This is a genomic window from Butyrivibrio sp. AE3009 (assembly GCF_000420845.1).
Classification (GTDB): domain Bacteria; phylum Bacillota; class Clostridia; order Lachnospirales; family Lachnospiraceae; genus Butyrivibrio.
On record NZ_ATVS01000002.1, the window covers coordinates 1 to 115,343 of the forward strand.

A 115,343-nucleotide genomic window follows, 5' to 3' on the forward strand; every position below is an offset into this window, starting at 1 on the left:
TAAGCTTGCTGAATGCGGGATAGAGTTTGCCCTTACAGAAGAGAGCTATACTTCAAAGGCTGATTTTCTTGCAATGGATGAATTGCCAGTATATTGTAAAGGATATGACAAACCATACTCTTTTTCCGGAAAGAGGATAAAGAGAGGCCTATACAGGCATTACGATGGTACTGTAACAAATGCAGACATAAACGGGGCTGCAAATATCTTAAGAAAAGTATTCCCAAAGGTAACCCAATGGGATAGGGGCATAGTGGACATGCCCTGTTCTGCAGGCTGCGTAGAGCAGCAGGCAGGTTCATGCCGCGAAGCGGCGTAACAGAAACCCTTTCCGACGCAGAGTCGGTGAGGGCAGTTCATTCTGAGTATTCATCATACCTATCCAGGAAATGGTGTCGATTTCCATCCGGTGTCTTGTAGGCAATCAGGGCGTTCAAGTGAACATTCTCAACACTCTTAAAAATATTTGCCTCGATGTATGGGCTCATCTCACGTAGCTGCGCGATCAGGGCCTTGGTCTCGGCGCGTTTACTTCCGAAGTCCAGGTCATTTTCTTTTGCCAGCATCTCGGTCATTCTGCAGGCGCAGTTGATGAATTTGAGATCATTGTAGGCTGCCCACTTTTTTACATCTTCCTCTCTTATGAGGTAGAGAGGTCTTATGAGTTCCATGTCTTCGAAATTGGAACTGTGAAGTTTAGGCATCATAGTCTGGATCTGCCCGCCGTAGAGCATTCCCATAAGTATTGTCTCGATGACATCATCATAGTGATGACCAAGAGCTATCTTGTTGCAGCCCAGCTCTTTTGCCTTGGCATAGAGGGCGCCACGTCTCATTCTGGCACAGAGGTAGCAGGGAGAACCTTCCACTTCCTTGTCCACAACCTTGAAAATATCAGAATCAAAGACTGTGGCAGGAACCTGCATCAGCTCAAGGTTCTTAAGGATATTCTCGTAGTTGGCGGTGTTGTAGCCGGGATTCATAACGATGTATTCGACTTCGAAGTTCTTTTTACCATGCCGATGTAGCTCCTGGAAGAGCTTGGCCATAAGCATGGAATCCTTGCCGCCGGAGATGCAGACTGCGATTTTGTCGCCGTCCTTTATAAGTTTATAGGTGTTGATTGCCTTGGTAAACTGGCTCCAGAGTTCCGGCCTGAACTTTTTGATTATACTTCTTTCGATTTCTTTGTTCCTTGTATCTGACATCGGTTTTCCCTACTAACTATATGAATTAATATGAAATAAAGATCGTTAAATTGCCTATGAATGTTAACACATTATCGTGGAGGGAGCAAGGGCAGTGAAGAGCCAAGGAATATAAGGCAAAGATTGGAGAAATTATAGGAAAATATGTAGTTGTGATACCCGGTAGATTCAAATCCGCTTAAACTATATGAAAATAGTTACTGTAGCAATAATCTACGTTAAAGCATCAGGACGCACACCCTTGACAGCACAAAGAATAATTGCTGCGAACGTCTCACCGACGGCGAGGAACTCAGGAACAATCTTCTTTTTCTCCGTCGAGGACAGCATTGTAGCAATTATTCTTTGCACTATCAAGGGCAAGCCGCTTACGCGGTGGCTGTTTTCTTTACCTCGGGCTCAGAATCTTGGAACAATCCGGCGAGCTGGCTAGATTGCATTGTAAGATTGGAGAATTTGCGTTGCCTTGCTATTTTTCTGATTATCCATTCGATAATTCATCATGAAATATCTGATATTTCTTTTGATAACGTTATCCGGTGCAGCAAATAACGACATAGCGAGAGAAAAATAATTGCTGTCATTATCTCGTAGACCGTTGTGCCAAATAAAGAAGAATTCATTTCGTTGTACGCAATGAAAGCACGCGGTGAAGCATAAACGCAAGATATGAGTGTAGAGTAGTTTATAGGCAAACACTCAGAATTAAACGGGCATTGACTTCGCGTGTCTTTGGTCAGCGATAATTGACGGTATCTTGATAACCGGACACTTGCATAGGAAATTAATCTATCCTCAAGTGTTACCATAGCTAATTCATACACTCCTGCTGCTATTTGCTTATAATCCGCGTGTTTTTCGGTGCTTATATGAAAGCGTTATCCTGATAACCATATTCATCATCATATGAAACTCTTATTAAAGCAGCATTAGTAAGCCTTTTAGCTTAAATAATCGGTCAAGTAATCTGATCATCATATGAAAATGCTTATATCCCCCTATTAATATGCCTTTTAAAATCAATGATGAATTGGCAATGGCTATTTCACAGCATGCGAGCATATTAAAATGGAAAGATTGAAAGCGTTAGTATGTACAGCATGAATAATTTCATATGGTATCAGCGACAAAGAAGCATATGATAGATAAGAATAATGATGACTTCGTATGCATAGGTGCACAAAATATTACTGATTTCAGCAAAAATACCGTTCACATGCATATGAAAGATTATATATAGTTGCTTTTGTATGCCTAAGCCATCAATCAGAGCTTTTTTGACAAGAGAGGCAACCTTTTGAAGAGGCTATCCTGCCGCTAACAAAACAAAAAGCAACCGGCAAGAGGAAATTTCAGTTCCTGTGAGGATGTGGGCATTTATGCCACATACCTGATTCAAATCCGCTTGATTAGCCCCTAACGCCCTGGATATTGATGTCAAGGGAACCGTGGAATACCGCAGCCGGCTTTATCGGCGAGGATATGCCGCGAAAGTCCCTTGACATCAATATTCAGGGCGTTCATATAGTTTAAGCGGATTTGAATCTACCGGGTATCACAACTACATATTTGTTATCATGTACAATCCATTGCATCGGGTTCTCATGTTTTCTTGCTCCTTGTGAAAAAGTATATAAGAGTATATAATCAAAGTTGAAGTATATATGAGTATATAAAGTATATACGGATTTCAAAAGTATATAAGAGTATATAGAAGTATATAAGGAGATCAGCCTGAGAATGGAAAGAAACCCTTTTGTTTTAAACTTTGGAAAGGTTCCAAGACAATATATTAGCCGCGAACTTATCATCGACGAGATAGTTCAGGAGATGAACGATGAAGAGTCGCAGAATAACTGTTTTATGCTCACAGGGACCCGGGGAAGCGGCAAGACAGTCACCATGACAGAAATTGAGCAGAGAATTCTGGAATCTGAAGACTGGATCGTTATAAGGCTAAACGCTGAGCGGAACCTGCTGGAGAGCCTGGTGGGTAAGCTTTACGACAGCAGGAGCTTCATAACACAGTTTGTGGATGCGAATCTGAACCTGTCAAAATTTGGCATAGGCTTAAGTGTCAGTTCCAAATCTCCCGTAGCGGACATTGAATCAGCATTGGAGAAAATGCTTAAAGAGATTCAGAGAAAAGAGAAAAAGCTCTTAGTTTCTGTTGATGAAGTGTCTAACACTGCTTCCATGCGAGAACTGGCCAGTTGTTTTCAAATCCTTATAAGAGAGAACTATCCGGTATTTTTGCTCATGGCAGGCCTTTATGATAATATAAGTGATCTGAGAAATGCAAAGACCATGACCTTTTTATACCGTACTCCGCAGTATGAGATGGAACCTCTTAATCTGACCCTGATTGCAGACAGATATTCCAAATTGTTTGGTATTGACAGAGAAAAAGCCATGGACATGGCTGTCATTACCAAAGGATACCCTTTTGCATACCAGGCAATGGGTAAGTATGTATGGGAAGAAGAGAAACATGAATTAACGGAAACGGTATTGATCAAATTTGATGAAGCGCTGAGGCACTACGTTTACAAAAAGATGTGGTCCGAGCTTTCGGATAAAGACAAATGGTACATGTCCTATATAGTTCAGAAGGATGAAATGCCTGTAGCAGAGCTTCTCGAGATTACTAAACAGAAGAAAAACGAGTTTTCACAGTACAGAGAAAGACTAAGAGACAAAGGGATCATCGATGTATCTGAAAGAGGTGTCATCAAGCTTAAGCTGCCCCGATTTGATACTTTTGTAAAAAATGAAATTGGATTATAACATAAAGGAGAATGATAAATGAAAATAGTATTTATGGGAACCCCTGATTTTGCCAGGTGTGCTCTTGAAAAGATAATTGAAGCAGGCCACGAGGTGGTTTTGGTTGTAACACAGCCCGATAAGCCCAAGGGCCGCAGCGGCGAGCTCCAGGTCTCTGATGTTAAGGCACTGGCTCTTGAGCATAATCTTCCGGTATTTCAGCCGGTTAAGATCAAGGAGCCTGAGCACGTGGCTTATCTTAAGAGTATAGAGGCGGATATATACGTGGTTGCAGCCTTCGGACAGATCCTTTCCCAGGAGATCCTTGATATTCCGAAATACGGCTGCGTCAATATCCACGCGTCTCTTCTTCCTGAATACAGAGGAGCTGCTCCTATTCAGCAGTCCATAATTGACGGCAAAAAAGAGACAGGCGTAACCATCATGCAGATGGCAGCAGGCATGGATACAGGAGATATCCTTATTCAGAAGACTATTCCCATTGAAGAGAACGAGACCGGAGGTGGCCTTTTCGATAAGCTTTCTATTCTTGGAGCAGAGCTTATTGTGGAGGCGCTGCCACTTATAGAGGCCGGTAAGCTCACCCCTGTTCCTCAGGATGAGGCTAAAGCCACCAAGTGCGGCAAGCTGTCCAAGGATATGGGCAAGATAGATTTTAGTAAGGACGCAGAGACCATAAGAAATCTTGTAAGAGGCCTTAATCCCTGGCCCAGCGCCTTTACCTCTCTCGAGGGCAGGATGCTCAAGATCTGGAGCGCCAAGGCTCTTGATGAGGAGGACTTCGATGCTGCTTACGGAGGTCAGGAATCAGAAGAGGACTTCGCAGTAAGGCAGCAGCTGGTAAAAGACAACGCCTACGGAAGTATTGCGGCTGTCGCCAAGGATTCCTTTGCAGTGCTGACAGAGGGCGGATATCTCCAGATCCTTGAGGTTCAGCTTGAGGGTAAAAAGAGAATGGATGCCAAAAGCTTCCTTCTTGGCAACCGCATTAAGGTAGGATTAAGACTTGGATGATATGATATCCGTTAAAACTTTAATATATTTAGGAAAAGAGGCGATTTACAATGTATTACGGATATGGAAGAGGTTATGGTTACGGAATGGGATTTGACCCTTTGTATATTTTGGTCATCATCATGGCGATCCTGTGTATGGTGGCATCCGCAAGAGTATCCTCGGTTTATAAAAAATATGCTCGAATCCGCAGCATGAGCGGGCTTACCGGAGCACAGACAGCAATGGAGATACTAAGAAGAAACGGAATTACCGATGTGACAGTGGCACATGTTTCAGGCAATCTTACAGATCATTATGATCCAAAGAGAAGAATGGTATGTCTGTCCGATGCTACCTATGGCTCCTGCAGCGTAGCTGCCGTGGGAGTGGCAGCGCATGAATGCGGACATGTTCTTCAGCACTACACAGGCTATATACCGATCAGGATCAGATCAGCTATTGTACCCGCAGCAAATATCGGTTCCAAGGCAGGAATTCCCATAATCCTTCTGGGATTCTTCCTTAGCTTCTCACCACTTGTAACCATCGGCATCTGGGTGTTCTCACTGGCAGTTATCTTCCAGCTTGTAACCCTTCCCGTTGAGTTCAATGCTTCTCACAGAGCACTTGTTATGCTGGAACAGTACGGGATTCTCGGACATGAGGAGATCACTCATTCCAGAAAGGTCCTCAGCGCAGCTGCCATGACTTATGTGGCAAGTGCAGCATCAGCAGTAGTGCAGCTCTTTAGACTGGTACTGATTTATGGCCGAAGAGGTAATGATTAAATGGCAAATATAAGAGAAATTGTATTAAGCATTCTCATGGAATACGATAAGGATGATAACAGAAAGGTTTCCCTTTTAAAGGACTCTCTGGAAAAGTACGACTACCTGGAAACCAGGGACAAATCCTTTATCAAAAGAGTTGTGGACGGAACCCTTGAGAGAAAGATCCAGATAGATTATATCCTTAACCGGTTCTCCAAGACCGGAACCGCCAAGATGCAGCCCTTTATCCGAAGTCTTATGAGAATGAGCGTCTATCAGATAATGTTCATGGACTCAGTGCCAGACAGCGCTGCCTGTAATGAGGCAGTGAAGCTTGCCGCCAAGCACAAGTTCGTCAACCTCAAGGGCTTTGTTAACGGCGTTCTGAGGAACGTTGCAAGAAACAAGGATAATATTGAATATCCCGTTAAGGATATTAATTGCGGAGTAGACCACCTATCCGTTTGCTATTCAATGCCCGAGTGGATCTGCAAAATGTGGCTGGACAGATACGGCTTTGATAAGACGGAGAGCATATTGAAGTTCTTCCTGGAGACAAGGCCCACCACTGTAAGGCTCAACATGAAGGCTTTATCAGATGCTGACGAGATAGATGCTCTGGTAAAAGAGCTTGAGTCAGCCGGCGCCGTAGTTAAGAAAAATCACATTCTTCCCTACGCACTGGAACTTGAAAAGACCGACAACATCAGATTTCTTCCCGGTTTCATGGAAGGAAAGTATACTGTTCAGGACATCAGCTCAATGCTCCTTACAGAGATTGCTGATCCTAAGCCCGGACAGACAGTAATAGATGCCTGCGCAGCCCCCGGAGGAAAGAGCCTCCATGCGGCAGAAAGAGTCCTTTCTGAGAACTCATCACAGGACTCTTCAGCTAACGGACATGTAATATCAAGGGATCTGTCAGAGCGTAAGTGCGACCTTATCAGAGATAATGCAGACAGAATGGGACTTACCAATATCGATATATCTGCCCATGATGCAAGGATTACCGATGAGAACCTGACAGAGAAGGCAGACATTCTCTATCTCGATGTTCCCTGCTCAGGCCTTGGTATCATGGGAAGGAAAAATGATATCAAATACAATGTAACCCCCGAGAGTGCGGGAGAACTTACGGATCTTCAGTGGGAGATCGTGAAGGCCTGTGAGGGCTATGTTAAAAAGGGCGGTATACTTATGTATTCCACCTGTACCGTCAACGCAGCAGAGAACGAGGAGATGGTTCAGAGAATCTGCAAAGAGCTCCCTTTTAAGCCCGTTGACATATCCAGGGACTTACAACGTTTAGGCCTTGATAAGGATAATGCCGGTACAGAAGGCTATATCCAGCTCATCCCCGGAGAATACGGCACCGACGGCTTCTTCATAGCTAAGCTGCAGAAGCAGTGAAGACAGTTGCCGGATGTAGATAATTATGTATAATAAGTCAGGTTCAGAAAGAACTGGCAAGAATAATCAAGAAAACCAACAAGGATCCATATTCAGAGGAAAAGAGATTTGTCAGATAATAATACAACTATCACAAAAGAATATATAAAGGGGCTGACCGGTAAAACCGACCTTAAGTCCCTTAATCTTCAGGAACTCACAGAGTGCATCAAGAGCCTTGGAGAACCTGCCTTCAGAGCCAAACAGCTCTACGAATGGCTCCACGTCAAGCAGGTTGCCGATTACGACGATATGACCAATATTTCCAAAGCTCTTAAGGAAAAATGCAGAGAGAACTTCGACCTTACAGCACTTAAAAGTGTTCAGGTTCAGGAATCCAAACTGGACGATACCAAGAAGTTCCTTTTTGGCCTTGGAGACGGCAATGTCATAGAGAGCGTCTTCATGAAGTACAAGTTCGGAAACAGCGTCTGCATCTCCTCACAGGTGGGCTGCCGCATGGGCTGCAAGTTCTGCGCTTCAACCCTGGACGGAGTTGAGAGATCTCTTTTACCATCTGAGATGCTGGATCAGATCTATTCCATAGCCAGAATAACAGGAGAGAAGATCTCAAGAGTAGTTGTTATGGGATCCGGAGAGCCTCTGGATAACTACGACAACCTCCTTAAGTTCATTCATCTTCTGTCCGATGAGAACGGCATGAACATGGGACAGAGAAACATCACTGTTTCAACCTGCGGAATCGTGCCCAATATCTACAGACTGGCAGAGGAGCAGCTCTCCATTAACCTGGCACTTTCACTTCACGCCTCCAACAACGACAAGAGAAAGCAGCTGATGCCAATTGCCAATCAGTACGAGATCCATGAGGTCCTGAAGGCCTGCAAAGACTATTTTGACAAGACCGGAAGACAGCTTACCTTCGAGTATTCCCTGGTGAGCGGAGTTAACGATACTGATGAGGATGCTGCGGAATTGTCTGAACTTTTGGCGGGACTTAACGCAGTTGTGAATCTTATTCCCGTCAACCCAATAAAGGAGCGTGACTTTAAACCGACTGACCGCTCCGGAGCCCTTGCCTTCAAAAATAAACTTGAAAAAAGTCATATAAATGTTACTATTAGAAGAGAAATGGGCAGGGATATAGATGGCGCCTGCGGACAGCTAAGAAGACGCCATTTGGAGGAAAGTGTATAACTACCTGCTTATTTGTATTGTGATGAAAAATATGTAGACTTGGGGAGAACTGTTTTGCTTAAGACCTTTTCCATAACGGATATTGGAAAGAAACGAAAACTGAATCAGGATTATGTTTTTTCTTCAGACAGAAAAATAGGAAATCTATCCAATGTATTTATAGTGGCAGATGGCATGGGTGGCCATAATGCCGGTGACTATGCGTCCCGTTTTACTGTAGATACTATGGTGGAAGAGATTGAAAAGTCTTTTGAACAGAACCCGGTCAAGATCTTGGAGAAGGCCATCAAGACTGCCAATTCCAAGCTCAGAGAGAAAGCTGCCGACGATCCCAAGCTTTTTGGCATGGGAACCACCGTTGTGGCCGCAACTGTCCTTGGCAGATACCTTCAGGTTGCCAATGTGGGAGACTCCAGGCTCTACGTCATCAACGATACCATCACACAGATTACAAGAGATCATTCCCTGGTTGAAGAGATGGTCAGAATGGGCGGAATCGACAGAGAGACAGCCCGCACTCATCTCGACAAGAACATCATTACCAGGGCTATCGGTGCCACTGAAACTGTAGACATCGACTTTTTTAATGTGGAATTAAATCGTGGGGACATAGTCCTCATGTGTTCCGATGGGCTTACCAACATGCTGGAAGACGAAGAGATTCGTATGATAGTAAGTGGTCAGAGAGACATCATAGAAAAAGCTCAAAAGCTTGTTGTGGCGGCTAATAACAATGGGGGAAAGGACAACATCGCCGTTATCCTTATTGAGCCGTTCGCTGAAGAAGTAGCACATGACGGAGGACTAAATGATTAAGATAGGAATGATAATCGGCGACAGGTACGAGGTGCTGGAAAAGATAGGCACCGGCGGTATGTCCGATGTATATAAAGCAAAAGATCATAAGCTGAACCGCCTTGTGGCTGTTAAGGTTCTTAAACAGGAATTTTCCGAGAACGAGAATTTTGTCTCCAAATTCCGAGTTGAGGCTCAGTCCACTGCGGGCCTTATGCACCCCAACATAGTTAATGTCTATGATGTTGGAGATGAGGATGGTGTCAACTACATTGTTATGGAGCTTGTAGACGGCATCACTCTTAAGAAGTACATTGAGAAGAAATCAAGGCTCTCCGTCAAGGAGGCCGTGAGCATTGCAATTCAGGTGGCCATGGGCCTCGAGGCAGCTCACAATAACAATATCATCCACAGAGATATCAAGCCTCAGAACATAATGATATCCAAGGAGGGCAAGGTTAAGGTTACAGACTTTGGTATTGCCAAGGCTGCTACCAGCAACACCATCACCTCCAACGTTATGGGTTCCGTTCACTATACATCTCCCGAACAGGCAAGAGGCGGCTACAGCGATGCCAAGAGTGATATCTATTCACTGGGTATCACATTGTTTGAGATGTTGACGGGACGTGTTCCTTTTAACGGAGACACAACCGTGGCAATAGCCATCAAGCATATCCAGGAGGAGCTTCCCAGCCCTGCGGATTACAACGATGAGATACCTGTCAGCGTAGAGAAGATAGTTCTCAAGTGCTGTCAGAAGAGCCCCGACAGAAGATATCAAAATGCTGCGGAGCTTATCACAGACCTCAAGAAATCCCTTATCACACCGGATAAGGACTTCGTGGATCTTGTTGATCCCGATGAGGAGGGGCAGACAAGAGTTGCCTCCGGTGAAGAAATCGCAAATGTCAAAAACGGTGCTCACAAGCTCACAGATACAGAGCAGATGCGCCTTAAGGATGATGTCATGAGGGAATATGACAAGAAGGATTCTCGTGACAGTTATTCCAAGGATAAGAAAACCTCTCGCAGAGACTACGAAGAGGATGAGGACGACGATTTTTACGGCTATGACAGCAGAGACAGGAGAAGAAAGCCTGCGCCGCCCAGCCGTATTGAGAAGCTTACAATCATCATGGCTATCATTTCAGCAGTCCTGGTGGGCTTCATAGTTATATTGCTGCTTGGAAGGAGCATGGGACTCTTTGGAGCTGAGGACTCCTCCGCAATTGACAGCAGCACTGCAATGATCACAGACAGTACACCTACTGCTTCTGCGACAGAGGGAATCCAGGTTCCCGATGTTACCGGCAAGAGCTATGCCGAGGCAGTTTCAATACTTACCACCGACAAGGGCTTCAAGGTTGAGAAGGCAGAAGATACTGCCAATACAGCCGCCAAGGATACCGTGGTTTCCACCAATCCTTCCGCAGGCAGCAGAGTTGCCAGCGGTGCCACTATTGTTGTTACTGTAAGTAACGGCGCCAATTACACCAAGGCAGAGACTGCAACTGCCAGCGCCACTGTGGCCAAGGCAGAGGGACAGGTTACAGTACCCAATGTCATCGGCAAGACATCAGAGGAAGCGGTTATCATTCTGGTTGAATCCGGACTTACCGCCGGCAGCATTGTTGAGACCAGCAACGAGGATTCCAATCTCACAGGTCTTATCTGTGCTCAGAGCATTGCGGTTGGTACTTCCGTATCTGAAGGAACCGTTATCAATATGGAACTTTCAACAGGACCTGCCAATGTAACCTACAGCTATGTCGCAGATATTACAGCTCCCACAGAGGGCGAGAACTATACTCCCGGACTTTCCGTGAGAGTCAGCCTTGTTACCTCAGACGGAGTTACACTTCTTAGCACCACAACCACAGATTTCCCTGTGCAGGCTACCTACAAGGGAATCACATCACCTACGGGAACCCTTACCTTTGTTTATACCGCAACCTCACCTCAGGTCACCAATCCTGATACAGGCGAGATCACAGGCGGTAATACCCAGGAGTACACAGTTACAAGAGCTGTTACCTTCACACAGGAGAATTGATGAAAGGCAAGATCGTCAAAGGAATTGCCGGCTTTTACTACATAGAAACTCCCACGGGAAAAGTATATGAATGTAAGGCGAAGGGCATTTTCAGGAAATTCAATTTAAAACCGCTGGTGGGAGATGATGTGAGAATCGACGTCATCGACGAGGACAATGCACTTGGAAATGTGACCGAGATCATTCCAAGAAAAAATCAGCTTATTAGACCGCCTGTTGCCAATGTGGATCAGGCGGTTATTTTGTTTGCCATAGTTAAGCCCAATCCCAGCTATAACCTGCTGGACAGATTCCTGATAACCATGAGGCAGCAGAATCTCCCTGTTATCATCTGCTTTAACAAACAGGACATTGCTACCCCGGAGGAACAGCAGGAGCTCTACGACGCCTACGAGAAGTGCGGCTACACCGTTCTTTTTATCAGCGTCAAGGAGGAAAAAGGACTGGACGAGCTAAAGGAGCTATTACGAGGTAAGACCACTACTCTTGCCGGCCCCAGCGGCGTTGGTAAGTCCTCCCTTTTGAACAAGCTGGTTCCCGACGCCCAGATGCAGACCGGGGAACTTAGTAAGAAGATTGACAGGGGCAAGAACACCACCAGGCATTCAGAGCTGTTTTTTGTCAAAGAGCTGTCGGACCTTACGGAGGATGGCGTGGGGACCTATATCATCGATACCCCCGGCTTTACTTCCCTTGATGTCAGGGATGTTACCTGCGACAACATAATGCAGTACTATCCCGAGTTTGAGGAATTTGAGCCTGAGTGCCGCTTCGGGGGCTGCGCTCACATGGCTGAGCCTGACTGCGGAGTTAAGACCGCCGTTGAGAAGGGCAAGATCGCCAGGGTTCGTTATGAGAACTATCGAATGATCTATGAGGAACTGAAAAACATGCGTCCCGATTATTCCAAGGGTAAAAAGGGACGATAATACATAATTTACTTACAGAGGGGAACAAAATTGAAGATATGGGTAACAAGGCATGGCCAGACCGCCCTTAATGCTGGAAGGAAAATGCAGGGAAGATCCGACATACCCTTAAACGATACGGGGGTAGCCCAGGCTAAGGCAGCCAGGGACAAGATCGGGGATATTAAATTCGACGCAGTATACTCAAGTCCACTGATCCGCGCAGTCAGAACAGCTGAGATAATCGGCGGTGTGACGGAGAGTGAGATAATTAAGGACGAGCGCATCATAGAGGCGGATTTTGGCAAATATGAGCAGAAGAGCTACTACGGCTGCGGCCCGGCCATGAGCCTCTACTGGATGTTTCCGGAGCTTTTTCCCGCACCGAAGGGAGTTGAGACCACGGATCAGATGATACAGCGAACCGCTTCTTTTCTTAAGGAACTGGAGGAGAAGGATTATGAGAATGTGCTGATTGCCTGTCACGGTGGTATAATCAGATTCATACGAGGCTATCTTGAAGGAGCCAAGTCCGGATATGTCTGGCGCCCAAGGCCTAAGAACTGCGAGATAAGAGTATATGAGAGAATTGCCGGCGAGTATATTCTTGTTGATGATGTGCTGTAGAGTCAGTAGATTGGCAGTTCATATATCATAGTTAAAAAACATCAATTCATCGTGGAGGATATTTATGGCAGATACAATTACATTAACAATACCCAGACAGAAGAACATTGCCCTTATTGCCCATGACGGCAAGAAGCATGAGCTTATAGACTGGTGCAAGGCAAATGCAGAGGTTCTTAAGAGACATTTTCTGTGCGGAACAGGAACAACAGCAAGGATGATCACCGATGCCACAGACCTTCCTGTTCGCGGCTATAATTCAGGCCCTCTTGGAGGAGATCAGCAGATCGGCGCCAAGATTGTAGAAGGCAAGATCGATTTTGTAATATTCTTCTCGGATCCCCTTACCGCTGCGCCTCACGACCCTGACGTCAAGGCACTTATGAGAATCGCTCAGGTCTATGACATTCCTTTTGCCAACAACAAGGCAACTGCTGATTTCCTGATCAACAGCAGTCTCATGGATGAGGAGTACGACCACGAAGTGATCAATTTCCAGCAGAACATCGCTCACAGAGCAGAGACTCTCTGATAACTTACTAAATTATTAAATCTTTACCTACTTTGACTGCGTTAAGGTTAGGTAAAGATTTTTTTGTTAGGGTATAATAAATATGTCTATTTGTGACTTTTAGAAACAGAGGTTAATATGAGCGAAAATAGAAATAAGATACTTATTGCTGAGGATGACAGAGACATTATAGACCTTCTGAGACTCTACCTTGAGAAGGACGGTTATGAAGTCATCGCTGCGGAGGACGGCCTTGTGGCCATGGACCTGTTGCAGGACGAACAGCCTGATCTTGTGATCTGTGACATTATGATGCCCGGAATGAACGGCTATGAGCTGATCAAAAAAGCAAGGGAGCTTGAACATAATCTTCCCATCATAGTTCTCTCTGCCAAGACTCAGGACGAGGACAAGATAAGAGGACTGGATATAGGTGCTGACGATTATTTGACCAAGCCCTTTAATCCGCTGGAAATAATTGCCCATGTAAGAGCGGCTCTAAGACGCTTTTACCAGCTGGGCGGTGAGACTGCGCCCTCCAATGTTTTTCAGGTGGGAGAGCTTGCTATTGATGTGGAGAAGGTTCTTTTTACCAAGAACGGCAAGGCTATTGACCTGACACCATTTGAATTCAAGGTAATGACACTACTTATGAAGAACCCGGGCAGAGTGTTTACCAAGGTTCAGGTCTATGAGCACATTAATGGTGAATATTTTGAGAACGACGAGAATACCCTTATGGTCCATATGAGTAAGCTCCGCGACAAGATCGAGGATGACAGAAACAATCCCAAATACATCAAGACCGTAAGAGGCCTTGGCTATAAGATTGAGAGATACTGATGGCTAAAAGATTACGACCCTTTACCAGGGAAAGAGGTACACTGAACTCTGTGGTCACCGGAACCTTCGTGGTGTTTGCGTTCCTGGTGGTCTTCATTACCATAACTATATATGTGACTGTGGGCGTTGCCATCAACAGGGCCCAGGACCAGAAGGGACCATACAAGCTGATCCGTCAGAAGGAGAATCTTGTGAGGGAGCGCTACAACCGTCTGGCTGTGTCTGCAGGTCTTGGCAGCGGCAGCTATATTGAAGTTCTTGACGCCAATGCCAATGTCATCTACTGCAGCAACCTGTTTAAAAACAACACCTACGATAAAGAAGAGATAGAGTACATCCAGAGTATTGACGGAGGCAGCTATTACAGCGCCGATGTGGTCTATGTCGGGGATGAGGTTGCGGGATATGTGATCCATAAGTATTCACTGGCGACTACCACCATCGATAACAGGACCGGCGAGGTTGTGGCGATGGGAGGCGGTGTCAGCGGAGTGATGATCCTGGACAGCAATAAAAATGTCACCTACTCTACGATGGATAACGGGGTAACCCATATTTCCGACACCGAGTTTGAGTATATGTATGGCGGAAGTGAGCCCAATACCGTGCTGCAGAAGTACGAGTTTGTAACCGCTAAGGGGCAAAAGAGGACGCTTCTTCTACATGCCAATTATTCCAATGCCAATTTGAGGGCGGAATATAAGAGAATCCTGATCATTGCATCATCTACCTTTGCACTGTGCCTCCTTATCCTGATTCTGGTATTCGTATTCAGGATCTCTTTTACCATAAGAAGACCCCTTAAGCTCCTTGAGTCAGCGATGCTTGATATCACCAGAGGTAAGACCGATACCACTGTTGCTTATGAAGGTCCCAGGGAATTTGTTGAGATTGCGGACGCCTTCAATATGATGTCCACTGAGCTCCATGACAGTGAGAAGAAAAGAGCTGCCGCTGAGCAGGAGAAGCAGAAGATGCTGGCGGATATCTCCCATGACCTTAAGACTCCCATAACCGTTATTCAGGGCTACGCCAAGGCTGTGGCAGACGGACTTATCCCCAAGGAGGATGAGAAGAAATATCTTGATACCATTAGCAAAAAGGCAGACGGATTATCGGAGCTTATCAATACCTTTTATGAATATTCCAAGCTGGAGCATCCGGAGTTTCAACTTGTGCGTGAGACAGGGGATGTAGCTGAGTATTTCAGGGAATATCTGGCTCTTAAATATGAAGAGCTGGAGCTTGTGGGCTTTAATATAGAACCTGACATTCCCGATGAGAGGATCATGTACTCTTTTGATAAGATGCAGCTTAAGAGAGTATTTGAGAATATCATTTCCAATTCCATCAAGGCCAACAAGGAAGGAACAACAATTATCGCCTCCATGAAGAAGGCCGGAGATAAGATAATCATAAGGCTTGGAGACGACGGAGTTGGCATCCCCAAGAATCTTAGGGAAGACGTATTCAAGCCCTTCGTTGTGGGCAATGAGTCAAGAACCAGCGGACAGGGAACGGGGCTTGGACTTTCAATAGCCTACCTGGTGGTTAAGGCCCACGGCGGAACCATAAGGCTTCTTGATGAGGCTGAGGCAGAAGGAAAGACCATTTTTGAGATAGTACTGTAATGAGAATATAAGGCATTTATAGGGAGACGGCAAAAATGAAGATTACAGGAGCTTTGGTTTATACCGAGCAGCACGAATTTGTCCGGAAGGAAGTTTATATCAGAGACGGGATATTTACTGATGGAGAGGGCTTTGATTTCGACGTGGAGGAGACCCTGGACGCATCAGGCCTTAGGCTTATTCCGGGACTGGTGGACATCCATTTCCACGGTGCTATGGGACATGATTTCTGCGACGCTGATCCCGAGGGACTTACAGCAATCGCTAAATATGAGGCCAGAAACGGTGTGACAGCCATATGCCCCGCCACCATGACCTATGGCGAAGAAATTCTTGGGAAAATAATGAATAACGCCGCCGATTGGAAGAACAAGAATCTGACAGAGAATCAAAAACAAGGCTGTGCAGACCTTGTGGGCATCAATCTGGAGGGCCCATTTATCAGCGGTAAGAAGCTGGGAGCCCAGAACCCCCAGTATCTTCACCTTCCGGACGTATCCATGTTCAGAAGACTGCAGGACAGGAGCGGAGGACTTATCAAGTTGGTGGATATTGCTCCTGAGGTTATAGGCAGTATGGAGTTTATCAAGGAGCTGTCTTCAGAAGTATGTATTTCCCTGGCCCACATGTGTGCCGGTTATGATACTGCAGTCAGGGCCTTTGAAGCCGGAGTAAGACATATGACGCATTTATTTAACGCCATGCCCGGAATAAACCACAGAGAGCCCGGCCCTATAATAGCAGCCCTTGAGAACAAGGCTGAAGTTGAGCTTATCGCAGATGGAGTGCATGTTCACCCTGCGATGGTGCGTTTTGTATTTGATACCTTTGGAGCAGATAAGGTCATTCTTATCTCTGACAGTATGGAGGCCACAGGCCTTCCCGACGGACAGTACAGCCTTGGAGGACAGGCCGTCACCGTAAACGGCAACAAAGCAACCCTTACCTCTGATCCTGCCACAATCGCCGGCTCCGTCACCAACCTTTTTGACTGCATGAAAACAGCGGTTAAGGAGATGGGTATTCCCCTGGAGGCAGCAGTAAGAGCAGCCACAGAGAACCCCGCCAGATCCATCGGCGTCTTTGACAGCTACGGAAGTATTGCACAGGGGAAGGTAGCAAATGCTGTTCTTGTGGATGAGGAGCTGAGGATCAGGAAGGTTATTTTGCGCGGTTCAATTTATTGCTAAAACATGTACGAAAATGTGTTATTATATATTTAGCAGAAAACCCATGCCATATTAAATAAAGGGGGACACATTCATGTTAAGTGAGTATACCAAGATACCGGCGCAGATGAATTCAAATGTAGCACTTAAGATCATTCCGGGCCACTATGCCACGACCCATTCCCATGTAACACATTATATGGAAATCGGTACGCTGAAGACCCGTTGTAATGAAGCTCATGGCATTGCCAATATCCTTGCGCTTCACTATACTCTTTCAACACCGGTGGACACCATTGTGTGTGCCGATGGAACAGAGGTTATCGGAACTTACCTGGCTGATGAGCTCACCAAGGCAGGAGTACTTAACTGCAACGCTCATAAGACCATCTATGTTCTTGCTCCTGAGTATGCATCAGATGGACAGATCATATTCCGTGACAATCTGCAGCTGGCACTTCGCGGCAAGCATACATTACTTCTTCTTGGATCCCTTACAACAGGACGTACCCTGGAGAGACTTGCTGAGGGTGTAAGATATTACGGAGCTGAGATCACCGGCGCCTGTGCTATATTCAGTACGGTTAAGGCGGCAGCAGGACTTCCTGTTATTTCAGCATTCCATCCCGAGGAGATTCCGGGCTATGAATCCTATGATATTGCCGATTGCCCGCTCTGCAAGCAGGGAGTGCCCATAGATGCACTGGTTAACAGCTTCGGATACAGTGTGCTTAGGTAAGGCGCCCGGCAATTCTGAAGTTTATAATGAAATTATAAAGACAGTTATCTTTTTATAAAGGGTAGCTGTCTTTTTTTGGTATTTTTAGGCTGGTTTTAGGTAAGACGATTAGAATGGTCTTCGACTGAAAAAACAACATCAGGAAGGAGAGATTGCTTTGTGAAATACAGACATGAACTAAAGCATGAGATCACAACGGCGGACATGATCACCATAAGGCAGAGACTTCGCGCAGTGGCGGAGCCGGACAGGCATGCTGTAGATGGTAAATATTTGATTCGAAGTCTTTATTTTGACACTCCCACGGACAAGGCGCTATTGGAAAAACAGAGCGGTGTCAGCCGGAGAGCTAAATTCCGAATAAGGTATTACAACGGCGACAGATCAGTTATTCATCTGGAAAAGAAGTGCAAAGTAGGCGGCCTTGGCTGCAAAATCTCCGCGGATCTTTCTGAAGAACAGGCAGGAAGTATTGTAAACGGGGATATTCAGTGGATGAAGGATAGTGAGGATGAGCTTATTCGGGAATTGTATTCCAGGATGGTATCTGAGAGATTGGAACCAAAGGTAATCGTGGATTATACCAGAGAGCCCTTTATCTACAGTATTATCAGGAGTTCCTTGATCAGTTCTATACAAACGGATATCTCTCCGACCTTGTGACTGATACTTATGAGATGATCAAAGACTACGTGGACAGAGACCCCACCAAGTTCTGCACCTATGAAGAATTTGAGAAGGCTGTCAGCACCATGAGCACCTTCGTGGAACTCAGGTGTCAGAGCATCAGCGGACAGCTTGATGGAACCATTGGCTCCACAGATTCGGAGCAAAACAGTAACGCGGCAGCGCTTATAGACGCATCTTCCATCAAACTTTCTGACCTGGGCTCCATGGGCGGAGGTGGCGGCGACCGCGACGACAAGAAGGGACCGGACAGAAGCAACCAGGACAATAACGGCCCTGATAGCAGCAAGCAGGATAGTAGCGACCAGGACAGCAATGAATCAGACACCCAGTTAGGTAGCGGCTTCCCCGGAGGCGGTGATTTCCCCGGCGATTTCAACGGAATGAATTCAGGAAACACCACGAACTACATCTATCTGGGCGTCAGCGCTGCAGCACTTCTTCTTGCAATGATGTTTGCATTGCTATATCGAGGCAGAAGATAAAAAAATTATAAAAATATATACAAAAGCGACAATTAATAAACCTTTCTTTGTATAATAATTATACAGAGAAAGGTTTTATCATGGAAAAATATCGGTATAGCAAAGCAGAATCGGAGTTAATAGCAAGTAGCTGCATTCCCATGGCCGTGTATCAGTACATCGACGGTAAGGCTGCGACTATAGCTATTTCTGCGGGCTTTTGCCAGATGCTGGGGTTCGAGGATATGGGGGAAGCCTTTGAACTTTTGAGCAACAGCATATACCGTGATGTCCACCCTGAGGACATCCCCAGGATCTACGAAGATATCTTAAGATTCGAAAGTGAAGGCGGAGAGTTCCGGACAATCTACAGATTTTTCAAAAACGATGAATACAGGATAATAAGAGCCATCGGTAAGCATGAAGAAAGAGATGGAATCAGACTCTCGGTGGTTACATTTGCAGATGAGGGCTCCTACGAAGAGACCGGGGAGAATTTTGAGAAGTCCCTGGAGCTGACCTTTGGAATGAATAATTATCAAAAAGGCGCAAGCTTTTTTGACAGGGAGATGCTGAAAAAAGAGGAGAACAGGCAGTATATCCTGGAGAATTTCGACAGAGCTCTAAAAGAAGGCTGGATAGACATCCTATATCAGCCCATCATTCGTGCGGCCAACGGCAAAGTTTCCGATGAGGAGGCTCTTTCCAGGTGGATCGATCCCAAAAAGGGAGTATTCTATCCTGATGAATTCATCCCCATACTCGAAGAGAACAAGCTCATTCATAAATTAGACCTCCATGTGGCAAAGAAGGTTGTCAAAAAGATGCTGGCTCAGAGAGAGGCAGGCCTTTATGTGGTGCCTCAGACAATAAACTTATCCGGCTATGATTTTTACTTCTGCAACATGGTGGATGAGATAAAAAAGCTCCTGGACGAAGCAGACATCGACACCCATAAGATCACCATTGAGATAAAAGAGCGGACTGTGGCCAATGGCGTTAACTTTATCAAGGACCAGGTGGACAGATTTAAGAATCTGGGGTTCAAGGTCTGGATGGATGACTTTGGCGACAGGCACTCATCCCCTGCTGTTTTGCAGAAGATTCATTTTGACGCCATCAAATTTGACATGCAGGTCATGAGAGAGTTTGGAAGCGGGGAAGAGAGCAGGATTATCATGGCAGAGATCCTGAAGCTCCCTATAGCCCTTGGACTGGAGACCGTTGTTGAGGGCGTTGAGACCGGGGAACAGGCAGAGTTCCTTAAGGAGATCGGCTGTACCAAGCTGCAGGGTTATTACTATGAAAAGCCCATAACCCTTCAGGAGATCATTGACAGAAACGAAAAGGGAATTCAGATAGGCTTTGAGAATCCCGATGAATCCGACTACTATGCCACCATTGGCAAGGTAAATATGTATGATATCTCCTATGCACTGGAATCCGATGAAAAGTTGAGCCAGAGCTATTTTGACACTCTGCCCATGGCCATTTTTGAAATGGACGATGAAGCCATCAGCATGATCAGATCCAACCGAAGCTTCAGAGAAGAATTCGGAGATTATTTTGCAAAATATATGAAGGATGGCAGGCTCTTCATAGGACAATACAAGACAGAAAGCGCCGCTATCTTCCATAATGCCCTGATAAAATGCGCAAGGGATGGCGAGAACGTCATCATGGATCTGCGTCTTATTGATGGCAGGACCGCGCATCTTTTTATCAGGGAACTCACTGTGAATCCGGTAAAAAATACTACAGCCTTAGCCCTTGTGGCCATAAGCGTGGCCCAGGATAAGGATGAGGGTCTGGGCCTTACCTATTCCGAGATGGCAGCAGCCCTTTCCACGGACTATATCTATGTTTATCTGGTGGATCTGGACACGGAGAATTATGTGGAGTATTCCTCCAAGACCGCCGGAGCTGATTTTTCAAATGAGAGGCATGGCTCGGGATTTTTTGAGGAAGCCCGGGAAGCTGCCAAAAATATGATATTTGAGGAAGACCTGGATGAATTCCTCCAGAGCTTTTCAAAGGAAAAGGTAATAAAGAGCATAGAGGACAGCGGAAGCTTTACCTACAGCTACCGTCTGTATATCAAGGGCTGGCCCACCTATGTTCATATGAAGGCGGGACTTACCAGCACGAAAGGGATAAAAAATGCGATCATATTGGGTGTCAGCAATATCGATGCGCAAAAGAGGCAGCAGGAGGCCTATGAACGTCTCAAGGAGGAACGCATTACCTACAACAGAGTGGCGGCCCTTTCCGGAGATATAGTGGCTATTTATACCATAGACCCCGATACTGAAGAGTACTACAAATATGTAGATAGCGAGCAGCTTAAGAATATAGGCATTGAAATGAAGGGCGACAATTTCTTTGAGGAATTCCGCCACTCGGGAATGAAAAATGTCTATCTCGAGGACATTGATGTATTCTTAAAGGAATTCACCAGAGATAAGGTCCTTAGAAGTGTGGAGAGGCAAAAGTTCTTCTCCATGAATATCAGGATCATGCTGGGAGGCGAGCCCAGATATACCAATATTAAGGCTGCCATGATATCGGAAAGAGGCGGCAGCCAGCTGATTGTAGGTCTTATAAATATCGACGACCAGGTAAAAAGAGATCTTGAATACGCCAGCAACCTGACAGCAGCCCGCAATGAAGCCAATCTCGATGCTCTTACAGGAGTGAAGAACAGACATGCCTACATCGATGTGGAGGAGCAGCTTGACAGGCTTATCGACGAGCGTAAGATCACGGATTTTGCAGTAGTGGTTTGTGACATCAACGGACTTAAGCAGGTCAACGACAACTTCGGTCATAAGGCCGGTGATGAATACCTAAAGAACGGCTGCGAGCTGATATGCGATATCTTCAGGCACAGTCCCGTATTCAGAGTGGGCGGCGATGAATTTGTAGTCATCGTTCAGGGCCATGGCCTAGGCAAGATTGATAAGCTGATGAAACTTATTCAGGACCGCAATGAGGAAAACATGAAGGGCGGCAAAGTTATAGTGGCAGCGGGAATGAGCCATTATCAGAACGATGCCAGTGTCAGTGCTGTATTTGAGCGTGCCGACGCCGCAATGTATGAGAACAAAGTTCGCCTTAAGATGATGCAAAAAGAGCTTAAGGTATAAAAATGATTTTTGCATGAATATACGGTTATGCCTTTCCCCGGCCACAGGATATGTGTTATCATGGCTCTATGTCAGGAAAAGGGGAATAGACATGAGAACAGGACTGGTAATGGAAGGCGGCGCTATGCGAGGTATGTTTACCTGCGGCATTCTTGACGTCTTCATGGAAAACGGCATAACCTTTGACGGAGCGGTGGGAGTATCCGCAGGAGCGACCTTTGGCTGTAATATCAAATCAAGGCAGCCCGGAAGAGCTGTCAGATATAACAAAAAATATTGTACAGACAAGCGCTATCACAGCGTTTCATCTCTGATCAGGACCGGCGATATCTACAACGTGGAGTTCTGCTATGACGAACTTCCTTACAAGCTGGACAAGTGGGACATAGACACTTTTTCCAAAAGTCCAATGGAATTCTACTGTGTGGCTACGGATATGGGAACCGGCAAGGCAGAGTATCACAGGTGTATTGACGGCAAGAAGGAGGATATAACCTGGATTCAGGCTTCCGCCTCCATGCCTGTTGTATCCCGACCTGTGGAGATAGCCGGCAAAAAGTATCTGGACGGCGGCATGTCCGATTCCATTCCGCTTAAGTTTCTTGAGGGAAGGGGCTATGACAGGATTCTGGTTATTGAGACCCAGCCAGCCGATTATGTGAAAAAGCCACAGAAGTACATGCCCCTTATAAAGCTTATGTACGGCAAATATCCTCAGATGGTCCGCTGCATGCAGGAGCGCCATCTTATGTACAATGAGCAGAAACGCTATGTCCGTGAAAAAGAAAACAGCGGAGAGATCTTTGTTTTAAGGCCTGCAGAGCCCCTTCACATCGGCGCTGTGGAGAAAGATCCGGCAGAGCTTCAGAGAGTATATGACCTGGGCAGGGCAGCTGCTACCGCAAGATTGGAAGAGATTAAGGCATTCCTTCGATGAAGGAGTGCTTTTTTTGTGCATTTATTTGCATATTGGGTTGAAGGGGAGGACCCAATACTTTACAATGGGTATTAAATGAGGTTTTTATGGAATTAAGTTTGGAGGAAATTTATGAAGACATTTGAAGGATTTATGTTTGGCGCCAATCTGGGTGGATGGCTCTCCCAGTATGACGACGACAGCAAGGAGCATTTCGATACGTTCATCACTGAGAATGATATCGAGAAGATCAAGAAGGCGGGCTTTGACCATGTCCGTGTTCCTGTTGACTACGTGATAATCGAGACTGAAGAGGGCGATCCCATTGAATCAGGTTATGAGTATATCGCCAATTGCATCAAGTGGTGCAGGAAGAACGGCCTGAATATGGTACTTGATCTTCACAAGTGCTACGGTTATTCCTTTGATCCCCTTGATACAGGAGCAAGCAAGGAGAAGTTCTTCTATGATGAGGCGCTTCAGCAGCGTTTTTATAAGACCTGGGAGACCATTGCCAAGAGATTTGCCGCAGATGCGGATATGCTTGCATTCGAGCTTTTGAACGAGGTTGTTTCACCCAAGGTTGTGGATGAGTGGAACGAGATCTCAAGAAAGTGTTCCCTGGCCATCAGACAGTACGCACCCAATTCTTACATCATCATCGGTGGCGTGTGCTACAACAGCGTAACCAGCGTGCCTCTTCTTGGTAAGCCCATCGATGACAAGATCGTTTACAATTTCCATTGCTACGAGCCCTTCATCTTCACACATCAGAGAGCTTTCTGGGTTGAGAACATGCCTAAGGACCTGGTGGTTGATTATCCCGGCAGCCTTGATGAGTACAGAGAGAAATCCAAGGAGCTGTCACCTGCCCTGGCAGATGCCATCAACAGAGGCGAAATCACAGAGATCGGACCTTCCTACTTCGAGAGCATCTTTGTTCCCGCTGTTGAGACTGCTGAGAAAGAGAATGTTAACCTTTACTGCGGAGAGTACGGCGTAATCGAGCTTGCCGATACAGAATCCGCCAAGAGATGGTTTGATGATATCCACAGCGTATTTAATAAGTACAATATCGGTCACGCTGTTTGGAATTACAAGGAAAAGGACTTCGGAGACACAGTACAGAAGTGCTTCTTCTAAAATATTAAAAATGGAATAAGCTTAGGAGCTTACATTTACTATGGATAAAAATTTGGAACCTCTATTTACACCTTGGAAAATCGGCAATGTGGAGATAAAGAACAGAATAGTTTTGACCTCCATGGGCGGAACGGATCTTTTCGGTTGGATGGAAAAGAATCATTTCGACGAGGCCGGTGCAGACTTTATCCTGGAGGTTGCCCAAAATAATGCGGGACTTCTTCTTCCCGGTTGCCAGCCGGTCTACAATCCCATGTACGGCCAGTGGCTCTATAAGAATAAAAAGATGTACAAGGATCTGGCGGAGTGGATGCCAAAATTCCACGCCACCGGAGCCAAGCTCTTTGTGCAGCTCACAGCGGGCTTTGGCAGATCCTTTACCGTCAGTCCCATGATGGAGAAGCTGTATAACAATGGCTTTTTGAGGGTTTTATCGAGGCCCGTCATGGATCTTGACAAGATAACCGCCAGTGCCAGTCCCTCTCCCAACAGATGGTCGGACAAGCTCCCTTCCAGGGAGATGACAGCATCTGAGATACAGGAGTTTGTTAAGGCATTTGGCAAGACCGCTGCGCTTCTTAAGGAGGCGGGAGTTGACGGAGTAGAGGTACATGCTGTACATGAGGGCTATCTTCTTGATCAGTTTACTCTTGGATATGTCAACAAGAGAACCGATCAGTACGGCGGAAGCTTTGAGAACAGATATCGCTTTGCGGTGGAAATAGTTCAGGAGATCAAAAGAGTATGCGGTAAGGATTATCCTGTATCCCTGCGCTACAGTGTGATTTCCAAGACCAAGGGCTTCAGACAGGGAGCACTTCCCGGCGAAGAGTACGAGGAAGTTGGAAGAGACTTTGAGGAGTCTGTTAGGGCTGCCAAGTACCTTCAGGACGCAGGCTACGACATGCTTAACTGTGATAACGGAACCTACGACGCCTGGTACTGGGCTCATCCCCCTATCTATATGCCGGAGAACTGCAATCTGTCCGACGTGGAGGCTCTTAGAAGGCACGTGGATATTCCCGTGGTCTGTGCCGGAAGGATGGACCCCAAGGTTGCTGCAGATGCAGTGGCCAAGGGAAGTATCGACGGAGCGGGCTTTGCAAGGCAGTTCCTGGCTGACCCTGAGTGGGTTACCAAGCTGATGGCCGGAAAGAGCGAGGATATCAGACCTTGTATTCTCTGCCACAACGGCTGTTTTAACATGTGTCATTACAAGGGAGTCCCCAACGACCAGGATCTCTATGATAGTCTTCATCTTGCAAGATGTGCTGTTAACGCCGAGACCATGCAGAAGGACAAGCATCATATCAAAAAGACAGGGCACCCTAAAAAGGTAATAGTCATCGGCGGCGGAATAGGCGGCATGGAAGCTGCCAGAGTTCTTAAGCTAAGAGGCCATGAACCTGTGATCTATGAGAAGAGCGGAGAGCTGGGCGGCACCTTTATCGCAGCCAGCGCAGAGTCCTATAAGGGGAAGCTCCGCGAGCTCCTTGAATGGTATCGCAGACAGATGGAGGAGCTTGGCATAGAAGTTCATCTGAACACTCCCATCAAGGACGTGGGCAGATTCTGGAGAAGTGACATAATAATCGCAACAGGTGCCAAACCAAGATTTCTTGGCAACACTCCCGGTCAGGAGAAGATGATCGAAGCCTGTGATTATCTAAGGGGCAGGGAAGTTGGACAGAGAGTTGCGATCATAGGCGGTGGTCTCTCAGGCTGTGAAATAGCCTATGAGCTGGCTCTTCAGGGCAAGACTCCCATTATCGTGGAGATGAAGGACGACCTCATTTCCCAGAAGGGCGTATGTCTTGCCAATAGTTCATACCTCAGGGAGTGGTTTGCACTTCATAATGTAGAGGTGCATCTTGAGACCGGACTTAGCGAAGTCTGGGACGGTTATATCATCTGCAATGACAAAAAGGGCGACAGCTTCAGGATAGACTGCGACAGCGTTATCAGCTGCGTAGGATATATCCCCAACCCCGTTGTCAAAGAGAATGAGAAGACCAGCAACATGGACTACGTAGGCGACTGCAAAGAAGTAGGTAATCTTCGCAGCGTTATATGGCGAGCCTATGAAGTTGCCATGAGAATCTGAACAATAGGCCTCAAGTTATTTAATGTGATCAATTCCCGGAAACAGTTAGTGCTATTCGCAGCAAGTTCCTTTTTGACCAATGCACTTATTTATTATGTGCTTCGGAGTTATATCTTTTGCGCTGGTACTGTTGTATGTCATAATCCTGATCGATCCCATGTCACGTAAGACGAGGGCAGTTGCCTGAGGGAAGACAGATTGATGCAGGGAATCATTTTTGAGAGAAGAGATGCCTATGCGACTTTTTATAGCGATTAACTTTGACGAGAACATGACCGATGCCCTTATTGAAATGCAGGACGATCTCATGAGATGGGGCGTGAACGGCAATTTCACCCGTGAAGAGAACCTTCACATGACCCTTGTATTCATCGGTGAGAGCGACGAACCGGAAAAGATTGAAGAGATAATGAGGGATGTTCCCCTCAGATCTTTTACCCTGCAGCTATCAGGAATGAGGCGGTTCAAAGACATGATATTCGCCAATATAGAAGACAATCCTGACCTAAACGACTACGTCAAGCGCCTTAGACACGCCCTCGCCGACAACGACATCGATTTTGATAAAAAGAAATTTGTGTCCCATATAACTCTTGTAAGACGGGCTGGCGGAGCCAAGGATATTCCGATGGGGTATGATGGGACTATGCCTGAAAAAATGCGGGTAAACGGCATATCCCTGATGAAATCCGAGCAGGGCCGCCGCGGTATGGCCTATACGGAGATTGGGTATGTGAGGGCGTTTTGATTTGATGCTGGTTCTTTTTTTATGCTGAGCATATAATATAGGTGTAACAGTTCGTCATATTGTTGGAGGAGGTACAAAAATGGGAGACATCGCAGCAATACTCAAACAGATCAATGGCAACAAAGAACTCATGGCTCAGATCGCCAAGGCCGATCCGGCTCAGGCAAAAGACCTGCTGAAGAAAGCTAACATCGACGTCAGCGAGGCAGACATCAAGTTAGTCCAGTCCGCTGTGGCAGATGGTAAGCTTGATCTGAATGATATCAAGAATATTGCAGGTGGGTTATTCAAAAAGTAATGTGGTTTAACAAGGCGGTGCTGATCTTTTTGAAATCGTTCCTGAGCAGCCCTATACTGCTGCAGATATTAAATGGACCAATCCGCTTGCAAGATGCAACAAAGAGCAGATTGCCAGGAAGGATGTTCCTGTTAAGGGCACCATTGAGAACTTTGACAGTTACGATACTGTCTACATTGGCTTTCCAATTTGGTATGGCCAGGCGCCAAGAGTGGTATACACATTCTGCAAGGACTATGACTGGAAGGGTAAGACCATCCATGCCTTTGCTACATCCGGTGGCAGCAGAATAGGCAAAACAGCTGAGAAGCTTGAACCATCACTTCCGGGAGCTGCATCAGTCGATGCCAAGCTCGTGCATTCCGCAGCAGAACTATGAATATTAGCATTGAAAAAGCCTTCAGGGAAACCTGAAGGCCTTTTTACACACCCAAATATATATTTATGCGAAATGTACTCTGCGTACAGTTGTTCCGAAAGGCATAAGTGCAACCTTTGCAATCTTGAAGAACTGCTTTCCGAAAGGAATTCCCACAATAGTGATGCAGAGGAGACATCCGATTACAAAATTGATAAATGCAAGTTCGATTCCGCTTACGAGGAACCAGACCAAATTAAGCAGGAATGAGAAGCATCCGCCTTCGTTCTCGACTTCTTTGCCAAAAGGGTTAAATGAGATAGATGCAAGCTTGAAGCACTGCATTCCCACAGGAATTCCAACTATTGTAACGCACCACAGAAGGCCTGCGATCATCCATGCACACCAGCTGATGAAGCCACCACATAATATCCAAAGTAAATTTGCTAATATTCTCATTTCATTATTCTCCTTTTTATTCCACATTTTGTTTGTCGATTATATATACGAATTAATTATACACTATGGCAAAATTTTTTTTCTAACATGGTACTATAATGTTATAACATTAGTTGTAAGTGAGGGGGGATATAAACCATATCTATATAAAGGAAAAGCATATCGTAGAAGTGATACTGCTTCTGTTGAGGTTGATCAGATTGAATTGAAGCGTCTAACGCTAGAGGGAAATAATTTGTATTGGTCAAGTCCTTTATTGTGTGTAAATTACCTTTAGGTATCCAATTGTCAGGCCGCTAAAAGTCGTTGCTGTTCCTTTGCAATCTCTATCAGTTTCGCTGACGAGTTGTTCAGCTCATCAAAGTCTTTTCTGGTGAGTGATATCTTATTCTGAGCCATATACATGTCATTTTGCTCAAGTAAGACACTTCCCATGATTCTGATAATGGATTGTACATTTGGAAATACACCGATCACATTTGACCTGCGTTTTATTTCCTTGTTGAGCCGTTCCAGATAGTTTGTAGTTCTATAGAAACGTCTCATACGCTCAGGGAGTGCCATTACTGTCATTACGCTCTCAAAGCCGTAATCAAGACACTCCATGGCTTTGTCTGCAACGTCGCTATATTCTTCGATAATGGCATCACGCTTTTTACGGGCTTCTTCGATGGTTTTTGAATTATACATATCAATTAGCCCGGCATGTATTGCTTTCTGATATTTATTAGGAGCATGGTCCATGATATTTCTTGAAAAATGCGTTTGACACCTTTGCCATGGAACTTCTGGGAACACTTTGCTTATGGCATAAACTATTCCATCATGAGCGTCTGAACTCACTAGTTTTAAATCTGTAAGGCCACGATTCTTGAGACCTTCCATGAATGTACGCCATGTTTCTTTGGATTCGTTGTCATATACTTCAAATCCAATGATTTCGCGTTTGCCTTCGTTTGTTATAGCCATAGCGATCATAAGTGCTTTTGATGTAATTCTATGGTTTTCGCGTACTTTGAGGTAGGTTGCATCAACATACATGAACGGATAGATGTTATCTAACTTTCTGTTTTTAAAATCATCAACAATGGCATCAAGATCTTTGCATACTTCAGAAACGGTCGATTTTGAAAATGATGTTCCACATAAAGTTTCCATTACTCTGCTTATTTTTCGGGTAGAGACTCCATTAACGACCATTTCTGCCATTGATGCAACAAGAGCAGCCTCGCTTCGGGAATAGTTTTCAAATATAAGTGTTTTGAAAGGCTGATTGCGATGCCTGGGCACAGACAGGGTGATTGTACCTATACGCGTATTGAGTTTGCGTTCGCGGGAACCATTCCGGCTATCCATGCGTTCATCGCTGCGCTCGTAACGTTCAGCACCAAGCTGCTCAGTTGATTCAGCAACCAGGACAGCATTAAGGCTGTCAGTTAAAAGCTTACGAAATGCCTCATCATGGTCTGATGACAATAATTGTAGAATTTCATCCTGATTTAAAGTAATATTGAGTTGAGCCATTGTGTTCTACCTCCGGTATTATTTAGGGTTGTGGTGATTCTATTATACCTAAAGGTAAGAGCCAGTGGCTTTTATAATACAATATTCAATTTACACCATTATAAGGACGTTACTTTTGTATTTTGAATCATTATACAATGAAGATAATGATATGACTTTTACGACGCTTGAAAATTGTTTTATTGATAAATTAGGAATTACAGAGCTTAATGATGATATACTTCGTACTTTGGGGTTTTATACGAAAGATGGTCGTCTTAATAATGCGGCATCATTGCTATCAGATAAAAACAGCTTTCCCGGAATTGATGTGGCGCGTTTTGGCAATTCGTATATCATATTATATGAATGAGGAGAGGTGTGTATGATTAAAGCTGTAATATTTGACATGTTTGAAACGCTCGTTTCAATGTTTTCCGGTGATACTTATTTTAGTGAAGATATGGCAGCAGACTTACAGATCGAGGTCGCTGATTACAAAAAAGCATGGCATACCACAGAACATGACAGAAGCTGCGGCAACTGCACAATAGAGGAAGGAATTAAAACAACCCTTGAAATGCTTGGGGCCTACAGCGAGGAATCCGTTAAGCTTATCGCAGATAAGCGAAGAAAGAACCTTGAAGGGATATTTGAACGAACTCCCGAAGAAACCATAGCTCTTTTACAGGAACTTAAGAAACGAGGCATTAAGATTGGCCTTATAAGCAACTGTTATTCCGATGAGGCTGATGTTATCAGAAAAAGCTCAATTTTCCCTTACTTAGATGTAGCAATGCTCTCATACGAGCAGGGAACCTGTAAGCCTGATCATGAAATATATAAGAAAGCAATGGATAAGCTTGGAGTTACTGCCTCGGAATGCCTGTTTGTCGGAGATGGTGGGTCAAAGGAGCTCTTTGCTGCCAGAGACCTTGGAATGAAATGCCTTCAGGCACAGTACTTTGCTGATCTGGCCTTTGAGCCGCATATTCCCTGCTACAAGCTTGATGACTTTGAACATGCATATACGCAGGAGGATATTTTGAAGGCGGTTGACAGTGAGTAACAGAGGCAAGAACAGAAGAAGCTGACAAGGTCTCCGCAAGAATTGCCAAGCTTCTTTCAGAGAAGGCTTTTACATTCTCGCAAGCACAGTATGTGGCCATCCATAGAGAACTATTTTGGGGAATATATGATCATGCCGGGAAAATGAGAGATTACAATATAACCAAGAAGGAATGGGTCCTGAACGGAGACACTGTTTCTTATGGTGGGGCATTAACCTTGAAAGAGACTCTTGATTACGATATCTCCCAGGAAAGAGATTTTAGATACAATGGGCTTACCATGGATGAGACTATTCATCATCTTGCTTTATTTGTATCCAGACTGTGGCAGATACATGTTTTCGGAGAAGGAAATACCCGAACCACGGCCGTATTTTTTATCAAATATTTGAGAATGCTTGGCTTTGACACTGAGAATTCATTATTTGCCGAGAATTCATGGTATTTTAGGAATGCCTTGGTTCGTGCAAATTACAATGATATTAAAAATGGAATTTACGAGACCACAGAGTATCTCGAAAAGTTTCTGAGAAATCTTTTACTTGATGAGAAACATGAACTCCATAATAGAGAGATGCATATCAGTGGCAAGTTTTTACAGGGTCACGATGACCAGGTAAATGATCCGATAAATGACCCGATAAAATTGGAAAGAAGGGAGCAGCAAATTATAGATTTGCTTCGTCAGAGATCTGATATGACAAGAAAAGAGATGGGAGACAAACTTGGCTGCTCTGAAGCTACTGTTAAAAGAGAACTACAAAAGCTGATTGAAAAGGGCGTAGTAAAGAGAGTGGGCTCAAATAAAAAAGGTGAATGGATTTTAGTAAATTTTAAATAACGAATTTTACATAGAGAGCAGTTGTTCTTAAGCTGACATAGCAAACAAATTGTTGAGAAAGATCGGGAAACCGGTCTTTTTCTTATACTTGACACTCCCAAATCCAGGTGTTTAACTGCACCTGGAAATTTTTTTGAAAAAATTTTGATGTAACCATTGACGTTACATCAAAACAGTGCTATATTAACATCATCAGATGAAACCACTACGGTTACATCAAAGCGCTTTTTAACAATCGAGGATAATTACCTCGCAGGGCAGATCCCGGAAAGGAAAATAATCATGACAAATAAGGAAAAAGCATTAGCACTCATCGGAACATTCGTATCAGGAGATACAGCAAAGGCAAAAGAGCTTTTGGCGCCTGGCTATATTCAGCATAACCTGGCATTTGGTACAGGAGCAGATGCATTTGTAGCAGCAGTTGAAGGACTTGCACAGGCACCTGTAAAAACAACGGTTAATAACATTCGCGCATTTGAGGATGGAGATAAGGTTTTCCTTCAGACAGTATATAATTTTGCAGGAGCAGGAGAGCAGGTCGGATTCGATGTTTTCAGATTCGATGCAGACGGTAAGATTGCAGAGCACTGGGATAATCTGGCAGACAAGGCAGCTCCTAATCCTTCAGGGCATACTCAGATTGATGGAACTCTTGAGAAGAAAGATGTAGATAAGGAAGAGACACGTAAGGTTGTAGCCGGATTTGTAGGCGATGTACTTCGTGGGGAGAATCCTGACAAGCTCACTTCTTACTACGATGGAGATAAATATATTCAGCATAATACTTCAATTGCAGATGGTCTTTCAGGTCTTGGAGCTGCACTTGAAGCTATGGCTAAGCAGGGAATCTCAATGGTTTATAACAAGACTCATATGGTTCTTGCAGATGGAGATTATGCTCTTGCCTGCTCAGAAGGAACCTTTGGCGGTGTACCTACAACCTACTATGATCTGTTCCGTGTTGAAAACGGATTTATCGCAGAGCACTGGGATGTAATGGAGACATTAGCTGATAAGTCTACATGGGCTAATGAAAACGGAAAGTTTTAACTCAGTCGGGGTACAAGCTCCGACTGAGTTAAACGCTCCGCGAGGATGCGCACGGATTCGGACAGGAATTTGTCTGCTGAAGCAGACCCGAATCCGGCGCGCAAGACTCGCGAGCGAGTCTTGACTGTAACAATTGCAACTACATCTGCCACGAAGTAAAATGGTGGCAGGAGGAATAGAATAATGCAGATATCAAGCAGATTTACGGTTGCACTTCATATTTTTACATGTGTGGATACATTTAAAGATGAACACAAGGTAACGAGCGATTTTCTTGCAGCCAGTATAAATACGAATCCTGTCATCATTAGAAAGATACTTACTCAGCTTAAGAATGCAGGACTAATAAATGTTATCAGAGGAACAGGCGGAATAGAGCTTACAAGAGATCTTAAAGATATAACTTTTTATGATGTGTATCAGGCAATTGAGCCTTTGGAGGATGGAGATTTATTTAGATTTCATGAATCACCAAATCCAGAGTGCCCTGTTGGTAGGAATATCCATTCTCTATTGGATGATAAATTGAAAAACATCCAGGAAGCGATGGAATCAGAGATGAAAAAATACACTCTTAATGATTTAAGATCCGGAATGCAGGAACTGTTGGCAAAAGAAGCTTAACAATGAGACTCTGAGGTGTTTTCTTCAGAGTCTTCTTATCTTATAGGAAACTGCTTCGAATTTCCTATAAGATAAAAACACTCCGTGAGGATGCGCAGCTCGTGGAGTGGAAGTTAATTGCTTCGCAATACCGCTCGCGCGCGAGGATTTCGCAAGCGAAATCCTTTGTTCGAAGGATGTGGAATATGGAAACTAAGGCTATGCCAAAGAATACAACACAGGAAGAACGTCTTGATTATCTTGTAGAAGAGTTCAAGGCAGATTCTGCTGAATATAAGGAATTACAGACTCCAAATAGTACGGAAGATAAAAGACGAATCTTAAGGTCGCTTATGAACATCCGTATGCCAAAAGAATTGTCCTCTGAAGTAATGAAAGTACAGGATGAATATCTGACAGAAAGAGCAGCTGAAAAGGGTGTGGAGAATCTATCAGACATCCCTGTTATCAGGGATGGACTTTCTATCTGGCAAGGAGATATCACAAGACTTTCGGTGGATGCTATTGTTAATGCGGCTAATTCGCAGATGCTCGGTTGTTTTGTCCCGATGCATACATGCATAGATAACTGTATCCATACTTTTGCAGGAGTGCAATTAAGAGCTGAGTGCAACAGGCAGATGAATGAACTTCGAATCAGATATGGAAGAGATTATGAGCAGCCGACCGCCGTTCCAATGCTAACTGAAGCGTATAATCTTCCGGCAAAGAAAGTTATTCATATAGTAGGACCAATTGTCCAATATAAACTTACTCCTGAATTGGAAAAGGATTTGGAGAACTGCTATAGAAACACTTTGGATATGTGTGCTGAAAATGGCCTAAAGAGCGTTGCTTTTTGCTGTATTTCGACAGGGGTATTTCATTTCCCTAACAAAAAAGCGGCTGAGATTGCGGTTAAGACTGTATCAGAATGGCTCCGTGATAATCCTGGTAAGGTAGAAAGGGTGATATTCAATGTTTTCAAAGATGAAGATAAGGCCATTTATGAAAAACTTATATGATGATATGCCTAATGGTTATCAGGAAACTATAGAGAAAGGAATGAATGCTGTGAGATACTTTACTACAAACATGTCCTATGGTAAGGGAAACAAAGAAGAACAGATAAGCAGACTTAAAACAGAAATCAAAGAAGCAGATGCCATTGTTATAGGTGCGGGTGCAGGATTATCAACATCAGCAGGGTTTACTTACAGTGGAGAGCGCTTTGAAAAATACTTCTATGACTTTGCCAAAAGATTAGGGATAAGAGATATGTATTCAGGTGGATTCTATCCGTTTCCGAGCGAAGAAATACGCTGGGCCTGGTGGGCGAGACATATTTATTTTAACAGATATATTGATGCTCCAAAGCCAGTGTATAGGGATCTTCTTAAGATGGTTTCCGATAAGGATTATTTTGTTGTCACAACAAATGTAGATCACCAGTTTCAAAGAGCAGGTTTTGACAAGAAAAGACTATTCTATACTCAGGGTGATTATGGTTTATTTCAGAGCGTGAATCCTGCTATTAAGAAGACCTTTGATAATGAAGAGTGGGTAATGAAAGCTATGGAAGCACAAGGTTTTGTAAGAGATGATCAGGGAGTATTTCAGGTACCGGTTGATGGTAAGCTACTGATGGAAATTCCTTCTGAGCTGATTCCAAAGTGTCCTGATGACGGCTCTGATATGACTATGAATTTGAGAGCTGATGATTCTTTTGTTGAAGATGAAGGATGGCATAGGGCATCTGCGGCATATTCTGATTTTATTCGTAGGCATGAGAATCTTCATGTTCTTTATCTTGAATTGGGAGTAGGAGCTAATACGCCCGTAATAATAAAGTATCCGTTCTGGCAGATGACGCTGGCAAATGAAAAAGCTGTATATGCCTGCTTAAATTATGGTGAATCATTCTGTCCGGAGGAAATTGCAGATAGAAGTATATGTATTGATGGTGATATTGCAACCATATTACAAGAGTCTTGACCGAAATTGACTCGTTTTGTCTCGTCTCGACCGACATTAGCACTTTTCTTATAGATTTAATGGTGCTATCATTGCGAAAATACGTGATAACAGTCTAAAGATAAAGCTGTGTCACGTAGATAGGCACGCTACTGTATAATCTGAAGAACGTAGCGTGCCTATTTCGCATTTACTGTATTTTCTTATCTAAATGACATTGGAACCGTCCCCGTGACTTCCCGTCCCCGTGACTGCCCTGACCGGTATTACATTATTTCAGCCTCTGCGCCTGATCATATATCCCCTTCAGCAGAATGTCAAACTCATCAAATTTCTCCACCGCTGTCCTTGCTCCCTCTTCGCCCATACTGGACAAAGATGCCACCTGCTCACTTGTGGCGGCGAGGCTCGCAATATTATTATTGATCTCCGTTGCACTTCTTCCTATAGCTTCTATGGAAGTACCGATATCATTAAATCTTCCTATAAGGTTTCCAACGTTCTCCCCGATCTCTTCAAAAGTATCTGCGGTCTCTCTGATAAGAATGTCCTGAGCCTTGACAGACTCAGCTGCCGCATTGGTAGAGTCTACCGCATTCTGAACATCAGCGGAAAGCTCCTGCATGATGCTGGTGATCTGATTTGAAGCACTGCTGGTCTGCTCCGACAGCTGCCTTATCTCATCGGCAACCACAACGAAACCTTTCCCGGCTTCTCCCGCACGCGCTGCCTCAATTGAAGCATTGAGCGCAAGAAGATTGGTCTGCTTTGATATCGATATGATGGAACCGACAATCATCTCAACCTTTTCGACCTTCTCAGTGACAGCTTTTGTGGATGCCACCGTCTTATCACTCATCTCAACAACATTTGCGGTCTTGTCCTTGAGCTGGTCGATGACCTTAGTCCCATCAATAACGGCTTTCTGCGTGCTCTCGGACATCTCAACCATCTGATTTCTCTTGGCATCAGCCACTTCCGTCTGCTCATGGATATCTGCTATCTGATGTGACTGCTCTGTCACGGCAGCTGCGGTACTTCCTGTGCTGCCCGCAATTTCCTCATGCCATCGTGGTTTCTTCCTATGATGCTCTTTAACTCATCGACTTCCCCATGGGCCTCATCAAACAGCCCCGTAATTTCCTTGGCAATCTCCACCATCTGGATACGGGTCTTTTCCTGGGTCTCCTGCCCTTTCTTGATGGCCTCGTCGTCCTCTCTTACCAGGGTCCGCCTCATCTTAAGCGACTCTATTCCGGCAATTCCCGCAAGAATGATTATGAAACCGGACACAAAATGGTCCCTGGGTATCGAACCTGTAGCAATAAGATTTCTGACCAGGACAATAAGTCCGCCTATGGTCATAGTCATCTGTCCCACCACATAGAGCCTTAAGTCCAGATAAAGAATACACGACAGCATTACCGGTATCGCGAATGCATAAAAAATCATTTCATTTTGTATTATCATGATAATGATATAGTAAAGAGTCGGACCTCCCAGAATGACCACTGCGCCAAACCTGGTCTCTCTGAATTTGATAAATCCAACCGTCATCTGCAGCACACCTGCCAGGACAGCGACAATCTCGATGACAAGCCCCAGGCTCATTCCGTGTGTTGCAGCATCCAGCACTACCATTAAAAGCGCAGTAAAGGCAATAATAAGGTTGATCTGAAATACTTTTTTGTTTGATCTTGCATACTGGTCAGGGGTCATATAATTATCTCCTTTAGCCATGAAAACAGAATTTAACTGTACAATAACTGACAAGTATAATTATACAATATTTCGCTGTGAATAATTATTAAATAACGCTAAAACCAATCTTGCATCCGGTTATGAAGTCAGTCATGGGAAAACTATCGCCTGACCGTATGCAATATTGGTTTTTACACCGTCGCGTTTTATAAAATCCGTTGAGTATCAACATCGTATTACATATAATTGAAAGTAAGGATTTACCGTCATAATGAGAGCGGTTCAGACGACGAAACAGAAGACAGATCTGAAAATGAAGACATGAGGGACGGAGGTTAGGATATGATTTTTCATCAGTCTATGGTTAAAATTATTGCCGTGATACTGGCAATTATAGGTCTGTGCGTTGGTGTGAATGTTACTTTTTTTCAGACACGGGGGTTTGTGGAAACAACAGCCGTGATTACAGACCTTACAGAGGAAGGGAGCGGCGATGATACAACCTATCGGCCCACTGTGGAGTATGAGGTTGACGGCGAAACTTATATCGTTAAGCTTGATAATTCCGTTAAAGCCGATAGTGTAGGCAATACGATCACTGTTTTATACGATCCGTCAAACCCGGAGCTTGCCTATGGCAAAAACGGGATGGGCATTTATCTGCTGATCGTCTGCCCGCTTATTCTGGCATTTGTTTTAATCTCTATTTTCAAGGGAAGAAGGGAAAGGCAGGAGACCAAGGAACGTCAGGAATTAAGTGGATATACAGGTTATGCTCCGCATGTTGCGGGAGGGGAAAGAGAACTCTATTTCCTTACTGACCTTGGCACCCCCAAGGCGGGTCATCGAATTGAAGATGAAAACAGAAGAGTGCTTTATGAGGCAAAAATGACAAAATTCGGTGTGGCTGTTGACTATAAATTTGATTTCATAGACCATGAACATGGAAAGACTGTTCCACATCTCGTAGGACAGGTGCTTGAGAGCACCTGGGGTACTCTTCTTGCCGATGTTCATGATACATTTGAATTTGACGGCGTGGATATATGGAAGCATTTGAAGCAAAATGGCATAAGTGTCGAGTCATCTGTCACAGCGGGTGAGGGTGCGCTTGTAGGAATGGAATATCGCATTTTGCGGGACGGAGAAGAAATTGCACACGCTGTGCAGACAAGTCAGTTCCCGCATGAGGAAGATACAGACGCACATAAAGTGGAAGGCAAGATACCTATTCCGGGCTTTTATCGTATTTGGACGACAGAGGTATATCTTGATCTGCTGTTTGTTACGCTTATGGCCTTCGCCAGAAGCGGAGCCGGTGATGACAAGGGCGGCACCTACGGAGCTATACTTGGAACACTTGATAAAATGAAAAATAATGAAGGAAATATATGATAAGAGGCTAATACTGATAGCAGAGTATATAGGAATATAAAAAAGGATATGAAATTAAACAACAAACGATTCAGTATGAAAAGATGCCATTACATGTTTTTACAAATCCGTCCTGACATGGTAATATATATTCGCTGTGTCAGGACTATTTTTATGTCACAATGTGCCATAACGCATAATTAATACAAAAATGGTGCCCGGCGTGGTGCTTGGTACAACAAGCTGAGATAACAAATGGCTTAAATAAAGCATTTTTAAAAGGAGATATATAAAAAATGAAACTAGGAATCGTAGGTTTACCAAACGTAGGTAAGTCAACACTTTTTAATTCACTTACAAATGCAGGAGCGCTTGCAGCAAACTATCCTTTCGCTACAATCGACCCCAACGTGGGCGTAGTTGCAGTACCGGATAAGAGGCTCAAGCTCCTTGGAGATCTGTATAATTCCAAGAAGGTTACACCTGCCACCATCGAGTTCGTTGATATCGCAGGACTTGTTAAGGGCGCCAGTAAGGGGGAAGGCCTTGGTAACCAGTTCCTTGCAAATATCCGTGAGACAGACGCTATCGTTCATGTAGTAAGATGTTTCGACGACCCCAACGTTGTTCACGTTGACGGATCAGTTGACCCTGCAAGAGATATAGAGACAATTAACCTTGAGCTTATTTTTGCAGATCTTGAGGTTCTTGAGAGAAGAATCGCCAAGGTTGCCAAGCTTGCCCGCATGGACAAGGCAGCAGCAAAAGAGCTGGAGATCCTTGAGAAGATCAAGGCAACCCTTGAGGATAACAAGATGGCAAGAGAGCTTGAGATTGAGGATCCTGAGGAGAAGGCTTTCGTTAACAGCCTGGATCTCCTTACCTGGAAGCCTGTTATCTACGCAGCTAACGTAATGGATGAGGACCTTGCCGATGACGGCGCTTCCAATAAATATGTGGCAGCTGTAAGAGAGCTGGCAGCAGGCTCAGGCAGCGAAGTATTCGTTATCAGCGCTCAGATCGAGGCTGAGATCTCTGAACTTGATGAGGATGAGAAGGCAGAGTTCCTTGAGAGCCTTGGCCTTACAGAGTCAGGACTTGACAAGCTCATCGCAGCAAGCTACAAGACTCTCGGACTTATGAGCTTCCTTACTTCCGGTGAGGATGAGACCAGAGCCTGGACCATCAAGATCGGAACCAAGGCACCTCAGGCAGCAGGTAAGATCCACACCGACTTCGAGAGAGGTTTCATCAAGGCTGAGGTTATTAACTACGAGGATCTTCTTCGTGAGGGCTCCATCGCAGCAGCCAAGGAAAAGGGCCTTGTTCGTATGGAAGGTAAAGAGTACGTTGTTCAGGACGGAGACGTTATCCTTTTCCGTTTCAACGTTTGATGATTGGAGGAGCTTATGCCTGATATAATGGGGCAGATGGATATCGCTTTTCCTAATCTTGGTATCTATCTGAAAAATGTTCCGAAGAGCTTCGAGGTCTTTGGAATAACAATAGCTTTGTACGGAGTGATCATTGGACTGGGATTCTTCCTGGCACTGCTCCTTATTTCCAAAATGGCTAAGGTGACAGGGCAGAACTCAGAGGATTACTGGGATGTAGCGGTTTATATCATTGTTTTTTCCATAATAGGTGCAAGACTGTATTATGTGTTTTTCTCCTGGGACTATTACAAGGATAATCCGATCAGCATCTTATATATAAGAAACGGCGGCCTTGCAATATACGGAGGCGTTATCGCGGGCTTTCTTACATTATTTATATACACTAAGATCAAAAAGAAGAGCTTCTTTCTGTTCGGTGACACCATCATGTACGGACTTGTCCTTGGACAGATCCTTGGCAGATGGGGAAATTTCACCAACAGAGAGGCTTTCGGTGAATATACCAACGGCCTGCTGGCCATGAGACTTCCTGTGGAAGCCATTAGAAATCACGAGATCACTCAGCTGATGCAGGACAACATGATACAGGGAACCAATTTCGTGCAGGTAAGTCCCACTTTCCTGTATGAGAGTCTGTGGAACCTGTGTGTACTTATTATTATGCTGATCTACTGCAAGCACAAAAAGTTTGACGGCGAGAATGTCCTTCTGTACCTTGGAGGGTACGGCCTTGGAAGAGCCTGGATCGAGAGCCTTAGAACCGACCAGCTCATAATGCATTCCACGGGACTTCCGGTATCACAGATGCTGGCTATCTGCCTGGTGGTATTTGCGGTTGTGACAGATACTGTTGTCAGACTAAGACTTAAGAAAAAGCCCGCAACAGCAGAAGAAAAATAAAAGTTTTATAAAATTCCTGTAACATAAAACTATATATAGTATTACAAAACTAAGCCTTGGCACATATTGTGCCGGGCTTTTTTTGTTGCCAAAAGCCGCGAAAATATCAGCATTTATCTGCTAAAAAGGTGTTGTTAATAGAAAAAAAATCCTTTATAATGAATTCAGGTGGTAAAAAGTGTCAAAAAGTGGTTAAAAGTGGTAGAAAAGTGGTAAATTAAGTGGGAACAGCATTTAAAGGCGAATACAGTCATTCCATAGACGCCAAGGGAAGACTCATAATTCCTGCAAAATTCCGCGAGATCCTTGGAGAACAGTTTGTGGTTACCAAAGGATTTGACGGATGTCTTTTTGTGTTCGCTCAGGAGGGCTGGGAGAAGTTTGAAGAAAAGCTCCAGGCACTTCCCATGGATAAGCCCGAAGCCAGAATGCTGGGACGTTTCTTTATCGCCGGCGCCATCGACGCCGAAGTCGACAAGCAGGGAAGAATACTTATTCCCTCCAATCTTTTACAACACGCACATATTGAGAAGGACGCCGTTATAGCCGGTGTCGGTAACAGAGCCGAGATTTGGAGCAAGGCTGAGTGGGAGAAGGCAAGTTCCTTCGATGATATCAACAGCATTGCAGCCAAGATGTCAGAATATGGACTTAGCATCTAAGCCCTACGTACAGGAGAGCAATGGAGTTCAAACATTATTCGGTGCTCCTTGATGAGTGCCTGGACAATCTGAATATCAAGCCCGATGGAATCTATCTTGACGGAACCCTTGGAGGAGCGGGCCATTCCTATCACATAGCCGAGAGGCTGACGGAAGGCGGTCATCTCTACGGAACAGATCAGGATGAGGACGCCATCGCAGCGGCAACGAAGCGCCTTGAACCCTTTAAGGACAGAGTTACCATCATCCGTGACAACTATGAGAACGCGGTGGTGAGACTTAAGAACCTGGGCGTTACCGGAGTTGACGGAATTCTCTTAGACCTTGGAGTATCATCCTACCAGCTGGACAACGCTGAGAGAGGATTTACTTATAAAGAAGACGTTCCACTTGATATGAGAATGGATCAGAGACAGGCCCTTACAGCAAGGGACATCGTCAATGACTATTCGGAGACTGAGATCTTCCATATCATAAGGGACTACGGCGAAGACAAATTTGCCAAGAACATTGCCAAGCACATCTGCATTGAGAGGCAGAAGGCACCGATTGAGACTACGTTTCAGCTCAACGACATAATCAAGGCTGCCATTCCTGCCAAGATGAGAGAGAAGGGCGGGCACCCTTCCAAGAGAACCTACCAGGCAATAAGGATAGCGCTTAACAGAGAACTGGATGTACTTCAGAATTCTCTCGACGGATTCATAGATTTCCTCAATCCCGGCGGAAGGTTATGTGTGATCACATTCCACTCCCTGGAGGATAGGATAACCAAGAATAATTTCAGAACCAACGAGAACCCCTGCACCTGCCCGCCGAACTTCCCGGTTTGTGTATGCGGCAAGGTATCCAAGGGAAAAGTAATAACAAGAAAGCCCATTTTGCCAAGCGATGAGGAACTTGAGCAGAACAAGAGATCTCAGAGCGCCAAGCTAAGGGTATTTGAGAGAACAAATTAAGACAAAGATTTAACTGACATTGGAAAAGGAGGATGAACATGGCTAACACAGCATATGTACGCGGAAATACAGTAAGAAAAGAATATGAGCCTTCCCGTGAACCCAGAAGAGTCCATGTTCAGGAACCTCAGAGAATCAAAAAGAGACGCTCACATATGTCCCTGGGCACTCTTTTATACATGACCGTGGCCGTGGTTCTTGTGGTTGCTGCACTTGCATGGTACTTAACACTGCAGGCTCAGGTCAAGAATGCGGGTAAAGAGATCGCTGCTCTTGAGAGTCAGCTCAACACCTTAAAACAGGAGAACGATGAGGCTTATAACAGAGCCAACGGAAGTGTGGACCTGGATGAGGTTAAGAGAATTGCGATTCAGGAATATGGCATGACTTATGCGACAGAAGGCCAGATCGTCACCTACTCAGACGGCGGCGGTAACGATTATGTCAGACAGGTTGCTCCCATTCCACAGGTTGATGGCTGATGGTTGTCACAGAAAAAAATAACGCTATAATAGAATATGTGCGATTTTTTGGAAGGAAGTAATGTGTTATAAATGAAACAAAGTAGATCTGGGAAAAAGCAGAAGTTTACTATAGGAATGAAGAAAAAGCTGGTAGTGCTGTTTACATTGGTACTACTGGCTTTCGTTGGATTAGGGGTAAGACTTATTCTCATAACCAAGAATAACGGCGAGGAGTATGAGAAACAGGTTCTGTCACAGCAGCAGTACGACTCCACCAGTCTCCCATTCAGAAGAGGAGAGATACTGGATGCCAACAATACCATTCTTGCTTACAGTGAGAAGGTATACAATGTAGTATTGGATGCCAAGCTTTTACTTCGAGATGATAAATATCTGGAACCCACCATTAAGGCGCTGGTTACACATTTTGATCTGGATGCGGGAGAAATCAGATCTTATCTCAAGGACCATCCTTCATCTCAGTATTATGTTCTGGCCAAGAAGCTTCCCTACGATCAGATCAGTGCTTTTCAGGAACTCATAACTCCTGGTTCTGATTCCTACGATGCCAATATTCAGGGCATATGGTTCGAATCAGGTTATGTTCGTAAATATCCAAACGGGTCCATGGCCTGTGATGTTATAGGTTTTACCTCCAGCGATAATACCGGTATGTACGGACTGGAGGAGTACTACAATGACACCTTGAGCGGAACCATGGGAAGAGAGTATGGTTACCTCAACGAGGATTCCAGCCTTGAGAGGACCACTATTCCCGCCACAGACGGAGACAATATCGTCACTACAATAGACGGCAACCTCCAGTCAATCGTTGAGAAGCACCTCAAGGAGTTCAACGATACCTACAAGAACAATGCCCGTACCGGCAACGGAGCCAATAATGTGGGCTGCATCATGATGGATATCCACACCGGTGATGTGCTGGCTATGGCCAGTTATCCCAATTTTGACCTGAACAACCCAAGAGACCCCCAGGCCCTCATCGGAATGCCTGCGGTGGATGAGAAGGGCAACAAGGTAAAGGGTGAATCCATATATGATTCCGGTGTCTACATCACCGAAGAGATGATCGAGAACTTCTCAGATGAGGAGCTTTATCAGAATTACAATGCACTTTGGAAGAATTTCTGTATCGCCGACACCTATGAGCCGGGATCTGTAGCCAAGCCTTTTACGGTAGCTACAGGACTTGAGAGCGGCTCCATTACAGGAAATGAAGTTTATAACTGTACCGGTGTCCTTGAAGTGGGCGGATGGCCTATCCACTGCCACAACACCTACGGCGACGGCTACGTATCCGTTGAGAGAGGTATAGAGATTTCCTGTAACGTAGCGATGATGTACATTGCCCAGTCCATCGGCAACGGAACCTTCACCAAGTTCCAGAAGGACTTCGGTTTCGGACTTAAGACCAATATCGACCTGGCGGGAGAAGCAAGAACAGAGGGACTTACCTACAACGCTGCAGATATGACCTCCTCAGATCTTGCCACCAACTCCTTCGGACAGGGCTTTAACGTAGATATGATCGAGATGATCACGGGCTTTTGCTCCCTGATCAACGGTGGCTATTACTATGAACCCCATGTGGTCAAAAAGATTGTTTCCAGCAGTGGAGCCACCATCAAGAACATAGAACCAAGAGTGCTGAGACAGACCGTTTCCGCCAGCACCTCCGAGAAGATCATTCAGTACTGCAACCAGGTTGTGGCAGGAGCTGAAGGAACCGGTAAGACAGCAAGACCTGCCGGCTACATGATAGGAGGCAAGACCGGAACAGCTCAGACCCTTCCCAGAAAGAACCAGCAGTATGTTGTATCCTTCATGGGATATGCGCCTGCTGATAACCCTCAGATAGCTATTTACGTGGTTGTGGACAGACCCAATACCGACTATCAGCCTGATGCCAAGTACGCCACAAGGATCGTAAGAGCAGTGCTGACAGAGGCGCTTCCCTACCTTAACTATCCTATGACTGAGCCCCTTTCCGACAAGGAGCAGCAGGAGCTCATGGAGCTTCGTGATCAGATGGTCACAACTGCCAATATCGAAGAAGCGGCAGTGGAAGGCCAGGAGGGTCAGGAAGGCCAGGAAGGCGAAGCAGCAGAGGGTGAAGAAGGCACAGAGGAGAATCAGGAGGCAGCTGCAGAGGAAGAGCAGCCCGCCATGGACGGACCCCGTTCCTCCATCTGGGAGACCTTTGAAAGAGATCCTTCCACCGGTTATTACATTGATCCCAACACGGGAGCCATGATCATTCCTGAGACCGGAACGGTTATCGGAGGAGACGATCTTCCCGATTTTGACGGCGACGGCCCCGGAAGTGAAGGAAACGCTGATAATACTGCAGAGGGTAATCCATAAGTTTCATAATGAGATAGTTTTTTATTGAGAGGTAATAGAGTTGAGTGCGTATTTTTTGAGAACATTGGTACCGGTATTTGTATCTTTTTTCATCGCAGTTCTTTCGGGACCTGTGATAATCGAAATCTTAAGGAAGCTTAAGGCTGGGCAGACCGTCCGCGAGGAGGGCCTTGAATCCCACAAGAAGAAAACGGGAACCCCTACAATGGGAGGCTTTATTTTCCTGCTGCCTTTCCTTATCATCGGCATATTCTACGGAGCAAGCCACAAGGAGGTCATTCCTGTACTTATTCTGACCTTCGGTTTTGGCCTTATCGGATTTCTCGATGACTATATCAAGGTTGTCAAAAAGCACAATTTAGGCCTCAGAGCCTGGCAGAAGATCGTGGGACAGTTTGTGATAACTGTAATATTTGCTCTGTATGTGGAGAACTTCACTGATCTTTCACTGGCAATGAAGATACCTTTCACCGATATTTCACTGGATTTTGGAATCTGGAATATTCCGATCCTGTTCTTTATTGCACTGGGAACCGCCAACGGAACCAACTTTACCGACGGAGTTGACGGACTGTGCGCATCTGTGACAGCTGTTGTAGCAGGCTTTTTTGCCATTGCAGCCATGCATTATCAGGCAGGCGGCGCAGAGGTTATGTCCTGCGCAATGTTGGGAGGACTCCTTGGATATCTTGTTTACAACGTATATCCGGGCAAGGTTATGATGGGAGATACAGGCTCTCTGGCTATCGGAGGCTTTGTAACCGGAATTGCTTACGTTATGCATATGCCCATATTTATAGTTATTGTCGGATTTATCTATGCTTTTGAAGTTATTTCTGTAATCCTTCAGGTTTCATATTTCAAGATTTCGGGAGGAAAGAGGATTTTCAGAATGGCCCCTATCCATCATCATTTCGAGAAGGGCGGCTGGTCCGAGACCAAGGTAGTTAACGTATTCACCACAATCACAGTGCTTCTGTGCCTTATCGCATACGCAGGCCTGTGATATCATCAATCAGTATTTTAGAAGGAAACAGTTATGAAAGCAGATCTTAAAGGTAAAAAAGTACTTGTAATAGGTTCAGGCCTCTCCGGAGTAGGCTCAGTAAGACTCCTTAACCAGGTAGGGGCAAAGCCTGTTGTTCTTGAGGAGAACACCAAGGTTACAGAGGAGGATATCAGAAACAAACTCCACGAGGAAGACAGAGACAGCACCAAGATAATCGTTGGAACTATTTCAGATGAAGAACTCTCTGATATTGTGCTCACAGTTCCGTCTCCTGCGGTACCTCTTGATTCTCCTACAGTTATGAGGATCAAGGAAAAGAATATTCCGATCTGGAGCGAGATTGAGCTTGCCTACAGCTTTTCCAAGGGCAAATTTGTTGCAATAACAGGAACCAACGGCAAGACCACCACAACAACCCTTGTAGGTGACATAATGAAGGCTCATTTTGGCAAGGTATATGTGGTTGGCAATATCGGCGTTTCTTTTGCTGAGAGCGCACTTGAAATGACAGATGATACCGTTACCGTGGGAGAAATCAGTTCCTTCCAGTTAGAGGCTGTGGACAATTTCCATGCCAATGTATCCGCAATCCTTAATGTGACACCGGATCATCTCAACAGACATCACACCATGGAATGCTACGCAGCCATGAAGGAGAATGTCACACATAACGAGACCAAAGAGGACACCTGCGTCCTTAATTATGACAATGAATACACCAGGGATTTCGGTAGCAGATGCCCTGCCAAAGTAGTATTTTTCTCAACCAAAGAGAAACTTACAGATGGCTTCTACCTTGAGGGTGAGGACATCATGATGAGTAATGCCGGCAATCCCATGAAGATAATGAATATCCACGACATGAACCTTGTTGGTATGTGTAATGTAGAGAATGTTATGGCTGCAATTGCCGTGAGTCTTGCCATGGGAGTTCCTCTTTCCGAGATACTGGAGGTTATAAGGGGCTTCAAGGCCGTTGAGCACAGAATTGAGTTCGTGGCAACCAAGGGCGGCGTAGATTATTACAATGATTCCAAGGGCACCAATCCCGATGCTGCAATTCAGGGAATCAAGGCCATGTCCAAGCCAACAATCCTCATCGGAGGCGGCTATGACAAGGGCAATGAATACGATGAATGGATAGAGAATTTCGGAGATACGGTCAAGCTCCTTGTGCTTATAGGTCAGACCAGGGAGAAGATAGCAGAGTGCGCCGAAAAACACGGTTTTACCAACTATGTGTTCAAGGATACCTATGAGGAGGCTCTGACCTTCTGTACCGAATCTGCGCAGCCCGGAGACGCCGTTCTTCTTTCACCTGCCTGCGCAAGCTGGGATATGTTCCCGAATTATGAGACCAGAGGAAAAAGATTTAAAGAGTATGTGAATAAGCTCGCTGATTGAGCATTGTTGCAAGGGGTTAGTTTTGGAAAGATTTAAGACATTAAGAAAAGAAAAGGCAGAGTCCTATATTGATTACAGTATGATCTTCATCATTCTGTTTCTTTTGGCCTTCGGACTGGTAATGCTGTATTCCACCAGTTCCTACGAGGCGAACCTGGATTTCGGGGATTCCGCATATTATTTCAGGCATCAGCTGATACCGACACTTATAGGACTTGGGGGTATGGTTTTATTATCTTACTTCCCCTACAGGTTTTTTAAGAATCTGGCGCTGGTGATCTATGTGGGTGCCCTTGCGTTTCTTTTTGCCCTTATTCCCTTCGGAAAGGTTATTAACGGTGCCAAGAGATGGCTTAATATCGCCGGATTCTCGGTTCAGCCCGCGGAGATCTGCAAGATCGCGGCAATCATTTTTTCCGCCACGATAATAGCCAAGCTGCAGAAGAACCTTATGACCGCCAAGGGACTGGCCGTTACGCTGGTTCCGACCTTTTTTATGGCAATCCTGGTGTACAAGATCACCGATAACTTAAGTTCCGGTGTTATCATTCTGGGAATTGTAGGTCTGATGCTCTTTATTTCGACGCCCAATTACAAGCCCTATATTATAATTGCTGTTTCGGGTCTTGGGGCCTGTGCTGCTATTGTCTGGTTCATTTCAAGTTCTGCCGGTAATCCTGAGATGGGATTCAGATCAGAGCGTATTCTTGCCTGGCTCGATCCCAATGCACACGCTTCAGGCAAGGGATTCCAGACGCTACAGGCGCTGTATGCCATCGGCTCCGGTGGTATCTTTGGTAAGGGACTGGGTGAGAGTATGCAGAAGATGGGCTTTATTCCCGAGGCTCAGAACGATATGATCTTTTCAATCATCTGCGAAGAGCTGGGACTCTTCGGAGCAATTGCTGTTATGCTGATGTTCCTGATCCTTATCTGGAGACTTATGATCATCGCCAACAATGCCCCTGATATGTTCGGAGCGCTGCTGGTTATTGGTGTTATGGCCCATATTTCAATACAGGTTATTCTTAACATCGCTGTTGTTACCAACACCCTTCCCAACACGGGAATCACTCTTCCCTTTATCAGTTACGGAGGATCCGCCGTTATCATGCAGCTGGCGGAGATTGGCATTGCGCTCAATGTAGCAAGAAATATAGGAAGAGCGGATTAAGATGGGTAAGAAACGTAAAAGAAAAAGACCTTCGCAAAGAAGGCCTATATTTCCAAAGATTGATATTGGGGAATTATTCCGAAATATCGGCATATATTTTCTCAGAAGAAAGAGTCTTATAGTTATTGCGGCTCTTGTTGTTATTCTGCCGATAGCGGCCCTTATTGCCCTTAAATACATATCTGACAACTATACCGTCACCAATGTTTATGTGACCGGCAATACCCATTATACCAACGAAGAGATAATGGAAATGGTCATGGACGGACAATTTGGTCATAACAGCGTATATCTGTCCATGAAATACAGGAATAAGAGCATTGAAGACATTCCCTTCATCCAGAAGATGAGCGTGGAGATATTATCTCCGGATACCATCAGGATCAACGTGTATGAGAAGGCCATTGCGGGATACATACAGTATCTTGGCAGATATATGTACTTTGACAGAGACGGAATAGTGGTGGAGAGCTCCCTTGAGAGCTCGGATGACGTTCCGCTGGTTCTGGGGCTGTCCTTTGACCACGTTATCATCCATGAGAAGCTTCCTGTGGAAAATGAGAGCGTATTTGCCGAGATCCTGGATATAACTAAACTGCTGTCCAAATATGAACTTCATGCGGAAAAAATCTTTTTTGACAGCGACTATGACGTATATCTGTATTTTGGCGGAGTTGAGGTCAGTATCGGCACGAGAGACTACATCGATGAGAAAATTATTCAGCTCCAATATATCCTTCCGAGTCTCGAAGGGAAAAGCGGAATTTTGGAAATGAAAGATTATAACGAAGATACCACCAACATCACTTTTGAAGAGAAAAGCTAATGAATTGTCGGACAAAAAGTAAAGATTTCATAAAAAAAGTGGGTTGATTATTAAAAAAAAAAATCGTATCATAGCTAGTAGGAGTCTATGAGGTTTATGAAGGAGGAGTAGCTTTGCTGGAGATTAAGTCAAATGAGGCGGAATTCGCTTGTAAGATCATCGTCGTTGGGGTAGGCGGTGCAGGCAATAACGCTGTGAATAGAATGGTTGATGAGAACATTACCGGTGTTGAATTTATCGGTATCAATACAGATAAGCAGGCACTTCAGCTCTGCAAGGCCCCCAAGCTTTTGCAGATCGGTGAGAAGCTTACCAAGGGACTTGGCGCAGGAGCTAAGCCTGAGGTAGGACAGAAGGCAGCTGAGGAGAGTGCAGAGGAGATTTCTGCAGCTATCAAGGGCGCAGACATGGTATTCGTTACCTGTGGTATGGGTGGCGGAACCGGTACAGGTGCAGCTCCCGTAGTAGCCAAGCTTGCCAAGGATATGGGTATTCTTACAGTTGGCGTTGTAACCAAGCCTTTCAATTTTGAGGCTCGTGTTCGTATGCAGAACGCTATGCTGGGTATCCAGAATATTAAGAGCAATGTAGATACGCTTATCGTTATCCCTAATGATAAGCTTCTTGAGATAGTTGACAGACGTACAACAATGCCTGATGCCCTTAAGAAGGCTGATGAGGTTCTTCAGCAGGCAGTACAGGGAATCACTGATCTTATCAATGTTCCCGCTATCATCAATCTGGACTTTGCTGATGTTCAGACTGTCATGAAGGACAAGGGTATCGCTCATATCGGTATCGGTAGCGGCAAGGGCGATGATAAGGCATCAGAGGCTGTTAAGATGGCCGTTGAGAGTCCTCTTCTTGAGACCAAGATCAACGGTGCAACCAACGTCCTTATTAATATTTCAGGTGATATCTCCCTGACAGATGCACAGGAAGCATCAGATTACGTTAGAGGACTTGCCGGAGATGACGTTAACGTTATCTTTGGTTCAACATACGATGAGAACAAGACTGATACATGTACCATCACTGTTATCGCAACAGGTATCGAGGACAAGGCCAACACAATGCCTCAGCAGCCTGTTCAGAGAGCAGCAGCACCTCAGCCCGTGGTACAGCCTATGGGAACACCTGCAATGCATGTGGCACCCCAGCCGGTTGTTACACCTGTAACACCTATTCAGCCTACTGTTACTCCTATCGGAACAGCAACAGAGCAGGTTGCAAGACCCGCAGCCGGAATGACACTTAACAGACCTACAGAGATCAGAAGCACTGTAGAGCCCAAGTCACTTAAGATTCCGGATTTCCTTCAGAGGAAGTAATATTGATGATTATGAGCCCTTCGCCCTCGGCGAGGGGCTTTTTTTCGGCTTTATCCGATATTTTGTGTAGAAAAGACCGACAAAACATGATACAATAATTTGTGGAACAAGCCTATGTTCGTACTATATACAGTGTATATAATTTGAGAATATGGAGGGAATAGCATGAAATGCCCATTTTGTGGTAAGGATGACACCAGAGTTATTGATTCAAGGCCTGCAGACGAGAATACATCCATAAGACGAAGAAGAGTCTGTGATTCCTGCGGCAAGAGATTCACTACCTACGAGAAGGTTGAGACTATTCCCCTTATTGTTATCAAAAAAGGCGATGTGCGTGAGCCCTACGACAGAGCCAAGATTGAGGCTGGCGTATTCAGAGCCTGCCACAAGCGCCCTGTCAGCGCAGAACAGATCACCAAGCTGGTGGACTCCGTTGAGACCGAGGTCTTCAACATGGAGCAGAAGGAAATTCCCAGCCGTGCCATCGGTGAGATCGTCATGGACAAGATGAAGAATCTCGATCCGGTAGCCTATGTTCGTTTCGCATCCGTATACAGAGAGTTCAAGGATGTGAATACCTTCATGGACGAGCTCAAATCCGTTCTTCGTAAGGAGGCTGACGGCACAATAACAGATTCCACCGACAAGAACACTCCTCTATTGAAGAAGGAGAGCTAATTTAACCAAAATGTATATCAGGCAGCTATGCGGAAGTTGGTTTTTTGCATAGCTGTTTTTTATAGTCTGTTCTTGACAATTCTTTGACGAAGCCGTATATTGAACGATGTAATTGGTCTAGCCAAAGACCAAGAAAGAGGAGGAAGATTTGAACATGATCAAAAGAAGTTTTGGCAGAAAGGTTGGCTGCTCACTTCTGACGGTTGTGCTCACAACACTGACTATTGCATTGAGCGGCTGCTCAAGCGACAAGGCAGGAGATTCCGCTAAGGTGGAGGAGAACACCACCACCGATACTGTAGTAACAGAAGCACCTGCAGCTACAGATACAGCGGAGGATCTTTCTAAGCTTATCGTAGGAATACCTCAGGACATTGACGGTCTTGACCCCCACACATCAACAGGGGCAGGAACAAGAGAGGTACAATTTAATATTTTCGAAGGACTTGTTAAGCCCGACGAGAACGGTAATCTTAACCCTGCTGTAGCCAGCGAGTACACAATTTCAGATGACAGCACAGTTTACACATTCACACTGAGAGATGGAGTCAAGTTCCACGACGGAAGCGATGTTACAGTAGAGGATATTAAATATTCTTTAGATCGAGTTAAGGGTAAGGACGGCGAAGAGCCTCTTGTTAAGACCTTTGCTAAGGTCGACAGTGTTAACATTGTTGATGACAAGCACGTGGAGGTTGTACTTAAGGAGGCTGATTCAGACTTTATAACTCAGCTCACAGTTGCCATTTTACCTGCATCCAATGCAGATCCGGCAACCAATCCTATCGGAACAGGCCCATACAAATATGTTTCCAGCTCTCCTCAGGAGAATATCATCGTAACAAGATTCGATGATTATTGGGGAGAGAAGGCGTATATCAAGGACGTTGTTTACAAGATCGAGTCCAACGCAGATGCCATTGTTATGGATCTTGAGGCAGGCTCCATCGATATGTTCTGCCGTATCACAACAACACAGGCAGCGCAGCTTTCAGACAAGTTCCAGGTATATGAGGGAACAACCAATGCGGTACAGGCTATGTACCTCAACAACGCGGTTAAGCCTTTTGACGATGTAAGAGTACGTCAGGCTCTGTGCTATGCAATTGATCCTGCTGAGATCATGGGCTTTGTATCAGACGGTCTTGGAAAAGAAGTCGGAAGTGCTATGTTCCCCGGCTTTACCAAGTACTTCATGCCTGAGCTCAACGATACTTACAATCAGGACATAGATAAGGCTAAGGAACTTCTTGCAGAGGCAGGATATCCCGATGGTTTTGAGTTCACCATCACAGTTCCTTCCAACTACACTCAGCACGTGGATACAGCTCAGGTTATTTCAGAGGAGCTCAAGGCTGTAGGCGTTACAGCCAACATCCAGGAAATCGAGTGGAACTCATGGGTAAGTGATGTTTACACCGGAAGACAGTTTGAGGCAACTGTAGTCAGCGTTGATGCTTCAACACTTTCAGCAACAGCTATGCTTTCAAGATATGTATCCGATGCAAGCAAGAACTTCGTTAATTTCAACAGCCCGGAATTCGATGCTGCTTATGCCAAGGCTGAGGCTTCCACAGATGATGCTGAGAAGACAGCTGCTTACAAGGAATGCCTCACAATCCTTTCTAAAGAGGCTGCCAGCGTATACATCGAGGACCTTCCGCAGCTGGTTGCACTTAACAAGAAATTTACAGGATATACTTATTATCCTCTTTATGTACAGGACATTGCCAAGATAAGACCTGCACAGTAAAATTATTTAATACTATAAAATTTTAATTGCGGGGAATACGCGTATGAGATATATCATTAAAAAGTTTTTTATGATGATTTTAACCCTAATTGTGGTGTCCATATGTGTATTCCTCGCTTTTAATTTAATACCGGGAGATCCGGTAGTCAGAATGCTGGGACTTGAGGCATCTCCGGAGCTTGTATGGCAGACAAGAGAGAAGCTCGGCCTCAACGACCCCTTTATCGTCAGATATTTCAGATGGTTCACATCATTTTTGAGAGGAGATTTCGGAACCTCCTACAGCTACAGCGTTCCTGTGGCAGGAATGATCGCCAACAAGATACCGATCACACTGACCCTGGGACTTATCGCATTTTGTCTTACAGTTATTGTTTCGATTCCACTTGGCATTATTACCGCCAAGCATGAGAACGGTGTCCTTGACAGAATCATCACCGTATTTAATCAGATCATTATGGCTTGCCCGCCATTTTTCTCAGGTATCCTTATTACCTTTGTGTTTGGAATGATACTGAGAGTCTTCACACCGGGCGGCTTTGTATCATATAAAGACGACTTTGGCGGCTTTGTCCGCTATCTTATTTTCCCTGCAGTGGCTATTTCTTTGCCCAAGACAGCCATGACAGTCAAGCTCCTTAGGGGAAGCCTTATTGATGAGGCCGGCAAGGACTACGCCAGAACGGCCTACAGTAGGGGTAACAACACCAACGGCGTTCTCTACAGACATGTGCTCAAGAATGCCATGATACCTGTAGTCACCTTCCTTGGAATGGCTCTTGCGGACATGGTTGCAGGCAGCCTTGTAATTGAGCAGGTATTCAGTATTCCCGGAATCAGCAGAATACTTCTCACAAGTATCAGTAACAGAGATTATCCCGTGGTTGAGGCCATTATTATGGGTATCGCCTCGATCGTAATAGTAATAAATCTATTGGTGGATGTAGTATACAGAATAATCGATCCAAGAATTGAGGCAGAGGACTGATGAAGGATATATCAATTAAAAAGATCTTGAAGGATCCATATCTTACGGCAGGTCTTCTTATCACGGGGATCATTCTAATCATGATAATTGTGGGCTTTTTCTGGATGCCCTATGAACCCACCAAGATGAACGCAGCCGACAAGCTTCAGGGAATATCCGCAAGGCATCTCATGGGCACCGACAACATGGGAAGAGATGTGTTCAGCCGTGTTATGTACGGTAGCAGAGTGACTCTTCTTATCGCCATAGGTACCGTGATCATAGGTGCAGGCACAGGAACCATTATTGGGGCCATAACGGGCTACTATGGCGGTATGCTGGATGAGATCACCATGAGAGTAATTGATGCTCTTTTTGCATTCCCAAGTATCCTCCTGGCGCTGGTAATCGTCAGTGTATTCGGAGTTGGCTGGATTCAGCTGATCGTTTCACTGGGAATCGCCTTTGTGCCAAGCTTCGCCAGAATAGTAAGAGGCGAGGTGCTTCGCTGCAAGAACATGGACTATATCGAAAATGCCAGACTGCAGGGAGTATCGGACCTTAGAATGATATTTGTGCATATCCTTCCGAATATGAAGGGAGTAATGGCTTCATCAATACTTATCGGCTTTAACAATGCTGTTCTTGCTGAGGCAGGACTTAGCTATCTTGGCGTTGGTTCACAGCCGCCTTATGCAAGCCTTGGTAAGATGCTCTCGGATGCTCAGCAGTATATGTTTACGACGCCCAGCTATGTTCTGTGTCCCGGTATCGTCATCGTGCTGATGGTTCTTGGTTTTGCATTTCTTGGGGAGGGAATCAGAAGATGGAAATAATCCTTGATGTAACCGATCTTCATATAGAATTTCATGACCACGACCTTCCTGAGACAGCGGTGGAAGACTTTGACCTGATGCTGGGTAAGGGTGAGATCGTTGGGATAGTTGGCGAATCCGGCTCAGGCAAGAGTATGAGTGCCCTTGCCATAGCAGGTCTTTTATCAAGACATCAGATTAAGAAGACGGGCCGCATCATGTTTGACGGCAACGACCTTCTTACCTGTGACAGAAAGACCCTCAGGCAATATCAGGGAGATGAGATTTCCATTATTTTCCAGGAGCCCATGACATCACTTAATCCGGTTAAAAGAATCGGCTGGCAGGTGGAGGAACCGCTTCTTATCCATCATCCTGAGATCAAAAAAGCCGAGCGCAAGGCCAGAGCAATTGAAATGCTGCGAAGCGTTGGCCTGGATAAGGCCGAGGATATCTATTACATGTATCCCCATGAGCTGTCCGGCGGAATGAGACAGAGAGTCATGATCGCTGCAGCCATGATCGGCAATCCTCAGATACTGATCGCAGATGAGCCCACTACAGCTCTTGATGTAACGGTTCAGGCCCAGATTGTGGATCTTCTTAAGAAAATCAACAAGGAAAGAGGAACCTCCATAATCTTCATATCCCATGACCTCAGCCTTGTAAGTCAGCTCTGCGAGAGAGTTATCGTAATGCAGAAGGGCAGAATCGTGGAGACCGGCAAGACCTCAGTTGTTTTTACAAGACCGATGGACACCTATACCAAGAAGCTTATTGCTGCGATTCCCAAGATCGATCTTGGGTAAAGACAGATTTAGAACGGATGAAAGCATATGGCAGATGAAGTTATTAGAATCTCCGACCTGAACGTTTTTTATAAGAACAGGAAGAGAAAGCTTTTTTCAAAAAAAGAAGATAAAAAAGTACAGGCTCTGTACGGAGTCTCTGTTTCCATGGAGGAAGGCGAGGTTCTTGCAGTAGCCGGAGAATCAGGATGCGGCAAATCAACCCTTGCAAGGGCCATTGTTGGCATCAACAAGGACTACACCGGGGAGATATGGCAGAAATATCCAAGACCTCAGATGGTATTTCAGGATCCTTACAATTCACTTAATCCGGCCAAGACCATAGGGTGGCTCCTGGAGGAACCCTTAAGAGTCGACAAGGAGAGACAGTGGACCAAGGAGGAGAGAAGAGCCAGGATTGAAGAGATAATGAAGGATATTGAGCTTCCGCTTAACATGCTGGAGAGATATCCGTCGCAGCTCTCAGGAGGCCAGAGACAGAGGGTGTGCATAGGAATTGCCCTTATGCGTAACCCCAAGGTGCTGATCGCAGATGAGCCTGTTTCAGCTCTTGACGTTACCATTCAGGCCCAGATCATGGAGCTTCTTACCAATCTTCACAAGAAGCTTGGAATATCCATAATTTTCATATCCCATGACCTTCGCGTTGTGTACCGCATGAGTGATCACGTTCTTATCATGAAAAATGGTCGCGTCGTGGAATATGGCAAGACCAGAGATGTTTACAAAAATCCGCAGGCTGACTACACCAAAGCTTTATTGAAAGCAGCCGGTATAACGTAATATTTATTAAAAAAATCTTAAATTCCGTCAAGCTAAATTGGGATTTAAGATTTTTTTTGTATAATTATATTAAGAAAATGTGGGGGTTATCCGATATATGCTGTGAACACAATCAGGCAAGGAAAGGAGGTAAGGCTTATGGCATTAAACAGACTTGGAAATTACGGCTATAATGCTTATAACATACCACCTGCTGCGGACAGCCTTAGGGTTGATCCTAGACCATCGGTAGCTCCCGAACTTAAGGACAACGAAGCTTCACAGACTCCGGAGGAAAGTCCCAAAAAGGAGATGGATCTCACCGTCTCCGAAGTTCCCGTAAGGGATAACGCTTCTATCGAAAACGTCGCCATTTCCTTTGGTGTTTATGATGCCAATGCAATTGACCTCTTTGGAGAAAAGGGCCTTGCATCAGAGGATATGAGACATGCCATCTCAGGCATGCAAAAGGATCATCTGCTTCATGAATATCAGTATTTTGTAGGCGGTAAGGACCTGGCAGGAAAGAACAGAAACATCATCGCAGGAACAGAGGACGGAATCGTTATTCGCCTGTGATAAGACATATCATAAAAGTATATGTGATGACTCGGAGATACAGTTTTTGTATCTCCTTTTTTATTATGCCGGTTGCAGGCGGTTGTGATAAAAGGTACAATTTGCTGTAGGACTAAAAAATACAATTAGGAGCTTGCTATGCTGAATTATACTGACGGATATACAAGAACCTGCGGACTTATCGGTAATCCGGTGAAACATACGCTGTCACCGCTTATTCATAATGCACTGGCACAGATCAAGGGGATCAATATGGTATATGTTCCCTTCGAGGTTGAACATAGTGATATTCAGGATGCCGTTAAGGGGGCTAAGGCTCTGGATATACTGGGGCTTAATGTTACAATTCCCCATAAGAGTGCGGTGATTCCTTTTCTTGATGATATAGATCCTCTTGCCAAGGGGATAGGTGCGGTCAACACTCTTGTGAGAATACCAGGTGGCGGCTATAAGGGCTACAACACTGATATGACGGGACTCTACAGAGCAATCAGAGAAGAAGGCGTTGAGCTGTCCGGAGAGGCGGTTGTTATCCTTGGAGCCGGCGGCGTGGCAAGACCCGCAGCCTTTCTTAGTGCCAGCAAGGGCGCCAGGAAGGTATATATCCTTAACAGAACCTATGAGAAGGCACAGTATGTGGCAGCAGAAGTTAACAAGGCTGTTGCGGAAATGGGCCTTGAAGATAAATGCACAGAGGATGGCCTTAGCGCAAAAGGTGAGGCAGCTACCTGGGAAGATATCATTATTCCAATGAAGCTTGAGGATTATGGCAGGCTCTATATGCTGGAGGACAGATTTATTGTACTTCAGTGTACGTCCGTGGGACTTTTCCCGGATGTAAACAGCGCGGTTATAGAGGATGAGGAGTTCTACAGACACGTCAGCGCTGCGGTGGATATGGTCTACAGACCTCTTGATACCAAGTTCCTTAAACTTGCTGAGGCGGCAGGTGCCAAGACGGTTTCCGGTCTTAAGATGCTGCTGTATCAGGCGGTGGATGCCTTTGAACTCTGGAACGGCTCGGAAGGAAACGACTTTAAGATCAGCAAGGAGGAAGCAGACGAAGTCTACAGATCTCTTATGCTGGAAGTAATTGGCTCACGAAATATCATCCTTGAGGGCTTCATGGGCTGCGGCAAGACCACTGTTTCAGAGATCCTTGCCGACAAGCTGGAACTGGAGCTTATCGATACGGATGAAGTCATTGTGGATACCGAGAAGAGGAGTGTTAACGAGATATTTGCAGGGGAGGGAGAGCAGTATTTCAGAGATCTGGAGACAGAGCTTCTTCGCACCATTGTGGAGGACCACTGGAGAGAAACAGTGATTTCCCTTGGAGGCGGACTTCCTGTCAGAGAAGAGAACAGAGAGCTTCTTAAGAAGGCCGGCAAGGTTGTGTATTTAAGGACCAGGCCTGAAACTGTATATGACAGGATCAAGGATGACACCACCAGACCTCTTTTGCAGACCAAGGATCCCCTTGTCAGGATAAAAGAGCTTCAGGATGAAAGGCGCGAGATATATGAACAGGCTGCAGACATCGTGGTGGATACGGACGCGCTTACACCTGAGGAAATAGCGGATAAGATCATAAGTCTCCTGGGTCTATAAATAAACGTTGATAGATATGAGCTTTTTTGTTAAAATCTTGTAGGTCTATTGAAAAATTTGGATTCGAAAGAAGGTAAAATTTTGGAAAAAGTACTTGAACTAATATCAAAAGAAGTAGGAGATGCCTTTGAGGCAGCAGGCTATGACAGGGAGCTTGGAAGGGTGACAATTTCCAACAGACCTGACCTTTGCGAATATCAGTGCAACGGCGCTATGGCCGGCGCCAAGAAGTACGGCAAGGCCCCTTTTATCATTGCTGATGAAGTGGCTGCCAAGCTTCAGGATAATGAGATGTTTGAGAAGGTTGATTCTGTTAAACCCGGCTTTCTTAACATTATCGTAAGCGGAGATTTTGCAAGAAGCTACATCGTCAGAATGCTTCATGAGAAGCGCTTTGGCGTGACACTTCCCGGCCATGAGCCCAAGTTCATTATCGACTACGGCGGACCCAACGTTGCCAAGCCTCTTCACGTAGGACATCTTCGCAGCGCGGTTATTGGTGAGAGTATCAAGAGAATTCTTAAATATACAGGAAACAAGGTAATCGGTGACGTTCACCTGGGAGACTGGGGGCTTCAGATGGGACTTGTTATAACAGGTCTTAAGGAGAAAAAGCCTGAGCTGTGCTATTTTGATCCTGATTTTGAAGGAACGTATCCCAAGGAGGCTCCTTTTACCGTAACAGAGCTTGAGGAGATCTATCCTGCAGCCAGCAAGAGATCCAAGGAGGATGAGGCTTTCAAGGCAGAGGCTATGGAAGCAACCAAGCTCCTTCAGGACGGCTACAAGCCCTACAGAGCGCTGTGGCACCACATTCTCAATGTATCTGTTAATGATCTTAAGAAGAACTATAAGAACCTGAACGTTGATTTTGATCTCTGGAAGGGTGAATCAGATGCCCATGAGACAATTCCCGGAATGGTTGAGTATATGAAGTCCCATGGCTATGCTCATGAGAGCCAGGGAGCTCTTGTAGTAGATGTAGCTGAGGAGACAGATACCAAGGAGATTCCGCCTTGCATGATCCTTAAGTCCGACGGAGCTTCTTTGTACAACACAACAGACCTTGCTACCATCAAGCAGCGTATGGAGGGTGAGCACCCTGAGGGAATCATCTACGTTGTTGATAAGAGACAGGAACTCTACTTCACACAGGTATTCCGCTGCGCACGCAAGACCAGACTTGTTATGCCTGAGACAGAGCTTCACTTCGTAGGCTTCGGAACCATGAACGGCAAGGACGGCAAGCCCTTCAAGACAAGAGAGGGCGGCGTTATGCGTCTTGAGAATCTCATCTCCGAGATCGATGAGAAGATGTTTGCAAGGATCAAGGAAGGCAATCCCGAGATCAGCGACGAAGAGGCTAAGAGCACAGCCCACAAGGTTGCTCTTTCAGCTATCAAGTACGGCGATCTCTCCAACCAGCCTGCCAAGGATTATATATTTGACGTTGATAAATTCACTTCCTTCGAGGGAGATACAGGCCCATATATTCTCTACACCATCGTTCGTATCAAATCTATCCTCAGAAAATATGAGGCTGAGGGCGGCAATGTGAAGGAAGCCAAGCTCGGCAATCCCGACAGCCCTGCAATGAAGGAGCTTATGCTGAATCTTACAAGATTTGCCGATGCTGTTGAGAGCGCAGCCAAGGATCTGTCACCTAACAGAATCTGCGGATATATCTATGACCTCAGTAATGCCTTTAACAGCTTCTACCACGGAACCAAGATCCTGTCAGAAGCTGATGAATACAAGAAGAGCAGCTATATCGCACTTCTTGCCGTAACACTCAAGGTACTTGAGACAGGCATCGATCTTCTGGGATTTGATGCTCCTGAGTATATGTAAGGATTTGAAATGGATAAGAAAGAACATCTTTTCAGCAACAGGAAGCTTTTCCTGTTGCTGATTCCTATTATTGCGGAACAATTTCTGAACTCCCTTATGGGACTTGCGGACTCCATGATGGTAAGTAATGTGGGTGCTGCGGCTCTTTCGGGAGTATCTCTTGTAGATTCAATCAATAACCTGGTGGTTCAGGCCTTTAACGCCATGGCTACCGGCGGAGTTATTATATGCGCCACCTATATCGGGCAGAAGGATGTCAAAAGAGCCAATGACGCAGCAAGGCAGGTACTTCTGGTATCAGCGTTTATCTCTTTTTCCCTGATGTTCATATGTCTGATATTCAGAAAAGGGCTGTTATCCCTCATATTTGGAACAATCGATGCGGATGTTATGGACGCCGCAAGCATTTATTTCCTGCTGACGATAATGTCCTATCCGGGGATATCCCTGGCAGCGGCGGGGAGCGCTATTTTCCGTGCTCAGTCCGACACCAGGCTTCCCATGAATGTGGCCATAGTATCCAATCTTTTGAATGTGGCGGGAAATGCCCTTTTGATATGGGGATTTGGTCTTGGAGTATACGGCGCAGCGCTGGCTACTTTGTTTTCCAGAATCTTCTCAGCGGTGGTGCTGCTTACACTTCTACGAAAGAAGGACAGGCAGATATCCGTAAGAGCATATCACAAGATAAGGCCCGATATGCCCAAGATCAAGAATATCCTGGCCATGGGCATTCCAAACGGAATAGAGAACTCCATGTTCCAGTTCGGTAAGCTGGCAATCCAGTCTTCGGTATCACTTCTTGGAACCGCAGCCATCGCAGCTCAGTCCATGACCAATATTTTTGAGAATGTCAACGGCGTTGCGGGAATAGGTGTCGGTATCGGACTTATGACCATTGTTGGACAGTGTCTTGGCGCAGGAAGAAAAGACGAGGCGGTGTACTATACCAAGAAGATGGTACTCTGGGGATACATTGCAATACTTGCCAGCTGCCTTTTTACCTATGCGATTGCAAGACCTGTCACTATGCTGGCAGGGATGCAGGAAGAGAGCGCCAAGCTGTGCATCTATATGCTGGGCTGGATTACCATAGCCAAGCCTCTTTTGTGGGCGCCTTCCTTCGTTACTCCTTATGCGATGCGTGCTGCCGGAGATGTTAAGTTCTCCATGCTGGTTGCAACGCTTACCATGTGGCTCTGCAGGGTAACCCTTGCAACCTTTCTCATCAGAGTGATGGGATTCGGGGCAATGGGCGTATGGATCGGCATGTTTGCTGACTGGTTCATACGAGGAATTATTTTTACCATAAGATTTAAGAGTGGAAAATGGATCCACAAAGTAATTGATTAAAAAAAAATAAACATACTAAAGTGCCAAAGTAATATTGCCGAAATACAATTAAAAGTTGGGCGACTTTAAACACAAGATTTTTTGCGAGAATATCCAAAGCTTTTACTTAGGGAAAACTTTCTTAGAGAAGGAGACAAGAGTTTATGGAGAGACGGATTCTCGCAGCGTTGTTGGCAGTATCTTTGGCATTTTCCTATTCAGGTACGGCTTCGGCTTCCGATATTTTGATCGAGGAAGAGTTATCTGAAGAGCAAGACCTTACAGGGATAGATGAGTCGGAGGAGGTTATTTCCGACGAAGAGGTTGATGTGATCTCCGCATCAGAGGGAGATGATACGGAGTTTGACGATACAGAATATGAATTATCGGCTGAGGAAGAGGACATATCTGACCCGGCTGATTCTGATGAGATCATTCCGCCGGGGGGCGCCATGGAAGTGGAAGAACCCATGGAAGTGGATGATCCTGTTCTTGATGAGGAAATATTTACGGATTCTGCCGGCCTTATGTCGATAGAACCCGTTACTTCTGCGCTTTCATCTGCCTATATTCCGGGCACCTTACCAAACTTAAGAAATCAGTCTCCATATGGAAGCTGCTGGGCTCATGCATCGATGGCTCTTGCTGAGATGAGTCTTATAAAGCAGGGGATTGTAAGTAAAGATGTGGATCTTTCGGAACTTCATCTTGCTTATTTTTGTTATAACTCTGTAACGGATCCCTTGGGAGGAACCCAGGGAGACAAAAACCAGGCGATACTTGAAAGCGGCAGCACGCTGCTGGACCGCGGTGGTTCTGCGGAGTTTGCCCAGAATGTTCTCGCATCCTGGACCGGAGCTGCTGACGAAGATACCGCTAATTACAAGGACATGGCAGGTCAGGCCAACGCCGGAGGGCTGGATTCGTCAATAGCCTACGAGGACGCAGCTCACCTTACTCATTATTTTGAAACAAATCTGAATACCTCCAATATAGAGAACGTCAAGAAACTGGTTGCCCAGTGCGGCGCTGTATCAGTGGGTTATGGAGCCATTAACTCAAGAAAGACAGCCATCAGTAATGGGGTATACAACAGCACCTACAATTCTTACTATAACCCCAACGCTCAGAATGCCAACCATGAAGTTACGATCGTGGGCTGGGATGATGATTTTCCCAAGAGCCATTTTACCAACGCTCCTGCGGGCAACGGTGCCTATCTTGTAAGAAACAGCTGGAAAGAAGGCAATTACAGTAATATGCAGGATTATTACGGGTATTTCTGGATGTCCTATTATGAGCCTTCACTTACCGGCAAGGCTTTTGCAGCTGTATACGATGCAGCAGATAAGTATGACAACAACTATCAATACGACGGCGGAATGGCAACCTCACAGGCTTATGACTGCTCAAAGGCTGCAAATGTTTTTGAGATCAGCGGAAACAGTGATATAGAAGAGCTTCAGGCCGTATCCTTCTACACCGCAAGCTCAGATGTGGACTATACCGTTAAGATATATGTCAATCCCGATAGCAGTCAGGGACCTGAGAGCGGAATATATGTGCCTGAGTGTACCACCACGGGAAAAACAACCTTCGCAGGATATTATACGGTGCCTCTTGAAAATTCCGTTATGCTGGACCACGGAACCCGCTTTGCTGCAGTTGTGGAATTGTCCGATTCCGGGAGAAATGCTTCCTTCGGAGCGGAGTATGGCTACACCGGTTCCTGGTACAAAACGACGGTAAGCTCAAGCAGTAACCAGAGCTATATTTATACCAACAACAGATGGGTTGATTACAAGGTAATCAATAGCTATTTCCGTCAGGGAAATATCCGAATCAAAGCATTCACCAAGAACTGCGTATCATATTCGGTGCCTGTGATAACGCCTGTAACGGTGACTTTTGATGCCGGTTCGGGAAGTGTATCGGTATCCGAGATTACAGCAATACCCGGAAATGAGTATGGTGACCTTCCGGAAGCAGTAAGAACCGGGTACATCTTTGACGGCTGGTACACAGAGAGAACAAACGGAAGCAAGGTTACTTCAGCCTCAACGGTGATAAGTGAGAATCACACGCTGTATGCCCACTATACACCGATAACCTACAAGATCATCTACAATGCCAACGGTGGAACGGGATCCATGTCTCCATCAAGCGCTGTGTATGACACAAACGTTACATTGACTGTAAATGGTTTTACCAGAGACAGATATAACTTTATTGGATGGAATACAAGGGCAGATGGTCAGGGAACATCCTATGGCGACAAAGCGGTTGTTAGGAATCTGCTGTCAACTCAGAATGCCGGCATAACACTGTATGCGCAGTGGGAGGCTGAGCCTGAACCTGAACCCGAGCCAGAACCTGAGCCGGAGCCTGAACCCGAGCCCGAACCTGAGCCGGAGCCCGAACCTGAACCGGATCCTACACCGGCTCCGGATCCCACACCGGCTCCGGATCCTACACCAGACCCAGAGCCTGACCCGGAACCCGCACCTGAGCCCGGTTCGGATTTTACACCAAGTCCTACACCGACACCGACACCGGATCCCACACCGGCTCCGGATCCTACACCGGACCCAGAGCCTGAACCCGAGCCTGAGCCTGAACCTGAACCTGAGCCAATCCCCGATCCGGATCCGATAGTAGATAAATACATCGTTATAAGGGACGATGCCTACAGTGATCTGTCAGGATTCGACATGCTGACAGGAAGAAGTAAGACTCTGCATGTGGAATTCAGCAATGGTGATTCATATGACGGCAGAGTATATTGGAGCAGTGATAACGCTAACGTGGCAACTGTAAGTACCGGTGGTACAGTAGCCGCCAAGATGCCGGGGAGTGCGACAATACAGGCAGTCAGTGCGGACGGAGAATACAGTGCTGTAGCTTCCGTAAATGTTAAACTGGCAGCAACCGGAATCAAATTGGATAAAACTACAGTATCTCTGGGCGTAGGAGAGAGTGCGGTCATAAGCGCAGCTATCCTTCCTGCTGAAGCAGAGCAGAAGCTTGTATGGAGCTCTTCAGATACCGCAGTTGCCCTGGTGAATCAAAGCGGAGAAGTGAGCGCAGTTTCTAATGGGCAGGCAACCATAACGGTGGCCACCACAGACGGAACCGGAGTTACCGGAACCTGCATTGTAACTGTGGGCAAAGCTGTTGAGAGCGTAAGGATAGAGGACGGCGGAGCTGTATCGGTAGCAGCCGGCAAAAATCTCAAACTCAGCGCAGTATTAAGCAGCGAAGATGAAGATGCTTCTTTGAACAAAGCCTATACCTGGGAAGTTAAGGGCGGCACCGGTTTTGCAACCATCAAATCCGACGGAACCCTCACAGGTGTTAACGAAGGAACGGTTACGGTAACACTTACCGCAGCCAACGGCGTATCTGATTCCAAAGAGTATTTTGTATATGTTCCCGTCAAAAAAGCGGTGATGCTGCAGTCAAGCGTTGTCATCTCCCCGGGAAGTAGCTATGCCCTTGGAGTAAACATAGTTCCTACAGTAACAAACGCAAGTGAAGGAGGACAGGCAACACTTGAATCCGGCGTAAAATGGAGTATTGACGCCGCATATTCCAAGTATCTGACTGTTGATGAGGAAACAGGTGTCGTTACTGCGGGAGAGCTGATAAAGAGCAATATTCCCGTCAAGGCCACCTATAAACCTTATGGCGCAGCAGCCAAGACCCTGACCTGCAAGGTATCTGTCAAGAACCAGACTTTCAGTGGATTTAGCCTAAGTCAGAGCAGCGTATCCCTGACAGGTGGCAAGCAGGCTACGGTAAATGCCAGGTTTTCTCCTGTTGTTCCCAAAGAGGGCGGCGTAACCTGGAGCATTGCAGAGGGCGGAGATTATATTGAGATAAGTGACAGCTCCGATGCCTATATCACGATAAAGGCACTTCCTACAGCAGTCGAGAGAACTGCGGTTATCATTGCTACAGCCAAGGCAGATCCCGAAAAGACAGCCAAATGCACCATAACCATCAAGCCTGAGGCTGAGTCCATAAAAGTATATAAGGACCAGCTTGATATCACAGGCGGCAAGTTTGACCTAGCCAAGGGAACCGCTAAGGCCCTGAAGGTAAGTGTACTGGCACTTGATGGATTATCCCCGGCAAGTAACCAGAAGGTTGTCTACAAAGTTGATAATGCCTCTGTTGCCACTGTAGGAACCAGCGGTAAGGTAACAGCCAAGAATAACGGAACCGCCACTATTACAGTGATATCTGCTGAAGATGGCGCTGTTTTTGCCACCTGTACGGTGAATGTAGTCACTCTGTCATTAGACAAGACTGATGCCGTAATGGGACTTAAAGACGGTAATAATACCCTTACAATAAGCCCTATGGGCGTTACAGAGGATACTGAGCTTGTATGGACCATAAGCGACGCAGCAAGGGTTAAGGCCCATCTTGAGGAGAATGGTGAACAGCTTAAGTCTCTTGAAGGAAAAGGAACAGCCAAACTCGTTATTGAGGGTGTTAACTCAGGCAAGATCAAGGTTACAGCCTGTGTAAAAGGAACCAACAAGAAGGCTTATTGCACCGTTACCATATATTCACATGTAACAGGCCTTAAGATAAGCGGACTTGGAAATCCGGTTTCCGATGAAGACTTCGATTATATCAAGTCGATCAAAAAAGGAAAGACCTCTACAATAAAAGCGACACCGGAGTATTACAAATATACCGGTAAAAAATATGTACTTAGCACAGCGGTGACTTATAGAAGCAGTAATCCCGAGATAGTGACGGTATCAGATGCCGGCAAGATAGCGGGAATAAGTCCCGGCATAGCCTACATCACCATCACCACTGTTGATGGCGGATTTAGCAAGGTAGTAAAGGTTACTGTCAAATAAAAAGCATATTGCCAAATGTCCGGAAAAGGGGCGTCTTACAGACGTCTCTTTTTTGGTGAATTACGAACATTTATTTCCAATAAATTGTTATTTATTATAGACCTGCCTGATTTTATGATTATTATCAGATAATCCCTTTTTATTACTGCAAAAATGTTCAAAATCCATTATAATATTCCACGTGTGATTAAGAGGATTACTTGGATGATGAACCAGACAGAAATTACTTTTTTACAAAAGAAAATCGCAGATTATCCCGAGAGAATAGCAAAGCTCCAAAAGAGACAGGAGATGATAGCTATCCCCGCAGCAACAGAGATAGACGCAGCGATCAAGGGGCTGAACGCCTATATCATTCAGCTGACGGCTACTAAGAGCGCCTTCGACAAGATTGAAGCAGAGGCGGGGGAAGATACAGATAAGCTGATGAGACTATCTGAGGAATATTCTTCGCAGAACGGTGATGTTCCCGAGACCTGCAGATTAAGTCTTGTGCAGATACAGCATATTCTCATGACAGTGAAGACACATACAGCATCGCTGGGAGAACTTATCGACAATGCTGCCTCTGCCAGAGAGAAACTGGAACTTGCCCGTAAACACAAGAAGACTCTTGATGTGGTCAATCTTTTAAGAATGATAGAAAAGGGAGACGGATACAGGTTATGAAAAAAGAAAATTCCATGAAAAATGCCATATTGGGCGGAGGCTTGTTTGGAGCAGGCTTGATATCTACCGTGGCCCTTAATATGAACTCTACAGATATCATAATAACAGCCGGAATTCAGGCACTAAGGATGTCAGTTATTGCAGGAGGCGCAGTAACAATTGTAGGCGCAGCCATGGCAGCGATAGCCACAGCTTCCATAATAGGCGAGAAGAAAAAGAATGCGCAGTTCATGGCTAAGGATATTGAAGCCAAGGAAGAAGCCATCCGCAAAAAGAAAGAAGACGTACGAGGACTTGTCACAGGCCTTATGCAGGAGGAAGAGAATTTTGTTCCTGTTGGGCAGATCCTTTTAAAAGAGATGGATGACATGGACGAGTTCGCCGAAAGAAGCGACAAGCTCTTTGAGTTTAATGATATGAAGGAATTTGAGAGTATGAAGGAGATCATCTCTCAGGCCAAGACGGCTCTTTATCACAACTGCCGCGGAATAGTCAATCTCTATGTTGCCCTTGAAACCTCGGATGAATTCGTTACCGAGAGCCGGAAGATCCTTGACAGCAACAAGGAGATAAGGGACAACGCCAAGAAATTCCTGCTGGAGCTTGCACGCTATACCAATGAGCAGAATGAAGATACCGATGCGGTAACAATGATTCAGGATTATGCGGATGCCATAGGGCAGTCCCTGAGACATACCTATAACTAAATTGCCATTTCACATATAGGAGGAGTAATACTATGAAAATGAAAAGATTTTTAAAGGGCGCAGCAGCTGCAGTTCTTGCTCTATCAATGACAGCCTGCACCACAGACAATGTAACAGTCAATAACACCCAGACAAGTGCTCTTAGCTATGATGATGCGGTCAAAGAGCTCAACGCCTTCGTCAAGAACATCAATCCTCAGACGGTTTCAGCGAGACTTGATGTTGACATGGAGGAGGCTTCAGTTGCTGATTCACTGGCAGATATCGATATCTTTGATATGATGCTTAAGGGCAACGGCGAGATCAACCTTGAGATTGCAGCGCCTTCTGAGTTCAGCGGCTCTGCATATCCTGATGAGTGGCTGGTTGCAGTCGGTGAGAAATTCAACAAGGAAGGAATCACTGTAGATGGTAAGAAAGTTACCGTTTCCGTAAGAAAGATCTCATCAGGTGAGACCCTTACTTATATCGCAGAGGGTGGTTATGAGCCTGATCTTTATATCCCTTCCAATACAATGTGGGGTGACATGCTGGATGCCAGCGGCGTCAAGACAGTTAAGCTGGCTGACAGGATCGCAGGTAACACAGCCGGAATCCTGATGTCCAAGGATGCCTATGACAGCTACCATGAGAAATACGGAGAGGTTACCGTGGACGGCGTTCTGAAGGCAGCAAATGCAGGAGATCTCGTTTTTGCATATACCAATCCTTATACTTCCGCAACAGGTATGAACATTCTGTGCTCAATGCTGTACGCTTTTGATAATTCCAATCCTCTTTCAGACAAGGCAGAGAAAGAGCTTATCGCATATCAGGATCATGCACCTACAGCAGCTTATACAACTTCAGTTCTTAAGGCTTCCGCATCCAAGGGTATCATAGATGCCATGGTAATGGAGGAGCAGACCTATATCAATACCAAGTCCCTTAAGGATTATGTATACACACCCGCAGGTGTTCGTCATGACCATCCCGTGTATACTTTTGGCTGGGTGAGTGATGAGAGACAGGAAGCAGCCAAGTTATTCGTTGATTACTGCTTATCTGATGACAGCCAGAAGATGGCTACAGAGCGTGGCTTCAATCTTCATGAGGATTATGTATCTCAGGACTATGGAATGAAAGGCTCAGATTACCTTGCAGCCCAGAGAATCTGGAAGACCAACAAGAACGGTTCCCGTCCCACCATCGCAGTTTTTGTAACCGATATTTCAGGCTCCATGAACGGTACCAGAATCAATTCCCTTAAGTCTTCACTGCTTAACACAATGCAGTATATTGATGCCAGCAGCTATGTAGGACTTGTAAGTTACAGCGACAAGGTATATATCAACCTTCCCGTTAAGCGTTTTGACAACAAGCAGAGAGCATATTTCAGCGGTGCGGTCAAAGACCTTGAGGTAGGCGGACAGACAGCAACCTATGATGCAGTACTTGTAGGAATGAACATGCTTCTGGAAGCTTCCAAGGAAGTGCCCAATGCCAACATGATGCTCTTTGTTCTTTCAGACGGAGCTCAAAACGCAGGCTACAAGCTTGAGAGAATCACACCTATCGTTGGCGGACTCGGAGTATCTGTTTACACCATCGGTTATGAGATGGAAGATTCCGACAAGAAGGAACTTCAGACACTTTCAGGAATCAACGAGGCTGTATGTATTGACGCCGACGCAGACGATATCGTAAATGAGCTTAGAAATCTCTTTAATGTAAACATGTAACACCAGGGTAATAAGTCTTCCCGAATGCCAAGCTCGCTTGGCAATTCGAGGAAGACTTTTTTACCCGCCAAAACACGAGGAAAAAAGCAGGGGTTAGGGGCCCCGCGATTTCCGAGTGGTTTGTAGGAGTGCGAGAATGCGAAGCATGGAGCAATCCGGGGTGTTACATGTGTGTAAAGGGACTCAAAATTTTTTTGCCACATTTTTATTTCCTTCGTATAAATAAGAGAGTAAGAAAATAAACAAAAAATACCGTTAGAATTGGAGGAAAATAAAATGTCAGAGATAATCATGGTAAAAGATAATGAACTTGAAAATATCGCAGGCGGCGCAGCAGGAACTGCTTCAACACCAAGATTTGCCATCGGAGATAAGGTTATGCTCCTTATTTACCCCGAATTTGGAGTGGGCACTGTCATGAATGTATATATGCAGGCATCAATGTGGAAATGTGTTGTAAGATTTGATTCCGGTATGATAGATGCTTCTGATATCGAGTTCATTCCTGCATAAAAAAACTAAAAATCATGTAAATTCTAAAGCCGCCAACCGTGCGGCTTTTTCATGGGAGGATACATGATTAAAGGAGGTTTATCGCAGTGGGATTAAATGATCTCGGCAGTATATTAACTAAAGCGGGTTCTACGCTCAAGGATTCCGCGATTCGAAGTGCTCAGGCCATTAAGCTTGAGCAACAGATCACAACACTTAAACGTGAGATTCCTTGCCATTAACGACCTTGCCGGCTTCATCATCTGATGACAATCATCAAATTATCATCAACATTTGTTTTATGACAGTTTTTTCAATGTGTTATCAAACATTTCTACGCATATATCAGCCATGCGCTGTTCGCTTTCCTGCATCCCTTCTCTGAACCAGCTGATAAGTATCTGGAAAAAGGCTGCTTCTAAAGCAAGCCTGATGTATTTGATCTCTGTATCTGTTGTAGGATACAGAAGTTCTGATATGGACCTGCCGGAAAAGAGCTCACGTTTCAATATACCTGCCTGATCAAACAGGGCAATGGTTTCTTTATCCTCGCGGATGGTACGGAAAACATCTTCAAACCACTGATGAGGATTCTCATGCAGTTCTGGTTTTTCACAAATTTCTGCTATGCTTTTTATCAGTCTGTTACCGAGTTCATGCAAAATATCTTCCTTGTCAGTATAGTTGCGGTAGAAGGCAGTACGTGAAACTCCGGCACGACGCACGATCTCACTGACAGTGATCTTTTCATACGGGTGTTCGCCCATTAGGTGCATCAGCGCAAGCTGAAGGCATTCTCTGGTCAGCTGGTTAGACTCTTTGTTATTCATTCGCAGAACTTCTTTTTTCTGCATTTCTGTCAAAGGTTCTTTTGTGGCAGTCATATTTCTTTTCCTCGCCGTTACAAAATATACGATTATGTAACATCGCTCCAATTGGCACTGTTACTGTCATGTCCGAGAGTAGAGCCGTTGTATTACATTTCTTGCGGCGTTACACTTGTAACATCAAAACGATTGTAACACATAGCGGGGAGGAATAACAAGTATGGAATTAGTAGAAAACTTATCTCACAAAGCGCAGAGACAGGCATTTAGCCTATTGATTGATAGATTTCTTGCAAATCTCGACAAAGCTGAGAACAGAACAGAAACGTATTTAAAACTCGTAGATCAGGCAGAGAAATTCTGGGGGAAAGATGGAGCAAGAAAGGACAAGCTTGATCAGGTAAGAGCAGCTTTCAAGGACCCTGACAATAGATGGGTCAAGTTTATAAATAAAGTAGTTGATGAGACAGATCCTCATGTTGCCAAGATGACAATGCTCAACCTTGGTTATGAGGCCTTTTTCAGAGGTACCAAGATGATCAGGGCAAACAGAGAAAAGTACGGATGCAATATCCCATGGCTTATTCTATTTGATCCTACAAGCGCCTGCAACATGCACTGCCAGGGCTGTTGGTCCGGTACTTATGGTCCTAAGCATAATCTGTCTTTTGAAGATATGGATAAGATTGTTACCCAGGGAAAAGAGCTTGGTGTTTACCTATACATGATGACAGGCGGAGAGCCACTTGTAAGAAAAAAGGATGTACTTCGCCTTGCTGAAAAACACAATGATGTTGAGTTCTCTATTTTTGACAACTCCACTTTAATTGATGAGGACTTCTGTAAGGAAGTTGTAAGACTTGGAAATATCACGTTCCAGCTTTCTATCGAGGGTACTCCTGATACAAATGATGCGAGACGTGGAATTGGTCATTATGACGCTGCAATGAAAGCCATGGACCTGTTTAAGAAATACGGAATTGTCTATGGAACTTCCATCTGCTATACAAGAAATAATATCGAGGCAGTAACTGACCCTAAGTTCATCGAGTTCATAGCTGAAAAAGGCGCAAGATTCGGATTCTTTTTCCACTATATGCCAGTAGGAAATAATGCGGTACCAGAGCTTATGCCTACTGTAGAGCAGAGAAGAAAGATGGTAGATCAAATCAGATACCTTAGAAGTGACAAGTGCGATATAGGGTTCTTCCCTATGGATTTCCAGAATGATGGAGAGGCAGTTGGTGGCTGTATCGCTGGCGGAAGAAACTACTTCCATATCAATTCAAGTGGAGATGCAGAGCCCTGCGTATTTATCCACTTCTCCAACACTAATATCCATACTCATTCAATACTTGAGATGCTTCAGAGTCCTCTTTTCATGGAATATCACAAGGGACAGCCATTCAATAAGAATCATTTGAGACCATGCCCGATGCTTGAGAATCCTGAGCTCCTTAGAGAGATGGTCGCAAGATCCGGAGCCCATGGCACCAATGAAGAATCAGAGGAAAGCGTTGAACACCTCTGCGCAAAGTGCGATAATTATTCAAAAGAGTGGGGACCTGTAGCAGATGATATCTGGGCTCGCCAGAAGCACTATAGAAAAGCATACGAAAACTATGCAAAAGAAAATATAGAGAGCGCAGAAAAGCTGGAATTTCCTGAGGTTCATAAAAAAAATAAAAAGGAAAACAAAGGCGCGTAATTGCTTGGGGGAAAGAAAATGATAAAAATACTGTCAGATAGTACTTGTGATCTGTCAAAGGAACTGGTTCAGAGATACAACATAGGAATAATTCCGCTTTATGTAAGACTAGGAGATGAGGAGTACCTGGATGGCGTCAATATTACTCCTGAACAGATCTATAAGTGGTCTGATGAACATCGGGAAACGCCCAAGACAGCAGCAGCCAGCATTGAAGATATCTCAAAATTCCTGGATCCTGCGGGTTCGGATGAATATATTGTTTTTACTATATCTTCGTCCATGTCAGTAAACTTCAATAATGTAAGGCTTGCGGCGCAGGAACTTGGCATGTCTGACAGAGTTCATGTCATAGATTCAGCCAATCTTTCCACCGGAGTTGGCCTGTTGGTAGTATATGCGGCAGAACTGGCTAAAGAGGGAAAGGCAGCTAAAGAAATTGTTGAAGAGATAGAGAATACCAGGGATAAGGTCAGAGCAAGTTTTGTAATCGATACCCTTGTCTACCTTCATAGAGGTGGTCGCTGTTCGGGGCTTGCAGCCTTCTTTGGTACGACATTAAAGATCCATCCACGCATTGCAGTAACTGACGGAGCAATGCACCCGGAAAAGAAATATCGCGGATCCAGCAGACGCTATGTGCTTGATTATGTCAAAGACATGGAGGCTGATCTAGAGAATGCCAGACCTGAGCGTGTGTTCATAACCCATTCAGGATGCGACAGGGAAGTTGTTGAAGCTGTAAGAGAGTATCTTAGCGGCCTCGGCGTGTTTAAAGAAATCCTTGAAACCCGCGCAGGAAGCGTTGTTTCATCTCATTGTGGTCCAGGAACATTGGGAGTACTGTTTATCTCAAAATGATGGGAACAAAGGATTTGTTATTGTGGCATGAGAGCGAGTTTTTAATATTTATTACCGGTTTTCATTGGCTGATCGGGAATATTACCTGTTTTCGGAAGAATTACGGGTAATATTTTTCTTTTTCCAGGGAATATTTCCAAGTGACGCCGGCGGAAGAGATTGCGGGGGTGACGAGCAAGCTGCGATGCAAATTAGCAACGCCAGAAGACACAAAAAAAGGAAGCGATAAACGCTTCCTTTTTAGTAGCGAGAGGGGGACTTGAACCCTCGACACCGCGGGTATGAACCGCGTGCTCTAGCCAGCTGAGCTACCTCGCCATATTTATTTCGTGACTGCTTGCCGCAGCCGACTTAGATACTATAACTCGATGTAGGTATATTTGTCAACAAGATTTTTGAGAAATTTTGAGGAATTTTTTTATTGAGTAAATTTGAGCAAAATTGCGTTATAGCCTGCGCCGGAAGGGGGCTATTTTATCGTCTTTTAAGAATTGAGCCGGATAAGTATGTAAATTGTGTGCAAGAAGCATAGTATAATAGTGGAAGGATATGTTTATTCAAATAATTTGGTGAAAGGACTAAACTATGGATTTGGCAACGGGAAATACCTTTTACTTTGATTTTGAAGTGGCCTTCATGCAGTTTTTGCAGAGCATATTTGGAGGGTTTGCTCTGAGTGTGATTTCCTTCTTTTCATATTTCGGAGAAGAGATGGTGCTGGTGCTGGTCATGGGCTTTATCTATTGGGGCTATGACAAGAAAATGGGTAATTATGTGGGAACCAGCATTTTGCTTGGCTGCGTCCTTAATCCGCTTCTCAAGAATATTTTTGTGAGAAGAAGGCCATATTTTGACAACCCGCAGATCAAGTGCCTAAGGCCCGTTGAAAAGAACGCTGATATCTATGACATTGCGGCGCAGGGGTTCTCTTTTCCCAGCGGACATTCCACCAACAGTGTGTCGGCTTATTCTTCCATGGCAAAGTACAAGAAGAACAAAGTGCTGCTTGGAATTGCCATTGTTATGCCGCTTCTTGTGGGCCTGTCCAGAATGACGGTGGGTGTTCATTATCCCACGGATGTGCTCTGCGGATGGCTGTCGGGATTGGTTGTGGTTTTCCTGGTTTCATTTCTGCAAAATAAGATCCCTGAGGAAAAAGAGTGGCTGCTTAATCTGATAATATTCCTTATAGCGGCGCTGGGATTTTTCTATTGTAAGACCGATGACTATTACTCCAGCCTGGGACTTCTTGGAGGATTTTTCCTCTCAAGAGAATTTGACAAGTTAGTTGTGCATTTCAGGAATTCGAAGAAGCCGGTAAGGATAATTGTGAGAGTTATCGCGGGAGCAGCACTGTTTCTTGCACTTACCAAGATCCTTAAAATGCCGTTTTCTTCAGAGTTTTTGTCGTCACCTACGCTGGCTGCTTACTGCGTAAGATTTTTGAGATATCTGATATCATGCTTTGTGGCTGTGGGAGTTTATCCGCTGATTTTTGCAAAGTTTGATAAGTTCTGGAAAGAGGAGGCGTGACTATGTGGGCTTATGAGACATCTTTTTATCAGATATATACGCTGGGCTTTTGCGGAGCACCCTTTGAAAATGACGGGGAGCTGCAGCACAGAATACTGAAGGTCCTGGATTGGATTCCTCATCTTAAAAAGCTGGGAGTCGGCGCAGTATTATTTAACCCTGTGTTTGAATCCGATACCCATGGCTACAATACAAGGGATTACAAAAAAATCGATGTGCGCCTTGGAACCAATGAGGATTTCAAAAAAGTATGCGATGCCCTTCACAAGGAAGGGATAAAGATTGTTCTTGATGCAGTGTTTAATCATGCGGGACGAGGCTTTTGGGGCTTTAAGGATGTTCTGGAAAAACGCTGGGATTCCCGGTACAAGGACTGGTTTAACATAAGCTTTGAGGGAAACAGTAATTATAATGACGGTCTGTGGTATGAGGGCTGGGAAGGCAATTATGACCTTGTTAAGCTTAATCTGCGCAATCCTGCGGTGGCGGACTATCTTCTTGAGAGTGCCAAATTCTGGGTTGATGAATTCGGAGTTGACGGACTTCGCCTGGATGTGGCCTATTGCCTTGACCCTGAGTTTATTAAGAGGCTTCGAAGGGAAAGCGCCGGCTGGAAAGAGGACTTTTTCCTCATGGGTGAGATGATAGGTGGTGATTACAACCGCATTGTGGGGGATGAGCTGTGCCATTCCGCGACTAACTATGAGTGCTACAAGGGAATGCATTCGGCGCTTAACAGTATGAACCTCTTTGAAATCGTTCATTCACTCCTAAGGCAGTTTGGGCCGGAGAACTGGACATTATACAGAGGCAAGCACCTTCTGTCCTTCGTTGACAATCATGATGTCAGCAGGATTGCCAGCATCTTGCAGAGGCCTGAGCATTTGAAGCTCATATATACTCTGATGTTTGGAATGCCTGGAATACCTACGATCTACTACGGAAGTGAGTGGGCCACCAAGGCGGACAAATCTCAGGGTGATCCGGCGCTAAGACCTTGTTTTGATAAGCCGGAGTGGACAGAGCTTACAGATACGATAGCTGCACTTTGCAAGGCCAAGAACTCCTGCAAGGCCCTAAGTTATGGCGATTTCAAGTCACTGGTTCTTACCAACAGGCAGTGCATATTTGAGAGAGAATGCGACGGTGACAGAGCGCTGGTTGTGATAAATGCGGATGAAAATCCCTTCCATGCGGATTTCAATGCAAGAGCCGGCAGGGGAATAGATCTGATAACAGGCTCTGCCATAGATTTTGGCGGCGGTCTGGATATTCCGGCATATACAGGCTATATTATCGGTAACCTTGACTGAGGCGTCAAATATAGGAGCTGATTTGACGTAGCCTACAGTCTGTGATATCTTTTTCTACGTGCATAGGTGCTGCGTGGTAAGAATCAATTTCCTGTGACCTTACTGCCAGCCTAACAAGGAACCGGGTGGAACTCCCGGACAGTGCCGCTACTGTGACAGCCAGATACTTGCCCATGCACAGGCACATGTACTTCCTCGCGACCAGGGAAGGTGCTGCGAATAACTTGCACGCATGAGCCTTTGTGGATGTATTTCCACAAGGGCTTTTCTTTTGTCGCCCGGAAGTCTCAATTACATTTTTATTGGAGGATAATTATGAAAAAGAAACTTTTGAGCGTAGTTATGAGTGCAGCCATCATTGCAGGCGTGCTTGCAGGCTGCGGAGAGACTGCTACTGCACCTGCACCCGTTGAGAGCGAGGTTACTACAGAGGCACCTGCTGCAGATGCTACAGAGGCTGTAGAAGCTGTAGAGTCCGGAGCAGAGGAAGCAACAACTGAAGAAGTTGCAGCAGAAGGAACAGTTCAGGACAGAGCAGGTAACGACATCGTGATCCCTGAGACTGTCGATTCCATCATCTCAATGGCACCTTCTATCACAAGAACACTTATAGATTTTGGTCTTGCAGACAAGATCGTTGCCTGCGATACTTATTCTTATGGAAGCTATGGATCTGCACTTAAGGAGGATATTCCCCAGTTCGATATGATGGCTCCCGATCAGGAAGCAATCGTTATGCTTGGAGCAGACCTTGTTCTTACTTCCGGTATGAGCGCAGCTCACGGAAACGACGTATTTGAGTCTGTCAAGGAAGCCGGCGTATGCGTTGCCGATATTCCCAGCAGTGCATCAATAGAAGATATCAAAAAAGACATTCTTTTCATCGGACAGTGCGTTGGCAAGGACAGCGAAGCAGAGACCGTTTGCAAAAATATGGATGAAGCCATCGCCACAATCTCAGACCTTGCAGCACAGATTCCTGAGGAGGAGAGAAAGACAGTACTCTTTGAACTCTATACTCCTTCTGCTGAGAATCCGGTGATCTACACTGCAGGTAACGGAACCTACATCAATGAGATGCTTGAGATCATCGGAGCCAAGAATGTTGCCGCAGAGGAGACCGATCAGTGGCCTGCCCTTAACGAGGAGGCAGCAGTTCTTATGAACCCTGATGTTATCCTTACAGCTGATATGTACACACCTGATGTTATTAACACAATTCTTACGATGGAAGGCTGGGAGAACGTTAACGCCATCGTCAACAAGGAAGTCTATGAGATCGATTCCGATTCCGTAAATCAGCCCAACGAGCATGTTATCTCAGCTATGGTTGCCATGGCTAAGGCTATTTATCCCGATGTTTTTGCAGCGGTTGAGGACCCTTTTGATGGAGAGTAATAAACTCGTAAAAAGTAAAAAAATATACATCATCACCGCCGGCCTTATTGGGCTGGCGGCCCTTTTATCGGGGATATGCATAGGTAGTGTCAACCTGCATGTTTCGGATATATGGCAGGTGGTATGCTATAAGCTTTTTGGTGCTGAGCCGGATCCTTCCTTCAACGCGTCAATTGTTCCTATAGTGTGGGAGATCAGGATTCCCAGGGTTCTCTGCGCCTTTTTGGTGGGAGGAGCACTCTCAGTCAGCGGCGCCGTGATCCAGGCAATCCTTCAGAATCCTCTGGCTTCTTCCTATACCCTTGGTGTTTCCTCGGGAGCATCCTTTGGCGCTGCGCTGGTAATAGTTACGGGGATAACAGGAACGTTCTTAAATGTTTTTCTTTTGCCGGTCACGGGCTTTGCCTTCGGACTAATGACGATCCTTTTGGTGCTCTTCATAGCATCAAGACTGGACGTGGGGCTCAAAAATCACACCATCATTCTGTTCGGAATGGTGTTTTCACTGTTTGTAAATGCGCTGATGACGATGATCAGCGCTCTTAATAAGAGCCATATGCAGAGGCTCATCCTTTGGCAAATGGGCTCCTTTTCAGGAAGAAGATGGATACATGTGGCAATTCTGCTGGGCTTTAGCCTCTTGTGTACTGTTGCAATAGCCTTTTTTGCAAGGGAACTGGATATAATGAGCTTCGGAGACGAAGAGGCTCTGGCGGTTGGTGTTGATGTCAAAAAGAACAAGATCATTCTTCTGATACTGTCATCTCTTCTTACCGGTGTGTCCGTGTGCTTCGTGGGCGTCATAGGATTTGTGGATCTGACAGTGCCACATATCGTAAGAAGGGTGTTCGGCGCTTCCCACAGACTTGTAATTCCCATGTCCATGCTGATTGGCGGCAGCTTTATGACGATAGCTGACCTTTTTGCCAGGACGATCCTTGCACCGGAGGAGATACCGGTTGGAGCGATCACAGCTCTGGTGGGCGCACCATTCTTTTTGTGGGTATATTTTGTAAAAAAATGAGTTTCTGATGCCGGAGATATTATGAGTGAAAAGATAATTACCCTGTCCCATGTGAGTGCCGGTTATGGCCGTGGGGGAAAGGACAAAACAGAATATGTATTGAAGGATTTCTCCCTGGACATATATGAAGGGAGGTGCCTCTGTATTCTTGGAAGCAATGGTAGCGGTAAGACTACGCTTCTTAGGACCATAGCGGGAATCCTTCCCTCTAAGGGGAGTATCAGCGTCTGCGGTCATGACATGAAAACGCTTAATCGCAAGCAGATAGCTTCCTACATTGCCTTTTTGTCCCAGATGTCTCAGGTATATTTTTCCTACAGCGTCTATGAGACTGTAATGCAGGGAAGATATGCTGCCGGCCAAAGCGGATTTATGGCTGACAGGGGACAGGACCGTGAGATTGTTGAGGAAACGCTTAAGTCCCTGGGACTTGAGAACATCAGAAACCGCCAGATCACTGAGTTGTCAGGCGGTCAGCTCCAGAGAGTGTTCCTGGCAAGAGCCATGGCCCAGAGAAGCCCCATACTTCTTCTGGATGAACCCATGAATCACCTTGATCTCAAGGTACAGGCGGAGTTTATGGAGTATCTTGGAGCCTTTGGAAATGGGGAGATCTTCTTCCGGGACGGAAAGAGCTATAAACCCACTATTGTAGGTGTTTTCCATGATATCACGCTGGCAGCGGATATTGCAGATGATGTTGCGGTGTTGAAGGGCGGAGAGCTGCTTTTTAGCGGCCCAAAGAGTGAGGTACTTACTAAGGATAGCCTCCTTCAGGCCTACGATTTTGACGTGGCGGCCCATATTTTGGAAAGAAATAAAAAAAGTATTTCGTTTTTCTTATAATTTCATACAGTCGGTGTATTTGATTTCGCGTCGTGCTATAGTATTGATATATGTGTAAATATGCATGAAAAAGGCGACGCACGGCGGAGGAAAAACATGATAATACACCTTGATAAGTTATATAAAGATGATAGAACATCGCAGCTTCTGGGGCTGGGACTGCCCTTTGGAAAAGGGGACCTGCCCGAGAACAGTTTTGGATGTTTATGCATTAAAGATAAAAATGAGATCCTTCCTTCACAGTTTAAGGTGACTTCAAGATGGGAGGACGGATCCGTTCGTTTCGTATATGCCAGATTCCTGGCGGATATTCCCGGTAACAGCAAAAAGGATTTCGAGCTTTGCTCGGAAAATAATACCAATAATACAAAGAATGCTGAGGGAATCAGCGTTGACAGCAGCGGGGAAGGCATCGCTGTTGATAACGGTATTCTGAGCTTCAAGGTTAAAAACGGCTCTAAGGAGCTGTTTGATGAATTTATATGTAATGGGCACAGATGGGAAAAAGAGCAGTTTGTGGGCCCTTTGGTTAAGGCCGGAGACATGGAGACCGACCTTACTTTCGATGAATTTAAGGTAATCGAAGAGGGGCCGGTTTTTGTCCTTGTGGAAGGAAAAGGCAGTATTTCCAAGGAGCTGAAATTCACGGTGAGGATCTCTGTGACCTATGGCAAAGCCTATATAGAGCTTGCTTTCAGACTTTTTAACTGCGCAGATGGTGATATCAGGCCTGATTCCTGGATCTTTGCGGTTAAGGCAAGACCCGATTCGGATATTGATCTTGAAAGTCCGGAGGTATCAGAGGGCAGGGTTGACTCCACCGGCTGCGGCGATGCAAACCAAACCACTGCTGATGATCTGGTGTTTGTGACAACAGGTACCAAGGAACTGGGAGCCTATGATTTTGCCGATGAGAGAGCCTTGGATATGCAGGTCAGAACCTGCGTTGGCAGATCCAATTACAAGACGGAGTTCAAGATAAGCTCCAAGGCGGAGGCTGTTTCCAATAGCATAACCGCGGAGCAGCTGACGGCGGAAGCAAATGAGCATTTTGGCGAGGTTATGTATGGAACCTTTTTTGGTGACGTGACCCTAAGAGATGAGAATGCCGGTGTGTGTGCCACTGTATATCAGGCCTTTCAGAATTTTCCCAAGGCTGTAAAAGCAGACAAGGACGGCGTTTGTGTATATCTTATCCCCGATCAGGACAAGAATGCCCACAAGACCAAGGCAGAGCCTGTGGTTTTTGCCTCCGGAATGGCCAGAGAACAGAAAGTGCTGCTACATTTTCACGGTGCCGATGAACTCTTGTATGAGATTGACAGCAGGAGCTTAATCTATCAGATGCCTGATACCCCCTATGTTGATCCCGAGGAATTTGCCAAGGCTAAGGTATTCCCAAATGTCTTTTTGCCCTATGAACAGCAGGTCGATGATGTGGAGATCAGTCTTATCGACAAGGCCGATACCCATGCAAGGTGCTATGGAATGCTGAACTTCGGCGATGGGCCGGATCCGGGTTACACAGCCCAGGGAAGGGGTGGCGGCAATCTGGTATGGACCAATAACGAGTACGATTACCCCCATGCCATGTTCATGATGTATGCAAGGAGCGGAGTAAGGAGGTTCTATGACTACGCCAGGATTGCAGCCATGCACTGGATGGATGTGGATATCTGTCATTACAGCTCTGATCCGCTTCAGATGGGCGGCCAGTGGGAGCATACCAGGAAGCACACAGGAGGCTCGGAGGAAGGCGCCGGCAATAAGGGCGTTATGGTCTGCAGCCATGAGTGGGTTGAAGGACTCCTTGATTATTATCATTTCACCGGAGATGAAAGAGGTTATGATACGGCTATAGGTATCGGAGAAAATGTGCTGCGGCTCCTTGAAACTCCTATGTATCAGGTGCCGGGAGAGAGCAGCGCCAGGGAGACGGGATGGGCCCTTAGAACCTTAACAGCCCTCTATGTTGAGACTCATGATAAAAAATGGATCGCCAGATGCGAATGGATACTTCAGCAGTTTAGAAGCTGGAAGGACAGATACGGTGGGTGGCTGTCGCCTTATACCGACAATACCACGATAAGAGTCGGATTCATGATATCCGTTGCGCTTGGATCTCTTATGAGATATTACAGAGTATTTCCGGATGATGGACTTAAGGCAATGATGCTGGAAGCAGTGGACGATCTTATCGAAAATGCAAGCACTCCCCAGGGACTTTTTTACTACAAGGAGCTGCCAAGTCTTTCCAGAAACGGCAACAATACGCTCCTTTTGGAGGCCTGCGGCATAGGATATGAGCTTACCGGGGACACTTCCTACCTGGATGCGGGGGTAAGGACCTTCAAAAAAGCCATTTCCAATCCCCAGGGAAGCATCGGCGGCAAAAAAATTGTGGAGGACAGCGTCATTGTGGGCAATGGTGCACCAAAGAATTTTGCCCAGAGTTTTTATCCTATAACATATTTTTATACATTGGCCGTAAACGCAAAGAAGTTGTTGATTTAACGAATTAATAATATAATTAATCTATGGAAATTCGGACACCTTTAATCGTTATATTGGTCTTAACCACGCTGCTTGGCATTTATATCAAGCGGAATATGCTGCAGCTTTCTTCAGCGCGCGTATTTGTATTGTTCCTTATCGTGGCATATATAAATGTAATCGCAGAGATCATGGAGTGCCTTGTATTCGTATACCTGGATTCCACGTTTCTCACTCTGCGGCGTGCTACTCAGAATTTCTACGTGGGAACCCTTTTGACTACAGCCTATCTGATGGCTGTTTATGTCCACTCCAAGCTGACCGAGAGCAGGCTGGTTTCCAGGAAGATCGCTCTTTGTATGTCACTGCCGCTGATCGCCGGAATCATTTTTTTACTGTTCGGAAATGTCCAATACAGCAGAACTGCGGAGGGTGTCTATTACAGCTACGGAACGGCGATTAACTTTTGCTATGACATAGGATTCCTTTATATTTTCGCTACGCTGATATTTGTGATCGCATATAGAAGAAGGCTCAAAAAAGAAGAATTCATGCCTATTACGGTAGGACTTGTGGTCTGGGCGCTGCTGTCCTGTTTCCAGTTCTTTATTCACGGAGCTCAGGTATCCTCAGTGGCTATGATGCTGATGGCACTGATACTGTTTTTGTCATTGGAGAACCCAAGAGAGTACTACGAGAAATCCATTCCCAATGTCCTTAGCAGAACAGCCTTTATCATGCTGATCGTGGAGAAATTTGCGGCGGGCAAAAACTTTTTTATCCTGTCCGTAATATTCACCGGTAAGACCAACGTCCTCACCGGCGCAGACAGAGAAGAGCTGTGTGAGCTTCAGGCAGGAATAGCCAGGATGGCCCAGTTAAATATCGGAACAGCTGCCTATACTTCCGGCTGGAACACTCTTGAATTTGTCGTGAACGATCCTCAAAAAGTTGAGACCTTCATGAATCTTATAAACAACTACAAGGATACCGGCAATCTTTTCAAGATGACCTTCAGTGTGCTGGAGGTTCCCAAGTGTACAAACAGTGTTGATGAAGCCATTCAGATTCTTGACTATGTTTCCAACGATTATGTATATACCCAGTCATCGCCCAACCTTGTTATAGACGAAAATGTTGTGGATAAGATGATCTACAGAAACAGCATTGAGGATATTGTGAGGCAGGCGGTCAAACTCAAAGCTTTTGACGTATACTATCAGCCTATTCTGTGCGTCAAGGACGGAACCTTCTCCTCAGCAGAGGCTCTGGTAAGACTTAGACGCCCCCACACGGAAGGCTATATTTCGCCGGAGGATTTTATTCCCATCGCTGAAAAATGCGGACTTATTCAGGAGATAGATGACCTTGTATTTGAGAAGGTATGCTCCTTTATAGCAAGGGAAAAACTTAGCAGTTACGGTATCAAAGTGGTGGAGGTCAACCTCTCAGGCAACGAGGTTGTGGATCAGCAGACCCATACCAGACTTCGCCATAAGATGGAAAAATACCACATTCCTCCGAAGTTTATCAATTTTGAGATAACGGAGACCTCTTACATCAACAATGATGAGGTGTTCAAAGAGAATGTAAGAAAACTTAAGGATCTTGGAAGTACTTTTTCCATGGACGATTTCGGATCGGGCTATTCCAACCTTTTGGAAATCCTCAAGATGGATTATTTCCTTGTTAAGATGGACAAAGAATTCGTCTGGAACTGTCTTGATCCCTCCAAACCCGAGAATATGCGCATGATGGACTACACCATCAATTTCCTTAAGGACTTTGGGCTTCATATCCTGGCAGAGGGTGTCGAGACACTGGACCAGGCCAGGCTCTTGATAGACAAGGGTGTTGAATATCTCCAGGGCTTTTATTATTCAAGACCTATACCGGAAGAGGAATACATAGAGTTTCTGAAAGCACAAAAAGGGCTTTTTGACAGCACAAAAGAAGGAGGCAAGCTATGAACGAAAGTCTTTACAACGCAGTTTTTTGCTATGGTGAGAACAAGGTAGATCCCTTTGCAAACACAAATGTGGATTTTGAGAGGGTTATTTCGGATATGCGTCTTGTGGGATATGAGCTTTCTTCCTTCAATATCGCACATCAGATAGGCCTTGAATTTGTGGACGACCTTATCAGAACCAAGGGAAGGATCATTGAGGCGACCATGGACCTTGATAACAAGGATGATTTCTGTCGTGAAAAATACGGATTATCCTTCAAGGACATTGATGCTCTGGATCCAAGACACGATGTGGAATTTGATATTAAGAGCGGCAGGGTTATCTTTTATCTGACCCATGAGGCCATGCACAAGGAGACCCAGTACTTCACGCTGTTCAAAAAATATTTTGACGAATTCACTGCTAAGACCGGATTTAATTATGTGAGCCTGTAAGATGAAAACGGTTTTGGAAACAGATAGATTAATACTAAGAGGCTGGGAGGATAGAGACGCCGCCGGCCTCTATAAATATGCCAGTGATGAGAGAATAGGGCCCGCAGCCGGATGGCCTCCCCACAAGGATATCGGTTATTCGCGGGCTGTGATCCGCACGGTTTTTGCCAAGGATGAGGTATATGCCATCTGTCTTAAGGAGAACGGAAACGAACCCATCGGCAGTATAGGACTTACTCTGGAGGGAAGTCCCGAAAGGCCCCTGCAAAAAGGGGAAGCCGAACTGGGATACTGGGTGGCACATCCCTTCTGGGGGCAGGGAATAGCTCCGGAAGCTGTTATGGAGATGCTTCGAAGGGGATTTGAAGATCTGGGACTTAAGAGGATATACTGCGGCTATTTCAAAGGAAATAACAACTCCAAAAGAGTGCAGTTAAAATGCGGATTTAAGTACCACCATACCAATACAATGTGCAGAGTTATCATGCTTGGTGAAACCAGAGTGGAGCATTTCAACATCATTACTGCATCGGACTATTGGACACAAAAAAGTCACAAAATTTAACCGATTAATCTATTACAAAAATTGTAATATCGTGCTATAATTAACGCATTGAGAGAAGACGTGAACTGTGGGGGCAGTATCTCTTCAGGTCACGCCTTTTTTGTCCCTTGACATGAAAGCGCTTTCACAATTAGTCGTTTTGGTTTCATGGTAAGGAGGAACACAATGTTGAATATTGGAGAGTGCGTTATTTACGGTAATCATGGTTTATGCAAGGTGCGGGAGATCCTCGTACCGTCGTTTCTTGAGAGGGGAAAAGAGAAACAGTATTACATGATGATTTCCGCAGTTGATGCCGGAAGCGTTCTTTATGTTCCTGTAGAGGGCGCCGAGGATAAGGTACGTGAGGTCATTTGCGCTGATGATGCCGAGGGATTATTGGATGATATTGAGGATATCGAAGAGGCAGTACTGCCTGAGGGCAAGAAGGCTGAACCCGTTATTCAGGATATCATTAAGAGGAATGAAACGGAAGAGATGATGGGACTTGTTAAGGCACTTCGCAGGATCAAGGCTGGTCGCGAGGCTGCAGGCAAGAAGTTTGCCGCTCTTAACGAGAAGTATCTGTCAATTTCAGAGAAGCTCCTCTATACTGAGCTTGCGTTCTCACTGGAAGTCGAGAAGGATGATATCAAGGAACGTGTCCTTGATGAGTTCGCTGAGCTCTTCGTTTAACTTGGGTAATAAGGCATAACTAAAGAGACTACCTTCGGGTAGCCTCTTTTTTGTGGTTGTGATAGAATAACATCTATGGAAAAAACAGAAGAATTGTATTACACAAGTGCATATATCAGTGAGTTTTCCGCTCAGGTTCTTACCTGTGAGGAAAAAGAAAATGGCAAATACGCTGTGGTTCTGGACAGGACAGCATTTTTTCCGGAGCAGGGCGGCCAGAGTTCTGATATCGGAACATTGATGGATGACGCAGGCGCTGAATACAGTGTTACCCACGTCTCCATCCGCAGAGATGATAATGGGGACCAGATAATCAGCCATATACTGGACAAGGACCTGCCCGTCGGAGCAAAGGTGATGGGTAAGATTGACTGGAACCATCGCTTCAGCAACATGCAGCAGCACACCGGAGAGCACATTTTTTCCGGCGTTGTGAATTCGCAGTATGGATATAACAATGTGGGCTTCCACCTGAGTGACAATGAAGTTACCATGGACTATGACGGCGTTCTCACCGAGGAAGATATCGTTAAGATAGAGAATACAGTCAATGAAGCCATTTGGCAGAATATTGAAGTTATCACGGAGTTTCCCGATTCTGAGAAGCTCTCCTCAATAGATTACAGAAGTAAAAAAGAGCTGGAAGGAGATGTTCGTATCGTTACCATTCCGGGCTACGATGTTTGCGCCTGTTGTGCGCCCCATGTGGCAAGGACCGGTGAGATCGGCATTCTCAAGGTGGTGAGCCTTCAGAACTACAAGGGCGGCGTAAGAGTCAGCATCCTCTGCGGCAAAAGAGCATTGGAATACCTTCGTGGCCAGCATGAGACGGTCAAGAAGCTGTCGGGTATGCTTACTACATCGGATGACAAGGTTATAGCGTCAGTTGAGAGGGCCTTTGAGGACAACAGGAATCTCAAGGCGCAGCTGGCAAGGGCCGGAGAGGAGCTCATGGAATATGAGTTATCACGGATACCTGCAGATCGGACAGACGTTTTTGTTGTAAAAGCTACCGATATCGACGGAAATCTCATGAGGAAAACAGTCAATTCCCTTGCAGAGGTACATAGCGGTGTATGCGGCTTTTTTGCAGCAGCCGGAGCTGGATATAAATATATCATTGCATCAGGGAGCGACAACAAGGACCTTAAGATGCTTCAGGGGATTCTTAAGGAGAGACTTGGCGCCAAGGGCGGTGGCAGCAGCGCCATGATCCAGGGCAGTATCGCTGACGGCTCAGGTCTTAGTGAAGAAATCCTGTATGAACTGATTTCGGCTCTGTAAACGGTACTTGGATAAATGAGGATTATGAAAAAATGAAAGTTGGCAGCATAGATGAGTTTAAGCAGGGGTGCAAACACGCTGTTCCCGTATGTCTTGGGTATCTGGCGGTTTCCTTTGCCTTTGGAATAGAGGCCTCCAAGATAGGTATGACAACATTTCAGGCGGCCATGACTTCACTTCTTAATGTTACAAGCGCAGGGCAGTTCTCAGCCCTGGAAGTTATTGCCAGAAACGGAAGCTTTGTGGAACTGGCTGTTTTGCAGTTTATCATCAATCTGAGATATATGCTGATGTCCACTGCTCTGTCACAGAAGCTTAAACCGGAGGTTTCCGTGGGACACAGGCTTGCGATTTCTTACGGAGTTACGGATGAGATATTTGCCCTCAGCTTTTTCAGAAAAGGAGAGTTGTATCCGCTGTATTCCTATGGACTTATAGTTACTTCTGTGTTGGGCTGGGTTACGGGAACAATACTTGGCTCTGTTGCGGGACAGCTCCTTCCGGAGCGCCTTATCAGCTGTCTGGGACTTGCGATTTACGGTATGTTCATTGCGATCATCATACCCGACACCAGGAAGAGCAGGGCGCTTTTGACCGTTGTTGTCAGTGCGATGCTGCTTAGCACCATTTTTACTTATGCACCTGTCCTTAAGCTTATTTCCGGAGGCTTCAGGATCATAATAGTTACTGTTGTAGTCGCAGCCCTTGCGGCTCTGATATGTCCGAGACAGGATGAGGAGGGCAGCGATGAATAAGATATATCTGTATATTATCTTGATGGCGGTGGTAACTTATCTTATAAGAGCCCTTCCGCTTACACTTATCAGGAAGAACATTAAGAGCCGTTTCATCAGATCTTTTTTGTTCTATGTGCCCTATGCGACACTTGCGGCGATGACATTTCCTGCTATACTTAGTGCAACCGACTATCTTGCTTCTTCGCTTGCGGGATTTGCGGTGGCGCTGATACTTGCTTTTAACAAAAGGAGCCTTCTTACCGTTGCGGGCTGTGCCTGTGCTGCGGCCTTCGTGGTGGAGATTTTCCTGAGAATGGCCTGATATTTAATTGTTTCATGTAGTTGTTTAATATAGGAGATTTGCAATGAGAATAGGAATGGGATATGATGTTCATCGCCTTGTGGAAGGAAGAGACCTTATCATGGGAGGCGTTAAGATTCCCTATGAGAAGGGGCTTCTTGGACATTCAGACGCAGATGTTCTTTTACATGCTATAATGGATTCTCTTCTGGGAGCGGCGGCTCTCGGAGATATAGGCAAGCACTTCCCTGACACGGACCCTAAGTACAAGGGTGCAGATTCCATGGCGCTTCTTCGTGAGGTGGGAAACATGTTGACTTCGGAGGGTTTCCATGTTGAGAACATTGATGCTACAATAATAGCGCAGGCACCCAAGATGAGACCTCATATAGACACCATGAGACAGAATATTGCGGATGCCCTGGGCATTGAAATTACAAGGGTCAACGTCAAGGCCACAACGGAAGAGGGCCTTGGTTTTACCGGCACAGGAGAGGGAATTTCCTCCCAGTCGATTTGTCTTTTGTCATGAAAAAAATAATTATGAATAGGAGCACATAATAATGGCGGCCAACTTCAAATTTTACAATACTTTATCAAGAACCGTAGAGGACTTTGTTCCAAGAACCGAGGGTGAGGTATCAATGTACACCTGCGGTCCCACGGTTTATCACTATGCACACATAGGAAATATCAGAACCTACATTATGCAGGACGTTCTTATCAAGTCCCTTGAGTATGCGGGCTACAAGGTTAAGCGTGTCATGAACATCACAGATGTGGGACATCTTTCTTCTGACGCAGATACCGGCGAGGACAAGATGGTTGCGGGAGCAAAGAGAGAGCACAAGACAGTTATGGAGATTGCCAAGTTCTACACAGATGCTTTCTTCAAGGATTTCGATGCTGTTGGCAACAAGCGCCCGGATATCGTCGAGCCTGCCACCAACTGCATACCCGAGTTTATTCATATGATAGAGGTTCTTCTTGAGAAGGGCTATGCCTATGTGGCCGGCGGCAATGTATATTTTGACACAAGCAAACTTGATGATTATTACGTATTTTCTTCAGCTGTTGAAAAAGAGCAGCTGGAAGTTGGCGTTAGAGATGACGTGGAAGAGGACGCCAACAAGAAGAACAAGACCGACTTTGTTCTCTGGTTCACCAAGTCCAAGTTCGAGGATCAGGCCCTTAAGTGGGACAGCCCCTGGGGCGTCGGATATCCCGGATGGCACATTGAGTGCTCCTGCATCTCCATGAAGCATCTTGGTGAATTTATCGATATCCACTGCGGCGGCGTTGACAATATTTTCCCTCATCACACCAATGAGATTGCACAGTCTGAGAGCTATCTCGGACATGAGTGGTGCAAATACTGGTTCCACTCCAATCACCTTAATGACCAGTCCGGCAAGATGAGTAAGTCCAAGGGAGCCATCCTTACTGTTTCACTTCTTAAGGAAAAGGGCTATGATCCCCTTGTATACAGATTCTTCTGCCTGCAGTCCCATTACCGCAAGCCTCTTGTATTTTCTTTTGAGGCGCTGGATCAGGCAGCGGGAGCATTTAATAAGCTTGTTAAGAGAATTGCGGAGCTTAAGGAAGATGGCGCAGTTGACACATCAGTAGTGTCTAAATATGAGGACGACTTCAGAGATGCTGTTTCCGGAGATCTTAATACTGCTATGGCCATCACACTCCTTTATGATGTACTTAAGGCTGATACCAATGATGCCACCAAGCTTGCCCTTGTAGAGAGCTTTGATAAGGTTCTTTCTCTTGATCTTATCGCACATGCCAAGGCATCCAAGGAAGAGGTTTCCGTGGATCCTGAGCTTGAGGCATTCATTCTTGATGCTATTGAGAGAAGAGCAACTGCCAAGAAGGCCAAGGATTTTGCAACCGCTGATGCCATCAGACAGGAGCTTCTTGATAAGGGTGTTGAGATAAAGGATACTCGTGAGGGAGTTAAATGGAACTTGATCTGAACGCATTTTTAAATGAAAAGTTTGACATAAAGCCACAGGATATCAGAACCTATTCGCCGCTTACACTGGCCTATATAGGGGATGCGATATTTGATGTGATAGTAAGGTCCATCCTTGTTAACAAGGGTAACACCGCCGTCAATAATCTCCACAAGAGAGCCAGCGGCGTTGTTAAGGCCCAGTCACAGGCGGCCATAGTCAAGGCTCTTATGGATGACGTTTTTACCCGGGAAGAGATTGATATCTACAAAAGGGGGCGTAATTCCAAGCCCCACACCAAGGCCAAGAATGCCAGCACCATGGACTACCTGGTGGCCACTGGTTTTGAAGCTGTTATTGGATATCTGTATCTTACCGGCAACATGGACAGGGCCTGCGAGATCGTAAGGCTTGGTCTTGAGCGCACCGGCGCCGATATATTGTAAAGAGGATTATTATGAGTAATGAAGAGAATTTTGAGAGCAGAATAATTGAAGGTCGTAATGCCGTTATTGAGGCCTTTCGTTCAGGTAAGCCCGTGGACAGACTCTTTGTCCTTGAGGGCTGCAAGGACGGTCCCATACAGACCATCCTTCGTGAGGCCAAGAAGCACAAGGATACAGTTGTAAGCTTTGTGAAAAAAGAGAGACTGGATCAGCTCTCCGAGACCGGCAAGCACCAGGGCGTTCTGGCCTATGCCGCAGCTTATGAGTACGCTGAGGTGGAGGATATTCTGGAGAAGGCCAAGGAAAAGGGAGAGGATCCCTTTGTTATCATTCTTGATAACATCGAAGATCCCCACAACCTTGGAGCTATCATCAGAACAGCCAATCTGGCAGGGGCTCACGGAGTTATTATCCCCAAGCACAGAGCGGCTTCCCTTACAGCCACAGTTGCCAAGGCTTCCGCAGGTGCTATCAATTACACACCTGTTGCCAAGGTTACCAATATCGCCCAAACCATAGAGGAACTCAAGGACAAGGGCCTTTGGTTTGTCTGCGCCGACATGGGCGGCACCAAGATGTACGACCTTAATCTTAAGGGACCTATCGGTCTTGTTATCGGCAATGAGGGCAGCGGAGTAGGAAGACTTGTCAAGGAGAAATGCGACATGATAGCTTCCATTCCCATGAAAGGCGACATAGATTCCCTCAATGCTTCAGTTGCTGCAGGTGTACTTGCTTTTGAAATCGTAAGACAGAGAATGAACTGATGGATGACAGAAGATACAAGGATGAGTCCGACGAGCAGCTTATAGTCAGGATACATGACGGGAACGAGCCGGATATCATCGACTATATTATGAATAAGTACAAGAACCTTGTTAGGAAAAAAGCGGGTTCCATGTATATCCTGGGAGCTGACAGGGACGACCTTATTCAGGAGGGAATGATAGGACTGTTTAAGGCCATAAGGGACTATGACATCGGAAGAGATGCCAATTTTCTTACCTTCGCTGACCTGTGCGTGTCAAGGCAGATGTATTCTGCGATCCAGGCATCAGCCAGAAAGAAGCACGGTCCCTTAAACAGCTATATCTCCATTTATGCCAAGAGAGAGGATTCCGACACCGATGCCGAGTTTTCCCTGGAGGACATACTTGAGTCCAATCCCAGCTTTATTCCCGAGGAGCACCTTATAGAGCAGGAGAATCTCAAGGCTCTGGAAGAGGCTATAGACAAGGAACTCAGTCCCCTTGAGATGCAGGTTCTTGATCTCTATGTAACGGGAATGAGTATCAAAAAAATCTCTGCAGTACTTGGCAGGGACGAGAAGTCCACCGACAACGCAATGCAGAGAATAAGACATAAGTTAAAAAAATATCTGTGATCAGATTTATATTGTGATGCTAAAGCCTCCCGAGTTATATGCGGGAGGTATTGTTATCTGTGGGGGCTGCACAGGGGAAGAAGTAGAGGCGCTGCCAAGGGCGGGAGCAGCTGCAGTAGTTGTGGGAATGCCGGATGCTCCTTTGGCTTTGTCTGCTTCATGCTTGTCGAACATGGCTTTCATATAGTCGGCGTCGGCTTTGACTATGTCCTTCATCTCTTTATTTCGATGCTTTATCTTCAGCATTTTAAGATCTTCCTTGGACATATTCGGATCGGGAGCATACAGAGTCTGTTCAAGATCCGTAAGGTCAAGCTCCTCCATCATATCCTCCATGGCCCGCTGCATTTCCTCCATCATTTCTTCGGTCATATCGGACACTGCCTCGGTGTTCTCTGTGGCAAGTTCGGATATTTCCTGAAGCTCTGCCATCATGTCTTCCTGAGCCTGCTTAGCTTCAAAACGGTATTCCTCCTGCAGATCCATCAGGTACTGCGTGTTAGCAGCCATCTGCGCACTATAGCTCGAATATTCCTGAGCAGGAATAACTCCAGTGTCACTATTGCTATCAGTGTTAGCCTCAGAATCCTCAGTATTTTCAGACTGATCATCCTTTTTTTTCTCGCTTTCTTCTATGGATTCGGCCATGCCTTTTCCTGTACGCTCTATCATTTCCTCCTGAAGGAGATGGTGCACCTTCTTTTTGGCCACACGCTCCATTGCCTTGGCGTGCTCGATGGAGAGCTCAAGCTCTTCCTGGTCGTAGGCTTCGTTGCCCTTTAGCCTTTTTAGCCGCAGGACTTCGCGTTTGGCTGCAGAAGCGGCGCTTCTGGCGCTGGAGGAGGTCTTGCTTCTTACTATCTGTGAAGATATCTTTTTGGAACTGTACTGGAGTTTCTTTTTCTGAAGATCAGCGTCCTTGGCCTTCGCTCTGGATTCCTGAAGGGAACGGGCATAGCTGATGCCCTGATCAACCACGGAGGTCTGCTTCTGCGCCTCCCGGTGCCGGGCCTCCAGTTTTCTCATGGCTCCGGTATACTCACCCTCTGTCTTGGCATTGTTTAGCTGGGAGATGGCCTTTTGGGTATAAAAATCCCCAGACCTATAGCCATTAACTTTCTTGCTATATAAACCTGGGTTTGTCAGCATCATTATACTCATAGGGCATCCTCCGTGATGCGTTTCTCCCAAAAAAGGAGTATAGGAATCCATTTCATATCTTATATCGACTGTTTTCAATGAATTCTTTAGCTTTTTTCCCAGGATAGTGTAAAATTATTACATGAGTATTTAACGACTATGGACGGGGGTAAGCGATATGTGGTTTGACATTGAAGATTATCTGTTTGGCGGACTTGAGGGCTATACTGATGAATTCTATCTTGAGGTCATATTCTTTTCCGCAATTGTTCTTCTGTGCAGCTTTTTGATAATTCACTTTGGCATTTGCGTGAATACCTTCAGAAAAGATGTGACCGACAGGGCGCAGATTCTTATGACCAAAAAAGAGCTTCTTAAGCAGAAGAGCTTTGCCAGAGTGACATCCTTTATCTGGATCGTGGCCCTTTTCGCAGCCATAGCGGCTCTTGGCATCTTCCTTGGAAGCAAGGCAGTGACAGCCTGGAGCGGAGTCCTTATGATTGTTGTCTCAGCCTGCGTATTTCTGATTGTCGCCACCATGCTCGCTGCAAGGAAAAAAACGCTTCATAAGGCGCTTTTTACATTTATATCCCTTATTCTTGTGGCTGTCGGTATAATGCAGTTTGGAGTTATAGACATTGATTTTGCCGTAAGGCTTAAGCACGTTCTGTTCTTTTTCTTTGTCCTGGCGGTCTACATTATCCTTGATTATGCGTTGTACCTTGTACTCATTGACCGCTTAAACAATCCCCTTCGCTTTGCCAGAGGCTTCTACATAGATAACCCCGCCGAATACGTCTGGACAACCGAAGAACAGCCCAAAATAAGAGTTCTCAAACCCGGTACCGGCAAACCTGTTAAGATCAGGCGCTTCAATATCTACAAGATTAACGAACCGATATATAAGGTACGCAAGCTCACTTCGCCCAAGACCTATTACATATTTTACGTAGAAGATTCCCGTGTCCTTATCGCCGACACCCCCGACTCCAAAACCTCCACTCACATCTTCTACATCCCCCTCCACCAGATCATCCAAAAAGACCTCACCGCCTGCTAACCGGTAATATTACGAGCGCCGTAGACAGCCATTCCTCCGCCCTTTACCAATACACCCGTCCTACTTGAATAAATTCGATCAATACAATTTTCAAAAAAGTACTTGCGTAAGGAATGAAATTATGTTAAAGTTATATAGCTGTTGTGAACAGCGGTAACTATAGGTAATAAGAAGAATTATTTGTATATAGAGAGGTGATAAGAGATGAGACAGGATATCCAGCCAGAATTCCATCAGGCCACTGTTACTTGCAACTGCGGTAACACATTCACAGTTGGTTCAACTAAGAGCGAGATCCACGTAGAAATTTGCTCAAAGTGCCATCCATTCTATACTGGCCAGCAGAAGGCTACAACTGCTCGTGGACGTATTGATAAGTTCAACAAGAAATACGGCATGAACAATCAGTAATTCATAAGATGTAGAGAATAATAGAGGTTGAGGCTTGGGCCTCGGCCTCTTTTTCTTTTATCAAATCATTCTGGAGGCGTCTATGAAAAAGCGCAAGGTTAAGCATTACTCAGGAATTGGCGGACAGGCCGTTCTTGAGGGCGTTATGATGAAAAACAAGGACATGTATGCTGTTGCCGTAAGAAAGCCCGATGGGGAGATCGCCGTTGAGGTGGATGAATATCACGGAATTGCCTATGGCAGCAAGCTTCTGAATATTCCATTTGTGAGAGGAATCTTTGTATTTATTGATTCCCTGATCCTGGGACTTAAGTCACTTAATTATTCCTCATCCTTCTATGAGGAAGATGACAAGAATCCCACCAAGCTGGACGAGGGGCTTGAGCAGGTATCAAACGGTCATGAGGACACCTTCCTTATGGTGCTTACGACACTTTTTTCCTTTGCATTTGCAATTGCACTGTTTATGATACTTCCCTATGCTTTATCCGAGTATCTCAGCAAATTTGTGAGAAACGAGTCGCTCATAGCCATAATTGAGGGCGTGCTCAGGATATTTATTTTTATTCTGTATATCCTTCTGATATCCTGTATTAAGGATATAAGGAGACTGTTCAGATATCATGGCGCTGAGCACAAATGCATCAATTGTATTGAGAAGGGAAGACCTCTTACAGTCAAGAATGTAATGAAGAGCTCCAGACTTCACAAGAGATGCGGTAGCAGCTTCATTCTCTTTGTAATGTTCATAAGTATCATCCTGTTTTTCTTTATCAGAGTTGATTCTTATGTTATGAAGGTGGTTATCAGAATACTGCTGATCCCGGTTATTTCCGGTATCTCCTATGAGATCATAAGACTCGCTGGAAGAACCGACTTTTTCCTTGTAAGGCTTATTTCAGCTCCGGGGCTCTTGCTTCAGAGACTTACCACCAAGGAGCCTGACGAAGAGATGGTGAAGGTTGCCATCAAGTCTGTGGAAGCAGTATTTGACTGGAAAGAATTTCTTAAGGATTCCTTTGGCTACGAGGTAGATGACAGCTGGCTTGAGGATGAACCAAAAGAGGATACGGAAGCTTAAGTATGGATTACAGGACAGTATATCAAACTGGAATCGAACAATTGGAGAGAGCCGGGATAGCAGAAGCCAAGCTGGATGCCCGGCTCCTTTTGGAATATGCCTGCGATACCGATCACAGTACCTTGTTTGCCCATCCGGACAGAGAAGTGTCTGATAAGGAACTTGAAGCATACAGGGAACTTCTTGCCAGAAGAGAGCAGAGAGAGCCTGTTGCCTATATTCTGGGAAATTGGGATTTTATGGGACTTACCTTCAGGGTAAACAGTGATGTTCTTATACCTGAGCAGGACAGTGAGCTATTGGTGGAAGAGGCTATGCGGTTTTGTGAGGACGGGATGAAGGTTCTTGACCTTTGTACCGGCTCGGGGTGTATCGGACTGAGCCTTCTTAGATTTACCAATTATACCAATCTGGTGGCTACTGATATTTCCGCCAAGGCGCTGGACGTGGCAAGATCAAATGCTGAGAGTCTTGGACTTTCTGACAGAGCTACGTTTATTGAGACGGATCTTTTCCCGGAGATTCCCGATAAGGATAAGAGATATGATCTTATTCTGTCCAATCCGCCTTATATCGCCAGCAGTGTTATTGAGGGACTTGCTCCGGAAGTCAGGGACTATGAACCGAGGCTTGCTCTTGACGGAGATGAGGACGGACTTGCCTTTTACCGCAGAATAGTGCAAAATGCAGGCGATTATCTGTATTCCAGCGGCTATCTCATTATGGAGATAGGCTATGATCAGGCCGAGGCGGTGACGGGACTTATGGAAGCTGACGGCAGATATCACGACATAGAGGTTATTAAGGACTACGGCGGGAACGACAGGGTTATCCGCGCATGTTTTTATTGATTTTGGGCTTTGAGGAAAGACATGTTTGATAAATTAGAAGACATTTTAAGAAAATTTGAAGATATAACCATGGAGCTTAACGATCCTTCCGTTATTTCCGACCAGAACAGGTTCAGGAGCCTTATGAAGGAGCAGAAGAGCCTGGAAGCGCTTGTAAACTGCTATCTGGAGTACAAGAAATGCAAGCAGGCTGTGGAGGATGCTCTTGTTATGCTGGATGAGGAATCTGACCCTGAGATGAAGGAAATGCTAAGGGATGAGCTCTCAGAGGCCAAAGACAGGATTCCACAGCTTGAGGATGAACTCAAGATTCTCCTTCTTCCCAAGGATCCTAATGATGAGAAGAATGTAATCGTTGAGATCAGAGCAGGAGTAGGCGGAGATGAGGCAGCTCTTTTTGCTGCAGATATGTACAGAGTATATACAAGATACGCTGAGAGACAGAACTGGCGCGTTGAGACCATGAGCGTGGAGAATATAGGCATAGGCGGTATTAAGGCTGTGAGCTTCATGATCAAGGGAAACGGCGCATACTCAAGGCTCAAATTTGAGAGTGGTGTGCACAGAGTACAGCGTATTCCGGCAACGGAATCCGGCGGAAGAATACACACTTCAGCTATTACAGTTGCCATTATGCCTGAAGTCGAGGATGTGGAAGTTGAGATCGATATGAACGACTGCAAATTCGATGTTTTCAGAGCTTCCGGTAACGGCGGACAGTGCGTCAACACCACAGATTCCGCTGTCAGACTTACTCATTTTCCCACAGGAATCGTTATCTCCTGCCAGGATGAGAAGAGCCAGCAGCAGAACAAGGCCAAGGCTCTCAAGGTTCTCAGGGCCAAGCTCTACGAATTGGAACAGGAGAGGCAGCATAACAACGAGGCTGAACTAAGACGCAGTCAGGTAGGCTCCGGTGACAGATCTGAGAAGATCAGAACCTATAATTTCCATCAGGGAAGAGTTACCGACCACAGGATCAATCTGACGCTCTATAAGATCGATCAGATAATGGATGGCGATATCGATGAGCTTATAGATGCCCTTATTGCCGCAGACCAGGCCAGCAAGCTTGCACAGCAGTCAGCAGTCTGATCTTACCATTAAGTCTAAAATAATAATTAAACTGCCGCTTACACGTTGAACAGAGATTTTAAATGATGTAAAATCAATGTATGGTACATCTGTTTGTATTATTTCGTTAATATTGGATTGGAGACATATGGACGCTGGATTCAAAAACGAACTAATAGAATGGGGCGTTGACTGGGAAGAAATCCGTGACAGGTTCATGGGCAATGAGGATCTCATCGCAAGATTTATGTTCAAGTTTTTGAACGATCAGAGTATGAACGATCTGACCAAATATCTTGCTGAGGGAAATGTTTCTGAGGCCTTCAAAGCTGTTCATACCTTGAAGGGTGTTGGAGCAAATCTTGGACTTAAGGGATTTTTGACACCGGTCTGTGAGCTTACCGAGATTCTCCGTGCAGGATCGATGGACGGTTATAAAGAAAAATATGACCTGATAAAACCAAAGTATGATGATCTTATTGTCATACTTAAGAAATATCAGGCCTAGAATTATAAGATTTCGTTATCTATGGAATTGTTATCAAGAAAGCTTGGGATATAATTGTCCCAGGCTTTTTCTATGCTCTTGTCCAGGGTGAAGATGCTTATGGCGCAGCCCGTGGTAAGAATCACATCTGAGTTAATAAAGCGAATATTTAGGCCAAGCCTTACCTGACTGTCATCTATTCCCGCATCGGCTTCTTTAATAAGTCTTGATTTAGCTTCCTCATTTAAGTAAAAAACAAATTTAAAGGAGAGGGGAGTGCGCTTTCCCTTTATAAGCTCATAGCAGATCGGTTTCAGATCCTTCCAGGTGGAATATTCTCCGGGCATGGCATCTGCGCTGTCTGCGCCTGCGGGTACATCCTTGTAAAAATCCTTGTGAATCCTGCCGTCGATATGGAAGGTGTTAAAGGTTGTGACCTCTGCTTCTTCCACTTGGAATAAGTCAAAGAGCTCGGAAGCAAGGAGTTTGGACATAAATGCTTTTTTATTCTTTATTCTGATTGATATCATGACTAAAACTTTCCTTGTATTAAAATCTCTTAGAAGTATAGCACATAAACGGGGATTTGGCTCATGAATTGTGTATTGAAGAAATAACGTTCATATTTATTCGGTAAAAAATACACAAAAATTTTCAAATTTTCCGACAATTTTTGACTAATTAGTTAATATTATCCAGGCTAAAATTAGTTTATAATTATATTTGTTAAGTTTAATAGGGGGAGATTATGGCAAAGACAGTCAGATTGAAGGATATTGCCGATAAAATCGGTGTTAGCACGGTAACTGTATCCAAAGCTCTTTCCGGACAGAAGGGAATGAGCGAGGAACTCAGGGAGAAAATTCATGCTCTTGCAAACGATATGGGCTACATTCCGTCTGTATCAAGGAAGGCAGACTTCTCCAACAAGAGTTATACGATAGGCGTACTTATCTCGGAGAACTTCATGAGTGAGTACAGCTCTTTTTACACAAGAATGCATCAGCAGGTATCCCAGATTGCCATGGACAGGGGATGCTTTACAATGCTGGAGGTGGTCTCTGTTGAAAATGAGAAAAACAGGGTCACTCCAAGACTCATTGAGGACAGGAAGGTTGATGGCATTGTGGTAGTTGGAAGACTGGAGGAAGGTTTCCTTGAGATGATCAAGGTAAGAACCGGAATTCCAATGGTTTTCCTTGATTTTTGCAATCACACCGGTGATGAGGACGCAGTGGTTTCAGACAGTTTCAATGGCGCCTATTGCCTAACCAATTATCTGTTTAATATGGGACATTCCAAGATTGCTTTTGTAGGTACTTTGCTGGCATCAGGGGCAATTACCGACAGATATCTTGGTTATAGCAAGTCACTTCTTGAGCATGGCCATCCCATAAGAAAAGACTGGATCATTCCGGACAGAGAAGTTGATAACGGAATCATGGATTATAACCGTTTCTTTAAACTACCGGAGGAAATGCCTACAGCTTTTGTCTGCAACTGCGATATGGCAGCCAGCATGCTGATAAGGAAGCTGAATGAGAGAGGTTACAAGGTTCCGGATGATATATCCGTTGTGGGCTTTGATAATTATCTTTTCCCGGGACTGTGTGATATCAAGCTCACTACCTTTGGTGTTGATACCTATGAGATGGGTAGAAATGCTGTTCTTAACCTTATCAGGAAGATAAGCGGTGAGAGATACAGACAGGGAATTATGATCCTCGAGGGCCACATGGTGGAAGGCGAGAGTGTCAAGAAGATTGGATGATATAAATATCGTTTAAAATATTGCAATACAAAAGGAGCAAATGTAGAAATACATCTGCTCCTTGTTTTTGGCGTTCTGATATGTCAGCAGGTAACAACGATTCCGCCGTCTCCGGCATAGGTTGTGGAAACTCCTGCTGCATCTACGATTATAGCCTTCTTGAAGGGTACTTTTTTCATGATGATATCCTTGACTACCGCAGCTCTTTCGTAGCAGTTGACGTGTGTGATCATAAGTGTCTTCTCCACGGGATCAATTATCTCCTGGGCTACGATCTCGGTCATCTTAATAAGAGCTTTTCTGATGCCTATGCCCTGGCTTCTCTGAGCAACTTCGCCCTTAACGGCGCAGCATACGGGCTTGATGTTGAGGGTGGTGGCAACGATGGCCTTCATTCCTGTAAGACGTCCGTTCTTTCTGAGGGTCTCAAGAGAGTCCAGAACGAAATAGGTATTCATGCCGTCTCTGTAGGCTTCCAGTTTCTCTACAACCTCATCAAAGGGCATCCCTGTATCGGCCAGTTCCATGGCCTTAAGGGCAATCTGAGCCTCGCCGCAGCAGGCGCTCAGAGAGTCGACTATATGAATATTCTTGGGACCGTGCTCCTCATGATACAGGCTCTTGCCAAGAAGAGCACTGTTATAGCTGCCGCTTAGCTTGGAGGAAAGAGTGACAACATATACGTCATCAGCGTCTGTTTCATATGCACGCATAAACAGCTCTGGCGATGGGCATGCTGATCTGGCGCAGTCATCTGAAGCGGCAACCTTGGCCAGGAAATCCTTCTGATCAAAGGTCTCGTCATCAATGATCTCATAGGGACCAACCTGAAGTATCAGGGGCACGATCTGAAAACGCGGATCTTTTCTGTATTCCTCGGGAAGATCGCAACAACTGTCAACAACTATTTTATAACTCATAAAACCTCCGAAACTTTTATTGCTTGGAAATAATCTCTCTGGCTTCATTGATAGAATTTCTGTATACAAGAGAAATGCCTAAGGTTACACCGTTGTCCATAGTAACGCTGAACATGGACTTTTTGCTAATGTGATTGATATTGATAAGCCCCTTATCGGATACGGGACATATCTGCGGGAAAATTATGCATTGTTCGTAGAAATTGTATATGTCGCTAAGGATATGCACCTGATTACCATCCTGCAGAAAAACAATGAGCTCCGACCCCTGTTTTTTGACACAGACGATATCATCGCCTTTGGCGTAGAAGGTACCATCCTTGCCACGTAGTTCCAGGGTCTTAATGGGATCACCCTGGGCTTTTTTGATCTCATCCACCATGGCAGTGATCTCAGCAACCTTGATGGGCTTGTTCATGAAATATATATTGTCTGCTCTGAAATCTGATTCCTCATATTCTCTTTTGTAGTCAATGGAAGAGGATAGAAGGACGATTGGCTTAGTAACTCCGGCTTTAACAAGGAGCTTGGCCACTTCAAGACCCGTGGGCTCTTCAGATATCATATCCACAAAAAGACCGTCATACATCTGAGGGTAGTGGAGAAAAGCCGGAACGTTGCCGTAGGAGTCGATGTAGATTCGCTCGCCGGTTTCCTTGAATATTCTGTCAGACTGTCGCCCCAAAAGTCTCTCGGTCTGTTTTCTGTCTGCTATATTGTCATCACATATCGCAATATGCATAGTTCCCCATCCTTTAAATAAAACTGAGTTCTATCGGAAGCCAGATAAACAGGCCGACAAGTATGGCCTGCAACACAATAATTATAGGCATACCGAACTTAAAATACCAGTGTTTTGTTTTGTGTCTGAAAACGTGCATCCCTGCTGTCGATCCGATACTTCCTCCCAGAATCGCGATAGTAAAAAGAGTCGCCTCAGGGATGCGGAAGGCATTTGTGCGAGCCTTCCGCTTATCAATTCCCATCAAGGCGAACCCTAAAATGTTTATTATTACAAAATATCCGATTGTAATGATAAGTGAATTCATGAAATTACTTGTTGTTTTCCACTTCCTGCATCTTCATGGCACGAACCTTTGAGGAGAGGCCAAAGAGATTGATGAAGCCTTCGGCATCGTGGTGATCGTAGAGATCGCCGGTCTTGAAGGACGCAATGCTCTCGTTGTAGAGAGAGTAAGGAGACTTGGTGCCAGCCTTGATGATGTTGCCCTTGTACAGCTTAAAGGTAACTTCTCCTGTTACATACTTCTGGGTTGACTCGATAAATGCCTGCTCTGCTTCGCGAAGAGGAGTGAACCATTTCCCTTCATATACTATATCGGCAAACTTGTTGCCCATATCTTTTTTCATTGTATAGGTATCACGGTCCAAAATCAACTCTTCAAGCTGCTGATGTGCTTCGTAGAGGATTGTTCCGCCGGGGGTCTCATATACTCCGCGGCTCTTCATGCCTACTACACGGTTCTCAACAATGTCAACGATTCCGATACCGTTCTCGCCGCCCAGCTTGTTGAGGGTGCGGATGATGTCGGAAACCTTCATTTCCTTGCCGTTAACGGATTTGGGAACTCCGGCTTCGAAGGTCATTGTTACAGTGGTAGGTGTATCGGGAGCATCCTCAGGAGTTTTGCCCAGAACAAGAAGGTGCTTGTAGTTAGGCTCCAGAGAAGGATCCTCAAGCTCAAGTCCCTCATGGGAGATATGCCACAGGTTCCTGTCACGGCTGTAGCTGGAATCTGCAGAGAAAGGAAGATTGATGCCGTGAGCCTTGCAGTATTCAATCTCGGATTCACGGGAATCCATTGTCCACTTGTCATTTCTCCATGCTGCAATGATCTTGATGTCGGGAGCAAGAGCCTTGATACCAAGCTCGAAACGGATTTGGTCGTTACCCTTACCTGTAGCGCCGTGGCAGATGGCTACTGCGCCTTCTTTTCTTGCAATCTCAACAAGTTTCTTGGCAATAAGAGGACGTGCCATGGAAGTTCCAAGGAGATACTTGTTCTCATAAACAGCGTGAGCCATTACGCAGGGAACGATGTACTCGTCGCAGAACTCATCAACTACATCAAGAATATAGAGTTTGCTGGCTCCGCAGCTCTTAGCTCTCTCATCGAGACCGTCCAGCTCTTCTTCCTGTCCGCAATCAATGCAGACACAAACAACTTCATAATCAAAGTTTTCCTTAAGCCATGGGATGATAGCAGTAGTATCAAGTCCGCCGGAGTATGCAAGTATAACCTTTTCTTTTGCCATAACAGATTTCCTCTTCTTTCTTTATATTTGTATTTCGATTATCATTATTATATTGGACCATAGATTTGTGTCCCTGCCATTCAATATAAACCACTTATGCATAAAATGCAACCCCAAAATGCATAAATATTTAAAAGATAATCAAAATATGCATAAATATTTAAATAGCCTATTGCATATTTTTTTTAATGGAAGTATACTGAATCATGCCTATTTGAATTTTTGCTATCTGATCATGGAATAGTGAGATGAATAAAAAATATGCATAATAAAATGCATAAAACAATGCATAAATTGTGAAAAATGATGTATAAACAATGCATAAAACGAGGTGAAGGCTATGATAAAGGTTGGAATAATCGGCGCCACAGGCTACGCCGGAGCGGAGATCGCAAGGCTTATTTACGGACATCCACAGGCAGAGGTTGTCTGGTACGGATCCAAGAGCTATATAGATGAGAAGTTTGCTTCTTTATATGGTAATCTGTTCAAACTGGTGTATGCCAAGTGTCTGGACGACAACATGGAGGAGCTGGCTGATGCGGTGGATGTGATATTTACAGCAACTCCCCAGGGGCTGTGTGCATCCCTTGTGAATGAAGATGTACTTAAAAAGGTTAAGATAATCGACCTTTCCGCTGACTTCAGACTTAAGGATGTTTCCGTTTACGAGAAGTGGTACAAGATAGAGCACAAAGCACCTTCATTTATAGAAGAAGCAGTTTACGGACTCTGCGAGATCAACAGGGACAAGATTAAGTCCGCAAGGCTCATTGCCAATCCCGGATGCTATACAACCTGTTCAATCCTTACAGCTTATCCTCTTATTAAAGAAGGACTTATTGATCCGGATACTCTTATTGTGGATGCTCTTAGCGGTGTATCCGGTGCGGGGAGAGGTGCCAAGGTGGCCAATCTGTACTGCGAAGTTAATGAGAGCTGCAAGCCTTACGGAGTTGCCAATCACAGACATACACCGGAGATTGAGGAGCAGCTTGGATACGCAGCAGGCAAGGAGATGCTTATTAACTTTACACCTCACCTGGTTCCCATGAACAGAGGAATCCTGGCAACAGAATATGCAACTCTTATTAAAAAGGATGGCAAACTTCCTACAGCCTCCGATATAAGAGCAGCCTACGAGAAATATTTCGGCAAAGAGAAGTTTATAAGGCTTCTTGAGGATAATGTATATCCCGAGACCAGATGGGTTGAAGGCAGTAATTTCGTTGATATCGGCTATAAGATCGATGAGCGCACCGGAAGGATCATTATGATGGGTGCCATCGATAATCTTGTTAAGGGAGCCGCAGGACAGGCCGTTCAGAACATGAATATCCTGTTCGGGCTTGACGAAGCCATGGGACTTGAGATTGTTCCCTGTTTCCCATGACGGACATAGGCTGTGAGGTGAGTTTGATGGTTCGTACAATGACTATAGAAGATTATGATGAGGTCTATGCTCTGTGGATGTCCATCCATGGTTTTGGAATCAGGACAATGGATGATTCCAGGGAGGGGATTGAGAGATTTTTAAAAAGAAATCCCACCACCTGCGCAGTTGCAGTGAAGGATGGGAAAATAGTGGGTGCAATCCTATGCGGACATGACGGCCGAAGAGCCTGTCTCTATCATGTATGTGTAAGTGAGCAGTACAGAATGCACGGTATAGGCAAAAAAATGGTGAATTTCTGCTGTGAAAAACTTAAGGAAGAGCAGATAAACAAGGTGTGCCTCAACGCTTTTGTCACCAATGAAGTGGGAAATCGCTTCTGGCAGAAGATGGGATGGACCCTTCGCTCCGATATGAATTATTACGATTTTGTTCTAGAGGATAAGAATCTTACGGTTTTCAACAAATAAAACAATACGAGGTGAATAGCATGAAGGTCATAGAAGGTGGTGTTACCGCTGCATCAGGATTTAAGGCAGCAAGCTGTGAGGCTAATATCAAATACAAAGACAGAACTGACATGGCATTTGTATATTCGGAGAAACCCTGCGTGTGCGCTGGAACCTTTACCACTAATGTTGTGAAGGCTGCCTGTGTTCAGTGGGATCAGAGAATTGTTAAGTCGGGGGATCCCATGCAGGCTGTAGTTATCAATTCGGGAATTGCCAATGCCTGCACCGGCAAGGAGGGTTTTGATGCCTGTGAAGCTACCGCCAGGGCCGTGGAGAAGTGTCTTGGTGTTCCCTATAATACAGTTGCTGTAGCTTCCACCGGGGTTATTGGAATGCAGCTCCCCGTCGACAAGCTCTGCAGCGGAGTCGAGAAGATGGCAGGGACTCTTGATGGCAGCATTGGAGCCGGAACAGCAGCTTCCAAGGCTATCATGACAACAGATACAGTTAATAAAGAAGTTGCGGTATCTTTTGAGTTATCCGGAACGGAAGTACATCTTGGTGGTATGAGCAAGGGCTCAGGAATGATACATCCCAACATGTGCACAATGCTTGCCTTTCTGACAACGGATGCAGCCATTGAGAAGAGCCTTTTGCAGAAGGCTGTAAGCGAAGTTGTGGCTGAGACTTTCAATATGATCACAGTAGACGGTGATACATCCACCAACGATACACTGCTTTGCATGGCAAACGGCGAAGCAGGCAACGCGGTTATTGATGCTGAGAATGCAGACTATGAGACCTTCAAGGAAGCTCTTTTATATGTTTGTAAGTTCCTTGCCAAAAAGATGGCAGCAGACGGAGAGGGCGCAAGCAAGCTCTTTGAGGCCAAGGTTGTTAATGCCAAGTCTCTTGAGGATGCGAGAACTCTTTCAAGGGCTATCGTAGGCTCCAATCTGTCCAAGGCAGCGATATTTGGCTGTGATGCCAATTTCGGACGTTTCCTGTGTGCCATGGGCTATTCCGGTGCTGACTTTGAGCAGAATGATGTGGAGCTTTTCTTTGAGAGTGCAAACGGAAGACTCAAGGTTTTTGACAAGGGAACCCCGATTGTTTTCGACGAGGATGAGGCTCTTAAGATAATGAAGGCCGATGCGGTTACTGTTTTCGTTGATATGCATGAAGGAAGCGCCGAGGCTACAGCCTGGGGATGTGACCTTACTTATGACTACGTTAAGATCAATGCAGACTATCGCAGCTGATAACAGCTGATGCATGGGAGGATAATATGGACAAGGATATGCAGGAAGTATTAAAAAAAGCTGAGGTTTTGGTTGAGGCTCTGCCTTATATCCAAAAGTTCAACAGAAAAATCATTGTTGTAAAATACGGCGGCAGCGCCATGAGTAACGCAGAACTTCAAAAGAGTGTTATCACGGATGTGACTCTTCTTAAGCTTGTAGGCTTCAAACCCATCATTGTCCACGGAGGTGGCAAGGCGATAAGCTCCTGGGTCTCCAAAGTAGGTAAGGAAGCACAGTTTGTCAACGGACTCAGGGTTACGGATTCCGAGACCATGGAGATCGCAGAGATGGTACTTGGCCGCGTCAACAAGCAGCTTGTCAGCATGGTTCAGGAGCTGGGAGTCAAGGCTATTGGTATCAGCGGCAAGGATTCCGGACTTTTACATGTGACCAAGAAATATTCCGATGGCAAAGATATCGGCTTTGTTGGAGAGATAGACAAGGTTGATCCCAAGGTTTTGTATGACCTTATGGATAACGATTATCTTCCTATTGTTGCACCGATAGGTTTTGATGATAATTTTGACACTTACAATATCAATGCAGATGATGCGGCCTGTGCAATTGCCAAGGCGGTAGGTGCAGACAAGCTGGCATTTCTTACCGATATCGAGGGCGTATACAAGGATATCAATGATCCGTCAACATTTATTTCAAGGATGACCTGCTCCGAAGCGGATGCTCTTATTGCAGGCGGCAACATCGGAGGCGGCATGCTTCCAAAGCTTAATAACTGCACCAGCGCCATCAGAGAGGGTGTTAACAAGGTGCATATCCTTGACGGAAGGATTCCCCATTGTCTTCTTCTTGAGATATTTACCAACAAGGGTGTCGGAACCATGTTTATGGGAGATGCCGATGATCTGGCAGGTGACGCCGCCAAGAAAGAGGCCTGAATATGAGTGATGTGATGAAAAAATATATAGAAGATGCCGAGAGTGCTCTTCTTCATACCTATAATCGTTATCAGATAGTCCTTGATAAGGGAGAAGGAGTATATCTCTATGATCTTGACGGCAAAAAATATCTCGACTTCGTGTCCGGTATTGCGGTATTTGCCCTGGGATATCATTACAAGGACTATGATGATGCTCTCAAAGCACAGATTGATAAGGTGATTCATACCTCCAACTATTATTACAACGTTCCTGCTGTGGAAGCTGCAGGGAAACTCAAAAAGGTTTCAGGCATGGACAGGGTATTTTTTACCAACAGCGGAGCTGAGGCTATAGAGGGAGCGCTTAAGGCTGCAAGGAAGTATGCTTATCTCAAGGATGGAAGAACAGATCATGAGATAATTGCCATGAATCATTCCTTCCACGGCAGAACCTTCGGAGCGCTGTCCGTTACAGGTAATCCTCATTACAGAGAACCATTTGAACCAATGATCGGCAATATCAAGTTTGCGGATCTCAATGATTTTGACAGCGTACTTGCCTGTGTTAACGACAAAACCTGCGCTATCATCCTTGAGACGGTTCAGGGAGAGGGGGGGATTTTCCCCGCAACCGAGGAGTTCCTGACCAAAGTAAGAGCACTGTGTGATGAGAAGGATATTCTGCTTATTCTTGATGAGATCCAGTGTGGTATGGGTCGTACGGGATACATGTTTGCATGGCAGAAATACGGAATTAAGCCCGATATCATGACCACCGCCAAGGCTCTTGGATGCGGAGTTCCTGTCGGAGCATTCCTTATGACTGAGAAGGTTGGCCAGAATTCACTGGTGGCAGGAGACCACGGAACCACCTACGGTGGAAACCCCCTTGCCTGCGCAGCAATCAATAAAGTTCTTGATTTATTTAATGAGGACAATATAATAGAGAATGTGAAAGAGGTAGCACCTTATCTGGAGCAGCGTCTTGATGAACTTAAGGATAAATATGATTTTATCGTAGACAGACGCGGCGCAGGTCTTATGCAGGGGCTGGTATTTAACAGGCCGGTAGCGGAGGTTATCGGCGGAGCTCTTGAAAAAGGTCTTATTCTGATCAACGCCGGAAGCGAGATCATCAGGTTTGTTCCCTCTCTGATTGTAAGTAGGAAGAACATAGATGACATGATCGAGATCCTCGATTCGTGTCTGGGGAGTTTATGAAACTTAGAATAAGAATATATTCAATAATTCTAATAGCCTGTACTCTGGCAGGTGCCTTTGTTTATGCCCGCTCAGAGCAGAATGTGTTTGAAGATCATTCACTGTTCACCAAAGAGAAGACAACAGTAAGACTCTGGTATACGGACGATTCACTCACTCCGTATCTCCAGAGTAAGGCTGTTGCTTTTTCTGAGTCCAATAAAAGCGTCAGGGTTGAGCCGGTTCTTGTTTCGGGACTGGAATACCTTGAGGCTATCAATAAAGCATCAGTCGATGATGACAATTATCCGGATTTATACATAACCACCAATGATTCCCTTGAGAAGGCCTATCTGGCAGGTCTTGCCATGGAGATTGACAGCGGCGAGGATTATCTTGATGAGGAGATGTTCCCTATTGCGGCTGTTAATTCTGTTAAGTACAGGGGAAAATATATTGCCTATCCTTTCTATTTTGAGACCAGTTCTCTTGTTTACAACAAGACCTATCTCGAAGACATGGCCAAGGAGAGAGTCCAGTCCGAGATGGATGCGGCTGAGGGTGAGGCTGCACAGGCAGAGGCTGATGCAGCAGCTTCAGAAGGTTCCTCTGAGGATGCCGCTGACGCAGCTTCATCAGAGAGTACCATTTCTCAGGAAGTGATAGATGAAGTTGTTGAGGAGAGCCTTCCTCTTACAATTTCCGATATCCTTGTCTTTGCGCAGAACTACAATGCCCCTGAGCAGGTAGAGGCCGTATTTAAGTGGGATGTAACGGATATCTTCTACAACTATTTCTTTGTAGGCAATTATATGAATGTGGGCGGAAGCGCCGGTGACGATGTTTCCAAGATCGATATCTACAATACAGATACCATCAGCTGCATGAAAATATATCAGCAGCTCAATCAGTTCTTTGCTATTGATGCCGAGGAAATAGATTACGATTCCATAACTAAAGACTTTATTGACGGTAAGATCGTCTTTACCGTGGCAACAACGGATATTCTGGCCAGGATCAATGAGGCCAAGGCAGCGGGAGAGTGTGATTTCGAATTTGCAGTTGCGGATATGCCCGGACTTACAGGAGATTTCGGCACCAGAACTATGTCAGTTACCCAGTGCATTGTAGTTAACGGCTTTTCCCAGAATTACAGCGCAGCCAATCAGTTCGCAAGATATCTTTGCAATGATAATTCCGGTGATATTTATTCCATGGGTGGCAAGGTTGCTGCTCACTATGGCGTGAAATATGCGGACAAGAATCTTAATACCTTTGTTGACGTGTACAATGATTCGGTTCCTATGCCCAAGACCATTGAGACCAGCAACCTCTGGATGGAACTTGAGATCGCATTTACCAAGATCTGGAACGGTGAAGACTGTAATGCCACATTGAAGCAGGTATCTGAACGTATCATGACTCAGATAACCGGTGAAGTATACGAACAGGACAAACTTCCTGATCCTGAGAATGTGGATATTACCGAGGGACTTTCTGAGGATAGCGATTAAGTAGCTTGCACAATTTTTTTTAATAAATTAGAATAAAAAAAGCATGGCGGGGTCCTCTTAGGAGGAAAACATGCGCAAATTTTTATTGATTTTGGTTTCTTTATTATGTCTGACCGGATGCGAGCGGGCTTCATCCGAGGTTGTACTTCGGGATGTTTCCGGCTTGGAGAGTAGTGAGATAGATGTGACAACTGTGGAAAAATCGGATGCTTCATCGTGTTATACAGCTGATGCTTCAGAGGCATCGGATGCGCAGGTCAGCATAACGACTATTGTTGTTTATGTCTGCGGAGCAGTCAGAGCTCCCGGAGTTTATGAGCTTACGGAAGGCGCCAGGATTAACGATGCTGTTATGGCGGCTGGAGGTTTCTCTGAGGAAGCGGATACCGATTATGTCAATCTTGCGGCAGCTCTGAAGGATGGAATGAAACTCAGGATTCCTACAATGGCGGAGACAGCTGCTGGCAGTGATACTGAAGCGGCAATGCAGACGCAGAATGGTACTATGCCTGAGAGCTACGATACTCCGGTGGATTCTTCCGGGGACCTATGTGACGGTGATTCGGAGCTTGTTAATATCAACACGGCTTCCAAAGAACAGCTAATGACTCTCCCGGGTATCGGAGAGAAAGTGGCCACCAGGATAATCGAGTACCGTGACAAGAATGGGAACTTTCGCAAAAAAGAGGATATAATGAAAATCTCCGGAATTAAGGATAAACTTTTTTCCAAGATCAGTGATAAGATAACAGTTTGAATATACAGGATTGGTGAAAACATGAGTAAAAAGGCACTTGTAGTTGATGATGAGAAAGTAATCGTAAAGGGCATCAAATTCAGTCTCGAACAGGATGATATAGTTGTTGACTGCGCCTATGACGGCCAGGAAGCTCTTGAGATGGCAAGAGCCAAGGAATATGACATCATTCTTCTTGATGTTATGCTTCCGGGACTTACCGGATTTGAGGTATGCCAGCAGATAAGGGAATTTTCCAATGTTCCGATTATCATGCTTACAGCCAAGGGCGATGACATGGACAAGATCTTGGGACTTGAGTACGGTGCTGACGATTATATAACCAAGCCTTTCAATATTCTTGAGGTTAAGGCCAGGATCAAGGCCATTATGAGAAGAGCTACCAAGGCTTCTTCCGGAAAGGGCGACATCGAATACGGAGATCTTCGTCTCAATGAGGAATACAGACGAGTATTTATCGGCGACAGAGAGATCAACGTAACCAGCCGTGAATATGAGCTCCTTGAGCTTCTTGCTTCCAACCCCGGCAAGGTATATTCAAGAGAAGAGCTTCTTACTACCATTTGGGGAAATGATTATCCCGGTGATGAGAGAACCGTTGATGTTCATATCAGACGACTTCGTGAGAAGCTTGAGAGTACACCCAGCGAGCCCAGATATGTAAGAACCAAGTGGGGAAGCGGATACTTTTTCCAGGCATAATGTGATACTATGGCGCAGATTTTTAAGAACCTTAAAATTCGATATATTTTAAAAAGTCTAAGGGTACGATTCTTCATAATTGTTTTCGCAACAGGCCTTATATCCTGTCTTGTTATGCATGCGGTAATTCTTGACAGTTATGAGGATCGTGCCGTCAATGTCAAATCAACTGAGGTTCAGACTCAGTTGAAGATTCTGGCTAATCACCTGATCGCTTACAATTATTTACAGGACACTTCTTCAGAGGTTATCAATGCCGAGCTCGATATGCTGGCTAATCTCTATGACGGAAGAGTAATGGTCATCAATGACGATCTTAAGGTCGTTAAGGATACCTACAATATCAGTCAGGGCAAGATTATTATTTCCGAAGAAGTAGTTAACTGCCTTAAGACGGGACAGAGGGGAGCTGTATCCAAGTTTGACAAGAACAACGGATATATTGAGATGATCACTCCCATTATTGAATCTCAGCTGATCCAGGAAGAGGATGTATCTGATGTTGGTGATACCGGCGTTGTTGTAAGGGGTGTGCTTCTTACCAGCGTATCAACGGATACCATTGAGACAACTTTGGATATTCTGGGAAGAAGAGCTACGACTCTTGAAGTTATTATTGTAACGGTCATCCTTGTTTTCGCTGCCTGGGTTGCCAATATTCTTCTTAAACCCTTTAACAGGATCACAGCCGCCATCAACGATGTTAAGGCAGGATATACGGACCAGCCTGTCAGCGGTCCCAATTATTATGAGACCGAGCAGATCCTCAATGCCTTCAATGCTCTGCTTAAGAGGATGAAGGTACTGGATGATTCCAGACAGGAATTCGTATCCAACGTATCTCATGAGCTTAAGACCCCCATTACTTCCATGAAGGTTATTGCGGATTCTCTTCTTGCTCAGGAGGAAGTACCAAATGAGCTGTACAGGGATTTCATGAATGATATTTCCCATGAGATTGACCGTGAGGACAAGATAATCAACGATCTTCTGGTGCTGGTCAAGATGGACAAGAAGGCATCGGGACTTATTGTCACCAATGTTGATGTGGTCAATCTTACGGAATCTGTTCTTAAGAGGCTTCGTCCCATTGCCATGCAGAGAAACATTGACCTTACTCTTGAGAGTAAGAGAGCTGTTACGGCTGAGATTGATGAGGTCAAGATATCGCTGGTAATAATGAACCTGGTGGAGAATGCCATCAAATACAACAATGACAACGGCTGGGTCAGAGTTACTATAGATGCGGATCATCAGTATTTTTACATTGAGGTTAAGGACTCGGGGGTAGGTATTCCCGAGGACTGCTTCGACCATATTTACGAGAGATTCTACAGAGTGGACAAGTCCAGATCCAGAGAGGTAGGAGGCACAGGCCTCGGACTGTCCATAGCAAGAAGCGCGGTTATTATGCACAGAGGTTCAATAGACCTTAAGAGTAAGCCGGGAGAAGGCACCACCTTCACCATCAAGATTCCGCTTATCTGTGCAGGCAACAAGAAGCAGCAGTGAGAGGCTACGGATATGATAGGAGCAAAGCATAAGCTTTTTATTAAAAAACTGAATACCCTGCTGGTTGTCACGCTGCTTGGCATCGTTTCTTTTGGCTGCGGCAAGCAGAAGGAGCCGCCGGAAGGCAGTATCAAGGTATATTATGTGAACAGTGAGGAGACCGGCATTATTTCCGATGATTATGTTCTCAATGCCGGTATGGAGGATGCTGACGCCGCCATAGCGGAGCTGATGGAGGTTCTTCGGACCATGCCTGACAGGCTGCAGTATGAGGCGCCTATTTCCGATAGCAATGAGCTGATCAGCTATACCCTTAAGGATAAGCTCCTTACCTTGAATTTCGGGGCAGGTTATATGGAACTTGGAAGAACCATAGAGATCCTTGACAGAGCTGCAATAGTCAGGACTTTTACCCAGCTTGACAGCGTTGATTATGTGTCCTTCCAGATAGACGGAGCGCCCCTTACAGATCACTACGGGAATATTGTCGGAAATATGTCAGCAGATACCTTTATCAATAATGTGGGCAATGAGATCAACACCTATGAGAAGGTACAGCTCAAGCTCTATTTTGCCACCAAGGAAGGCAACAGGCTAAGCCCTGTGTACAGATCCGTTGTGTATAACAGTAATATTTCCATGGAGAGACTTGCGGTTGAGCAGATCATAAACGGGCCCAACACAGACATAGTTTTTCCTTCGATTTCCAAGGATACCAAGATTAAGAGTGTCAATGTCAAGGACGGAGTCTGCTACATTGACTTTGACAATGGCTTCCTTAGCCCGGTGGATAATGTTACAGCAGAAGCTGCAATCTATTCCATCGTCAACACGGTAACAGAGCTTCCTGCAGTTAACAAAGTGGCATTTTCCGTTAACGGTGAGGATTCCTTTACTTTCATGGACTTTCTTATAAGCGGACAGTACGAGAGAAATCTTGATATTGTCGACTAATTCTAAATAATCAGGAGTTTGTTATTAATTATGAAACGGCCGTTATGTCTGATTACCATAGTCATTGCGGCGGCTGTGTTTTTGTACCTGGAGTTATTTTCAGACAATCTGCTCTCTGATACTTCGGGGGAGATTGACGGAAGCCACATTTCCATATGCGGCACCGTCAGCTTTCGCGAGTATCGGAAGGACTATATCGGCAATGTTTTGCCTGTCTTGTATCTTATCCCGGATAACGGTGAGTATTCCGGGAATCTGAAATATATTCAATGTTACATGAGTTCTTCAGAAGGGTATATTCCTTCAATTGGGGACAAAATTAAAGTTGAAGGCAGGGTGAAGGCATTTATGCCTCCCACCAATCCCGGAGAATTCAACAGTCTGCTGTATTATTCAACCTTAAAAATTTCATACAGATTGACCGGAGCGCAGGTGCTGGGAGCCTCCGGAGAAATTGATCATGTAAAAGAGTACCTGTGCAGGATCAGGTTCTTCCTTGAGAAATCACTGGACAGAGCACTTGAGCCCCGGGACAGCGCCATGCTTAAGGCAGTTCTTCTCGGGGACAGGGCCTATATGGACGAGGAGATGAAAGAGCTCTATAAGCAGTGCGGGATTATTCATATTCTGTCGGTCAGTGGTCTTCACATTTCAATAATGGGAATGGGAATATATGAACTTCTTAGGAAAATCCGGGTGAACCAAAATCTGGCGGGACTTCTTTCCATAGGCTTTATATACCTGTACGGCACCATGTGCGGTATGGGAACATCACCCTTTAGGGCAATACTTATGTTTTCGCTAAGAATGCTGGCGCCTATGTTGAGAAGAACCTATGATATTCTGACAGCTTTGGGGCTGGCGGGATTACTGCTCCTTATAAGCCAGCCCCTTTACCTGTATAACAGCGGCTTTTTGTTCTCCTTCGGGGCTGTTATTGGAATCGCTTATTTAAGACAATCACTTTTACCTGTGTTTTTGGAAAAAAAGTGGAAAATGCATCTGGTTACGGATGATGAGGAAAAGCGGTGGCAGAAGGTAATTTACTTTTGTACGGAAAGCCTTATATCTTCGCTGGCGATATTTATTGTGACGCTGCCGGTATATGCCTCGTCTTACTATACTTATCCGGTCTATGGCTTTATGCTCAATCTTTTGATAATTCCTCTAATGATCCCATTTATGATTGTGGGATTCATATGCCTTGTTCTGGCAGCCATATCATCGAAACTGGCGTTTATACCGGGAATAGTAGTGCATGTGATACTTGAGGGGATCAGTTTATCCTGCGAAGCGATGAGGGGAATTCCCGGCAAAACCTGGTACATCGGGCATACCGATCATATTAAGATCACCATATATCTTGCGATCATACTGGCTTATCCGCTTATATCGGATATGGTGAAGAAGAGGCTATCCGGTAAGAAAAAGATAACCGCGCAAAGGAGACTGTTATATGAGGCGGCAAGGTATGCGGTTCTTATAGGAGCCATGGTCATATTACTGTTTAGCATAAAGGCGCCTGTCACGGTGACGGCGCTTGATATCGGACAGGGAGATGCGATTGTTCTTGAGGTAGAGAATAAGACCATGCTTATTGATGGCGGTAGC

The 115,343-nt window shown here is 45.3% G+C and carries 106 protein-coding genes, 1 tRNA gene, 3 pseudogenes and 1 riboswitch (1 of these 111 running past the window's edge); of the genes and pseudogenes, 97 read left to right on the forward strand and 13 right to left on the reverse strand.

What is annotated here, in order from left to right; genetic code table 11:
* A pseudogene (locus G588_RS22665) lies at positions 1–319 on the forward strand (RNA-guided endonuclease InsQ/TnpB family protein); the annotation flags it as partial.
* A 37-nt stretch (positions 320–356) separates the two neighbouring features.
* Here G588_RS22665 and G588_RS0101260 read toward each other — a convergent pair.
* Positions 357–1,208 carry a tRNA 2-thiocytidine biosynthesis TtcA family protein gene (locus G588_RS0101260; RefSeq protein WP_022776941.1) on the reverse strand — a complete coding sequence of 284 codons (852 nt, stop codon included), beginning with the start codon at positions 1,206–1,208 and terminating at the stop codon, positions 357–359.
* Positions 1,209–2,948: 1,740 nt separating this feature from the next.
* Between G588_RS0101260 and G588_RS0101265 the strand changes: the two genes are divergently transcribed.
* From G588_RS0101265 to G588_RS18740, 23 genes and pseudogenes are all read left to right on the forward strand, one after another.
* Positions 2,949–3,995 (forward strand): ATP-binding protein, encoded by a 1,047-nt coding sequence (locus G588_RS0101265; protein WP_022776942.1) that lies wholly within the window; start codon positions 2,949–2,951, stop codon positions 3,993–3,995.
* Positions 3,996–4,013: 18 nt separating this feature from the next.
* Positions 4,014–5,009: a methionyl-tRNA formyltransferase gene (gene fmt / locus G588_RS0101270; RefSeq protein ID WP_022776943.1), complete on the forward strand. Its 996-nt coding sequence runs from the start codon at positions 4,014–4,016 to the stop codon at positions 5,007–5,009.
* Between the two features lie 50 nt (positions 5,010–5,059).
* Complete coding sequence (locus tag G588_RS0101275; RefSeq protein ID WP_022776944.1) at positions 5,060–5,779, forward strand: zinc metallopeptidase; 720 nt, start codon at positions 5,060–5,062, stop codon at positions 5,777–5,779.
* A complete protein-coding gene (rsmB, locus tag G588_RS0101280) occupies positions 5,780–7,171 on the forward strand; it encodes a 16S rRNA (cytosine(967)-C(5))-methyltransferase RsmB (RefSeq protein ID WP_022776945.1) in 1,392 nt (463 codons plus the stop codon).
* Between the two features lie 108 nt (positions 7,172–7,279).
* Positions 7,280–8,368: a 23S rRNA (adenine(2503)-C(2))-methyltransferase RlmN gene (gene rlmN / locus G588_RS0101285; protein ID WP_022776946.1), complete on the forward strand. Its 1,089-nt coding sequence runs from the start codon at positions 7,280–7,282 to the stop codon at positions 8,366–8,368.
* A 54-nt stretch (positions 8,369–8,422) separates the two neighbouring features.
* A complete protein-coding gene (locus G588_RS0101290) occupies positions 8,423–9,184 on the forward strand; it encodes a Stp1/IreP family PP2C-type Ser/Thr phosphatase (protein WP_022776947.1) in 762 nt (253 codons plus the stop codon).
* On the forward strand, positions 9,177–11,219 hold the full coding sequence (gene pknB / locus G588_RS0101295) for a Stk1 family PASTA domain-containing Ser/Thr kinase (protein WP_022776948.1): 2,043 nt from the start codon (positions 9,177–9,179) through the stop codon (positions 11,217–11,219). The genes G588_RS0101290 and pknB overlap by 8 nt, the downstream gene beginning before the upstream one ends.
* Entirely contained in the window at positions 11,219–12,148 is a 930-nt protein-coding gene (rsgA, locus tag G588_RS0101300; RefSeq protein WP_022776949.1) for a ribosome small subunit-dependent GTPase A, read from the forward strand. The genes pknB and rsgA overlap by 1 nt, the downstream gene beginning before the upstream one ends.
* 30 nt (positions 12,149–12,178) lie before the next feature.
* Positions 12,179–12,754 (forward strand): histidine phosphatase family protein, encoded by a 576-nt coding sequence (locus tag G588_RS0101305; protein WP_022776950.1) that lies wholly within the window; start codon positions 12,179–12,181, stop codon positions 12,752–12,754.
* Between the two features lie 64 nt (positions 12,755–12,818).
* Positions 12,819–13,286: a methylglyoxal synthase gene (locus G588_RS0101310; protein WP_022776951.1), complete on the forward strand. Its 468-nt coding sequence runs from the start codon at positions 12,819–12,821 to the stop codon at positions 13,284–13,286.
* A gap of 117 nt (positions 13,287–13,403) precedes the next feature.
* Entirely contained in the window at positions 13,404–14,108 is a 705-nt protein-coding gene (locus tag G588_RS0101315) for a response regulator transcription factor (protein ID WP_022776952.1), read from the forward strand.
* Positions 14,108–15,739, forward strand: a complete 1,632-nt coding sequence (locus tag G588_RS18720; protein ID WP_022776953.1) for a HAMP domain-containing sensor histidine kinase — start codon at positions 14,108–14,110, stop codon at positions 15,737–15,739. Before G588_RS0101315 ends, G588_RS18720 begins: the two co-directional genes overlap by 1 nt.
* 35 nt (positions 15,740–15,774) lie before the next feature.
* On the forward strand, positions 15,775–16,929 hold the full coding sequence (nagA, locus tag G588_RS0101325; RefSeq protein ID WP_022776954.1) for an N-acetylglucosamine-6-phosphate deacetylase: 1,155 nt from the start codon (positions 15,775–15,777) through the stop codon (positions 16,927–16,929).
* 73 nt (positions 16,930–17,002) lie between these two features.
* On the forward strand, positions 17,003–17,647 hold the full coding sequence (locus tag G588_RS0101330; RefSeq protein ID WP_022776955.1) for an orotate phosphoribosyltransferase: 645 nt from the start codon (positions 17,003–17,005) through the stop codon (positions 17,645–17,647).
* 159 nt (positions 17,648–17,806) lie between these two features.
* Positions 17,807–18,310 (forward strand): polyphosphate polymerase domain-containing protein, encoded by a 504-nt coding sequence (locus tag G588_RS18725; RefSeq protein WP_022776956.1) that lies wholly within the window; start codon positions 17,807–17,809, stop codon positions 18,308–18,310.
* Positions 18,202–18,819, forward strand: coding sequence for a CotH kinase family protein (locus G588_RS18730; RefSeq protein ID WP_196804927.1), 618 nt, complete (start codon positions 18,202–18,204; stop codon positions 18,817–18,819). Before G588_RS18725 ends, G588_RS18730 begins: the two co-directional genes overlap by 109 nt.
* 80 nt (positions 18,820–18,899) lie before the next feature.
* Entirely contained in the window at positions 18,900–21,944 is a 3,045-nt protein-coding gene (locus tag G588_RS21155; RefSeq protein WP_081644210.1) for an EAL domain-containing protein, read from the forward strand.
* Positions 21,945–22,035: 91 nt separating this feature from the next.
* Complete coding sequence (locus tag G588_RS0101345; RefSeq protein ID WP_022776959.1) at positions 22,036–22,881, forward strand: patatin-like phospholipase family protein; 846 nt, start codon at positions 22,036–22,038, stop codon at positions 22,879–22,881.
* A 111-nt stretch (positions 22,882–22,992) separates the two neighbouring features.
* A complete protein-coding gene (locus tag G588_RS0101350) occupies positions 22,993–24,003 on the forward strand; it encodes a glycoside hydrolase family 5 protein (RefSeq protein ID WP_022776960.1) in 1,011 nt (336 codons plus the stop codon).
* Positions 24,004–24,043: 40 nt separating this feature from the next.
* Complete coding sequence (locus tag G588_RS0101355; RefSeq protein WP_022776961.1) at positions 24,044–26,107, forward strand: oxidoreductase; 2,064 nt, start codon at positions 24,044–24,046, stop codon at positions 26,105–26,107.
* A 235-nt stretch (positions 26,108–26,342) separates the two neighbouring features.
* The gene (gene thpR / locus G588_RS0101360; RefSeq protein WP_022776962.1) at positions 26,343–26,855 is read left to right on the forward strand and encodes an RNA 2',3'-cyclic phosphodiesterase; all 513 of its coding nucleotides are present in this window, start codon (positions 26,343–26,345) and stop codon (positions 26,853–26,855) included.
* A gap of 79 nt (positions 26,856–26,934) precedes the next feature.
* The gene (locus G588_RS0101365) at positions 26,935–27,153 is read left to right on the forward strand and encodes a hypothetical protein (protein WP_022776963.1); all 219 of its coding nucleotides are present in this window, start codon (positions 26,935–26,937) and stop codon (positions 27,151–27,153) included.
* A 28-nt stretch (positions 27,154–27,181) separates the two neighbouring features.
* Positions 27,182–27,532 (forward strand): annotated as a pseudogene (locus tag G588_RS18740) (flavodoxin); the annotation flags it as partial.
* 63 nt (positions 27,533–27,595) lie between these two features.
* On the opposite strand, the gene G588_RS0101375 reads toward G588_RS18740, so the two are convergent.
* Positions 27,596–27,970, reverse strand: a complete 375-nt coding sequence (locus G588_RS0101375) for a YccF domain-containing protein (protein ID WP_022776965.1) — start codon at positions 27,968–27,970, stop codon at positions 27,596–27,598.
* Between the two features lie 288 nt (positions 27,971–28,258).
* Entirely contained in the window at positions 28,259–29,494 is a 1,236-nt protein-coding gene (locus G588_RS0101380; protein WP_022776966.1) for an IS256 family transposase, read from the reverse strand.
* 115 nt (positions 29,495–29,609) lie between these two features.
* Between G588_RS0101380 and G588_RS0101385 the strand changes: the two genes are divergently transcribed.
* The 7 genes and pseudogenes from G588_RS0101385 (at position 29,610) to G588_RS0101415 (ending at position 35,035) form a co-directional block, all read left to right on the forward strand.
* Complete coding sequence (locus tag G588_RS0101385; RefSeq protein WP_196804921.1) at positions 29,610–29,846, forward strand: hypothetical protein; 237 nt, start codon at positions 29,610–29,612, stop codon at positions 29,844–29,846.
* Positions 29,847–29,858: 12 nt separating this feature from the next.
* A complete protein-coding gene (locus G588_RS0101390; protein WP_026668509.1) occupies positions 29,859–30,542 on the forward strand; it encodes an HAD family hydrolase in 684 nt (227 codons plus the stop codon).
* A 2-nt stretch (positions 30,543–30,544) separates the two neighbouring features.
* Positions 30,545–31,384: pseudogene (locus G588_RS18745) on the forward strand (Fic family protein); the annotation flags it as partial.
* Between the two features lie 282 nt (positions 31,385–31,666).
* Positions 31,667–32,437, forward strand: coding sequence for a nuclear transport factor 2 family protein (locus G588_RS0101400; protein WP_022776970.1), 771 nt, complete (start codon positions 31,667–31,669; stop codon positions 32,435–32,437).
* A gap of 183 nt (positions 32,438–32,620) precedes the next feature.
* The gene (locus G588_RS0101405; protein ID WP_022776971.1) at positions 32,621–33,061 is read left to right on the forward strand and encodes an Rrf2 family transcriptional regulator; all 441 of its coding nucleotides are present in this window, start codon (positions 32,621–32,623) and stop codon (positions 33,059–33,061) included.
* Positions 33,062–33,246: 185 nt separating this feature from the next.
* On the forward strand, positions 33,247–34,065 hold the full coding sequence (locus tag G588_RS0101410) for a protein-ADP-ribose hydrolase (RefSeq protein ID WP_022776972.1): 819 nt from the start codon (positions 33,247–33,249) through the stop codon (positions 34,063–34,065).
* 40 nt (positions 34,066–34,105) lie between these two features.
* Positions 34,106–35,035 carry an SIR2 family NAD-dependent protein deacylase gene (locus tag G588_RS0101415; RefSeq protein ID WP_334290805.1) on the forward strand — a complete coding sequence of 310 codons (930 nt, stop codon included), beginning with the start codon at positions 34,106–34,108 and terminating at the stop codon, positions 35,033–35,035.
* Between the two features lie 250 nt (positions 35,036–35,285).
* Here the strand turns inward: G588_RS0101415 and G588_RS0101420 are convergent, their stop codons facing one another.
* Complete coding sequence (locus tag G588_RS0101420) at positions 35,286–36,038, reverse strand: methyl-accepting chemotaxis protein (protein WP_022776974.1); 753 nt, start codon at positions 36,036–36,038, stop codon at positions 35,286–35,288.
* The gene (locus tag G588_RS0101425; protein WP_022776975.1) at positions 36,035–36,733 is read right to left on the reverse strand and encodes a hypothetical protein; all 699 of its coding nucleotides are present in this window, start codon (positions 36,731–36,733) and stop codon (positions 36,035–36,037) included. The genes G588_RS0101420 and G588_RS0101425 overlap by 4 nt, the downstream gene beginning before the upstream one ends.
* 324 nt (positions 36,734–37,057) lie before the next feature.
* Here G588_RS0101425 and G588_RS0101430 point away from each other — a divergent pair, with 324 nt between their 5' ends.
* From G588_RS0101430 to G588_RS23240, 28 genes are all read left to right on the forward strand, one after another.
* Positions 37,058–38,110 (forward strand): DUF3592 domain-containing protein, encoded by a 1,053-nt coding sequence (locus G588_RS0101430; protein ID WP_022776976.1) that lies wholly within the window; start codon positions 37,058–37,060, stop codon positions 38,108–38,110.
* A 275-nt stretch (positions 38,111–38,385) separates the two neighbouring features.
* Positions 38,386–39,483, forward strand: coding sequence for a redox-regulated ATPase YchF (gene ychF, locus G588_RS0101435; protein ID WP_022776977.1), 1,098 nt, complete (start codon positions 38,386–38,388; stop codon positions 39,481–39,483).
* A gap of 15 nt (positions 39,484–39,498) precedes the next feature.
* Positions 39,499–40,386 carry a prolipoprotein diacylglyceryl transferase gene (lgt, locus tag G588_RS0101440; protein ID WP_022776978.1) on the forward strand — a complete coding sequence of 296 codons (888 nt, stop codon included), beginning with the start codon at positions 39,499–39,501 and terminating at the stop codon, positions 40,384–40,386.
* A gap of 221 nt (positions 40,387–40,607) precedes the next feature.
* A complete protein-coding gene (gene mraZ, locus G588_RS0101445; protein ID WP_022776979.1) occupies positions 40,608–41,048 on the forward strand; it encodes a division/cell wall cluster transcriptional repressor MraZ in 441 nt (146 codons plus the stop codon).
* Between the two features lie 20 nt (positions 41,049–41,068).
* Positions 41,069–42,007, forward strand: a complete 939-nt coding sequence (rsmH, locus tag G588_RS0101450; RefSeq protein ID WP_022776980.1) for a 16S rRNA (cytosine(1402)-N(4))-methyltransferase RsmH — start codon at positions 41,069–41,071, stop codon at positions 42,005–42,007.
* A gap of 38 nt (positions 42,008–42,045) precedes the next feature.
* Positions 42,046–42,489 (forward strand): hypothetical protein, encoded by a 444-nt coding sequence (locus G588_RS0101455; RefSeq protein WP_022776981.1) that lies wholly within the window; start codon positions 42,046–42,048, stop codon positions 42,487–42,489.
* Between the two features lie 72 nt (positions 42,490–42,561).
* Complete coding sequence (locus G588_RS18750; protein WP_022776982.1) at positions 42,562–44,856, forward strand: penicillin-binding transpeptidase domain-containing protein; 2,295 nt, start codon at positions 42,562–42,564, stop codon at positions 44,854–44,856.
* A gap of 55 nt (positions 44,857–44,911) precedes the next feature.
* The gene (mraY, locus tag G588_RS0101465; RefSeq protein WP_035787661.1) at positions 44,912–45,862 is read left to right on the forward strand and encodes a phospho-N-acetylmuramoyl-pentapeptide-transferase; all 951 of its coding nucleotides are present in this window, start codon (positions 44,912–44,914) and stop codon (positions 45,860–45,862) included.
* A 33-nt stretch (positions 45,863–45,895) separates the two neighbouring features.
* Positions 45,896–47,269, forward strand: coding sequence for a UDP-N-acetylmuramoyl-L-alanine--D-glutamate ligase (gene murD / locus G588_RS0101470; RefSeq protein ID WP_022776984.1), 1,374 nt, complete (start codon positions 45,896–45,898; stop codon positions 47,267–47,269).
* A gap of 22 nt (positions 47,270–47,291) precedes the next feature.
* Positions 47,292–48,443, forward strand: coding sequence for an FtsW/RodA/SpoVE family cell cycle protein (locus G588_RS0101475; RefSeq protein ID WP_022776985.1), 1,152 nt, complete (start codon positions 47,292–47,294; stop codon positions 48,441–48,443).
* 1 nt (position 48,444) lies between these two features.
* The gene (locus G588_RS0101480) at positions 48,445–49,269 is read left to right on the forward strand and encodes a cell division protein FtsQ/DivIB (protein ID WP_022776986.1); all 825 of its coding nucleotides are present in this window, start codon (positions 48,445–48,447) and stop codon (positions 49,267–49,269) included.
* Positions 49,270–49,382: 113 nt separating this feature from the next.
* Positions 49,383–50,600 (forward strand): cell division protein FtsZ, encoded by a 1,218-nt coding sequence (gene ftsZ, locus G588_RS0101485; protein ID WP_022776987.1) that lies wholly within the window; start codon positions 49,383–49,385, stop codon positions 50,598–50,600.
* Positions 50,601–50,765: 165 nt separating this feature from the next.
* Complete coding sequence (nrdR, locus tag G588_RS18755; protein WP_022776988.1) at positions 50,766–51,281, forward strand: transcriptional regulator NrdR; 516 nt, start codon at positions 50,766–50,768, stop codon at positions 51,279–51,281.
* A 154-nt stretch (positions 51,282–51,435) separates the two neighbouring features.
* Positions 51,436–53,034, forward strand: coding sequence for an ABC transporter substrate-binding protein (locus G588_RS0101495; protein ID WP_022776989.1), 1,599 nt, complete (start codon positions 51,436–51,438; stop codon positions 53,032–53,034).
* A gap of 43 nt (positions 53,035–53,077) precedes the next feature.
* Complete coding sequence (locus G588_RS0101500) at positions 53,078–54,022, forward strand: ABC transporter permease (protein WP_022776990.1); 945 nt, start codon at positions 53,078–53,080, stop codon at positions 54,020–54,022.
* Positions 54,022–54,837: an ABC transporter permease gene (locus G588_RS0101505; protein WP_022776991.1), complete on the forward strand. Its 816-nt coding sequence runs from the start codon at positions 54,022–54,024 to the stop codon at positions 54,835–54,837. The genes G588_RS0101500 and G588_RS0101505 overlap by 1 nt, the downstream gene beginning before the upstream one ends.
* Positions 54,828–55,625, forward strand: a complete 798-nt coding sequence (locus G588_RS18760; RefSeq protein ID WP_051139895.1) for an ABC transporter ATP-binding protein — start codon at positions 54,828–54,830, stop codon at positions 55,623–55,625. The genes G588_RS0101505 and G588_RS18760 overlap by 10 nt, the downstream gene beginning before the upstream one ends.
* 27 nt (positions 55,626–55,652) lie before the next feature.
* A complete protein-coding gene (locus tag G588_RS0101515) occupies positions 55,653–56,408 on the forward strand; it encodes an ABC transporter ATP-binding protein (RefSeq protein ID WP_026668513.1) in 756 nt (251 codons plus the stop codon).
* A 138-nt stretch (positions 56,409–56,546) separates the two neighbouring features.
* Positions 56,547–56,966 carry a hypothetical protein gene (locus G588_RS0101520; protein WP_022776992.1) on the forward strand — a complete coding sequence of 140 codons (420 nt, stop codon included), beginning with the start codon at positions 56,547–56,549 and terminating at the stop codon, positions 56,964–56,966.
* A 138-nt stretch (positions 56,967–57,104) separates the two neighbouring features.
* Positions 57,105–58,577 carry a shikimate kinase gene (locus G588_RS0101525; protein WP_022776993.1) on the forward strand — a complete coding sequence of 491 codons (1,473 nt, stop codon included), beginning with the start codon at positions 57,105–57,107 and terminating at the stop codon, positions 58,575–58,577.
* Positions 58,578–58,658: 81 nt separating this feature from the next.
* Positions 58,659–60,428, forward strand: coding sequence for an arginine--tRNA ligase (argS, locus tag G588_RS0101530; RefSeq protein ID WP_022776994.1), 1,770 nt, complete (start codon positions 58,659–58,661; stop codon positions 60,426–60,428).
* Between the two features lie 9 nt (positions 60,429–60,437).
* The gene (locus tag G588_RS0101535; RefSeq protein WP_022776995.1) at positions 60,438–61,781 is read left to right on the forward strand and encodes an MATE family efflux transporter; all 1,344 of its coding nucleotides are present in this window, start codon (positions 60,438–60,440) and stop codon (positions 61,779–61,781) included.
* Between the two features lie 143 nt (positions 61,782–61,924).
* Entirely contained in the window at positions 61,925–66,640 is a 4,716-nt protein-coding gene (locus tag G588_RS21955; RefSeq protein WP_026668514.1) for an Ig-like domain-containing protein, read from the forward strand.
* Positions 66,641–66,844: 204 nt separating this feature from the next.
* Positions 66,845–67,309, forward strand: a complete 465-nt coding sequence (locus G588_RS0101545) for a hypothetical protein (protein WP_022776996.1) — start codon at positions 66,845–66,847, stop codon at positions 67,307–67,309.
* Positions 67,306–68,016: a hypothetical protein gene (locus G588_RS0101550; protein WP_022776997.1), complete on the forward strand. Its 711-nt coding sequence runs from the start codon at positions 67,306–67,308 to the stop codon at positions 68,014–68,016. The genes G588_RS0101545 and G588_RS0101550 overlap by 4 nt, the downstream gene beginning before the upstream one ends.
* A gap of 32 nt (positions 68,017–68,048) precedes the next feature.
* A complete protein-coding gene (locus G588_RS0101555; RefSeq protein ID WP_022776998.1) occupies positions 68,049–69,737 on the forward strand; it encodes a substrate-binding and vWA domain-containing protein in 1,689 nt (562 codons plus the stop codon).
* Positions 69,738–70,013: 276 nt separating this feature from the next.
* A complete protein-coding gene (locus G588_RS0101560; protein ID WP_022776999.1) occupies positions 70,014–70,250 on the forward strand; it encodes a hypothetical protein in 237 nt (78 codons plus the stop codon).
* Positions 70,251–70,336: 86 nt separating this feature from the next.
* Entirely contained in the window at positions 70,337–70,471 is a 135-nt protein-coding gene (locus G588_RS23240) for a hypothetical protein (protein ID WP_022777000.1), read from the forward strand.
* Positions 70,472–70,528: 57 nt separating this feature from the next.
* On the opposite strand, the gene G588_RS0101570 is transcribed toward G588_RS23240, so the two are convergent.
* Positions 70,529–71,059 (reverse strand): TetR/AcrR family transcriptional regulator, encoded by a 531-nt coding sequence (locus G588_RS0101570; RefSeq protein WP_196804922.1) that lies wholly within the window; start codon positions 71,057–71,059, stop codon positions 70,529–70,531.
* Positions 71,060–71,276: 217 nt separating this feature from the next.
* Here G588_RS0101570 and G588_RS0101575 point away from each other — a divergent pair, with 217 nt between their 5' ends.
* Positions 71,277–72,764, forward strand: coding sequence for a radical SAM protein (locus G588_RS0101575; RefSeq protein WP_022777002.1), 1,488 nt, complete (start codon positions 71,277–71,279; stop codon positions 72,762–72,764).
* An 18-nt stretch (positions 72,765–72,782) separates the two neighbouring features.
* Complete coding sequence (locus G588_RS0101580) at positions 72,783–73,625, forward strand: DegV family protein (RefSeq protein ID WP_022777003.1); 843 nt, start codon at positions 72,783–72,785, stop codon at positions 73,623–73,625.
* Between the two features lie 244 nt (positions 73,626–73,869).
* Here the strand turns inward: G588_RS0101580 and G588_RS0101585 are convergent.
* A tRNA-Met gene (locus G588_RS0101585) sits at positions 73,870–73,943 on the reverse strand.
* A 267-nt stretch (positions 73,944–74,210) separates the two neighbouring features.
* On the opposite strand from G588_RS0101585, the gene G588_RS0101590 reads away from it, so the two are divergent.
* From G588_RS0101590 to G588_RS0101675, 18 genes are all read left to right on the forward strand, one after another.
* Positions 74,211–75,158 carry a phosphatase PAP2 family protein gene (locus G588_RS0101590; RefSeq protein ID WP_022777004.1) on the forward strand — a complete coding sequence of 316 codons (948 nt, stop codon included), beginning with the start codon at positions 74,211–74,213 and terminating at the stop codon, positions 75,156–75,158.
* A gap of 2 nt (positions 75,159–75,160) precedes the next feature.
* Positions 75,161–76,471, forward strand: a complete 1,311-nt coding sequence (locus tag G588_RS0101595) for an alpha-amylase family glycosyl hydrolase (RefSeq protein ID WP_022777005.1) — start codon at positions 75,161–75,163, stop codon at positions 76,469–76,471.
* A 47-nt stretch (positions 76,472–76,518) separates the two neighbouring features.
* Positions 76,519–76,660: riboswitch (cobalamin riboswitch) on the forward strand.
* Positions 76,661–76,786: 126 nt separating this feature from the next.
* Positions 76,787–77,869: an ABC transporter substrate-binding protein gene (locus G588_RS18770; RefSeq protein WP_022777006.1), complete on the forward strand. Its 1,083-nt coding sequence runs from the start codon at positions 76,787–76,789 to the stop codon at positions 77,867–77,869.
* On the forward strand, positions 77,859–78,893 hold the full coding sequence (locus G588_RS0101605) for a FecCD family ABC transporter permease (RefSeq protein ID WP_022777007.1): 1,035 nt from the start codon (positions 77,859–77,861) through the stop codon (positions 78,891–78,893). The genes G588_RS18770 and G588_RS0101605 overlap by 11 nt, the downstream gene beginning before the upstream one ends.
* A 21-nt stretch (positions 78,894–78,914) precedes the next feature.
* A complete protein-coding gene (locus G588_RS0101610; protein WP_022777008.1) occupies positions 78,915–79,739 on the forward strand; it encodes an ABC transporter ATP-binding protein in 825 nt (274 codons plus the stop codon).
* A gap of 96 nt (positions 79,740–79,835) precedes the next feature.
* On the forward strand, positions 79,836–82,253 hold the full coding sequence (locus G588_RS18775) for a hypothetical protein (protein WP_022777009.1): 2,418 nt from the start codon (positions 79,836–79,838) through the stop codon (positions 82,251–82,253).
* A gap of 140 nt (positions 82,254–82,393) precedes the next feature.
* Positions 82,394–84,202: an EAL domain-containing protein gene (locus tag G588_RS0101620; RefSeq protein WP_196804924.1), complete on the forward strand. Its 1,809-nt coding sequence runs from the start codon at positions 82,394–82,396 to the stop codon at positions 84,200–84,202.
* Entirely contained in the window at positions 84,199–84,636 is a 438-nt protein-coding gene (locus G588_RS0101625; RefSeq protein ID WP_022777011.1) for a hypothetical protein, read from the forward strand. The genes G588_RS0101620 and G588_RS0101625 overlap by 4 nt, the downstream gene beginning before the upstream one ends.
* Before the next feature lies 1 nt (position 84,637).
* Positions 84,638–85,201, forward strand: coding sequence for a GNAT family N-acetyltransferase (locus G588_RS0101630; protein WP_022777012.1), 564 nt, complete (start codon positions 84,638–84,640; stop codon positions 85,199–85,201).
* 165 nt (positions 85,202–85,366) lie between these two features.
* Entirely contained in the window at positions 85,367–85,876 is a 510-nt protein-coding gene (locus G588_RS0101635; RefSeq protein WP_022777013.1) for a CarD family transcriptional regulator, read from the forward strand.
* Positions 85,877–85,951: 75 nt separating this feature from the next.
* Positions 85,952–87,160 (forward strand): serine-tRNA(Ala) deacylase AlaX, encoded by a 1,209-nt coding sequence (locus G588_RS0101640; protein ID WP_022777014.1) that lies wholly within the window; start codon positions 85,952–85,954, stop codon positions 87,158–87,160.
* Between the two features lie 32 nt (positions 87,161–87,192).
* Complete coding sequence (locus G588_RS0101645; protein WP_022777015.1) at positions 87,193–87,915, forward strand: AzlC family ABC transporter permease; 723 nt, start codon at positions 87,193–87,195, stop codon at positions 87,913–87,915.
* Positions 87,908–88,219: an AzlD domain-containing protein gene (locus G588_RS0101650; RefSeq protein WP_022777016.1), complete on the forward strand. Its 312-nt coding sequence runs from the start codon at positions 87,908–87,910 to the stop codon at positions 88,217–88,219. The genes G588_RS0101645 and G588_RS0101650 overlap by 8 nt, the downstream gene beginning before the upstream one ends.
* Before the next feature lie 43 nt (positions 88,220–88,262).
* Complete coding sequence (gene ispF / locus G588_RS0101655; protein ID WP_022777017.1) at positions 88,263–88,730, forward strand: 2-C-methyl-D-erythritol 2,4-cyclodiphosphate synthase; 468 nt, start codon at positions 88,263–88,265, stop codon at positions 88,728–88,730.
* A gap of 31 nt (positions 88,731–88,761) precedes the next feature.
* A complete protein-coding gene (gene cysS / locus G588_RS0101660; protein ID WP_022777018.1) occupies positions 88,762–90,186 on the forward strand; it encodes a cysteine--tRNA ligase in 1,425 nt (474 codons plus the stop codon).
* Positions 90,171–90,611, forward strand: a complete 441-nt coding sequence (locus tag G588_RS0101665; RefSeq protein WP_022777019.1) for a Mini-ribonuclease 3 — start codon at positions 90,171–90,173, stop codon at positions 90,609–90,611. Before cysS ends, G588_RS0101665 begins: the two co-directional genes overlap by 16 nt.
* An 11-nt stretch (positions 90,612–90,622) precedes the next feature.
* Positions 90,623–91,378: a 23S rRNA (guanosine(2251)-2'-O)-methyltransferase RlmB gene (gene rlmB / locus G588_RS0101670; protein ID WP_022777020.1), complete on the forward strand. Its 756-nt coding sequence runs from the start codon at positions 90,623–90,625 to the stop codon at positions 91,376–91,378.
* Entirely contained in the window at positions 91,378–91,995 is a 618-nt protein-coding gene (locus G588_RS0101675; RefSeq protein ID WP_022777021.1) for a sigma-70 family RNA polymerase sigma factor, read from the forward strand. Before rlmB ends, G588_RS0101675 begins: the two co-directional genes overlap by 1 nt.
* 6 nt (positions 91,996–92,001) lie before the next feature.
* Here G588_RS0101675 and G588_RS0101680 read toward each other — a convergent pair whose 3' ends face one another.
* Positions 92,002–93,156, reverse strand: a complete 1,155-nt coding sequence (locus G588_RS0101680) for a hypothetical protein (RefSeq protein ID WP_022777022.1) — start codon at positions 93,154–93,156, stop codon at positions 92,002–92,004.
* 157 nt (positions 93,157–93,313) lie between these two features.
* On the opposite strand from G588_RS0101680, the gene G588_RS0101685 reads away from it, so the two are divergent.
* The 6 genes from G588_RS0101685 to G588_RS18785 all read left to right on the forward strand — a co-directional run bounded on the left by G588_RS0101685 (position 93,314) and on the right by G588_RS18785 (position 98,120).
* A complete protein-coding gene (locus G588_RS0101685) occupies positions 93,314–94,195 on the forward strand; it encodes a hypothetical protein (protein ID WP_022777023.1) in 882 nt (293 codons plus the stop codon).
* Between the two features lie 204 nt (positions 94,196–94,399).
* Complete coding sequence (gene rpmE, locus G588_RS0101690) at positions 94,400–94,606, forward strand: 50S ribosomal protein L31 (protein WP_022774079.1); 207 nt, start codon at positions 94,400–94,402, stop codon at positions 94,604–94,606.
* Between the two features lie 82 nt (positions 94,607–94,688).
* Positions 94,689–95,687 carry a DUF1385 domain-containing protein gene (locus G588_RS18780; protein ID WP_022777024.1) on the forward strand — a complete coding sequence of 333 codons (999 nt, stop codon included), beginning with the start codon at positions 94,689–94,691 and terminating at the stop codon, positions 95,685–95,687.
* A gap of 2 nt (positions 95,688–95,689) precedes the next feature.
* The gene (prmC, locus tag G588_RS0101700; RefSeq protein WP_026668516.1) at positions 95,690–96,538 is read left to right on the forward strand and encodes a peptide chain release factor N(5)-glutamine methyltransferase; all 849 of its coding nucleotides are present in this window, start codon (positions 95,690–95,692) and stop codon (positions 96,536–96,538) included.
* Positions 96,539–96,559: 21 nt separating this feature from the next.
* Positions 96,560–97,633, forward strand: a complete 1,074-nt coding sequence (prfA, locus tag G588_RS0101705) for a peptide chain release factor 1 (protein WP_022777025.1) — start codon at positions 96,560–96,562, stop codon at positions 97,631–97,633.
* A 127-nt stretch (positions 97,634–97,760) separates the two neighbouring features.
* Positions 97,761–98,120, forward strand: a complete 360-nt coding sequence (locus G588_RS18785) for an Hpt domain-containing protein (RefSeq protein ID WP_022777026.1) — start codon at positions 97,761–97,763, stop codon at positions 98,118–98,120.
* A 2-nt stretch (positions 98,121–98,122) separates the two neighbouring features.
* On the opposite strand, the gene G588_RS0101715 is transcribed toward G588_RS18785, so the two are convergent.
* Positions 98,123–98,629 (reverse strand): DUF5721 family protein, encoded by a 507-nt coding sequence (locus G588_RS0101715; protein WP_022777027.1) that lies wholly within the window; start codon positions 98,627–98,629, stop codon positions 98,123–98,125.
* A gap of 218 nt (positions 98,630–98,847) precedes the next feature.
* On the opposite strand from G588_RS0101715, the gene G588_RS0101720 reads away from it, so the two are divergent.
* Positions 98,848–99,870 (forward strand): substrate-binding domain-containing protein, encoded by a 1,023-nt coding sequence (locus G588_RS0101720; RefSeq protein ID WP_022777028.1) that lies wholly within the window; start codon positions 98,848–98,850, stop codon positions 99,868–99,870.
* Positions 99,871–99,953: 83 nt separating this feature from the next.
* On the opposite strand, the gene G588_RS0101725 is transcribed toward G588_RS0101720, so the two are convergent.
* The 4 genes from G588_RS0101725 to G588_RS0101740 are packed head-to-tail and all read right to left on the reverse strand — an operon-like array spanning position 99,954 to position 103,067.
* Entirely contained in the window at positions 99,954–100,790 is an 837-nt protein-coding gene (locus G588_RS0101725; protein WP_022777029.1) for a DegV family protein, read from the reverse strand.
* A gap of 16 nt (positions 100,791–100,806) precedes the next feature.
* Entirely contained in the window at positions 100,807–101,532 is a 726-nt protein-coding gene (locus tag G588_RS0101730) for a hypothetical protein (RefSeq protein WP_022777030.1), read from the reverse strand.
* A gap of 13 nt (positions 101,533–101,545) precedes the next feature.
* Positions 101,546–101,839, reverse strand: a complete 294-nt coding sequence (locus G588_RS0101735; RefSeq protein WP_022777031.1) for a DUF1294 domain-containing protein — start codon at positions 101,837–101,839, stop codon at positions 101,546–101,548.
* A gap of 4 nt (positions 101,840–101,843) precedes the next feature.
* Complete coding sequence (locus tag G588_RS0101740) at positions 101,844–103,067, reverse strand: argininosuccinate synthase (RefSeq protein ID WP_022777032.1); 1,224 nt, start codon at positions 103,065–103,067, stop codon at positions 101,844–101,846.
* Positions 103,068–103,407: 340 nt separating this feature from the next.
* Between G588_RS0101740 and argC the strand changes: the two genes are divergently transcribed.
* The 11 genes from argC to G588_RS0101795 all read left to right on the forward strand — a co-directional run.
* Positions 103,408–104,460: an N-acetyl-gamma-glutamyl-phosphate reductase gene (gene argC / locus G588_RS0101745; protein ID WP_022777033.1), complete on the forward strand. Its 1,053-nt coding sequence runs from the start codon at positions 103,408–103,410 to the stop codon at positions 104,458–104,460.
* 26 nt (positions 104,461–104,486) lie between these two features.
* Positions 104,487–104,930: a GNAT family N-acetyltransferase gene (locus tag G588_RS0101750; RefSeq protein ID WP_022777034.1), complete on the forward strand. Its 444-nt coding sequence runs from the start codon at positions 104,487–104,489 to the stop codon at positions 104,928–104,930.
* A gap of 20 nt (positions 104,931–104,950) precedes the next feature.
* A complete protein-coding gene (gene argJ / locus G588_RS0101755) occupies positions 104,951–106,174 on the forward strand; it encodes a bifunctional glutamate N-acetyltransferase/amino-acid acetyltransferase ArgJ (protein ID WP_022777035.1) in 1,224 nt (407 codons plus the stop codon).
* 26 nt (positions 106,175–106,200) lie between these two features.
* Positions 106,201–107,112, forward strand: a complete 912-nt coding sequence (gene argB, locus G588_RS0101760; RefSeq protein WP_022777036.1) for an acetylglutamate kinase — start codon at positions 106,201–106,203, stop codon at positions 107,110–107,112.
* A gap of 2 nt (positions 107,113–107,114) precedes the next feature.
* Positions 107,115–108,314, forward strand: a complete 1,200-nt coding sequence (locus tag G588_RS0101765; RefSeq protein WP_022777037.1) for an acetylornithine/succinylornithine family transaminase — start codon at positions 107,115–107,117, stop codon at positions 108,312–108,314.
* Positions 108,311–109,807, forward strand: coding sequence for a sugar ABC transporter substrate-binding protein (locus G588_RS0101770; RefSeq protein ID WP_022777038.1), 1,497 nt, complete (start codon positions 108,311–108,313; stop codon positions 109,805–109,807). The genes G588_RS0101765 and G588_RS0101770 overlap by 4 nt, the downstream gene beginning before the upstream one ends.
* 70 nt (positions 109,808–109,877) lie before the next feature.
* Positions 109,878–110,564 carry a helix-hairpin-helix domain-containing protein gene (locus G588_RS18790; protein ID WP_022777039.1) on the forward strand — a complete coding sequence of 229 codons (687 nt, stop codon included), beginning with the start codon at positions 109,878–109,880 and terminating at the stop codon, positions 110,562–110,564.
* Positions 110,565–110,585: 21 nt separating this feature from the next.
* On the forward strand, positions 110,586–111,266 hold the full coding sequence (locus G588_RS0101780; protein WP_022777040.1) for a response regulator transcription factor: 681 nt from the start codon (positions 110,586–110,588) through the stop codon (positions 111,264–111,266).
* A 114-nt stretch (positions 111,267–111,380) separates the two neighbouring features.
* The gene (locus G588_RS0101785; protein WP_330361394.1) at positions 111,381–112,778 is read left to right on the forward strand and encodes a sensor histidine kinase; all 1,398 of its coding nucleotides are present in this window, start codon (positions 111,381–111,383) and stop codon (positions 112,776–112,778) included.
* Positions 112,779–112,790: 12 nt separating this feature from the next.
* Positions 112,791–113,732, forward strand: coding sequence for a GerMN domain-containing protein (locus G588_RS0101790; RefSeq protein WP_022777042.1), 942 nt, complete (start codon positions 112,791–112,793; stop codon positions 113,730–113,732).
* A gap of 30 nt (positions 113,733–113,762) precedes the next feature.
* A protein-coding gene (locus G588_RS0101795; protein WP_081644218.1) for a DNA internalization-related competence protein ComEC/Rec2 crosses the window boundary here: on the forward strand, positions 113,763–115,343 show its 5' portion. It continues 732 nt past the right edge of the window; the window shows 1,581 of its 2,313 coding nt (coding positions 1–1,581); the start codon lies at positions 113,763–113,765; its stop codon lies beyond the right edge, outside the window.

Excerpts from the sequence above, each read along its gene's own strand:
- G588_RS0101260 (WP_022776941.1), bottom strand. The coding sequence starts at position 1,208 with ATGTCAGATACAAGGAACAAAGAAATCGAAAGAAGTATAATCAAAAAG.
- G588_RS0101265 (WP_022776942.1), top strand. The coding sequence starts at position 2,949 with ATGGAAAGAAACCCTTTTGTTTTAAACTTTGGAAAGGTTCCAAGACAA.
- fmt (WP_022776943.1), top strand. The coding sequence starts at position 4,014 with ATGAAAATAGTATTTATGGGAACCCCTGATTTTGCCAGGTGTGCTCTT.
- G588_RS0101275 (WP_022776944.1), top strand. The coding sequence starts at position 5,060 with ATGTATTACGGATATGGAAGAGGTTATGGTTACGGAATGGGATTTGAC.
- rsmB (WP_022776945.1), top strand. The coding sequence starts at position 5,780 with ATGGCAAATATAAGAGAAATTGTATTAAGCATTCTCATGGAATACGAT.
- pknB (WP_022776948.1), top strand. The coding sequence starts at position 9,177 with ATGATTAAGATAGGAATGATAATCGGCGACAGGTACGAGGTGCTGGAA.
- rsgA (WP_022776949.1), top strand. The coding sequence starts at position 11,219 with ATGAAAGGCAAGATCGTCAAAGGAATTGCCGGCTTTTACTACATAGAA.
- G588_RS0101310 (WP_022776951.1), top strand. The coding sequence starts at position 12,819 with ATGGCAGATACAATTACATTAACAATACCCAGACAGAAGAACATTGCC.
- G588_RS0101315 (WP_022776952.1), top strand. The coding sequence starts at position 13,404 with ATGAGCGAAAATAGAAATAAGATACTTATTGCTGAGGATGACAGAGAC.
- G588_RS18720 (WP_022776953.1), top strand. The coding sequence starts at position 14,108 with ATGGCTAAAAGATTACGACCCTTTACCAGGGAAAGAGGTACACTGAAC.
- nagA (WP_022776954.1), top strand. The coding sequence starts at position 15,775 with ATGAAGATTACAGGAGCTTTGGTTTATACCGAGCAGCACGAATTTGTC.
- G588_RS0101330 (WP_022776955.1), top strand. The coding sequence starts at position 17,003 with ATGTTAAGTGAGTATACCAAGATACCGGCGCAGATGAATTCAAATGTA.
- G588_RS21155 (WP_081644210.1), top strand. The coding sequence starts at position 18,900 with ATGGAAAAATATCGGTATAGCAAAGCAGAATCGGAGTTAATAGCAAGT.
- G588_RS0101345 (WP_022776959.1), top strand. The coding sequence starts at position 22,036 with ATGAGAACAGGACTGGTAATGGAAGGCGGCGCTATGCGAGGTATGTTT.
- G588_RS0101350 (WP_022776960.1), top strand. The coding sequence starts at position 22,993 with ATGAAGACATTTGAAGGATTTATGTTTGGCGCCAATCTGGGTGGATGG.
- G588_RS0101355 (WP_022776961.1), top strand. The coding sequence starts at position 24,044 with ATGGATAAAAATTTGGAACCTCTATTTACACCTTGGAAAATCGGCAAT.
- thpR (WP_022776962.1), top strand. The coding sequence starts at position 26,343 with ATGCGACTTTTTATAGCGATTAACTTTGACGAGAACATGACCGATGCC.
- G588_RS0101365 (WP_022776963.1), top strand. The coding sequence starts at position 26,935 with ATGGGAGACATCGCAGCAATACTCAAACAGATCAATGGCAACAAAGAA.
- G588_RS0101375 (WP_022776965.1), bottom strand. The coding sequence starts at position 27,970 with ATGAGAATATTAGCAAATTTACTTTGGATATTATGTGGTGGCTTCATC.
- G588_RS0101380 (WP_022776966.1), bottom strand. The coding sequence starts at position 29,494 with ATGGCTCAACTCAATATTACTTTAAATCAGGATGAAATTCTACAATTA.
- G588_RS0101390 (WP_026668509.1), top strand. The coding sequence starts at position 29,859 with ATGATTAAAGCTGTAATATTTGACATGTTTGAAACGCTCGTTTCAATG.
- G588_RS0101400 (WP_022776970.1), top strand. The coding sequence starts at position 31,667 with ATGACAAATAAGGAAAAAGCATTAGCACTCATCGGAACATTCGTATCA.
- G588_RS0101405 (WP_022776971.1), top strand. The coding sequence starts at position 32,621 with ATGCAGATATCAAGCAGATTTACGGTTGCACTTCATATTTTTACATGT.
- G588_RS0101410 (WP_022776972.1), top strand. The coding sequence starts at position 33,247 with ATGGAAACTAAGGCTATGCCAAAGAATACAACACAGGAAGAACGTCTT.
- G588_RS0101415 (WP_334290805.1), top strand. The coding sequence starts at position 34,106 with ATGAATGCTGTGAGATACTTTACTACAAACATGTCCTATGGTAAGGGA.
- G588_RS0101425 (WP_022776975.1), bottom strand. The coding sequence starts at position 36,733 with ATGACCCCTGACCAGTATGCAAGATCAAACAAAAAAGTATTTCAGATC.
- G588_RS0101430 (WP_022776976.1), top strand. The coding sequence starts at position 37,058 with ATGATTTTTCATCAGTCTATGGTTAAAATTATTGCCGTGATACTGGCA.
- ychF (WP_022776977.1), top strand. The coding sequence starts at position 38,386 with ATGAAACTAGGAATCGTAGGTTTACCAAACGTAGGTAAGTCAACACTT.
- lgt (WP_022776978.1), top strand. The coding sequence starts at position 39,499 with ATGCCTGATATAATGGGGCAGATGGATATCGCTTTTCCTAATCTTGGT.
- rsmH (WP_022776980.1), top strand. The coding sequence starts at position 41,069 with ATGGAGTTCAAACATTATTCGGTGCTCCTTGATGAGTGCCTGGACAAT.
- G588_RS0101455 (WP_022776981.1), top strand. The coding sequence starts at position 42,046 with ATGGCTAACACAGCATATGTACGCGGAAATACAGTAAGAAAAGAATAT.
- G588_RS18750 (WP_022776982.1), top strand. The coding sequence starts at position 42,562 with ATGAAACAAAGTAGATCTGGGAAAAAGCAGAAGTTTACTATAGGAATG.
- murD (WP_022776984.1), top strand. The coding sequence starts at position 45,896 with ATGAAAGCAGATCTTAAAGGTAAAAAAGTACTTGTAATAGGTTCAGGC.
- G588_RS0101480 (WP_022776986.1), top strand. The coding sequence starts at position 48,445 with ATGGGTAAGAAACGTAAAAGAAAAAGACCTTCGCAAAGAAGGCCTATA.
- nrdR (WP_022776988.1), top strand. The coding sequence starts at position 50,766 with ATGAAATGCCCATTTTGTGGTAAGGATGACACCAGAGTTATTGATTCA.
- G588_RS0101495 (WP_022776989.1), top strand. The coding sequence starts at position 51,436 with ATGATCAAAAGAAGTTTTGGCAGAAAGGTTGGCTGCTCACTTCTGACG.
- G588_RS0101500 (WP_022776990.1), top strand. The coding sequence starts at position 53,078 with ATGAGATATATCATTAAAAAGTTTTTTATGATGATTTTAACCCTAATT.
- G588_RS0101505 (WP_022776991.1), top strand. The coding sequence starts at position 54,022 with ATGAAGGATATATCAATTAAAAAGATCTTGAAGGATCCATATCTTACG.
- G588_RS18760 (WP_051139895.1), top strand. The coding sequence starts at position 54,828 with ATGGAAATAATCCTTGATGTAACCGATCTTCATATAGAATTTCATGAC.
- G588_RS0101515 (WP_026668513.1), top strand. The coding sequence starts at position 55,653 with ATGGCAGATGAAGTTATTAGAATCTCCGACCTGAACGTTTTTTATAAG.
- G588_RS0101520 (WP_022776992.1), top strand. The coding sequence starts at position 56,547 with ATGGCATTAAACAGACTTGGAAATTACGGCTATAATGCTTATAACATA.
- G588_RS0101525 (WP_022776993.1), top strand. The coding sequence starts at position 57,105 with ATGCTGAATTATACTGACGGATATACAAGAACCTGCGGACTTATCGGT.
- G588_RS0101535 (WP_022776995.1), top strand. The coding sequence starts at position 60,438 with ATGGATAAGAAAGAACATCTTTTCAGCAACAGGAAGCTTTTCCTGTTG.
- G588_RS21955 (WP_026668514.1), top strand. The coding sequence starts at position 61,925 with ATGGAGAGACGGATTCTCGCAGCGTTGTTGGCAGTATCTTTGGCATTT.
- G588_RS0101545 (WP_022776996.1), top strand. The coding sequence starts at position 66,845 with ATGATGAACCAGACAGAAATTACTTTTTTACAAAAGAAAATCGCAGAT.
- G588_RS0101550 (WP_022776997.1), top strand. The coding sequence starts at position 67,306 with ATGAAAAAAGAAAATTCCATGAAAAATGCCATATTGGGCGGAGGCTTG.
- G588_RS0101555 (WP_022776998.1), top strand. The coding sequence starts at position 68,049 with ATGAAAATGAAAAGATTTTTAAAGGGCGCAGCAGCTGCAGTTCTTGCT.
- G588_RS0101560 (WP_022776999.1), top strand. The coding sequence starts at position 70,014 with ATGTCAGAGATAATCATGGTAAAAGATAATGAACTTGAAAATATCGCA.
- G588_RS0101570 (WP_196804922.1), bottom strand. The coding sequence starts at position 71,059 with ATGAATAACAAAGAGTCTAACCAGCTGACCAGAGAATGCCTTCAGCTT.
- G588_RS0101575 (WP_022777002.1), top strand. The coding sequence starts at position 71,277 with ATGGAATTAGTAGAAAACTTATCTCACAAAGCGCAGAGACAGGCATTT.
- G588_RS0101580 (WP_022777003.1), top strand. The coding sequence starts at position 72,783 with ATGATAAAAATACTGTCAGATAGTACTTGTGATCTGTCAAAGGAACTG.
- G588_RS0101590 (WP_022777004.1), top strand. The coding sequence starts at position 74,211 with ATGGATTTGGCAACGGGAAATACCTTTTACTTTGATTTTGAAGTGGCC.
- G588_RS0101595 (WP_022777005.1), top strand. The coding sequence starts at position 75,161 with ATGTGGGCTTATGAGACATCTTTTTATCAGATATATACGCTGGGCTTT.
- G588_RS18770 (WP_022777006.1), top strand. The coding sequence starts at position 76,787 with ATGAAAAAGAAACTTTTGAGCGTAGTTATGAGTGCAGCCATCATTGCA.
- G588_RS0101605 (WP_022777007.1), top strand. The coding sequence starts at position 77,859 with ATGGAGAGTAATAAACTCGTAAAAAGTAAAAAAATATACATCATCACC.
- G588_RS0101610 (WP_022777008.1), top strand. The coding sequence starts at position 78,915 with ATGAGTGAAAAGATAATTACCCTGTCCCATGTGAGTGCCGGTTATGGC.
- G588_RS18775 (WP_022777009.1), top strand. The coding sequence starts at position 79,836 with ATGATAATACACCTTGATAAGTTATATAAAGATGATAGAACATCGCAG.
- G588_RS0101625 (WP_022777011.1), top strand. The coding sequence starts at position 84,199 with ATGAACGAAAGTCTTTACAACGCAGTTTTTTGCTATGGTGAGAACAAG.
- G588_RS0101630 (WP_022777012.1), top strand. The coding sequence starts at position 84,638 with ATGAAAACGGTTTTGGAAACAGATAGATTAATACTAAGAGGCTGGGAG.
- G588_RS0101635 (WP_022777013.1), top strand. The coding sequence starts at position 85,367 with ATGTTGAATATTGGAGAGTGCGTTATTTACGGTAATCATGGTTTATGC.
- G588_RS0101640 (WP_022777014.1), top strand. The coding sequence starts at position 85,952 with ATGGAAAAAACAGAAGAATTGTATTACACAAGTGCATATATCAGTGAG.
- G588_RS0101645 (WP_022777015.1), top strand. The coding sequence starts at position 87,193 with ATGAAAGTTGGCAGCATAGATGAGTTTAAGCAGGGGTGCAAACACGCT.
- G588_RS0101650 (WP_022777016.1), top strand. The coding sequence starts at position 87,908 with ATGAATAAGATATATCTGTATATTATCTTGATGGCGGTGGTAACTTAT.
- ispF (WP_022777017.1), top strand. The coding sequence starts at position 88,263 with ATGAGAATAGGAATGGGATATGATGTTCATCGCCTTGTGGAAGGAAGA.
- cysS (WP_022777018.1), top strand. The coding sequence starts at position 88,762 with ATGGCGGCCAACTTCAAATTTTACAATACTTTATCAAGAACCGTAGAG.
- G588_RS0101665 (WP_022777019.1), top strand. The coding sequence starts at position 90,171 with ATGGAACTTGATCTGAACGCATTTTTAAATGAAAAGTTTGACATAAAG.
- rlmB (WP_022777020.1), top strand. The coding sequence starts at position 90,623 with ATGAGTAATGAAGAGAATTTTGAGAGCAGAATAATTGAAGGTCGTAAT.
- G588_RS0101675 (WP_022777021.1), top strand. The coding sequence starts at position 91,378 with ATGGATGACAGAAGATACAAGGATGAGTCCGACGAGCAGCTTATAGTC.
- G588_RS0101680 (WP_022777022.1), bottom strand. The coding sequence starts at position 93,156 with ATGAGTATAATGATGCTGACAAACCCAGGTTTATATAGCAAGAAAGTT.
- G588_RS0101685 (WP_022777023.1), top strand. The coding sequence starts at position 93,314 with ATGTGGTTTGACATTGAAGATTATCTGTTTGGCGGACTTGAGGGCTAT.
- rpmE (WP_022774079.1), top strand. The coding sequence starts at position 94,400 with ATGAGACAGGATATCCAGCCAGAATTCCATCAGGCCACTGTTACTTGC.
- G588_RS18780 (WP_022777024.1), top strand. The coding sequence starts at position 94,689 with ATGAAAAAGCGCAAGGTTAAGCATTACTCAGGAATTGGCGGACAGGCC.
- prmC (WP_026668516.1), top strand. The coding sequence starts at position 95,690 with ATGGATTACAGGACAGTATATCAAACTGGAATCGAACAATTGGAGAGA.
- prfA (WP_022777025.1), top strand. The coding sequence starts at position 96,560 with ATGTTTGATAAATTAGAAGACATTTTAAGAAAATTTGAAGATATAACC.
- G588_RS18785 (WP_022777026.1), top strand. The coding sequence starts at position 97,761 with ATGGACGCTGGATTCAAAAACGAACTAATAGAATGGGGCGTTGACTGG.
- G588_RS0101715 (WP_022777027.1), bottom strand. The coding sequence starts at position 98,629 with ATGATATCAATCAGAATAAAGAATAAAAAAGCATTTATGTCCAAACTC.
- G588_RS0101720 (WP_022777028.1), top strand. The coding sequence starts at position 98,848 with ATGGCAAAGACAGTCAGATTGAAGGATATTGCCGATAAAATCGGTGTT.
- G588_RS0101725 (WP_022777029.1), bottom strand. The coding sequence starts at position 100,790 with ATGAGTTATAAAATAGTTGTTGACAGTTGTTGCGATCTTCCCGAGGAA.
- G588_RS0101730 (WP_022777030.1), bottom strand. The coding sequence starts at position 101,532 with ATGCATATTGCGATATGTGATGACAATATAGCAGACAGAAAACAGACC.
- G588_RS0101735 (WP_022777031.1), bottom strand. The coding sequence starts at position 101,839 with ATGAATTCACTTATCATTACAATCGGATATTTTGTAATAATAAACATT.
- G588_RS0101740 (WP_022777032.1), bottom strand. The coding sequence starts at position 103,067 with ATGGCAAAAGAAAAGGTTATACTTGCATACTCCGGCGGACTTGATACT.
- argC (WP_022777033.1), top strand. The coding sequence starts at position 103,408 with ATGATAAAGGTTGGAATAATCGGCGCCACAGGCTACGCCGGAGCGGAG.
- G588_RS0101750 (WP_022777034.1), top strand. The coding sequence starts at position 104,487 with ATGGTTCGTACAATGACTATAGAAGATTATGATGAGGTCTATGCTCTG.
- argJ (WP_022777035.1), top strand. The coding sequence starts at position 104,951 with ATGAAGGTCATAGAAGGTGGTGTTACCGCTGCATCAGGATTTAAGGCA.
- argB (WP_022777036.1), top strand. The coding sequence starts at position 106,201 with ATGGACAAGGATATGCAGGAAGTATTAAAAAAAGCTGAGGTTTTGGTT.
- G588_RS0101765 (WP_022777037.1), top strand. The coding sequence starts at position 107,115 with ATGAGTGATGTGATGAAAAAATATATAGAAGATGCCGAGAGTGCTCTT.
- G588_RS0101770 (WP_022777038.1), top strand. The coding sequence starts at position 108,311 with ATGAAACTTAGAATAAGAATATATTCAATAATTCTAATAGCCTGTACT.
- G588_RS18790 (WP_022777039.1), top strand. The coding sequence starts at position 109,878 with ATGCGCAAATTTTTATTGATTTTGGTTTCTTTATTATGTCTGACCGGA.
- G588_RS0101780 (WP_022777040.1), top strand. The coding sequence starts at position 110,586 with ATGAGTAAAAAGGCACTTGTAGTTGATGATGAGAAAGTAATCGTAAAG.
- G588_RS0101785 (WP_330361394.1), top strand. The coding sequence starts at position 111,381 with ATGCATGCGGTAATTCTTGACAGTTATGAGGATCGTGCCGTCAATGTC.
- G588_RS0101790 (WP_022777042.1), top strand. The coding sequence starts at position 112,791 with ATGATAGGAGCAAAGCATAAGCTTTTTATTAAAAAACTGAATACCCTG.